Genomic DNA, 112,780 nt, shown 5'->3' with positions numbered 1-112,780 from the left:
GCGGGGCCGCGCTGGAGGCGCGGACGCAGGCCGAGCGGTCGGCGGCGGTGCTGGGGTCGCTGTCGCTGGGCGCGCCCTCGCGGCCGTTCCTGTCGAAGGCGGCGGCGGAGTGGATGGAGGAGAGCGTGCGCGAGCAGTTCGCGGCGGCCACCTCCATGCTCCACGGCCACCGGGCCGAGCTGCCGCTGTCGGTGCTGCACACCCGGACGGTGCGGGGCATCGCGCGCTCGGCGGTGAACCTGGTGGGGCCGGAGGCGTCGTTCGCCGCGCCGTTCATCCATCCGGATTTCTTCGACGCGGCGCTTTCCGTCGGAGTGGCCCGTAAGGACAAGGGCCGCTTCTACCGCGAGGTGCTGCACGCGGCCAATCCGCGGGTGGCGGCGCTTCCTTCCACGAATGTCGTCAAGCAGCCGCTCCAGCGGGTTCCGCTGCGTTCCACGGCGGCCCCCGCCCGAAATTATGCGCACAGCATGCTGGAAACGGTGGTGAGCCGGGTGCCGGGGCTGCTGTCGGAGGAGCTGCACGAGGTGGTGGCGGGCGGTCCGGACGCACTCACCAGGTTCAATGGCTGGAACGACCGCTTCTGGGTGCGTGGATTGGTACTCTTCGGACTCTGGCTGAGCGACTTCGAGAACGACCTCTCCGACCTGGCTCCACCTTTCTCGTGAACTCTCGGTAACAACGTGGTTACATACGGATCTCGCGGGTATTACACCCGGCACAGCAGAAGCGGGTTCCGGAAAGCCGACGGGCTGGTAGTGTTCGGCCCGTAAGCGCCGCACAAACGGGCAACCGGATCACAAATCCGACCTCGTTCTAGGGCATGGAGTTCGCAGGGATGACGACTCCAGGCGGCGCGGTCACCAATCAAGAACGCCGGGGAACCGGTGACTTCGTCCTGCCCACATCTCTTCCTGTGAGCGACATATGATCAACGCATCCCCAACGCCGGAGCCGATCTCCGAGGCATTCGTCTCGGAGGATCCAGCCTGGTACAAGCGGGCGGTGTTCTACGAGGTCCTCGTCCGGGGGTTCAAGGACTCCAACGGCGACGGCACCGGCGACCTTCGCGGGCTCATCGAGAAGCTCGGCTATCTCGAATGGCTCGGCGTCGACTGTCTGTGGCTGCTGCCGCTGTACGAGTCGCCGCTGCGTGACGGCGGCTATGACATCTCCGACTACATGAAGATCCTTCCTGACTTCGGGGATCTCGGGGACTTCGTCCAGCTGATCGAGGCCGCCCACGAGCGCGGCCTGCGGATCATCACCGACCTCGTGATGAACCACACCAGCGACAAACATCCTTGGTTCCAGGCGTCGCGGCACGACCCCGAGGGGCCGTACGGCGACTTCTACGTGTGGTCGGACGACCCCACCGGCTATCCCGACGCGCCGATCATCTTCATCGGCGCCGAGGAGTCCAACTGGACCTACGACCCGGTGCGCAAGCAGTACTACTGGCACCGCTTCTTCCACCACCAGCCGGACCTCAACTACGACAACCCGGCGGTCCAGGAAGCGATGCTGGAGGTCCTGCGCTTCTGGCTCGACCTGGGCATCGACGGCTTCCGCCTGGACGCGGTCCCCTACCTGTTCGAGCGGGAGGGCACCGCCTGCTCCGGCCTGCCGGAGACCCACCAGTACCTCAAGCGCATCCGTTCCGAGGTCGACCGCCTCTACCCCGACCGGGTGCTGCTGGCCGAGGCCAACGGCTGGCCCGAGGACGTCGTCGAGTACTTCGGCGACCCCACCACCGGCGGCGACGAATGCCACATGGCCTTCCACTTCCCGCTGATGCCACGCATCTACATGGCGGTGAAGAAGGAGACCCGCGAGCCGATCTCCGAGATCATGTCGCGCACGCCCAAGCTGCCCGAGCACGCCCAGTGGGGCATCTTCCTCCGCAACCACGACGAGCTCACGCTCGAGACGGTGACCGAGGAAGAGCGCGACTACATGCACAGCGAGTACGCCAAGGACCCGCGCATGCGCGCCTACCTCGGCATCCGCCGCCGCCTGGCGCCGCTGCTCGACAACGACCGCGACCGCATCGAGCTGTTCACCGCCCTGCTGCTGTCGCTGCCCGGCTCGCCGATCATCTACTACGGCGACGAGATCGGCATGGGCGACAACATCTGGCTGGAGGACCGCGACGCGGTCCGCACGCCGATGCAGTGGAGCCCCGACCGCAACGCGGGCTTCTCCACGGCCGACCCCGGGCGGCTCTACCTGCCGGCCGTCATGGACCCGATCTACGGCTTCCAGGCGGTCAACGTGGAGGCCCAGCAGCGCCACGAGGGCTCCCTGCTGCAGTTCACCCGCAAGATGCTGCAGATCCGGCGCAAGCACCCGGTCTTCGGCACCGGCGCCTACACGGAAATGTGGTCGTCGAACCCGTCGGTGCTCACGTTCATCCGCGAGGAGCGCGATGACGTGATGCTGTGCGTCAACAACCTGTCGAAGTACCCGCAGCCGGTGGAGCTGGACCTGCGCAGGTTCGAGGGGATGACGCCGGTCGAGGCGCGCGGCGGCGTGCAGTTCCCGACGGTCGGCGAGCTCCCCTACCTGCTGACGCTGCCCGGCCACGGCTTCTACTGGTTCAGCCTCAAGCGCGGCGCGGCCGCCCGCAGGGAGTCCGCGCAGGTCGTCAGCGAGAGGTGACCGGCACCTGGGCACGGGCCGCGCGGCGCGCGGGGATGAGCGCCACCGCGAGGGCCGCGCCCACCGCCGTCAGCACGGCGATCGTCAACGTCAGGGCCGAGGGGGCGCGGCCGATGCCCGCCCCCACCCCGCTCGTGTCGCCCTGCAGATCGATGAGGCTCGTCACCACCGACATCCCCGCCGCGGCGCCCGCGCCGACCCCCAGCACCACCAGCAGGCCCGTGGCGGTCACGAGCGTCGCCATGACCTGGCGCGGCGTCAGCCCCATGGCCTTCAGCACGGCCAGGTCGAAGGCGTGGTCACGCAGGCCGATCGCGCTCGCGGTGAGCAGGTTGGCCAGCCCGATGAGGGCCAGCACCCCGATCAGCGCCACGATGATCACCCTGATGATCGACAGCCGGTCGGCCGGGTTGACCACCTCCTGCACCTCCAGGCCCTCGCCCGACTGGGCCAGCAGCCTGCCGCGCACCTCGGCGGTGTCCGCGTCCGGCTTGAGGGCCAGCGCGTAGAACTCGGGCGGCACCGAGTCCTTGGCCGACAGGCTGTCCAGCCCGACCGACAGCACCTCGCCGTCCTGGTCGGGCTCGACGTTGCGGCCGACGATCCTGACGATCAGCGGCGTCCCGCCCACGGTGAGGCGCACCCGGTCGCCGATCTCGAGCCCCAGCAGGTCCAGCAGGCCCTGCCCGGCGACGGCCTCGCCTGGACGGCCGTACATCCGCCCCTCGACCACGGGGAACGGGTACGGCCGGGACGACGCGCCGATCGCCCGCACCCGTACGGAACGGGCCTCGCCGGGCGCCAGGGCGTTGACCTCGGTGCCCGGATAGACCGCGGCCACCCCGGGGTCGCTCTCGGCCATGCGCTTGGCCTCGGCCGGCTCGACCTTGCCGGCGCGGACGTACAGGGAGGCGTGCTGGCCGACCTGCTCGGGATGGTCGGCGAAGTCGTCCAGCGTGGCCCACACGCCCAGCCCGATGGTGATCATCATCATCGGGACGGCCAGCCCGAACGCCGTCAGGAACGCCGGCGTCCGCCGGGTGAAGGCGTCACGGGTGCCGAGCACCAGCGCCGGCGGGAGGCGTACGAGGAGGGCCAGGCGCGCCAGCCGCGACAGCCGGCCCCGCGGCGGCCCGGAGGGCACGTCGGGGATCGGCGGCGTCCGGCCGCCGCGCCAGGCGGGCACGCCGACGGCGGCGAGCACGGCCAGCGCCGTGCCTCCCACGATGGCGAGCACCGGCGCGGGGGCGACGGAGGACGGGCCCAGCATCATCGCCATCAGGCCCCAGCCGGCCACCGCGCCGGCCACGACCCCGAGCAGGCCGAGCGCGCCGTGCTCCACGAGCAGCAGCAGCGCCACCTGGCCCCTGGTGAAGCCCAGGGACTTCAGCGTGGCCAGGTCGCGGAGCTGGGTGAGCACCCGGCCGCCGGCCGCGTTGGCCAGCGCCAGCGCGGCGGCCACCAGCCCGACCGCGCCGAACAGCGCGAGCAGCGTGCCCAGCAGCCGGTTGTCCAGCTCCATCGCGGCCCTGACCTCGCGCCAGGTGTAGACCCGCTGGAGCTTGTCCTCCAGCATCACCACGACGCGCTGCGAGACGACCTGCGTGGCGTCGGGGTCGGCCAGGCGGAGCCCGGTCACCCACTCGCTGCGGCCCAGCATGGGCTCGATCCGGTCGAGCATGAGGGGCAGCACGTACGCCAGGCCGGGCGTCCACTGCGGGTAGAAGCCCTGTTCGGCGGAGTCGGCGATGCCGCGCACGTAGAGGGTGTGCCGCCCGCCGCTCAGCGCGATGATCGTGAACGGCGCGCCCACCCGGAGCCGCAGCGACTCGGCGAAGGAGCGCTCGACCACGACCCCGTCCGGCTGGGCCGGGTCCAGCCAGCGGCCCTCGGCCACGACCGGACGCGCCACCCCTGGGGGCGTGGCGGGCATGGCGCGCAGCGCCGCGGGCTCCTTCTTGCCGTCCTGGGCCACGGTGACGGGCGCGGAGCGGTAGGGGCCGGCGATCCGTGTCACGCCGTCGATGCCGGTCAGCGAGACGTCGGGGCTGTCGTCGGTGTAGAGCCAGACGTGGGCGCCGTCGGTCCTGGCGAACAGGCTCCGCCAGGGGTTGGTGCCCTCCTCCAGGAGGGTCGCCGCGGTGATCAGCGCGGCCACGATCCCGGCCACGGCCAGCACGGTGAGCACCGCCTGGCCCTTCCTGGCCCGCAGGTCGGCCCTGATCCACCGGCTCCCCGCGAGTGCGGTGCTCATCTGAGGTCGATCACCTCGCCGGCCGTGCCGGTACGGCGGCGGGCGATGCGGCCGTCGTCGACGATCTCGCCGTCGAACAGGGAGACGACCCGGTCGGCCAGGCTGGCCACCCGGGCGTCGTGGGTGACCATGACGATGGTCTGGCCCTCCTTGTGCACGGTGCCGAGCAGGCGCAGCACGTCGCGGGTGTTGCGGCTGTCGAGGTTGCCGGTGGGCTCGTCGGCGAGCAGCAGGGCGGGCTGGTTGGCCAAGGCCCTGGCCAGGGCGACGCGCTGCTGCTCGCCGCCGGAGAGCTGGGCGGGGGCGGCGTCGGCGCGGTCGGCGAGGTTGAGCGCGGCGAGCAGGCTCTCGCGGCGCTCGCGGGCCACCTTGGGCGAGGCTCCGGCGAGCAGCGCGGGCAGCTCGACGTTGTCGCCGACGGTCATGTTGGCGACCAGGTTGAAGAACTGGAAGACGAAGCCGACGCGCTTGCGCCGCAGCAGCGCCCAGGCGCTCTCGGAGAGCGTGTCGACGCGCTTGCCGTCGAGCCAGATCTCGCCGCTCGTCCTGGTGTCGAGGCCGCCGAGGAGGTGCACGAGGGTGGACTTGCCGGACCCGGAGGGGCCCATGACGGCCACGAACTCGCCCGGCTCGACCTGGAGGTCCACGCCGCGCACGGCAGGGACGGGAAGGGCGCCGTCCTGGTAGATTTTGACCAGATTGACCGTTTTCACGACGGAGGTCATGCCAGATCCTCCTGGCACCGTTCGAGCCAGTCAAGATCCGCCTGCAGATGGAGCATGGCCCCCTCGATGAGCAGCAGGGCCACCCGATCGGTCGGGGGCGTACGGGACAGCAGGTCGTTGAGGTCGCTCATGAGCCCGAGATAGTGCCGCCGCTGGCGGCTGATCAGCGCCATCCGGTCGGCGATGCCGGTGAGCGGCGCGAGCACGAGCTTCATGAAGAACTCGTCACGCACGCGGGGGCCCTCGGTGGGCTCGTCCACCCAGATCTCGAGCAGGTCGCGCCCCTTGGCGGTCAGATAATAGACCTTCTTGTTGGGCCGGTTGGACTGCTCGACGTCGACGGCCCTGACCAGGCCGTCCTTCTCCAGCCTGCCCAGGGTGACGTATATCTGCCCGATGTTCGGGGAGGGGTAGGCACTGCCGAAGGTCTGCTCCAGCGCTTGTTTCAGCTCGTAGCCGTGCGCCGGCTCCTTCGCCAGAAGCGCCAGCAGGTGAAGCCGCACGCCTCACCTCCCCGGGCGTATGGGAACGCGTGTTACGAACGCGTTACGCGGTTATCCATTGACCTTCAGATTACAGGTGTGCATAACATGAATGCATCTACCTAACACGTATGTAACCCCGTTGACCACGGAGGAAACAGAGTGCTTCGTCCGCTTCCGCTCATGCTGGCCGTGCTCCTGGCGACGGCCGGCTGCGCGTCGGCGGGCGACAAGGGCGGCGGCGAGCCGGCGACGGGCGGTACCGGGCCCATCACCTTCGCCACCGGACGCGACACCACGGCGTACCTGCAACCCTTGCTGGACCGCTGGAACCAGGCCCACCCGGCCGAGAAGGTGACGCTGCTGGAGCTGCCCGAGGCCGCCGACGAGCAACGTGCTCAGATGGTGGCCAACCTCCAGGCCCAGAGCAGCCGCTACGACGTGCTCGGGCTCGACGTGGTGTGGACCGCCGAATTCGCGGAGAACGGCTGGATCATCCCCCTGGAGCGCGGGCTCTTCCCGCTCGACAGGTTCCTGCCGCCCGTCGTGGAGACGGCCGTCTACAAGAACAAGCTCTGGGCGGTCCCGTACACGAGCAACGCGGGGCTGCTCTACTACCGGACCGACCTGGTCAAGAAGCCGCCGAGGACATGGGCCGAGCTCCGCGACCAGGCACGCAAGATCACTGACAAGCACGACATCGATGGCTACGCCGGGCAGTTCCTCGCCTACGAGGGGCTGACCGTCAACTTCTCCGAGGCTCTGCAGTCGGCCGGCGGCCAGATACTCAACCGCGACGGGACGGGGGTCACCCTCGACCCCGCCAAGGCGGAGACCGCGCTCGGCTTCCTGCTCCAGGGACTGCGGGAGGGCTGGATCCCCAAGGAGTCGCTGAGCTACAAGGAGGAGGAGACCCGCCTCGCCTTCCAGGAGGGACGGCTGGCCTTCGCCCGCAACTGGCCGCACGCCTACGGCCCGGCCCGGGTCGAGCTGGGCGACAAGATCGCGGTCACCAGGCTGCCAGGTCTGGACGGGCCGGGGTCCAGCACGCTCGGCGGCGCCAACCTCGCCGTCAGCGCCTTCTCCCGGCACCAGCAGACCGCCCAGGAGTTCATCCGCTACTTCACCAGCCTGGAGAACGAGCGCCGCGTCCTGACCGAGGGATCCTTCCCGCCGGTGTGGACCGAGCTCTACGACGACCCCGACCTGATCAAGCGCTTCCCGTACCTGCCGGTGCTCAAGGAGAGCATCCTCGCCGCCAAGACACGTCCGGTGAGCGCCAACTACAACCAGCTGAGCTTGGTGATCGCGAGTTCGGTCGCCAAAGCCCTCGGCACCCCCACCCCTGAGTCCGCGGCCGACGCCGCGGTCTCGATGAAATCCGAACTCGACGAGATCATCAGAACCCAGTGAGGCAAACCATGCGCACAGCCAGAGCCGCAACGATCCTGGCCGGGCTCGCGATAGCCGTAGCCGCGTGCGGCAACGCGCCCTCCACGACGGAGGAGCCCGCCGCGTCGGGCTCCGCTCCCGCGAGCTCCGCCGCCGGCGGCGAGAAGTCCCTCCAGGGCGTCAAGCTCGAGGTCGCCGCCAAGTGGACCGGCGCCGAGCAGAAGAACTTCGAGCAGGTGCTGAAGGCGTTCACCGACAAGACCGGCGCCGAGGTCACCTACGCCTCCACCGGCGAGGACACCGGCGCCTACCTCGGCCCGCGCATCCAGGGCAACAACCCGCCCGACGTCGCCATCCTGCCGCAGCCGGGCCTGGTGCAGCAGTACGCCGACCAGAACGCGCTGAAGCCGCTGAGCGCCGACGTCATCAAGGAGATCGACACCAACTACACGCCGTACTGGAAGGAGCTCGGCTCCGCCGGCGGCCAGGTCTACGGCGTGCTCATCAAGGCCGCGCACAAGTCGCTGGTGTGGTACCGCGCCCCCGCCTTCGACGACGCCGGCGTGCAGCCCGCGACCACCTGGGACGAGCTGGTCAAGAACGCCCAGACGATCGCCGACTCCGGCACGGCCCCGTTCTCGCTCTGCGGCGCCTCCGGCTGGACCCTCACCGACCTCTTCGAGAACGTCTACCTGTCCTCGGCCGGCCCGGAGAACTACGACAAGCTCTCCAAGCACGAGATCCCGTGGACCGACCCGACCGTCAAGGTGGCCCTGGAGAAGATCGCGCAGATCGTCGACAAGCAGGAGTTCCTGGTCGACGGCACCTCGGGCACCATGCAGACGGACTTCCCGACCTGCGTGAGCAAGGTCTACAGCAACAAGAAGGCCGCGATGGTCATCGAGGCCGACTTCGTGGCCGTCGAGGCGGTCAACTCCGGCGCCAAGGTCGGCGAGGACGCCAAGTACTTCCCCTTCCCCAAGGCCGGTGACACCGCCCCGGTCGTGCTCGGCGGCGACGTCGCGGTGGCCATGAAGGACTCCCCCGGCGCCCAGGCGCTGCTGCAGTTCCTGGCCTCCAAGGAGGGTGGCGAGGTCTGGGCCAAGCTCCCCGGCTACCTGTCGCCCAACAAGAACGTCTCCCCCGACAACTACCCCGACGAGCTGACCCGCCAGCTCGGCCAGACCATCGTCTCGGCCGGCGACGCGGTCCGCTACGACATGTCCGACCTGGCCCCCAGCGCCTTCGGCGGCACCGACGGCAAGGGCGAGTGGAAGATCCTGCAGGACTTCGTTCGCAAGCCGAGCGACGTCAAGGGCGCCCAGGAGGCGCTCGAAGCAGAGGCCAAGAAGGCCTGGAAGTAAAGAGGTAAGGCCGTGACCGAACGGTTGGACGGCCCGAAGGTCCCGCCCGCGACGATCGCGGGCGGGGCCGCCACCGGACCGGCTGATACCCCCCGTACGAAACGACGCCTCGGCCCATCGCCGGCGGTCGCGATCGCCTTCCTCCTCCCGGCGGCGCTGCTGCTCGGGATCTGGGTGGTCTACCCGATCGTCTACTCGATCATCCGCAGCCTGTTCGACGCCAAGGGCTCGGGGTTCGTGGGGCTCGGCAACTACGCCACGATCTTCACCGACGGCGGGATGCTGACGACGATCCGCAACAACCTCATCTGGGTCGTCGTCGCGCCGATCATCGTCACCACGGTCGGCCTGATCTTCGCGGTGCTGACCGAGCGCATCAAGTGGGCGACGGCGTTCAAGCTGATCGTGTTCATGCCGATGGCGGTCTCGCTCATGGCCGCCGGCGTGATCTTCCGCCTCGTGTACGAGCAGAGCCCCGACAAGGGCCTCGCCAACGCCGTGCTGACGACGGTGCACGACACGTTCTCCTCCTCGCAGGGCTATCCCGAGGCCCGGCCGCGCGAGGGCGACCAGTCCCCGGTCGCCGACCAGGGCGGCGCCGTCGTCACCAAGCAGCCCGCCCAGGCGGGCCAGCCGGTGCTGATCCCCATCGTGGGCGTCAAGCCCGCGGTGATGCCGGCGAACGCGGCGCCGGCGAAGGCCCCGCAGCCGGGCAACGCGCTGTCCGGCGTCGTGTGGTTCGACTTCACGGCGGGCGGCGGCGGCACGAGCGGCCAGGTGGACGGCACCGAGAAGGGCTTGCCGGGCATGACCGTCGAGGCCGTGCGCGGCGACGAGGTGGCCGGCACCGCCACTACCGCCGAGGACGGCTCGTTCCGCTTCGAGGGCCTGCCGGCCGGCTCCTACACGGTGCGGCTGCCGAAGGCGAACTTCGAGGCGGCCTACGGCGGTCTGTCCTGGCTCGGCCCGACACTCATCACGCCGGCCATCATCGGCGCCTTCGTGTGGGTGTGGGCAGGTTTCGCGATGGTCCTGCTGGCGGCTGGTCTCGCGGCGATCCCGCGTGACGCGCTGGAGGCGGCCCGCATGGACGGCGCGTCGGAGTGGCAGGTGTTCCGCAAGATCACCGTGCCGCTGCTGTCGCCGGTGCTGCTCGTCGTCTTCGTGACGATGATCATCAATACGCTGAAGGTGTTCGACCTTGTGTTCATCATCGCGCCGGCCTCGGTCCAGCCACAGGCGAACGTGGTCGCGCTGGAGATGTGGCGCGTGTCGTTCGGCGGCGGCAACAACCAGGGGCTCGGCAGTGCGCTGGCCATCTTCCTGCTGGTTCTGGTCCTTCCCTTCATGATCATGAACATCCGCAGGTTCAGGAGGGAGAACACATGACCACCGCCACCGCGAGCGCGCCGTCCGGCGCCGGCGCCGCGCCCGGCCTGGGGGCCGGCGCGCCCCGCCGGGGCATCGCAGGCAAGATCGTCGATCGCCTGGGCAGCGGGGCGGTCCAGGTCGTCATGGTGCTCCTCGGCCTGTTCTGGCTGGTGCCGACGCTGGGCCTGATGGTGGTCTCGCTGCGGACCAACCAGGTCAACAGCGCCGAGGGCTGGTGGACGGTCTTCACCAAGCCGGCCGAGCTGACCATCACCAGCTACAAGAACCTGCTGAGCGGCGGCTTCTCCGCCTCCTTCTGGAACACCGTGCTCATCACGGTGCCGACCACGATCCTGGTGATCGGCATCGCGGCGATGGCGGCCTACGCCTTCGCCTGGATGGAGTTCCCCGGCAGGGACACCGCGTTCCTCGTCGTGGTGGGCCTGCTCATCGTGCCGATCCAGATCGCGCTGATCCCCATCGCCGTGCTCTACGGCAACGTCGGGATCTTCGGCTCGATCCCGGGCGTGGTGCTGTTCCACGTGGCGTTCGGCCTGCCGTTCGCGATCTTCCTGCTGCGGAACTTCTTCGTCGGCATCCCGGCCTCGCTCTTGGAGGCCGCGCGCATGGACGGCGCCTCGGAGTGGAAGATCTTCGCCTCCGTGGTGTTCCCGCTGGGCAAGCCGGCGATCGCCTCGCTGGGCATCTTCCAGTTCCTGTGGGTGTGGAACGACATGCTCATCGCGCTGGTCTTCGCCGACACGGGGAACCAGCCGATGACCAAGTATCTGCAGTCGCAGATGCGGCAGTTCGGATCGAACATGGACATTCTCTCGTCCGGTGCGTTCCTGTCGCTGATCATCCCGCTGGTCCTGTTCTTCGCGTTCCAGCGGTACTTCGTCCAGGGCATGATGTCCGGCTCCGTCAAGTGACCTTCACGGGCGCCCGCCACGGGGGCGGGCGCCCGTGATCATTCCGGTACGGGGTCAGCGGGCATTCGGCTCACAAGCCGCACCAGAGCTGGATAAGCTCAACGGCCATGGCCGGTCGTCCACTGAAAGAAGTCGTCGAAGCCGGATGGGCTGAGGCGCTAGAACCCGTCGCCGAGCAGATCGCCCTGATGGGCGAGTTCCTGCGCAAGGAGATCGCCGAAGGCAGGCAATACCTTCCCGCCGGGGGGCACGTGCTGCGCGCGTTCAGCCAGCCCTTCGACGAGGTCAAGGTGCTCATCGTCGGCCAGGACCCCTACCCGACGCCCGGCCACCCGGTCGGGCTGTCGTTCTCGGTGGCCCCCGACGTGCGGCCGCTGCCGGGCAGCCTGGTCAACATCTACAAGGAGATGGAGACCGACCTCGGCCTCCCCCGGCCCTCCAACGGCGATCTCACGCCGTGGGCCGACCAGGGCGTGCTGCTGCTCAACAGGGTCCTCACCGTCATGCCGGGCAAGCCCGCCTCGCACCGCGGCAAGGGCTGGGAGCAGGTCACCGAGCAGGCCATCCGGGCCCTGGTGGCGCGCGACAAGCCGTTGGTCGCCATCCTGTGGGGCCGCGACGCCCGCAACCTCGCCCCCATGCTCGGCGAGGTGCCCCGCGTCGAGTCCGCGCACCCCTCCCCGCTGTCGGCGCGCAGCGGCTTCTTCGGCTCCCGGCCGTTCAGCCGGGCCAATGAGCTGCTGGTCAGGCAAGGCGCGGCGCCCGTGGAGTGGAAGCTGCCCTAGAGTCGTCGCCATGACTGATGAAGAACCGAAGTACCTCCGCCTCACGGTCGAGCTGACCGTCGAGGTGCTCGACATGAACGCCCTGCAGGCGGCGGCGCTCGCCGAGATCCGCCACCCGGACGCCGACCTCACCGAGGAGGAGCGCACGGAGCAGGCCGAGCTGGTCAACGCCGACGACACCGGCGCCTCGGCCCTGCAGTGGCTGATCGAGCCGGACCACGTGCTGGCGCTGGTCGATCACATCGCCGAGATCGAGCCGCGGGAGGCCGTGCTCGGGGTGGAGCCCTCCGAAGGGCTCAGCGAGGAAGAGGACGAAGAGCACGACCACGACCACGGGTGATCGTGCCGGGGTGAGCGGTGGGCCACGACGTTCGACGGCGTCGTGGCTTTTCGCGTTTCCCGGCCTTTCTCCTGCTCAGCTAGGATCGGGCGGGTGATCGTCGCATTCTCCATCACCCCGCTGGGCGTCGGCGAGGGAGTCGCCGAGCCGGTGGCCCGCGCCGTCAAGGTGGTCCGCGACAGCGGCCTGCCCAACCGCACCGACGCCATGTTCACCACGATCGAGGGCGAGTGGGACGACGTCATGGCCGTGATCAAGCGGGCCGTGGACGCCGTCGCCGAGGTCGCGCCCCGGGTGAGCCTGGTGCTCAAGGCCGACCTGCGCGAAGGGGTGACCGACGGCATGACGGCCAAGATCGAGTCCCTGGAACGCCACCTGTCCTGACGCTCACGGACCTGGTGTCGCGCGGCTCGCCCGGTGGCGGCGCACCGCGTCGCGGTTGGCGCACCGCTGGGAGCAGTAGCGCTGCCGGCCCGTGCGCGAGGTGTCGGCGAAGATCGCCGTGCACTCGCCGACCGCGCACCGCCTGAGGCGGTGCACACCCCGGCCCACCAGGTGCAGCGCGGTGCCCACGGAGATGAGCGAGGACAGCACCGCGCCGAGCGACTGCCGGTCGTCGCGGTAGTGCAGGTGCCAGCCGCCCGCGTGGTCGGTCATGCGAGGGTAGGCGGCCGAGTCCGCCAGCATGCGGTTGACCAGCGCGGCGCGCTCGTGCTCGTCCCCGGCGTCGACGACCTTCTCCCAGGCGTCCAGCACCGCGTGCACGCGGACCAGGTCGTCCTGCGTGACCGGGCGCTCCAGCACCAGGCCGGCCTCGCGGCAGCGGTCGGCGAGCTCTTCCGGCGTGGCCGGGCGGCGGTTGACCAGGTCCGCGGCCAGGTTGACGGCATCCTCGCCGTAAGGGTTGAGATGCATAAGACCATTACAGCAGGCTGGCGGCATGCCACGCCACCACCTCCGGTCCTCACGTACGAGCGCCGTCCCCGCCTCCCATGGGGTCGCCGAGGCCGGGCGTGGGGCGTGGCGGGCCGGGCGGTACCGGTGGGCGGTGCTGGCCGCCGCCACCTTCACCCAGGCCGCCTCCGGCTTCTTCGTCCAGGGCATCGGGGCGATGGGCGTGCACCTGCAACGCGACCTCGACCTGAGCGCCGCCCAGCTCGGACTCCTCCTCTCGGCCGCGCAACTGGCCCCGCTGGCGGGCCTGCTGGTCGCCGGGGAACTCCTGGACCGCTACGACGAGCGCTGGGTCGTCGGGGCGGGCGCCTGCGTGGTGGCCGTGAGCCTCGCGGCGGGAAGCCACGCGCCCGGGTACGCGGCCCTGCTGCTCGTCCTCCTGGTCGTCGGCGCCGGGTACAGCACCGTCCAGCCCGGGGGCAGCAAGTCGGTGGCGTCCTGGTTCGACACCTCTAGGCGGGGGCTGGCCATGGGCATCCGCCAGGCGGGGCTGCCACTGGGAGGCGTGCTGGCCGCGGCCGTCCTGCCCGCGCTCGCCGCCTCCGCCGGGTGGCGCGCGACGCTGACGGCGGGCGCGGCGGTCGCGTTCCTGGGGGCGATCACCTTCACCGCCTTCTGCCGACGCCCGCCCCTCCCCCGCACCACCAAGGCCCCCAGTACAGCCGCTACCAGCACTGGCGCGGAGGCTGGCGGGCGGCTGCGGTTGCTGCGGGAACCGGCCATGGTGAGGATCCTGGTGTCCGGGACGAGCCTGGTCGCGGTGCACAGCGGCATCGGCGCCCTGGCCGTGCTGCACCTTCACGAGACGGCGGCCCTCGCGCCGGGCGCGGCGGCCCTCGTCCTCGTGGCGGTGCAGGCGGCGGGCGCGGCCGGCCGCGTCTGCCTGGCCGCCTGGAGCGACCGCAACCGATCCGGCGAATCCGGCCGACCCAGCCGGTCCAGCCGGTCCAGCCGGTCCGGTCGGTCCAGTCGGTCCGGTCGGTCCGGTCGGTCCGGTCGGTCCGGTCGGTCCGGTCGGTCCGGTCGGTCCGGTCGGTCGGGTCGGCCGGGTCGGCCGGGTCGGTCGGGTCGGCCGGGTCGGTCGGGTCAGTCCAGTTGGTCCGGCCGCTACTTCTCCGTGCTGGTCTGTCTGGTCGCGGTGGTCGTGGGTCTGGTCGCGCTTGCCACTCCCGTGGGGCGCTCCCCGACGGCGGCTTCCCTCCTGTTCGTCTGGCTCGGGTTCTTCGGCATCGGCTGGTACGGCCCCTGGGTCGCCCATCTGGCCGAGTCGGCGCCTCCGGGCAGGACCGGGTTCGCGCTCGGCGCGGCGATGGCCGTCAACCAGATCGCCGTCATCCTCACCCCGCCCGCCCTCGGCCTGCTCAAGGACGTCTCCCACGGGTTCGCGCCGGTGTGGGGCCTGCTCGCCGTCCTGGCCGCGACCGCCGTGGCTCTCACGGCGACGCCACTTTCGCGATATGTCTTGACCAGCTCCACAAACGCGACATATCGTGTCGCTCGGCCACGAACGCGATAGTACTCGTTCACGGAGGTGGGCAAGCAATGGAAGAGGAGCGAGTGCCGGTCCTTGTGGTCGGCGGGGGATACGCAGGGCTGAGCGCGGCGATGCTCCTGGCCTGGCGCGAGGTGCCGGTCCTGCTGGTCGAACGGCACCCGGGCACGTCCGTCCAGCCCAAGGCGTTCGGCGTCGGCCCGCGCGCCGTGGAGCTGCTGCGACCCGTGCCGGGCGTGGAGGAGGCCCTCTCCGACATCTGGACCGGCATCGGCGACACCATGCGCATCGCCATCGCCAGGAGCCTGGCCGACCCCGACCCGCACCTCATCATGACCGGCGGGGACGAGGACATGAGCTTCCTCCGCGAGGTCACCCCGGTCGCCCAGATCGGCGCGCCCCAGGCCGAGATCGAGCGCGTGCTCCGGCACGCCGCCGAGGAGCTGGGCGCCGACCTGCGCTTCTCCACCGAGCTCATCTCCCTCGACCAGGACGACGACGGCGTCACCGCCCGCATCCGCACCGGCGGCGGCGAGGAACGGCTCGTCCGCGCCGACTACGTGGTGGCCGCCGACGGCTACCGCAGCCCCCTGCGCCACGCCCTCGGCGTGCCCACCTCGGGCAAGGGCGAGCTGGGGCAGACCTGCTCGATCATGTTCGACGCCGACCTCGGCCACCTCGTACGCGAGCGCGAGGTCACCCTCTGGTACCTCCAGAACGACGTCTTCACCGGCGCCATCGTGACCGGCACCGGCGTCGGCGCCCACGTGCTCGGCGTCAACCTGGCCGAGGACGAGACCCAGGCCGACTTCACCGACGAACGCTGCGTCGAGCTCGTCCGCCTCGCGACCGGCCGTCCGGGGCTCGACGTGCGGATCCTGGACCGTACGACGTTCGGGCTGGCCCACATCCTGGCCGACACCTACCGCGCCGGGCGGGTCTTCTTCGCCGGGGACGCCGCCCACACCATGCCGCCCACCGGCGGCCAGGGCGGCAGCACCGCCCTCCAGGACGGCGCCGACCTCGCCTGGCGGCTGTGGCTCGTCGTCACCGGCCAGGCCGGGCCGGCCTTCCTCGACACGTACGACGCCGAACGCCGCCCCATCGGCGCCCTGACCGCCGACGCGCACCTCGCCAACCTCGGCGTACGCATGCCGCCGGCGGCCCGCGTCGGCTACCCGGAGCCGCTCGCCGACCCGGTCGGCGCCCTGATCGGTCACCGCTACCACTCCACGGCGATCCTGGACGAACCCGGCGACGACGGCTCCGTCCTGGAAGACCCCCGGATCCCGAACGGCCGGCCCGGCAGCCGGGCGCCGCACGTGATCCTCGACTGGGAGGGCCAGCGCGTCTCCACCATCGACCTGTTCGGCTCGGGCTTCGTCCTGATGGCCGACAGGCAGGGCGGCCAGCCCTGGATGGACGCCGGCCGCATGGTCAAGGAACGGCTCGGGGTGCAGCTCACCCGCCTGCTGGTGGGCGAGGAACTGCGGGACGTGGAGGGGCGCTGGCGGGACCGGTACGGCGTCGACGGGGACGGCGCCGTCCTGGTCCGCCCGGACGGCTACGTCGCCTGGCGCACCCCGTCCATGGCGGACGATCCTCTGACCACACTGGAGCAGGTCCTGCGCGCCGTCCTCAGCCGCTGATGCCCGGCCACGAGGTCTCCGGTCGCGGCTATGTGGCCTGACCGGTCCGCCAGCGGGCCTGTTTGACGCGGTTGCCGCACAGTTGCATCGAGCACCAGCGGCCCGTACGGGATCGGGAGTGGTCGTAGAAGGCCCATCGGCAGCGGTCGTTGGCGCAGACCTTCAGGCGGGCCCAGGTCCCGTCGGCCAGCGCCGCCGCCGTGGCGCCGAGAACCCGGCCGATCACGGCGTCCATCCCCTGGTCGCCGGCGCGGCCGGCGAGGACGACGCCCTCGGGGGTGAACGTGACGGCGGCGCGTGACCGTCGGGCGGCGTCGGTGAGGGCCGTGGCGGTGGAGGCGGGGAGCGGCAGCCGATCGTGATTGGCGAGGAGGGCCTGGCGCAGGCTCTCGCGCAGGTCGATCGCCCGCGCGAGGGCCTCGGCGTCCGTCGCGCCCCTGATGCCGTGCTCACCCGCCCACCCGGCCCAGGAGGCGGGGTCGGCGAGACGGTCGGTCCCGGCTTCGACGTCACGGGTGTTCACGAACGCGCGGACGAACTCCAGCGCTCCCGGCGCCGGCGGGACCGGCGACGCGACCGGCGACGCGACCGGCGACGGGGCGGGCGACGCGACCGGCGACGGGGCGGGCGACGCGGCGGGCGACGCGGCGGGCGACGCGGCGGGCTTCGGCTCGACCGGCGGTGCCAGGTCTGAGTCAGGCATGTCGCCATCGTAACCCTTATTGCCGCGAAGGCGGTTATATGGATAACCGTCGAATCCATGACGAAGGTTATGTGCACCGCGACGCACTCCGCCCTCCAGCTCACCGGGGCCGGAGTCGGCGGGGCGCTGGTGGAGGCGCTCACCGCGCCGATCGCCGTCGTCGTGAACGCGCTCCGATCCTGCGCGCGCTCGCCGCCGAGGCGTCCGGCACATCGGGCGCGGCCGCACAAGCCACGGGCCCCGTCTCCACAGTCGTCGGGAAGGTCATTGCCAGCGCTGTCATCGGGGTTCAGGCGACGGCCGGAGTGTCGGCCCCGGCCGCCGTCGCCATCACCGCGGCGGCGGGTACGCCCGTTGTGTTCGCGGCCGAGGAGGCGGCGAAGCCGATCGCAGCAGCGTTCGGGTTCAAGCAGTCCGATCAGGGCCCCGCGCCGGCACCCGACCTGTTGATGGCGCTGCCCGTCCTGCCGACCACTCTGGCGGGGGAGCAGTCGCCTTCTCCGAGCACGCCCGCGCCGTCCGTGTTCACCGCCGAGACGGTCCCGCCCCCCACCAGTTCGCCGAAGCCCGAGCGCACCACCGCCACGGCGGTGGCGCATCCGCCGGCCACCGTGCGGGCTGCCTCGCCGACGACGGCCCCGGCCGCGTCGATCACCACGGCGCCCCCCACGGTGGCCGCCAGGACGCCCGCGCCCACGGCGACAGCCGTGCGGGCCGCCGGCCCTTCGCCCGTGGTGGAGCAGTCGACCCTGATCGCTGACGTGCCCCCCGTCGAGCGGACCAGGACGCCAGTAGTCCAGCCGTCGCCAACCACCACCGCGCCCACGTCCACCCCGACGACGATGCCCACGGTCCCGGTGCCGGACCCGACGCCGTCGCTCACACCGACTGAGCAGCCGACGACGTCGGAGCCGACGCCGACGAGCGACCCGACCGAGCAGCCGACCCCGCCGGCCCCGACGAAGGAGCCGGAGCCCTCGAAGGAGCCGACCCTCGCGCCGGAGCCCACGAAGACGGTGGGCCCGGAGCCTACGGCCGCGCCGTCCAGCCCGGTCCAGACCGAGCCCGGCGATAGCCAGCCCCAGCCTGGGAGCGCTCCCGTCGAGCAGCCCCCGGCAGTCCTCCCTGCGGGGGCGGGAGGATCTGTGTTGGCGATGCCGCTAAGGCCGGCGTCGGGCTGGTGGTACTAGCGGGCATCCCCTGAAGACGGCTTGCTCCTGCCCTGTTCACGGGTGCGCAGACCCCCGAACTGTCCAGGTTCGGGGCGGGAGTAGGCGATCCATGCGGCACGCGCCGCCGCATGCAGCTTGCCCCCGCCCTGAACAGGGGCTCGTGCGGTAGTCCCGTTCTCCCTCGCCGGAGGGCGGGGGCAAGCCTTCTACCGGTCGTCGCGGCCGTCGAGCGTCGGCACTTCGCTGTAGTCGACGCCGGCGAGCTTGGTGTCAGGTGACATCCGATCTGGCCATTGATCATGGGGTGGCCTCGCGTTGGCCAGTTCACCTGTCACGAACGGCGAGGCAGTTGTGCCGTCCAAAGTGGCCATTTCCCGGTCGCGGCGATCATCGTGTCCAACATCAGGAGCACTTCGGCTGCTGCCGACCTGCGCTTTTTGTCCCGTCTATCGATCATGAGGCATACCGATAGGTGGTGCGAACTTGCCTCACAGATATCGAGGGTCTTCAGGCAAGTCAGGTGCGCGCTCGGCGACTGCTCGGGGTGCGCAATCCGTTGAGCAGGATGTCGAGGAGCCGGTCGGCCTCCTCCGGCTTCGGGTCGGCCTCCGTGGCCAGGGCGATGGCATTGACGAGCTTGAGCAGTTGCCGCACAGTGACGTCGATACGGATCTCGCCCGCCTCCTGCGCCCGGGCCAGCAGGGCGGCGGCTGCGTCGGAGACGGCCTTTCGGCACCATGAATCCTCCGGACCTTCCATCGCCGCCATGAGCGAGGCGGCCAGTCCGTGGGCGGCGCTGCCCTGGGCGGCGATGTCCTTGAGCCAGGAGATCAGCGCGGCGGCGGGCTGAGGCGCTGATGTCAGTTCCTCGGCCCGGTGGCACAGGCGTTGGATGTGGCCGTGGAAGACGGCTTCGAGCAGTGCCTGGCGGGTGGGGAAGTGGCGGTAGAGCGTCGCGTTGCCGACCCCGGCGGCACGGGCGATGTCGTCGAGCGGCGCCTGGGGGCCGTGCTCGGCGAAGGCGTCGGTGGCCGCGGCCAGGAGGCGTTCGTAGTTGCGCAGGGCGTCGGCGCGCCGAGGGCGGGCCGGTGGTCGCGTCACGGTTCTCCTTGGTCGCTTTGCCAAAACGGGGATAGTCCCCGTATCGTACCTTGTCGTTAAACGGGGACTATCCCCGCTTTGTCGAGAGGAGCATGAAGATGGACAACACGATCGTGGTCACGGGCGCCAGCGGCACCCAGGGCGGCGCGACGGCGAGGGCTCTGCTGGCCGCCGGGTGGCGGGTGCGTGCCCTGGTACGCGACCCGCAGACCGTCGCCGCCCAAGAACTGGCCCGCGCGGGTGCGCAGCTCGTCCGCGGCGACATGGGGAACCGCGCCCAGCTCGAAACCGCATTCCAGGGCGCGTACGGCGTCTTCAGCGTGCAGCCCACCATGGGCTACCCGGGCACCCCCGCCGATTTCACCATCGAGGACGAGCTGTGTCTGGGCAGAAACGTCGCCGACGCCGCCGCCGAGGCCCGCGTGCGGCACTTCGTGTACGCCTCCGTCGGTTCGGCCGACGCCGGCCACGGAATTCGGCGGTGGGAGAGCAAGGCGGAACTGGAGACGTACGCCAAGCAGCTCGGCTTGCCACTAACGATCTTGCGGCCGGTCCGGTTCATGGAAAACCAGATCGACCCCCGCTTCGGCGCCCGCGATGGTGTCATTGCCGACGTCATCCGCCCCGACGTACCGGTGCAGCTCATCGCCGGCACCGACATCGGCGTCTTCGCGGCCTTGGCCTTCACCCACCGGGAGCAGTACCTGGGCCTGACTCTGGAGCTGGCCGGCGACGAGCGAACCATGCCGGAAATCGCCCACCTGATGAGCCGGACACTTGGCCGCCCGATCACCTACCGCGCCATCCCACGCGAAGCCCTGACCGACAAGGGGCACGACGCCGTGGCCGGTTACGAGTTCGCCAACCACATGGGCGGCTGGCACGCCGACATCCCGTCCCTGCGTGAGCGCCATCCACAGCTGATGGATTTCGCGACATGGCTGGAGCGTGAGGGAGCGACCAAGGACGCGGCCGCCCAGAAATCGGCTTGATCAGGCGAACTGAGTCAGCCAGGTGAAGTGCCCAGGCTCCACGCTTTGGCCAGATCGAGTGTCACCCTCCTGCATCGTTGGCCAAGTTCTGGCCACTTCGGTTGGCACGCGGCCAGATCCGGTGTCACCTGACACTTGGTCAGCATCTTGAAGTGGACCCACCTGTAGTCCACGCTGGGGTCGCCGCCGGTCACGTCGGATCCGAGGGGGATGGCGATCTTCGCCCACCACTCGTGTTGGTTGTTGGCGACGACGGGGGCGCGAGCGAGGAGGAACGCCTTACGGGTGCGGGCGAGGAGCACCATGGGCGGCATGCTGAGCGCGCGGGGCGCCTCGGCGGCGGGTTCCTCCATGGGGGTCGAGCCTACGCGGGGTGGCTGTGGCTCGTCCATCTGTTCGAGTCCGATAAGCGCCTGATGGGGCGTTAGTAGCCTCTGTCCGGTTCGTGTATCGCGATCTTCGCTAAATGATCTCTCCGTGGCGCACGCTGGCGGGCGAACTCGGGTTGCCTGGCGCTGGGAGTTCCAGGAGCGAAGAGGGGGGCTCCTGGACGCTCTCAGCCGTTTTCGCTCCTCAGGTGTTGATGTGGAGGACCCAAATCGACACGTGATCGAGGTCTTCCGGGCCGTGCGTATAGAGCGCGCGGAAGGTCGGCGTGATCAGCTCGTACGCGCCGGGGATCTCGGCGTACGGTACGGCTTCGGGGGGTGTGGGGTCGTCGCCCAGGTCCAGCAGCGCGTCAACGATCGACGCGCGCAGGGTCATCGGCGCCAGCCGCAGAGCGATCTTGACGTCGGGGGCGAAGACGACGGGGATCTTCACTGGGCGGTGTCACCTAGCCCGAGGTCGTCGTAAGCCTGCTCGCGCGATGTGTAGGTGGTCATTTCGAGCTCCCCCCGGGCGGCAGCGTCCATCTTGGCGCGGACCTCGGCGGTCTCGCGCTCTCGCTTAAGTCGTACATACTCCTCGAACTCCTCCTCGGAAATGAGCACTGCGCGCTCGGTGGTGGATCGGCTGATGGTGGTGTGCCGGCGGCCGTGCACGGCGCGCGCTACGAGCGTGCCGAGCTGGCTGCGGGCTTCGGAGATGCCCAGTGAGTCGTGCGTGGTGGTCATGCGGTTGTCACTCCCGTGGGTGACCGGGTCGCTCTGTGCCGGTCGAGGGTTGCGGTGGCTTGGTGGATGCCTCCACCTTACGGGAATCTGGACAGCCCGCACAGGAAGTCCAGGATGTACATGTTGCTCAACAGGCCCTTTTTTATTACCGGGAATGTCGATTCCCGCCGATAAAACAAATATGATCACGGTGAGCACCGCGCGGTGCTAAGGCGAGGACTGAGGACGCGATGATCGACCAACTGCCGGAGAAGATCGCGAGCGAACTGCCCGCTGTGGCGGCCCCGCCCGACCGGGCCAGGAACCCGTACTGGGCCTACCTCGACAGCCTCGACAGCGCCGAATCCCGCCGCGCCATGAAGGGCTGCCTCGACCGGATCGCCCGCCTCATGGCAGGCCGAGACCCTGCCGGCCTCGACGCCGGGAAGCCGGACGCGGCTGCGCTCGCCATCACCGGGGAGACCGTGCACTGGCACCTGCTGAGGCCCGAGCACACCCAGCACATCCGCTCCATGATCGCCGCGGCGACCACCCGCCGCAAGGACGCCGACCCGGAGCCGTGGTCAACTGCGTACCGGAATAAGCACATCGTCGCCCTGCGGCAGGTCCTCGACCGGGCGTGGCTGCTCGGGCTGATGACCGCTGACGAGCGCGACCGCGCCCAGCGTGTCCCCCAGTTCTCGGGGACGCGCCTCCCCGCGGGCAAGCACCTGCCGGTGGAGCGGGTGGGCGCGCTGTTCGCCGCCTGCGACGCCGACCTCAACCCCGACGACGTCGAGGACGAAGCGCACCGCGAGCGGCTACGCCGCACGGCACTGCGGGACGCGGCCCTGCTCGCGGCGCTGTACTCGACCGGCGCCCGCCGCTCCGAGCTGGCCGGGGTGACGCTGGACGACTACGACCCGGCCGACCGGTCCCTGCGCATCCGGCACGGCAAGCGGAACAAGGAACGGCTCGTCTACCTCACGTCCAGCGCCGTCTCCCGGATCGAGGCGTGGCTGACCGTGCGCGGCAACAAGCCGGGCGGCCTGTTCGCGCCGTTCACCCCGCGCGGCGGGCATGTGCGCCGCACCCGGGCGGGCATCGTGGCACATATGAGCGGCCAGACGGTCGGCGACGTGATCGCCACCCGCGCCGCCCAGGCCGGGCTCCCCGAGGCCCCCGACGCGCACGACTTCCGCCGCACCTTCACGGGCGAACTCCTGGACGCCGGCGTGGACCTGGCCACCGCGCAGGCCCTGCTCGGGCACGCTTCACCGGCCACGACGGCGCGGTACGACCGGCGGCCGGAGCGGGCCCGCCGCGCGGCCGTGGACAAAATCAGTACCCCCGACGCCGTGCCGCTCCCTGGTGCTGCGCGCCGCCGCCGGACGGCTATGCCTGGGGCATGATCTCCGGGGCTACTCGGGGTGCCGGTAAGAAACGTGTCATGAGCCCCAAACGAGCGGCTTCTAGGACGACGCTCCTATTTTGATCTTGTGCGAAATCGATCGTTATTCGACACTGAGATGATCAACCTCGCACTCTGTGGCTGATAACACGGACCTGCATGGGAGTCACATCAGGCGCGAGCGCGGCGACCGCGTGCTGCGGCCCGGCCCACGGTGGTCAGGCGGGCAAGGGTCTGGGCGTAGCCGACGTGGGTGGTGGCCACCTGCAGGGACTCCAAGGACGCGCTCGACGGCGGCCGCGATCGACGAGCTGATCGCGAGCCTTAGGTGGGGTGAGGCGGGGTACTCCCGCCTCACCGCTATCGATTGATCGCGACGGGCTCGTCGCTCGAGTTGTTGACGACGGTCCGTTCGCCCAACGGCTCTTTCAGCTTGAGCTGCACGAGATGAGCCCGCCCGATCATGTTGGTGAACTCCTCCTCCCATGGCCAGCTTCGGCGACAGGAGTCATCCACTTCGACCCCGATGACCACCCGAGACGGCGATTCGGTCACCTCCGTATCCGTCACCCGCTCACACGGCTTCCCCGTCTCGTCAGGCGCTCCGAAGATCAGCTTGACGGTCAGAGTCTTGCCATCTGGAGATAACGTCGCGACACGTATGTCCTGCCATGTGGATGCACCGCATCCCGCAGTGACCAGGGCGCTGCACAGGAGGGCGAGCGCCAAGGACCGAGAAGTGAACATGGAAGGAGAGCCTGCCTTACTTCCGCTTCAACACGTCACCACCGTACGCCTCACGGATGGTGGTGATATCGGTGAACACCATGACGCAATCGCCGATCAGCGGGCTGGTTCCGGCGTTCGCAACGCCCTTGGCCACGACGGACCCATCACTCCGGAAGGTGTAGACCGGGCCGCCCGAGTCGCCACCCTCCACGCAGTCGCCGGATCGTTTCCCGGTGACGATGTTGTCCGTCGTCCCGCCGTCTGTCTTCTTCCACGTGTTGGGGTTGTCAACCCGCCAGTTGCAATGCTGGCCGGTACTGCGTCCGCCGACACAGTACAGCTCGTTGTGCGCGGACCGCCGGCTCCAACTGCTCTTCACCGGCCTCCTGGTCCGCGATGTCTCGTCGCCGGTGAAGATCGACGCGGTCGGCACTGCCACAGACGGGTCCGTGGTAACCAAAGCCGTGTCGCCCAACCACTTGTTCTGACCCGGGAGCGGCACAGTGCCCTTGCCGTATTCGTAGGTGGTGAGCATGCCGACGCGCTGGCCGTAGAAACGCGTGCCATCGTTGGAGACGCGGACCGAACTGTAAGCCTTCGGCATGCAGTGCCCTGCGGTCACCAGTCTCTTGCCTGCGGGGATCTTCCAGGCGAAGCCCATGGTGCACTCGTCACCGTATTCCGTCACGTATGCGCCGCCGCCGTTGATATAGCCGTCGTTGTCGTTCGCGCGGCTGTCCGTACCCGCCGTGAGCTTCAGGACGGTGGCGTTCGGGTCCAGATGGAGCACGACCGCGTTAGTGCCGTAGCGCTGGGCCAGCGCCAGCCTCAGCTCCGACGACACCGCGTTCGTCTTGATGAGGACCTGGTTGCGTTCCGCCCAGATCCGGGCCTCGACGAGATGGTCGGCACCTGGCAATTCGGCGCTGGTCAAGTTCATGATCTCGCGGGCGATGGCCGTCTGGCGGGAATAGCTGGTGGCAGCGTCCGGCACTTGCGGAGTAAAGGTATAGCTCTCACCCGGGTCGACCACCCCGTCGGAATCCTCGTCCGTGTCGCCGTCGGTGAAGTCACCTGGAATCGTCCAGTCGACGCCTCCGAGACCAAGGTAGGCGGTGCCCGTCAGGGGCGCGGATCCGATCGTGTGACCGTCAGCGCTGGCGGCTGGGACGATGACCTGACCGCTGACCATGTCCACGTATGGTTTGGCGAGTGCGTCGCCGTTGGCCTCCGCGCGGTCGATGGCCGAGCTCAGCGCGTGCGCTTGGGGCTCGGCGAGCTGCGGGATGTCGTCGCCCCATGTCGCGGGGGCCTGGATGACCTCGACGCCGTCCGCGCCCGCAGGATAGAGGGTGGTGGCCTCGCCGCCGGGCGCGAATGTCGCGGTGAGCTTGGGCGGATCGTTGAAGTCTGTATTTTCGGACGACGGGAAGACCCGATAGTTTGCGCTGGCGCGCTCGGCCGGCGACATCAGCACCACGCCGTAGTTGCCGCCATCCCCGGCCCATTGACGAGCCATGGATGTGATGTCCCAGCTCATAGCAGTCGGGCCGCAGGATCCACCGACGCTGCTCCTATTGGTGACGGCGTTCTCGGTGGTGTTGGTCGGCTGAGCCGCCCAGGTGACTGTGGTCGGATCCCACCGGCTAGTGACGCGCCGTACCTGTATGCCTCCCCCACTGCGGAGCCGCAACTGGGGCCGTCGATATTGAGCAGGGATAGTGTGACGTTGGTGATCTGCTGCCCAATGAGAGGCGAAGTGTTGAACTTGAGGTAGGCGCGGGACTTGCTGCCGTCCGATTCGGTGCCCGCCTTAAGGGTGCCGCCGTCGCCGTTCGGATAGTCGGGCAAGAGGCTCCAAACATCCGCGTCAGCGCTCGGAACGATGCTGAAGGCGGACTGTATGGTAACCGGATAACTCGTGGCCGGATCGACGAGGTACTTCTGATCGGGTTTGAGCACCAGCGTCTGCCCGCCACCTGAGGTGACCACTGCGGCCTCCACCGCGCCGCGACTCTGGGCGGCCTTGCTGCTTTCCAGCCAGGGCTTCGAGGGGACCGCGACGTTCTGGTCGTCGCCGTCGGTCACGCGTACGCGGCCCCCAGAAGTTTCACGCAACTTCAGGCCGTTGCCCTTTACCGGAATCTCGAATTGGGGGGCCTTAGCGGGGCGCTCGCGTAAGACCAGGTCATAGCGGAAGCCTGCGGCCAGCGCGGTAACTACGAGATCGGCACCGGGTCCGGCGGCGTTGGTGTAGGTGGCGCGGCTGCCTTCCAGCGTTGGCTCCGGCAGCTTGGCGGGCCATGACAGAGCAAGGGACTGGTCAGGCGTGAGTGCGAAGGTGGTCGACGGTGATGCGTCTCCGCCCCGCGGAAGTGTCAGCTCACCCTTGACAACTTTCGGTTTGATGGCGGAACCCTGCAGCGACAGCGAGGGGTCAATCCATGCCCACGCGTTGCTCTTCTTGACGCGGACAGGTCTTGACCAGATTTCCGTGGTGATGTGTCCATCGGGATGTAGCCAATAGCGTGTGGTTTCGCTCGCTGCTCCGAGCAGTTCGACCGGCTCGCGCTGCGCGGCGATGGGGGTCAGTGGGCTCGCTTGGGCGCCTGTCGTGACAGGAAGAGCGGTGAGGGGGGTCATCAGGAGGCCGACTAATGCTGCTTGTAACGGAATCGTGGGCATGTAGCTCCGATCTGACGATGATCAGCAAAACAGCCTGAAAATAACAGTAAAGGTCTCGTCTTACAAGATTGTTTTCGCGTCACCGTTGTAGCCGGCGTCGGGTGCGCGGTGCTCGGCCTGTGACAGAGGTCTACGGCGGGCGTGAGATCCGTCCAGGCAGGGCTCCGGAAGAACGGCGCCGCGACATCGGGCGGCGTCATCCTGAGCAGAGCGGCGGTCAGGCGAGCGTGCACGCGTGGAACTTCGGCAACGAGATCTTCATGCTGGCCCTCGCGGTCCACGTCCTCGACGCGATGGCGGCCGGGCCGGTGATCCTTTACCTGGCGTCCGACGAGCCGGAAGACGAGCAGGGCCCGGCAGATGACGGCGATCACCACCTCGCCGTCAGGGTCAGGCAGATGGCGGCGATCACCACCTCGCCGTGGGTCGGTCAGGCGAGGAGGAGTTGCTCGCGGCGGACGCGGAGGCGGGCGCGGAGGTTCTCCAGTTCGCGGCAGCGGCTCTCCAGCTCGTCCACCAGCGTCCGCCCCTCGCGGAGCCCTCGTTCGCCGTGCAGCGCGCCGGCCTCGATCGTCATCCCCAGGGCCTGCAGGTGGCGGACGAACCCGGCCGCCGCCTCCCGGTCGTCCGGCCGCCGCAGGGCGGCGCGGCCCGCCTCCCTGGCACGTTCCCGGGCAGGGATCTCCACGTCCAGCTCGGCCAGCAGCCGGCCGAGCTCCAGGAGCTCGGCGCCGCGCGGGTCGGCTGAGTCCGTGAGGCGCCGCTCCTTGCGCAGCAGCAGCTCCTCGTACAGGTCCCGGGCCGGGCCGACCTCGGCCAGCTCCCGCTGCAGCGACGCCAGCGCGCGGCCGAACGCCTTCAGCTTGGCTTCCTGCACCGCCATGCTCTCCGGGTCCCAGGCGACGGTCGCGTCCAGCGCCGCCCGCGTCTCCCGCATTCGGCCGGCGATCGCCTGCCGCTGCTCGTCGAGCTCGTTCCAGCGGCGTGCCCGCCGCCGTGCCGTTCGCAGATCCTCGTCGATCATCTCGAACTGAATCACGTCACTTTGACGCCTCCCCGCACCAGATGGTTCGGGCAGGGTCAGGCGGCGGCCAGGGAGGGGGTGGAGGTGAGGGTGGCGTGGTGGGCGCCTCGCGTGGCGCAGAGCCAGTCGTTGACCGAGCCGGTGAAGCCCGGGGGCGGACCGACCCTGAGGCAGGTGACCTGGCCTGCGCCAGGAGGCGGGCCGACCTTGAGGCGGCGGATGCCGCCGGCGCGGCCGAGCCCGCCCTGACCGGCGTCGTACGGGGTCAGCCGGACGCCGAACGGCGCCTCCGCTCCCTCCGGCCTGATGCGGAGGAAGTCGTCGAGGCGGCGGTGCGTGGCGCCGGGGTGGGCCGCGAGGTAGGCGAGCTGGCCGGAGACCAGGTGGTGAGCGACCGTGCGCAGGAGGTGGGTGGCGCACAGGGTGTGGGCGCAGGCCGCGCCGTCGAGGGTGATCTCGGGCAGCGCGAACCTGCGCAGGCCGCGGGAGGTCATGCGGAGGCAGTCGCAGCCGGCCGTGTCGGCGGGGTCCCACGGCGGGCAGGTGGCGGCGTCGTGCACCTGGACGTCCCAGCCGAGCCAGTCGTCGCCGAGGTCGAACCCCGTCGGCTCGTCCGGGCGCCGCCCTCGGGCGGGCACGGAGGAGCCGGTCAGCGGGTCGATCAGGACGCCGTCGCAGGCGTCGGCCAGGGCGCGGGCGACCGCGCGGGCCGTCTGGGCGATGGCGGGCAGGCGGTGCGGGGGCGCGGTGGCGGCGACCACGAGGTGGGCCGTGGCGCGCCGCAGGCGTCGCAGGTGGTCGGCGGGGAGCGTCGCCCCCGCCGGTCTCCATGGGGTGGGGTGCCGGGTGACGGCCAGGAGGCCGGTGGCGATCGCGGTGAGCGCCGCCCTCCGGTGAGCCGGCGCGATCCGCCAGGGCACGAGTGACCTGGGCTCGGCGGGGAGCTTCGCCACGGCGATGACGAACAGGGATGTCAGGGTCCGGGGCAGCGGAAGGAAGATCTTCATGAGTGGCCTCCGTGATCGCGGTGCGGTCGTCGGATCGGGATCCTGTCGGACGAGTGCGGCACTCAGGATCAGGCACGGAGGCCGGGCGGCAGAGCGGCGAACGCGATTCTGTGGATGACGACGACATCGCAGCCCGCCCTGTGGACAAGCGACAAGCCCGGGTCAGGCGGCCCGGGTCAGGCGGCCCGGGTCAGGCGGCCCGGGTCAGGCGGCGCCGGACGTCCGGGCGGCGTCAGGGCGGCTGATCGCCATCGACTGGCCGGGCAGGCGCAGCCGGCCGTCCTCCCCCGCCCCCACCGGCTCGTCGGACGCCAGCAGCACCGCCCCCGCCCTCACCGGCACGCTCACCGCCTCCTCGGCGAAGTTCACGCTGACCGCCAGCGATCCCCGCCACATGACCAGCCACTTCCCGCCCGGGTCCACCTCCACCCTGACTCGCTCCATCCGCGGGTCGGACAGCTCGGGCAGGGCCTTGCGCAGCGCGACGAGGTCCCGGTACCAGCACAGCAGCGACCAGTGCGCCTCCTCCTTGAGCTCGGTCCAGTCCAGCTTGGACCGCAGGAACGTCTCCTCGTCCGAGGGGTCGGGCGCGTCCCACACGTACCCGAACCCGTCGAACTCGCGCTCCCGCCGCTCCGCCTCGCTCTCCCGGAGCCGCGGCTCGACGTGGTCGGAGAAGAACAGGAAGGGGGAGCGCGCCCCCCACTCCTCCCCCATGAACAGCATCGGCGTGAACGGCGAGGTCAGCAGCAGCCCCGCCCCCAGCTTCAGCGCCGGGAGGGGCAGCCGGTCGCCGCGGGGCCGGTTGCCGATCTGGTCGTGGTTCTGCAGGCAGGCCACGAGGCGGTGGCCCGGCACGCCCGCGTACGGCCGCCCGTGGGAGCGCCCGCGGAAGCTGGAGTACGTCCCGTCGTGCAGCACCCCGCCGGTCAGCACCTTGGCCAGCGCCGGCAGCCCCGCGAAGTCCTCGTAGTAGCCGTGGCTCTCGCCGCTGACCGCGCAGTGCAGCGCGTGGTGAACGTCGTCGTCCCATTGCGCGGTCATGCCCAGCCCGCCCGCCTCCAGCGGCAGCACCATGCGCGGGTCGTTGAGGTCGGACTCGGCGATCAGCGCCAGCGGCCGGCCGACGGCGCAGGCCAGCGCGTCCACCTCGGCGGACAGCTCGGCCAGCAGGTGCGTGGCGCGGGAGTCGTGCAGCGCGTGCACGGCGTCGAGCCGCAGCCCGTCCACGTGGTAGTCGCGCAACCACTGGAGCGCGTTGCCGACGAAATAGCGCCGCACCTCGTCGGAGCCGGGCCCGTCGAGGTTGACCGCGTCGCCCCAGTAGCTGCCGCGGTAGCCGGCGAAGTACGGCCCGAACGGGCGCAGGAAGTTCCCCGACGGCCCCAGGTGGTTGTGGACGACGTCGAGGATCACGCCGAGGCCGGCCCGGTGGCAGGCGTCCACGAACGACTTGAGCCCGTCGGGCCCCCCGTACGTCTCGTTCACCGCGTAGAGGTCGACCCCGTCGTACCCCCAGTTGCGACCGCCGGGCACCGGGGCGACCGGCATGATCTCCACGAGGTCGACGCCCAGCTCGACGAGGTGGTCCAGCTTCTCGATCGCCGCGTGGAACGTGCCCTCCTGTGTGAACGTCCCGACGTGCAGCTCGTAGATGACGGAACCGCGCAGGTCCCGCCCCTTCCAGTCGTGGTCGGACCAGGTGAACCTGGCGTGGTCGTAGACCGCGCTCGGCCCGAAGACGCCCTCCGGCTGCCGGCGCGAGCGCGGGTCGGGGTAGGGCCCGTCGCCGTCCACCACGAACGCGTACCGGGTGCCGTGCCCCGCCCCCTCGACCTCGGCCGACCACCAGCCACCGGCCCCGGGGGACATCGGCCGGCGTGAGCCCCGCACCTGCACCTCGACCGCCGTGGCGGCCGGCGCCCAGACCTCAAAGATCATGTCTCTCCAGCAGTGCGACCGGATACTGACCGAGCAGGTGCGCGAGGGGGACACGGCCGGTGTGCCGCGCGCCGGTGAGCAGGTCGCGCCACGTTCCCGGGGGCAGGGAGAGCGACGTGCCGCCCCATCCCGTACGGGCCAGCCGCACCGGCAGCCGGGTGGCGACGGCGACCGCGCGGGGCAGCCCGTGCCCGTCCTCGCCGCGGGCGAAGGCGACCGCGTGCCCGGCCGCGGGCCCGTCGGCCTCCAGCGGCAGGTACGCCGCCCCGCCCCCGAGCCGCCGCCGCAGCCGCAGCGCCTGCCGGGTGACCAGCAGCTTGGCCGCGTCCCAGGGGGTCGCGGGCTCGGCGGGGAAGCCGACGGGCCGCCGGTTGTCGGGGTCCACCAGCGAGAAGTCGCTCTTCTCGTTGCCCTGGTAGACGTCGGGCACGCCGGGCATCATGAGCTGCACGAGCTTGGCGCCCAGCGAGTTCGCCATCGCGTACGGCTCGATCCGCTCGGTGAACTTGCCGATCGGCAGCCGCACCGCCGCCTCGGCGAACGTCCGCAGCCCCTCCTCGTACACCGGGTCGGGAGCGACCCACGAGATCCTGGTCTTGGCCTCCCGCGCCGCCTTGAGCAGGTAGTCCGCGAACCTCTCGGCCGAGATCGGCCAGGCGGCCATGAGGTTCTGCCAGGCCAGGTAGTCGAGGTGGGGGTCGAAGCTCACGGCGGCCGACCACTGCGCGACCGCGTCGGCCCACTCCTCCGGCAGCTCCGACAGCACCGACAGCCGCGCCCGCACGTCCTCGGAGCGTTTGGTGTCGTGCGTGGAGAGGGTCGTCATCGTGTACGGGAGCATCCCGGCGCAGAACTCGTGGAACTCCGCCACCGAGGTGCCGAACACGTCCGGCTCCCCGCCCACCTCGTTGAGGCAGGCCAGCGGGAACCACCGGTAGAGCGCGGTGTCCTCCACGCCCTTGGCCATGACGGGGCCGCACGCCTGCTGGAAGCGGGTGATCGTCTCCGCGGAGCCGTACAGCACCTCGTGGACCAGCGGCGCGACGGCCGCCGAGCAGGACGCGGCGGCCAGCTCGACGATCTCGACGGACTCGGGGGGCGGCGGCTCGCCGGGCACCACGTACGCGCGGTAGACCGGCATCGCGGCCAGCAGCTCGCGCACCGCGTCCGGCGGGCAGCCGGCCGACGCGGCCAGCCGCTCGACCTCGGGGCGGAAGAACAGCTCCAGCACCTCGCGCTTGGACTCCAGCATCACCCGCCGGTAGTCGGCGGGCTGCCCGGTCAGCTCGGTGAACAGCCGGACCAGCGCCTCCCCGCCCGCCGGGTCCACGAACAGGCCGTTGACCCGGTTGAGCACCTCGTAGCCGGTGGTGCCGTCGCAGGGCCAGTCGGCGGGCAGCCGCTCCGGGCCGATGAGGATCTTCTCGACGACCGTCCAGGTCTTCTCGCCGGTACGGGCGCGCAGCCGCTCCAGGTAGCCGCGCGGGTCGGCCAGGCCGTCGGGGTGGTCGACGCGCAGCCCGTCCACCAGCCCCTCGTCGAGCAGCCAGAAGATCACCTCGTGCGTGGCGAACAGCACCGCGGGATCCTCGACGCGCAGCCCGATGAGCGTCGAGACGTCGAAGAAGCGCCGGTAGCCGGGGCCCTGCCGCCAGTCGACCAGCCGGTAGTGTCCGGGATGCGGGTAGGCGTGCTCGTGGTAGCGCAGCACGTCGCCGTCCACGACCGGCTCGGTGTCGTCGCCCAGCACCGGCAGCGCGACCTTGCCGTCCTCGTCCCACGCGATGTCGAACCAGGCCGCGTACGGGGAGTCCGGGCCGTCCTTGAGCACCGACCAGAACGCGGGGTTCTCCGTGTTCATGTGGTTGGGGACGATGTCGACGACCACCCCCAGATCGTGCGCGGCGAGCGTCTGCGCCATCTCCCTGAACCCGCTCGCCCCGCCGAACGCCTCCCTGATCCTGGAGTGGTCGGTGACGTCGTAGCCGTGCCGCGACCCCGGCGCGGCCTCCAGCACCGGCGACAGGTAGACGTGGCTGACGCCGAGGTCGCGCAGGTAGCCGGCGATCCCCGCCACCTCCGCGAAGCCGAAGCCGGGGGTCAGCTGCAGCCGGTACGTCGAGGTCGGCCGCCTAGACACGGCGCAGCACCCGCACGCTCCTGCCGGGGACCTCGATCGCCTCGCCGCCGCGGCACATCCGCGCGTCGAGCATGATCGGCATCGCGGTGTCGATCTCCGTGTGCCACATCTCGCCGTAGTCCTTGGGGATCGTGAACGTGATGGTGTCGTGGTGCGCGTTGAACAGCAGGAGGAAGGAGTCGTCGCGGATCGGCCGGCCGCGCCGGTCGGGCTCGGTGATGGCCTCGCCGTTGAGGAAGACCGCGAGGGACTTCGCGTAGCCGACGTTCCAGTCGCTGTCCGTCATCTCCTCCCCGGACGGGGTGAGCCAGGCGATGTCGCTGAGGCCGCGTACCGGCTTGCCGTAGAAGAACCTCCTGCGCCGGAAGACCGGGTGCTTCTTGCGCAGCTCGGCCAGCCGCTGCGTGAACTCCAGCAGCAGCCAGTTCTCGCGCACGTCCGACCAGTCGACCCAGGTCAGCTCGTTGTCCTGGCAGTAGCCGTTGTTGTTGCCCTTCTGGGTGCGGCCCAGCTCGTCGCCGTGGGAGAGCATCGGGACGCCCTGCGACAGGAACAGCGTGGTGAGGAAGTTGCGCTTCTGCTGCTCGCGCAGCGCCTCGATGGCGATGCCGGCCGTGCCCTCCTCGCCGCAGTTCCACGACCTGTTGTCGTCGGTGCCGTCGCGGTTGCCCTCCTTGTTCGCCTCGTTGTGCTTGTGGTTGTACGACACGAGGTCCTGCAGCGTGAAGCCGTCGTGGCAGGTGACGAAGTTGATCGAGGCGGCCGGGCGGCGGCTGTCGTCCTGGTAGAGGTCGCTGGAGCCGGTGAAGCGGGAGCCGAACTCCGGCAGCGTCGCCGGCTGCCCCCGCCACAGGTCGCGGATGGTGTCGCGGTAGCGGCCGTTCCACTCCGTCCAGCGGGAGGGGAAGTTGCCGACCTGGTAGCCGCCGGGGCCGACGTCCCACGGCTCGGCGATCAGCTTGACCTGGGACAGCACCGGGTCCTGCTGGACCAGGTCGAAGAAGGCGCTCAGCCGGTCGACCTCGTGCAGCTCCCGCGCGAGGGTGGAGGCGAGGTCGAACCGGAAGCCGTCCACGTGCATCTCGATGACCCAGTAGCGCAGCGAGTCCATGATCATCTGGAGGACGTGCGGCGACCGCATGAGCAGGCTGTTGCCGGTGCCCGTGGTGTCGAGGTAATAGCGCTTGTCGTCGTCCACGACGCGGTAGTAGTTGACGTTGTCGATCCCGCGGAAGCCCAGGGTGGGGCCCAGGTGGTTGCCCTCTGCGGTGTGGTTGTAGACCACGTCGAGGATCACCTCGATGCCCGCCTCGTGCAGCGCCCGCACCATCGCCTTGAACTCCAGCACCTGGCCGCCGCGCTGCCCCTGGCTGGAGTAGCGGTTGTGCGGGGCGAAGAAGCCGATCGAGTTGTAGCCCCAGTAGTTGGACAGCCCGCGCTCCTCCAGGATGTGGTCCGTCACGAACTGGTGCACCGGCATCAGCTCCAGCGCGGTCACGCCGAGCTTGGTGAGGTGGTCGAGGATCTCCGGGTGCCCGAGGGCCGCGTACGTGCCGCGCAGGTGCTCCGGGATCTTCGGATGGCTGATCGTCAGCCCGCGCACGTGCGCCTCGTAGATCACCGTGTCGTGGTACGGCGTCGCGGGCGGCCGGTCGTGGCCCCAGCCGAAGAACGGGTTGATGACGATCGAGCGCTGGACGTAGGGGGCCGAGTCCATGTCGTTGCGGGTGTCGGGGCTGCCGAAGCGGTAGCCGTACACCGCCTCGTCCCACTTCACGTCGCCTTCGATGGCCATCGCGTACGGGTCGAGCAGCAGCTTGTTCGGATTGCAGCGCAGGCCGTGCTGCGGCTCGTACGGCCCGTGGACGCGGTAGCCGTAGCGCTGGCCCGGCCCGATCCCCGGCAGGTAGCCGTGCCAGATGAACCCGTCCACCTCGGTGAGCGGCACCCGCGACTCGACGTTGTTGTCGTCGAACAGGCACAGCTCGACCTTGTCGGCGACCTCGGTGTAGACCGAGAAGTTGGTCCCCGCGCCGTCGTAGGTCGCCCCGAGCGGATACGGGTCTCCCGGCCACACTTCGATCATCGAGGCTCCCTTGCGCTTTCTCCCCATGTTCTGTTCCCCCCGCGTCACCCGACAAGCCCGGCAGCCGGGCCAGCACTGCCCGATCGCGGACGTTCCAGTCATCCGCTTATCCTCTCCGCGCCGACCTGCCGCGGACGGGTAGCGGCCCCGGCGTGTTCCGCGGGCGACGCCCCGGGCCCTGAGCACACGGGCCGGACATGACTGAGCCGCCCCCGGCGGCGCGGCGCCGGAGGCGGCTCCCTCTCACAGCCCGCCCCGGGCGGGCCCCCTACCCCGACGGCCCCTCGAACGGCCGCCGGTGATAGCACCCGAGGCAGACTGCGAACTCGGCCGGAGACGGACCCCGTCGTCCGCCTCCGCCGCTCATCGGGCCCTCGTACGCCCCCCGCGGGCGTACGGGCCCGGCATCATCAGGCGGCGCAGGGCAGCGGCGAATCGCCGATTGAATTGCTAAAATCCATAGAAGATCGTCCTCATGCTCTGGCAGGAGCGGATGATCACGTGACTGGGAAACGCGGCAATCACGTCCCAGCCCGGCGTCCCGGGCGGTCTAGCAGGGCCGCCCGCGGACATCAACGTCGCGGCATTTCTCGGGGTGAATGACGATCATCGATTTCGAGGCGGCTCCTCTCCGGTGGCTGATGATTGGTTTACCCCGATTCGCAGCGAAGCCACCTGCCGTTGGCACTTGCCATACGAACGTGCCGGTGACGATTACCTAACGTTGAATCACGGCGCACGTGGGTACGATCCGCGACGAACGCCGCGACGAACGCCGCGTCGAACTCCGGAAGAGATGCGATGACCGCCCCCAATCCCACTCTCCGACAGCGCCAGCTCGCCATGCGGTTGCGCGAGCTACGCCATGAGCAGGGGCTCAGCATCGCCGACGTCGCCGAACACCTGCTCTGCTCCGCCACGAAGATCAGCCGCATAGAGACCAGCCAGAGGCGGGCGAGCCTGCGTGACGTCCGTGATCTTTGCCGGCTCTACAGGCTGCCCGAGTCGCAGGCGGCGGAGCTGATGAACCTCGCCAAGGACGCGCGCAGGAAAGAGTGGTGGCAGGACTACGACGACGCCAATTTCCAGCCGATGCTGGGCCTGGAAGCCGGCGCGTCCGCGATCACCGAGTACCCGATCACCATGATCCCCGGCGTGATCCAGACAGAGGACTACGCCCGCGCGGTCATCCGCGGCTGGCTGCCCCGCATCCGTCCCGACATCCTGGAGGAGAGGGTCAAGTCTCGCGAGAAGCGCAAGAACGAGCTGATCTACCGGAACGACCCCCCACGCTACTGGGTGCTGCTCGACGAATCAGCACTTCATCGGCATGTCGGCAGCCGGCAGACCATGCACGAGCAGTTGCACCATCTCCTTGAACTCTCGCACCTTCCGCACGTCACCATCCAGGTGATCCCCTTCACCGCCGGCGCGCACATGGGCTTCGACAGCCCGTTCCGGCTGGTGGAGTTCGATCGCAAATCTGGCATCGCGGACATTGTGTTTGTTGAGCACCAGATAGGTCTTTTTTATACGGAAGACGACGAAAAGGTGCTACTCTTCAGGGAAATCATCGACCACGTCCGCGCGGAGGCACTGGGCTCCCAGGAGTCGAGGAATCGCATCGCCACAATAGCGACAAACTTCACATAACTCACAATATGCCTTAGCGTCTCGACCGAGCACGAGTCCGGCGACACCCAAGCGCACCGCTACACTGGCAATCGCCGCTGGAAAGTGCAATTGTTGGAGTCCACCACCAGGCGTCCCGCACGGCGGCAGGCATCGCGGGCGTCCCCACAGATCAACGATATTGCGCGTCCGGTGACGACATGACGTCGCCGGGCGCTTATTCGTCAAGCACAATGAGGAGAGACGATGTCCGACAACATGGACCTCGACACGCATCCACAGTGGCGCACCTCGTCCTACTGCAACGGCGGCAACTGCGTCGAGGTCGCCCTGCTCTCCTCCGACACCATAGGCGTGCGCGACAACAAGAATCCCGAGAGCCCCGTTCTCACGTTCACGCTCACGGAATGGAGCCGCTTCGTGGGAGGCGTGCGCGAGTCCCGCTGAGCGAAGGAAACTGGATGTGAGGGCGGCCACGTGGCGTGACCGCCCTTCAGTATCACGAGCCCCACACTGCCCTCCCGATTCACCGGCGTAATGAATCTCTTTGCGACATCTGGGTAAAATGCCCGACGGCGCAATATCTTCGTCGCCTACCTTTGGGAGGTAGTGCATGGATCGCCCGCCTGCCCGTGATCATGCCATCTGGCATCGGTATTGCAATGGCGGCAGCTGTGTCGAAGTTGCAATGCTGGACGGCAAGGTCTGGGTGCGGGGTAGCCAGGACGCCAGCGGTGCCGTCCTGCCGTTCTCGGTCGACGAATGGTCCGACTTCATCCGAGGGGTGAAGGACGGGCACTTCGATCTCGAACGGCTCGCACCCGGGGCCTGATCGCCCCAGACGTTCTCACGGGCCCGAAACCGGGCGAGCGGGTTTCAGATCGTTCACCCGGGCAATATGCCGACCTCATGGGCGGTTTCAAGCAGTTCTTACTCCGTGGCAACATCGTCGAGCTGGCGGTGGCGGTGATCGTCGGCGCCACCTTCAGCGGGCTCGTCCAGGCGCTGGTCACCGACCTAATCACCCCACTGATCGGCGCCGTCACCGGCGGCAGGCAACCGAACTTCGCCAACTACTCCTTCACCGTCAACGGCAGCGAGTTCAAGTACGGCGACTTCCTCAACCACCTCATCACGTTCCTGATCATCGCGGCGGTCGTGTACTGGCTGGTGGTGACGCCGATGACACGGCTGATCAAGTGGGTGGAGCGGGACAAGAAGGCGACGACGAAGGAGTGCCCCGAGTGTCTCAGCGACATCCCGGTGGAGGCGCGGCGGTGCGCCAACTGCACCGTGGAGTTGGTGCCGAACTCGGAAAAACCGGTGTAGTCGCGCGCGACCCGCGGAGCGGGTCCGACAAGATGGACCGATGAGCGTTGAGTTGATGGTCTGGGACGAGCCGGAGCCGATCGGCAGGGATCAGGCCCGCGCCACCTACCTGGCGGTCAAGCGCGCCGAGCCGGCCGACGGGGCGGGCCTCGCGCCCGAGGTCGTCAAGGAGCTGCCCGGCGAGGTCCGGCTCTACCCGGACGGTCACGTGCTCGTGTCCATGGACCTCGACAGCATGGACGAGCTGTCCGCGCAGGTCTTCACGATCGCGCGGGCGCACGGCCTGGTGTGTTACGACCCGCAGCGCGACCTCGTGCACAACGTCGCGCCGCTCGGCGTGTACGAGGGCATGCAGCTGCACACCGGCGACGGCATGATCGTGCACGATCCGGACCTGGGGCTGGTCGACGACGTGCTGGGCACGTTGTCGGCCCAGAACCCGTTCGCGGCGCTGGTGAACTTCGGGCGGCACTTCATCCAGGTGTCGCCCGGCTACGAGCTGGAGTACAAGGAAGGGACGCTGGTCCGGACGACGGTGACGGAGCTGGAGGAGGTGCGCCGCGCCTTCCGCGAGTACGCCACCGGCGACCGGTCCTTCCTCACCCGCCACGAGTGGGCCGCGTAGCGGATGCGGCAGGATCGGTGTCCATGAGAACTCTGTACCCGCCCATCGAACCCGACGCCTCCGGACTGCTCGACGTCGGCGACGGCAACCACGTCTACTGGGAGACCTGCGGCAACCCGGACGGCAAGCCGGCCGTGATGCTGCACGGCGGGCCGGGCGGCGGGTGCAGCGCCAAGCACCGGCGCCAGTGGGACCCCGAGCGCTACCGGATCGTGCTGTTCGACCAGCGCAACTGCGGCCGGAGCACGCCGCACGCGAGCGACCCGGCCACCGACCTGTCGGCCAACACCACCTGGCACCTGGTGGCGGACATGGAGCGGCTGCGCGAGCACCTCGGCATCGAGCGGTGGCAGGTGTTCGGCGGCTCGTGGGGCAGCGCGCTGGCGCTCGCCTACGCGCAGACGCATCCGGAGCGGGTGACCGAGCTGGTGCTGCGCGGCATCTTCACGCTGCGCCCGCAGGAGCTGCGCTGGTTCTACCAGGAGGGGGCGAGCTTCCTGTTCCCCGACCTCTGGCAGGGCTACCTGGCCCCGATCCCCGAGGAGGAGCGCGGCGACCTCGTCGCGGCCTTCCGCAGGCGGCTGGAGGGCGACGACGACGCGGCCCGGCTGGCGGCGGCCAGGGCGTGGGCCCAGTGGGAGGCCGGGACGATCACGCTGCGGCCCGACCCCGCGCTGGTCACCGAGTTCGGCGAGGACCGGATGGCGGTCGCCTTCGCCCGGATCGAGAACCACTACTTCACGCACGGCGGCTGGCTCGGCCCCGACCAGCTCATCCGGGACGTCGGCAAGATCCGCCACATCCCGGCGGTGATCGTGCAGGGCCGCTACGACGCCTGCACGCCCATGGCCACCGCCTGGGACCTGCACCAGGCGTGGCCCGAGGCCGAGTTCCACGTGGTGGACGACGCGGGGCACGCCTGGACGGAGCCCGGCATCCTCGACCGGCTCATCGCGGCGACAGACGGGTTCGCACCAGCCGTACGGCAGGGGTGAACGCCCCCACCGCCAGCAGGGCGAACAGCGGCGCGAGCACGGCCCCGAGCAGGAAGCCCACGATCACGTCGTGCGGGTAGTGCACCCCCACGAACACCCGCGAGAACGCCATGACGACGGCCAGCGGGACGACCAGCCACGCGAGGGCGCGCCAGACGAGCACGAGCGTGGCCGCCGCGCCCGCCGCGATCACCGCATGGTTGCTGGGGAAGGACCAGTCGGTGACCGGCGGGCAGGCCGCGATGGTCGTGGGCACGCCCCGGCAGGGCCGGTCCTCCCGTACGAAGATCTTGATGACCTCGCTGAGGACGTACGCCAGCACGATCCCGACCGGCCCCGCCATCACCAGGGCCAGGTCGCGCGCCGGCGCCCGCCACGCGCGCAGGAACGCCATCACGAACAGCGCCGCGAACAGGAATAACCCGGCGTCGGTCCCTACCTCGGCGAGCGTGTGCAGCCACGCGGGCGTGCTGGAGGCGAAGTCGACGATGTCGCGGTACACCGGTGTCCAATCCGTGAACGGGCAGTGGACACGACCTTAAGGACTTCGGTGCTCGTACGCCTCGACCTTATGGCGGAATGTTGGGAAAAAGTCTTCAAGATCCATTGATGAGCAGGCGGACGAGCTGCGCCTGGCGGCTCTCCAGCTCGCTCTGCGTGATCAGCCCGCGGTCGAACGCCTCGATGGCGGCGTCGCGCTCGGCCACGTAGTAGGCCGCCATGATCTCGCTGCGGAGCGGCGTGAACCCGCGCTTCACGCAGTCGGTGAAGACGGTGACCTTGCGGTCCACGGCGTCGGCCGGGACGGTGCAGGCGAGGTCGCGCTCCCGGAGCCGCTGAACGGCCTGGCTGAGGGTGACCTGTCCGAGAGAGCCATTGAACGTGGTGTCAAGAGTGATCTTCACTGTCTTTGCGCCTCCGCACGTTTGCAACGTTCGGCGAGATGCCGCGTATTCCCTGCTCGAAGCGGGTAAGAGGGCATTCGTGATCGGAGAGCACGTGATCGTCGGCTACACCGGCGAGCCGGGCGGGCGGGAGGCTCTGGCGCTGGGCGCGGCCATCACGAGCGTGACCGGCGGCGAGCTCACGGTGGCGACGATCTACCCGCCCGGGAGCCCCGGGCTGGCGGTGGAGGCGCAGGCCAACCTGGCGCACGCGGCCGAGGAGCTGGGGGACGCCCCCGCCGAATACCTCGCCTACGAGAGCCGGGGCAGCGGGCGCGGCCTCGCCGTGCTGGCCAGCCGGATACGGGCCGACCTCGTCGTGGTCGGCTCGGCGGCCGGCGGGCAGCACGGGCGCATCGCCATCGGCACCACCGCCGACCACCTCCTCCACCTGTCGCCGGAGGCGGTCATGGTGGCGCCCGCCCAGTACGTCCCGGCCGGCAAACTGGCCAGGCTCACCCTGGCGTACGTGCACCGGCCGCAGTGCGACGCGGCCGTCGGGCGGGTGGCGCAGGCGGCGCTGCGGCTGGGGGTGCCGCTGCGGCTGATCACGTTCGACCTGCGCACCGAGGACCAGAGCAGGCTCAGGGACGACCTCGCGCTCGCCGTCCGGCTGGCCTGGGAGGGCACCGGCATCGAGGCGGAGGCGGAGGTGGCCGAGGGCCACGACGTGGCGGCGGCGATGGCCGGCGTCGAGTGGCTGCCCGGCGAGCTGCTGGTCTGCGCGGCCAGCGAGGACGCCCAGCCGCACCGGGTGTTCCTCGGCGAGCTGGCGATGAAGATGCTGCGGGCCTCCCCCTGCCCCGTCACCGTGCTGCCACGGGGCTTCTCCTAGGCCGCCTCCCTCGCGGAAGGCGGCCCTCCGGCGTCAGGCACCGCGCAGGACCTGCTCGTACAGCTCCAGGTAGCGTTCGCCCATCACCGACGGCGAGAAGCGGCGGCGGGCCTCCGCGCGGCACTCCTCCGGATCGATCTCGTCGATCCGCAGCAGCCACTCGGCCAGCTCCTCCTCGGTGTCGGCCAGGAAGCCGGTGCGCCCGTGATCGATGATCTCCGGCAGGCAGCCGCGGCGCAGCCCGACGGGAGGCACGCCGAGCGCCAGCGCCTCGACGACGGCGGTGCCGCCCGGCTCGTCCCACTGGATGGGGAAGAGCGCGGCCCGCGCCGAGGCGTAGAGCCGGTCGCGCTCCTCGCCGCCCACCGCGCCGACCCACTTCACGAGGTCCCCGTCCAGGTACGGGGTCACCTGGTCGAGGTGGTAGCGCACGTCGGGGTGGCCGTGCAGCGGATGGTCGGGGTCCTGGGCGACGGCGTCCAGCTCGGCCTGGCTGTCGCGGCCGCTGACCGGCCCGGCCAGCACCAGCGGCAGCCCGAGCTTCTGGCAGACGCGGGCCGCCACGTGCTGTCCCTTGAGCCCGCAGACGCGGCCCATGACGATCAGGTGCTCGCCGCGCCCGGCCTCCACCCGCCGGCCGGCGAGCGGCGTCGCCAGGTGGATCGCGCCGAGGGAGGCGGCGCGCAGGGCCTCGGGGGCGCGGGCGAGCTGCGACTCCGAGACGCCGTTCACCTTGATCGACGACGGGAACGCCCCGTAGAACTGGGGGTGTTTGCGCAGGTCCCAGTGGAGGGTGTGGAGGACGGGCGGCCCGCCGTACGCGGCCAGCACCGCCGGGCCCACGACCTCCAGGTGGTCGTGGACGAGGTCGATGTCGTCGCGCCCCCGCAGCTCGGCGACGATCCGCGCCTGGTGGGCATGGGCGAGGCCCATCACCTGGTTGTACGGCTTCTGCAGCTCCCCGAACCGGCCGTCGTCGAAGACGCTGATCAGCTCGTCCACTTCCAGGTCGCTGCTCCCGACGGAGGCGAGGACCACCTCCACCCCGTGCTCGCGCAGCGCGGGCACGAGCGTGGCGACGACGTTCTCGATCCCGCCGTAGCCAGGGGGCGGCACGGTGAGCCACGGCCCCGCGTTCATGAGCACCTTCACGCCGGGTCCTCCTCCAGAACGGAAGCGAGCGGGGGACGCTCGGCCACGGCCACGTCCACCAGGTCGGCGTCGCCGTCGAGTCCCCACTGGAGCAGGGTGTGGGCGGGAGGTTCCGACGCCATGACCCGGCCCTGCCCTTCCAGGCGGGACCAGGCGGTGAGCATGATCTGCCCGGCCATCCGGCCGAGCGCGGCCATGTCCTGGTGGGTGTGGGTACGGTGGCCGAGATCGACCTGGGCCATGGCGTCCAGCCCGACGAGGTCGAGCAGGTCCACCAGCAGCCCGAACTCGACGCCGTACTCGGTCACGAAGGGCACCTGTTCGAGGACGGAGCGGCGGGCCGCGTACTCGCCGCCGAGCGGCTGCGCGAACCCGGCCAGCTCGGGCCAGAACAGGTTGATGAGCGGCCGGGCGACCAGCTCGGTGACCCGGCCGCCGCCGCCCCGCTGCGGGACGCCGTCCGCGCCGATGTAGGGCCGCTCGTAGGTCGCCTTGACGAAGTGGAGGTCGGCGTCGGCCAGCAGCGGCCCGACCAGTCCCGAGACGTAGTGCGCGCCGAAGCTGCGCAGGTCGGCGTCCACGAACACGACGACGTCGCCGCTGCTGGCGGCGAGCCCCTTCCACAGGGCCTCCCCCTTGCCCGTCAGCGGCGGCAGGTGGGAGAGCACGTCGTTCTGCGCCACGACGCGGGCGCCCGCCGCGCGGGCCCGCTCGGCGGTGGCGTCGGTGGAGTTGGAGTCGACGACGAGGATCTCGTCGACGAGGGGCGCCCGCTCGACGAGCTCCCTGCGGATGACGGTGACGATGTCGCCGACCGTGCTCTCCTCGTCGCGCGCCGGCAGCACGACGCTCACCGTGGTGGTTCCCTTGGCCAGCAGTAAGGCGTCGACGGGCCATTCGGCGGCGGTGCTCGAATGGGGGCCGTACCACTCCTGGACTCTGGACAAGGCTCGCACATCTGTCTTCATGCAGTCAGCCCCGTTCTGATGAGGACCCGCAACCTGCCCGTTCTATGCGCTCTCGAACATCTTTGTTTGATAGCAACTGAATGTGGCATATGCGGGGTTGTGTCCCCACTGACCCGAGTCGGCATCGTAGGTGCCGGAAATGTCGCCGCCCGCCACGCAGACGTCCTGTCCGGATTCTCCGATGTCACGATCGCCGGGATCGCCGACACGGATCTCGCCAAGGCCGAGGCTCTCGCCTCACGGCATGGCTCCCCCGCCTATGGCAGCCACGCGGACCTGCTCAGTGCCGGCCGTCTCGATGCGGTGTATGTTTGCGTGCCTCCTTTCGCGCACGGTAACCCCGAACTGGATGTTTTGTCGTCCGACCTGCCGCTTTTCGTGGAAAAGCCACTGTCTTTGGACCTCCGAACCGCGGAAACCATCGCGGCCGAAACCGACCGCAGATCCCTTCCGTCCGCCGTCGGCCACCACTGGCGTTATCTCGACCTCGTCGACCGGGCGACGGAGCTGCTGGCCGGCCGCCCCGTACGGCTCGCGATCGGCCACTGGCTGGACAAGGTCCCCCCGGTCGGCTGGTGGCTGCGGCGGGACCTGTCCGGCGGCCAGGTCGTCGAGCAGGCCGTGCACGTCCTGGACCTGGCGCGGGTGCTGGTCGGCGAGGTCACGATGGTGCACGCGGTGGCCGCCGGCGACGCGCCCGACGGCGAGGTGGACCGGGCGAGCACAGCCGTCCTCCGCTTCGCCGGCGGCGCGGCCGGCATGCTGGCCACCTCCTGCCTGCTCACCCGCAAGCACCGGGCAGGGCTGGAGGTCTGCGCCGACGGCATCGCGCTGGAGCTGACCGAGACCCACCTGCTCGTGGACGGAGAGCGGATGATCGAGGACGACGGCCGCGCGAAGACCCGCGTGGACCGCGAGTTCATCGACGCCGTGCAGGGCAAGGACGCGGACGTGCGCGCCACGTACCGCGAAGCCCTGAGGACCCACCGCCTGGCCCTGGCCCTCGCCGAGTCCGCCGCCGAGGGAAGGCCGGTGACGCTCGATGGGTGACGTGCTCACGATCGAGGCTCCCGGCAAGGTCGCGCTCGTCGAGGAGAAGCTGCCGGAGATCCCCGAGGGCGGGTTCAGGGTGGCGACGACGCACAGCGGCGTCTCCGCCGGGACCGAGCTGACCTACGTCAAGGGCGACAACCCCTACCTGAACGCCACCTTCGACCGCGAGCTCGGCCTGTTCGTCCCGGGCACGCCGTCGATCGAGTACCCGGTCCGCGGCATCGGCTACATGCAGGTCGGCCGGGTGGTGGAGACCAGGACCGCGGCCGTGCGCGAGGGCGCCCTGGTCGCCATGGCGTACGGGCACCGCACCGCGTACGTCGCCGACCCGCTCGCCGACCGCTTCGTCGAACTGCCCGCCGACCTCGACCCGCTGCTCGGCATCTACGTCGCCCACATGGGCCCCATCTGCGCCAACGGTCTGCTGCACGCCGCCCACGACCTGTACGGCCCGGCCGCGCGGCACCTCGGCGACGGCGTGCACGGCCGCCGGGTCGTGGTCGTGGGCGCGGGCGTGGTCGGCCTGCTGGTGGCCTGTTTCGCCATGCACGGCGGCGCGGCCGAGGTCGTCGTCGTGGACGAGACCCCGGCCAGGCTGGAGGTCGCCGCGGCGCTGGGCGCGAACGTCCTGGCCGTGGCCGACGACCCGGCGGTGACGCTGAAGCGGCGCTGGCGGCACGCCCCGCAGGACCGCGGCGCGGACGTGGTGTTCCAGTGCCGCGGCCGGGCCCGCGCGCTCGCGCTCGGGCTGCGCCTGCTCCGCCCTCAGGGCACGCTCGTGGACCTGGCCTTCTACACCGAGGGCGCGGACGAGGTGCGGCTCGGCGAGGAGTTCCACCACAACGGCCTGTCGGTGCGCTGCGCGCAGATCGGCCGGGTGCCGCGCGGGCTGGCGCACGCCTGGGACAGGGAGCGGCTGTCGCACGAGACGATCGGCCTGCTCAGGGAGTGGGGTCCGCTGCTACGCCGGCACCTGGTCACCGATCTCGTCGGCTTCGGGGAGGCTCCCCTGTTCCTCGGCGACCTCGCCGCCCGCCGGCGCCAGAGTCTCCAGGCCGTGCTCTGCGACGAGGTCCAGGAGGAGGGCGGCTGACCAGCTGAAGTCCGAGCAGCCGTGGCCGCGCAGCGTCAGCGGGTCGAAGTACTCGCGGAAGCCCGACCGGGTGACCACCCGGACGATCCCCTCGGCGACCGGCCTGGCCAGCTCGGGGCGGTGCTCGCTGAGCCCCTGCCAGATCAGCCAGCTCAGGTTGACCCAGCTCGGCCCGCGCCAGTAGCGCACCGGGTCGAACTCGGGCGAGGCCGGCGAGAAGCTGGGCAGCACGCCGTCCTTGAGCGCGAACCGGTCGAGGGCGGTCGAGATCAGCCTCTCCACCACGTCGCCCGGCAGGCCGGGCAGCAGGAGCGGGGTGAGGCCGGCGGCGCTGCCGGAGCGGATCATCCGGCCGGAGACCAGGTCGCGGGGCTGGAAGAGGACGCCGTCCCACAGGTGCGTGACCATGGCGGCGGTGACGGCGGCGGCCTCGCGCCGGTGCGGCTCGGGGTCGAGGCCGAGCTCGGCGGCGATGAGCGCGAGCACGTGCTCGGCCTGGCCGTAGGCGGCGTTGAACAGCGGGTCCTCGACCTGGAACGCTCCGGGCGCGCGGTAGCCGGAGTCGCGGTAGGCGGCGGCGAGGGCGACGTAACGGTCGTAGTCGCGGTCGGTCGGTCGCTCGTCGGCGTCGACCGTGTTGAGGTCGCGCCGGACGTATCCGCTGGGGCGGTCGTGCACGGCCTGCAGCGGCTGGTCCCAGGCCGGGCTGTTGTCCATGCCCGACTCCCACGGGTGCACGATCGAGATCAGGCCCTCGGGGGAGCGCCGGGCCGCGCGCAGGAACTCCTGCTGGGCCACGAGCCTGGGATAGACGCGGCGCAGGAACGCCGGGTCGGGCTCGGCCAGGTGGGTCTTCCACGCGGCCAGGGCGTGCACCGGCGGCTGGACGATGCCGGACGTCGCGGTGCCGGACGGCGCGCGCACCTGCCAGAAGGCGGGGCCGGGGAAGTAGGCGCCCTCGGGCACCCGGGGGTTGAACACGATGTGCGGCACCCGGCCGTCACGCCACTGCGCGCCGAGGAGGCTGAGCAGCTCGGCGCGTCCGCGCCGCGGCGACCAGCGGGAATGGCCGATGGCGATGAAGGCGGAGTCCCAGCTCCACTGGTGGGGGTAGAGGCGGCGGGAGGGGACCGTGTGGTTGCCGTCCCAGTTCGACACCAGGACGCGCACGGCCTCGCGCGGGATCACAGGAACTTCCGGACGAACGCCGCGGTCTGCGGGAGCACGACCTCGGGCTCGCCGCGCAGGCGGCATTCGAGCGCGAGGTAGCCGTCGTAGCCGTAGGCGTCGAGGGTGGCGAGCTGGGCGCCCCAGTCGAGGTGGCCGGTGCCGGGCTGGTTCCGGTTGGACTCGCTGATCTGCATGTGGGCGAGATAGGGGGCGGCCTCGGCCAGCGCGCGGCAGGGGTCGTCCTCCTCGATGTTCATGTGGTAGGTGTCGCCGACGACCCTGATGGAGTCCATCGCGCAGTACGAGACCGCGTCGGCGAGGGTGTTGACCATGTGGTTCTCGTACCGGTTGAGCGGTTCGAGCATGATCAGGACGCCGTTGCGCTGCGCGTGCTCGCCGAGGACGCCGAGCGCCTCGGCCAGCACCTCGCGGTCCTCCTCGGCGCTGCGCGGCGGCTCGAACGGCGGCAGCCGGAGCGAGAACTGGCCCCAGGAGGCGGGGGTCATGACGCCGATGCCGCCCAGCTCGCCGATGACGGTCAGCTGCGAGCGGAGCTGCTGGATCGCGTCCTTGCGCTTGGCGGGGTCGAAGTCGCCGATGAAGTGCGGCATGTCCACGCAGACGGTCGGCATGACGACGCCGTCGGCCAGCGCCCGCTTGAGCTCGGTGAGGCGGCCGGCGAAGTGGAAGTCGCCCTTGCCGCGCAGCTCGATCGCGTCGAAGCCGGCCTCGACGGCGAAGGCGAACTTCTCCTGCAGCGAGCGGCCGGGCACGAGCTGCTCCTGGACGGCGAGCTTCACGGTCACTCCTCGAATCGGAAGACGAGCTGGAGCACCTCGGACTGGTGCTTGTCGAGCAGGTCGAACGCCTCGGCCGCCCGCTCGACGGGGACGACGTGGGTGATCAGCTCGGCGACCTCGACCTCGCCGCGGTGCACGAGCTCCATGAAGGTGCGCTGGAGACGTTCGACGTCCCAGCGGTGGCTGAGCCAGGAGGCGACGCCGCCGATCTGGGAGGAGACGAGCTGGACCTGGTTGTGGTGGAACTCCTCGCCGAGCCGCAGCCCGACGCCGTCGCCCTGGTAGAACCCGGCGGCCACGACCCGGCCGCCCTTGCGTACGGTCCTGATGGCCTCGTGCAGGCCGAGGTGGGTGCCGCTGAGCTCGATGACGGTGTCGGCGCCCTCGACGCGCTTGCGGGTGAACTCGGCGACGGAGCCGGCGCGCACGTCGAAGGTCTCGGCCGCGCCGTACCGCCTGGCCAGCTCCAGCCGGTCGGGGATGGCGTCGGCGGCGACCACGCGGGCGCCGCTGAGCACGGCGAGGCGGGTGGCGAGCAGGCCGATGACGCCCTGGCCGAAGATCGCGACCTGGTCGCCGAGGTGGATGTCGGCGGCGTGGACGGCGTTGAGCGCGATGGCGCCGACGCGGGCGAAGACGCCGCCGAGCGGGTCGGCGCCGGGCGGCAGCACGTGCCCGAGCAGCGTGCCGGCCGGCAGGACGGCCTCGGCCCGGTGGCCCCAGATGCCCCAGACGAGGCTGCCGACGGGCGGGTCCGCGACGTCGGGAGCGGCCTCCACCACCTCGCCGACCTCCTGGTAGCCCCAGCCGCTCAGCGGGTAGGCGTGCGTGCGGCCCTCGACGAAGAGGCGGCGCTCGGTGTCCCACTTGCGGTTGAGATAGGGGTTGGTTCCGCGGTAGGCGGTGAGCTCGGTGCCGGCCGAGACGCCTGAGTAGATCGTCCTGACCCGGACGGAGCCGGGGACGATGTCGGCGGGAGTTTCCTGGCCGACGCGGACGCGGCCGGGCTCCTCGAACGTGATGACGCGCATTGCCCACACTTACGCTTGATGATCAAACAGAAGTCGAAGATTTATTGGTCTTTTGCACACGATAGTTGCGCCTCTAACCGGCGTAAGTCTACGGCTTCCGCGCGACGCGGCCGATGCAATTGGGGTTTCTCACCGCGTGTCTTGTGGAAAGCGACCTTACCGGTCCCCGCCTGGCCTGGCGGACGTTGCGGCAAGTGATCCCGGGGTAAGGGCGGCATATCCCCAACCGGAGGAGCGTGCAATGCCGAAGAAGGTTACCGCCGTCCTCTCCGTCGCCCTGCTGGCGACCGCCACGCTGACGGCCTGCGGCGGCGGCGAGGAGCAGGGCGCGGCCCCCAAGATCACGGTGTGGACCGAGGAGAACCTTGAGGACCGCATGGCGGTCCAGAGACAGATCATCGCCGAGTTCACCAAGAAGACCGGCATCCAGGTGGAGCTGGTGGGCGTCGCCGAGGACCAGTTCAGCCAGACCGTCACCGCGGCGGCCGCCGCGGACGACCTGCCCGACGTCATCGGGGCGCTGCCCCTCGCCTCGGTACGCGAGCTGGAGGCCAACGACCTGCTCGACACCGAGACCCCCGGCAGGATCGTGGACCGGCTCGGCCGGGACACCTTCTCCCCTCGGGCGCTGGAGCTCGACACGGCGGACGGCAAGCTGCTGGCCGTGCCGAGCGACGGATGGGCGCAGTTGATCCTTTACCGCAAGGACCTGTTCGAGAAGGCCGGGCTGCGGCCACCGGACACCTACGAGGCACTGGAGGCCGCCGCGCGGAAGCTGAACACCGGCGGGACGGCGGGCATCACGCTGGCGATCGCGCCGAAGGACTCGTTCACGGCGCAGAGTTTCGAGCACGTGGCGCTGGCCAACGGCTGCCAACTGGTCGACAATTCCGGAAATGTAGTTCTTAATTCGCCGCAATGCGTCAAGGCATTCGAGTTCTATGCGAACCTGGCCAAGAACTACTCGGTCAAGGGCAAGCAGGACGTCGACACCACAAGAGCCACTTACTTCTCAGGAAAGGCGGCCATGATGATCTGGTCGTCGTTCATCCTGGACGAGCTGGCCGGGCTCAGGAAGGACGCGCTGCCGAGCTGCCCCGAGTGCCGGAAGGACCCGGAGTGGCTCGCGAAGAACACCGGGATCGTCACCGCCCTCAAGGGCCCCGGCGGCGGCTCCCCCGCCCAGTACGGCGAGATCGTCTCGTGGGCCGTCACCCGCGACGCCGCCAAGGAGCCGGCGAGCGCGTTCGTGACGTACCTGATGGACGAGGGCTACGCGCGCTGGCTCGGCATGGCCCCCGAGGGCAAGTTCCCCACCAGGACGACCTTCGCCGAGCAGTGGGACAAGCTGCCCGCCGGCGTCGACACCAAGAAGCCGCTGTCGGAGATCTACCCGGCCGACGTGCTCACCACCCTGCGCGAGAGCCCCGACACCTTCGCCCGCTGGGGCATCCCGCAGGGCCAGGGCAAGCTGGTCGGCGCCACGATGGGCGAGCTGCCGGTGCCGAAGGCGCTGAGCGCGCTCGTCGACGGCTCGCTCACCCCGCAGGCCGCCGCCGACCAGGCCAAGGCCGACGTCGAGTCCATCAAGCGCGGGATCAGGGAGTGAGCCGGACTCCTGCCCGCACCCTGCGGCAGCAGGAGGGCCGGGCCGGACTGTCGCTGATCTCGCCGACGCTCGTCATCACGCTGGCCGTGGTGGTGGTGCCGCTGCTGTGGGCGATCATGCTGGCGTTCCAGGACGCCCGCCTGATCAACATCAGGCGGACCGGCGTCTTCGGCCACTACACGCTGGAGAACTTCGGCTACGTCGTCTCCGAGCCCGGCTTCTGGTCGTCGCTGGTCAACACGCTCGTCTACACGGTGGCGGGCACGGGGCTGTCCATCGTGATCGGGCTGGTGGCGGCGCTGGCGCTGCGCGACAGGTTCCGGGGCCGGACGCTGGTGCGGGCCTCGGTCCTCATCCCGTACGTCGCGCCGGTCGTGGCCGTCGCGTTCCTGTGGGAGACGATGCTCAACCCGCAGTACGGCATCGTCAACACCTGGCTGCGGGAGCCGATCGCCTTCCTCACCCAGGCCAAGGGCGAGTTCCTGGGCGTGCAGGTGCCGGTGGCGCTGCTCACGGTGATCGCGTTCGAGGCGTGGCGGTACTTCCCGTTCGCGTTCCTGTTCATCCTGGCCCGCCTCCAGGCCCTGCCGGGGGAGCTGGACGAGGCCGCGGTGGTGGACGGCGCCACGCCCACCCAGCGCTTCCGGTACGTGATCATGCCGCAGCTCTGGCGTACGGTCGCGCTGCTGTCGGTGCTGCGCTTCGTGTTCACCTTCACCAAGTTCGACGACGTCTACCTGCTGACCGGCGGCGGGGCCGGCACCGAGGTGGTCAGCGTCCGGGTCTACAACTTCCTGACCTCGCGCGACGACATCGGGGCCGCGGCCGCGCAGGCCCTCGTCCTCGCCGTGTTCCTGGTCGTCTTCCTGGCCATCTACCTGCGGTTCTTCGCGGGAGGCGAACGTGAGCAGAGATAGGTTCGAGCGCGGGCTGCTGCGCGTGCTGAGGCCGGTGGTGATCCTGGCGCTCTTCCTGGCCACCGCCTTCCCGTTCCTCTACATGGTGACGCTGTCGGTCCGTGACATCCAGGAGCTCATCCTGGACCCCGGCTCGCTCTGGCCGGAGCGGTTCACCCTCGACACGTACGTGGACGTCCTGACCCGGCAGGGCTTCCTGACGTTCATGCGCAACAGCGCGATCGTCGCCGTCGCGTCCGTGGCGGTCACGCTGCTGATCTCGATCCCGGGCGCGTACGCGGTGGCGCGGCTGCGCTTCTTCGGCCGGCGGCAGGTGCACTTCCTGTTCCTCGCGGTGTACCTGTTCCCGGCGATCGTGCTGGCCATCCCGCTGTTCGTGCTCTTCACCATGCTCGGGCTGCGCGGGTCCCTGGCCGGCTTGATCCTCGTCTATATCGCGCAAACGGTGCCCGTCACGGTATACATGCTCCGCAACTATTTCGAGACCGTGCCGCGGAGCGTGGAGGAGGCGGCCGCGATCGACGGATGCACGAGACTGTCGACCATCTGGCGCGTGGTGCTGCCGCTGTCGAAGCCCGCGCTGATGGCCACCGGGCTCTACGTCTTCATGATCGCCTGGAACGAGTTCCTGTTCGCCCTGCTCTTCCTGGTGGACAAGCGCGAGAGCTGGACGGTCTCCCTCGGGCTGTCCCAGCTCGCGGGCAGCATCGAGATCCCGACGACGGTGCTGATGGCGGGGTCGGTGGTCCTCACGCTGCCGATCGTGATCGTGTTCTTCGCCAGTGAACGCCTGCTGACCGAAGGGCTGACGGCTGGAGCAGAGAAGGGATAGCGCGCATGCTGACGGCAGGGCAGATCCTCCAGGTCATCAGGAACGGCACCTGCCGGACGCGCAAGGAACTCATCGAGCACACCGGCCTGTCCCGCTCGACGATCACCGACCGGGTCGACCGGCTCATCGACGCCGGCTACATCCACGAGTCCGGCGTCGGGGCGTCCGGGGGCGGGCGCCCGCCCTCGGTCCTCGACGTGGACGCCGGGCGGCGCCTGATGCTCGTCGCCGACCTCGGCGCGGAGCACGCGCGGGTGGCGCTCACCGACCTCGCGGCCCGCCCGCTCTCCGAGGAGAGCGCCGGGCTGCGCATCGACCTCGGCCCCGAGGCGGTGCTGTCGTGGGTGCGCGAGTGCTTCCAGCGGTTACTGGACCGGGCCGGACGGCCGAGGAGCGACGTGTGCGGCATCGGGCTCGACCTGCCCGGCTCCGTCGACCACGTCAACGGGCGGGTGATCCGCTCCTTCCTCATGCCCGGCTGGGACGACTTCCCGGTGGGCGAGGCCGTCGGCGCGGGCTACGACGTGCCCATCCTGGTCGAGAACGACGCCAACGCGATGGCGCTGGGCGAGTGGTGGACGTCCTGGCGGGAGAGCGACGCGCTGATCCTCGTCAAGGTCTCGACCGGCATCGGCACCGGCATCGTGCTCGACGGCCAGATCTACCGGGGCGTCGAGGAGGCCGCGGGCAACATCGGGCACGTACGCATCCGGGAGGGCGACGACCGCGTGTGCACGTGCGGCTCGCGCGGCTGCGTGGCCTCGCTGGCGAGCGGGCGGGCCCTCGCCGGCGACCTCGGCCAGGAGTCCAGCCTGGACGTGGTCCGGCTGGTGCAGGCGGGCGACCCCACGGCGATCGCCCGCACCCAGGAGGCCGGGCGCACGCTCGGCGTGGTGCTGGCCACGGCGGTCAGCCTGCTCAACCCGGCCGTGCTGGTGCTGGCAGGGGACATGGCCGAGACGCGGGAGCACTATCTGACCGGGATCCGCGAGGTCGTCTACCGGCGGAGCCTGCCGTACACGACCAGGAACCTGGAGATCGTCACCTCGTCGCTGGGCGGCCGGGCGGGGATCGCAGGGATGGCGGTGATCGTGATGGAGCACGTGCTCTCCCCCGCCGCCGTGGACGCCGCCCTGCGGCCCAAGCCGGCCGGTTAGCGGGCGCCCAGGGCGCGCGGGAGCGTGCGGGCCGCCTCGGTCAGCGACGGGCCGTACCACGTGAGCAGCCGCCCGCTGACCAGGGCGCAGTCGAGGCCGGGAAAGCACTCGGGGCCGTCGCCGGCCGCGAAGGCGTAGGGCTCGTCGGGCAGGACCACGAGACCGGGCCGCCGCGCCACCAGCTCGGCGAGCGGGACCTTGGGATAGCGCTCGGCGTGACCGGCGTAGAGGTTGTCCACGCCGAGGCGGCGGAGCACGTCGCCGGCGAAGGTGTCGCGGCCCACGACCATCCAGGGCCGCCGCCAGATCGGGACGACCGCCGTGCGCCTGCGGGCCGGGGCGGGCCGCCGCCAGGCCGCCTGCGCCGCGTCCAGCCAGGCCGGGCGGGCGGTGCGGCAGGCGTGCAGGAACATCCGCTCCAGCGAGGCGAACGCCTGCTCCAGCGTCTCGATCCTGGTGACCCACACCGCGAGCCCGGCCGCGCGCAGGGCCTCCAGGTCGGCCGGGCGGTTCTCCTCGGCGTTGGCCAGCACCACGTCCGGCCTGAGCCGGACGATCGCCTCCAGGTCGGGGTTCTTCGTGCCGCGCACCCTCGCCACGTCGAGATCGGCGGGGTGGGAGCACCAGTCGGTCGCGCCCACCAGGGCCCCCGGCACGGTCGCCGCCACGGCCTCGGTCAGCGACGGCACCAGGGACACGATCCGCCGCACGGTCTCCGGCACCGCCACCGGGACGCCGATGTCATCCATAAGGCTCCCTTTCTGTCAGCGGATCTCCGTAGAATCGGGACAGATGATGATCAACTCTTGATCGGGGGTACGGCGGTTGGACCAGAAGTCCCTCGGCTTCGATCCGCACACGCCCAACGTAGCCCGGCTCTACGACTACTACCTCGGGGGCAAGGACCACTTCCCGGCCGACCGCGAGGCGGCCGAGCTCGTGCTGCGGGCGGCTCCCGGGATGCGGGCCGCGGCGCGGGCCAACCGCGCCTTCCTGGGCCGGGCGGTGCGCCACCTCGCCGAGGCCGGGATCCGGCAGTTCCTCGATCTCGGCACGGGGCTGCCGGCGCAGGAGAGCGTGGACCAGGTGGCCGCCAAGGTGGCCCCCGACTCGCGGGTCGTCTACGTCGACCTCGATCCGGTCGTGCTCGTGCACGCGCGGGCCCTGCTGTGCGGCCGGCCAGGCACGGTCGTGGCGCAGGGCGACCTGCGCAAGCCCCGTGACGTCATCGGCCATCCCGAGGTGCTCGGGGCGATCGACTTCAGCAGGCCGGTGGGCGTGCTGCTGGTGGCGGTCATGCACTTCGTGGCCGACGCCGACCGGCCGCGGGAGATCCTCGCGACCCTGCGCGAGGCGATGGCCCCCGGCAGCTACCTCGTGCTGTCCCACGCGGCCCTCGACGCCTTCCGGGCGCGGGCCGACGCCGCCGAGCGCGTCACCGAGGTCTACGAACGCTCCAACGCGCCGCTCACGCTGCGCGGACGGGAGCGGATCCTGGAGTTGTTCGACGGGTTCGCTCTGGAGGACCCCGGCCTGGTGTGGCTGCCGGAGTGGCATCCCGAGCCGGCCGACACCGTCGACTTCGTCGCGGCTCCCGACGCCTCGCTCACCCTGTGCGGCGTCGCCAGGAAGATCTAGGACGCCGCACCGGGTGAGCATGCCCGCCTACTTCAGCGCGGCGAGCGCGCCGTCGTAGTCGGGCTCCTGCGTGATCTCCGGCACGAGCTCGGAGTAGACCACCTTGTTGTCGCCGTCGAGCACGACGACCGCGCGGGCGGCCAGGCCGGCGAGCGGCCCCGACTCCTGCGCGACGCCGTAGTCCAGCAGGAACTCGCGGCCCCGCATGAGCGACAGCATGGTCACGCCGTCCACCCCCTCGGCGCCGCAGAACCGCTTCTGCGCGAACGGCAGGTCGGCCGAGACGCACAGCACCTTCACGTCCGGGTGCTCGGCGGCCACCTCGTTGAAGCGGCGCACCGAGGCCGCGCAGACGCCGGTGTCGACGCTCGGGAAGATGTTGAGCACCTTGGTCGACGAGCCGAGGTCCGCCAGCGACACCTCGGCGAGGTCGCCGCCGACCAGCCGGAAGTCGGGCGCGCTGTCGCCCGGCTTCGGGAAGGTGCCGCCCACGGTGATCGGATTGCCCTTGAAGGTGACGTCGGTCATGAAAGCCTCCTGGATGCCGGTGTTTCCCCGATCGCCGATCCTACGACGGGTCACACGTTGCGCCTGTACTGGCCACCCGCCTCGAACAGGGCCTCGGTGATCTGCCCCAGCGAGCAGTGCCTGGCCGCCTCCATGAGCACCGCGAAGGCGTTCTCGTCCGACATCGCGGCCTCGCGCAGCCGGGCGAGCTGCCGGGGGGCCTCCTCCCGGTGGCGTTCGTGGAAGGCGCGCAGCCGGTCGAGCTGCGACTGCTTCTCCTCCTCGGTGCCGCGGGCCAGCTCCAGCGTGTGCGGCGCCGGCTCGTCGCCGTCGTCCTTCGTGAACGTGTTGACGCCGACGATCGGCAGCGAGCCGTCGTGCTTGCGCATCTCGTACAGCATGGACTCGTCCTGGATGCGGCCGCGCTGGTAGCCGGTCTCCATCGCGCCGAGCACGCCGCCGCGGTCCGACAGGCGCTCGAACTCGGCCAGCACCGCCTCCTCCACCAGGTCCGTCAGCTCCTCGACGATGAACGAGCCCTGCAGCGGGTTCTCGTTGCGCGCGAGGCCCCATTCGCGGTTGATGATGAGCTGGATCGCCATCGCGCGGCGGACCGAGTCGGCCGACGGGGTGGTGACGGCCTCGTCGAAGGCGTTGGTGTGCAGGCTGTTGCAGTTGTCGTAGACCGCGATGAGCGCCTGGAGGGTGGTGCGGATGTCGTTGAAGTTCATCTCCTGGGCGTGCAGCGACCGGCCCGAGGTCTGGATGTGGTACTTGAGCTTCTGCGAGCGCTCGCCGGCGCCGTAGCGCTCGCGCATGGCGATCGCCCAGACGCGGCGGGCCACCCGGCCGAGCACGCTGTACTCGGGGTCCATGCCGTTGGAGAAGAAGAACGACAGGTTCGGCGCGAAGTCGTCCACCTTCATGCCCCTGGCCAGGTACGCCTCCACGTAGGTGAAGCCGTTGGCGAGGGTGAAGGCGAGCTGGCTGATCGGGTTCGCCCCGGCCTCGGCGATGTGGTAGCCGGAGATCGAGACCGAGTAGAAGTTGCGCACGCCGTTGCGGATGAACCACTCCTGGATGTCGGCCATCATCCGCAGGCTGAACTCGGTGGAGAAGATGCAGGTGTTCTGGCCCTGGTCCTCCTTGAGGATGTCGGCCTGCACCGTGCCGCGCACGGTGGCGAACGTGCGCGCCGCGAGCTCGCGGTCCTCGCGCTCGTCGGGGTCGCGGCCGTGCTCCGCCCGGAAGCGCGCCCTGACCTGGTCGAGGGCGGTGTTGAGGTAGAAGGCGAGGATCGTCGGGGCTGGCCCGTTGATGGTCATCGAGACGGACGTGCTGGGGGACGTCAGGTCGAAGCCGTCGTAGAGCGCCTTCATGTCGTCGAGCGTGGCGATCGACACGCCCGAGGTGCCGACCTTGCCGTAGATGTCCGGGCGCGGGTCGGGGTCGTGGCCGTAGAGGGTGACCGAGTCGAACGCGGTGGACAGGCGGGTCGCGGGCTGGCCGGCCGACAGCAGCTTGAAGCGCCGGTTCGTGCGGAACGGGTCGCCCTCGCCGGCGAACATCCGGGTCGGGTCCTCGTCGTCGCGCTTGAACGGGAACACCCCGGCGGTGAACGGGAACGCCCCCGGCAGGTTCTCCGCGCGCAGGAAGCGCAGCAGGTCGCCGTGGTCGCTGTAGCGGGGCAGGGCCACGCGCGGGACGCGGTTGCCCGACAGGGTCTCGCGCCACAGCGGGGTGTGGATCTCCCGGTCGCGGACCTTGACCACCAGCTCGTCGGCCCGGTAGCGCTCGACCGTCGCGGGCCAGGCGGCGAGCAGGGCGCGGCTCTCCTCGGTCAGGTCGCGCTCGGCGCGGTCCTGGAGGTCTCGCAGCCGTTCGCCGTCGCCCTCCCCTGCCAGCAGGTCGCGGACGGCGGCGAGCTGCTGACGGCGGCGGGCCGCCTCGGCCTGGGCCAGCGTCTCGGCGTGGTAGGCGCGCACGGTCTCGGCGATCTCGGCCAGGTAGCGGGCGCGGGCCGGCGGCACGATCGCGGCCGACGCCTGCGAGGTGCGGCCGGCGACCTTCGGCAGCAGCCCGGGGCCGGGCTCCGGCAGCAGCAGGCCCCTGAGGTGGTGGTAGAGGGCCGTGACGCCGGCGTCGTTGTAGCGGGAGGCGATGGTGCCGAAGACCGGCATGTCGTCGGGGCGGGCGGAGAACGCCTCGCGGTTGCGTACGAGCTGGCGGCGGACGTCGCGCAGGGCGTCCTCGGCGCCGCGGCGCTCGTACTTGTTGATCACCACGGCCTCGGCGAAGTCGAGCATGTCGATCTTCTCGAGCTGGGAGGCCGCGCCGAACTCGGGCGTCATCACGTAGATGGGCACGTCCACGTGCGGGACGATGCCGGCGTCGCCCTGGCCGATGCCCGGCGTCTCGACGATCACCAGGTCGTACCCGGCGGCGCGGCAGGCGGCGATCACGTCGTCGAGGCAGGCGGGGACCTCGTTGGGCGCGCCACGGGTGGCGAGGGAGCGGAAGTAGACCTGGGGGCCCAGGCTGTTCATCCTGATGCGGTCGCCGAGCAGCGCGCCGCCGCCGCGCCGGCGGGTGGGGTCGATGGCGACGATCGCGATGCGCAGCTTGTCGTCGTTGTCCACGCGGAAGCGGCGGACCAGCTCGTCGGTCAGCGAGGACTTGCCGGAGCCGCCCGTACCGGTGATGCCGAGCACGGGCGCGCGCCGCTCGCCGGCGGCGCGCCTGAGCGCGTCCGTCAGCGGCTCGGGGGCGCGGCCCGACTCGACCAGGGTGATCGCGCGGGCCAGCGCCGCCTGGTCGCCGGAGAGCACGGCCTCGGGCGCGGGCGGGTCGCCCAGCTCGTGGTCGCAGTCCTCGACCAGCTTGTTGATCATGCCGGGCAGGCCGTAGCGCTGGCCGTCCTCCGGCGAGAAGATGCGGGTGACGCCGCGGGAGTGCAGCAGCTCGATCTCCTCGGGGACGATCACGCCCCCGCCGCCGCCGAACACCTTGACGTGCCCGGCGCCGCGCTCGCGCAGCAGCTCCACCAGGTAGGTGAAGAACTCGACGTGCCCGCCCTGGTACGAGCTGATCGCCACGCCCTGGGCGTCCTCCTGGATGGCGGCGGTGACGATCTCGTCGACCGAACGGTTGTGCCCGAGGTGGATCACCTCGGCGCCTTGCGACTGCAGGATGCGCCGCATGATGTTGATCGCCGCGTCATGGCCGTCGAACAGGGCCGCGGCGGTCACGAAACGCACGGGGTTCACCGGGACGTGCACGCCTGATCACTCCTTTGTGAGGGGCTCTCCTCCCCAAGATACTAGGACGTCCTACTATTTCCCAGGAAACCTCTGGGTAGGGGACCCGGCGAGGGGGTGAGGCCGATGCGCGCACTCACGTTCGCGCCAGGGAAGAAGGGCACGCTGGAGGTCGGGGAGTGGCCCGACCCCGAACCCGGCCCCGGCGAGCTGCTGGTCGAAGGGCTCGCGCTCGGCATCTGCGGCACCGACAGGGAGCTGGCGGCGGCCGAGTACGGCTGGCCGCCGCCCGGCCGGGAACGCATGGTCATCGGGCACGAGTCGTTCGGGCGGGTCCTGGAGGCGCCGGACGGCTCGCCGTTCTCGGCGGGCGACCTCGTCGTCGGCGTGGTACGCCGCCCCGACCCGGTGCCGTGCGGCGCCTGCGCGCACGGCGAGTTCGACATGTGCCGCAACGGCCAGTACACCGAGCGCGGCATCAAGGAGCTCGACGGCTACGCCAGCGAGCGCTGGACCGTCGAGGCCGAGTACGCGGTGCGCCTGGACCCGTCGCTGGAGCGCGTCGGCGTGCTGACCGAGCCCGCGTCCGTGGTGGCCAAGGCGTGGGACCAGATCTGGCGGATCGGCTCGCGGGCCTACTTCGAGCCGGCCACGCTGCTGGTGACCGGCGCAGGGCCGATCGGGCTGCTGGCCGCCATGCTGGGGCGGCAGCACGGCCTGGAGCTGCACGTCGTGGACCGCTCGCCCAAGGGGTTCAAGTCCGAGCTGGTGGAGGAGCTCGGCGGGACCTACCACTCCGAGTCCTCGCTCGCGCCGCTGGCCGGGCTCCAGCCCGACATCATCATCGAGTGCACCGGGGCGGGCCAGCTCGTCATCGACGTGATGACGGCCACGGCGGCCACCGGGATCGTCTGCCTGTGCGGGCTCTCGGCCGGCGGGCGTACGCACCGGGTGGACGCCGGGGTGATCAACCGGGACATCGTGCTGGAGAACGACGTGGTCTTCGGCACCGTCAACGCCAACCAGCACCACTTCGCGGGCGCGGCCGACGCGCTGGCCAAGGCGGACCCTGAATGGCTGGAGCGGCTGATCACCCGGCGGCTGCCGCTGGAACAGGCCGCGCAGGCGTTGGAGCCGGCCCAGGGGGACGTGAAGGTGGTGGTCGAGCTCAACGCCTCCTGAACGGGGGGGAGCGGGCCTCAGCGAGGACCGTACGGTTTGCGGCGGGACGGGACCGAGTGGCGGGTCGCGGCCGGGCCGGAGCCCGTCCGGGCCTTCTCCCGCGGCCCCGGCCCCCCGCCGACGCGGACCGTCTCGCGCTCTCCGGGGCGGGCCGTCTCCCGCTCCCCGCCGCCTACGGTCTCGCGCTCTCCGGGGCGGGACGGCTCGCGCTGCCGCCTGGGGACGGGTGGGGCGCCGACCCGGGTGAGCCTGTCGCGGAAGGTGTCGGGGATGGGCGCGGGCCGCCGGGCCTCGGCCTCCTCGCTCCCCTCGGGCCCGTCCGGCTCGTTCCAGGGCCACGCCACCGGCCACGGCCAGGCGAGGCGGCGGTGGATGCCGCGCCGGCGGGTGAAACGTAAGGACAGCACGACGGTCACCAGCACCATCGCGGCCAGCAGCGCGGGCGGCGTGCCGAGGAAGTCCAGCGGTGAGCTCCCGCCGGTGGCGGACTGCGGGGGCCGGACGAACGGCTGCTCGGTGCTGCGGATCTCGCCGAGGCGGTCGGCGTTGTCCTTGACCAGGCGCGGGACGCCGTAGCCGACGACCTTGTCGGTCTCGCGGACCTTGCGTTTCAGCCAGACGCCGTCCACGTTGGCCTCGATGGTGTGGATCTTCTTGCCCTTGACGCGCTCGACGACCCCGACGTGGTCGACGCCCTTGTAGGACTTGCCGCCGCGCCAGTCGAAGAAGACCAGGGCTCCCGGCTCGGGTCGCTGGGTCCAGGCGCCCTGCTTCATGAACCAGGCGGCGTGGGAGGGGGTCCAGGCGAACTCACCGACGTAGGGGGTGAGGCCCGATCTGTCCGCCGCCCAGGCGAGGAACATGTCACACCAGGGCGCGTTGCGGAACTGGGTGTCCTGGACGCGATCCGCGTACCACTGGCCGAACTTGGTGAACTGGCCGCTCTTCTCCTTGTAGCCGAGTTCCTGCCGTACCGTTTCCAGCAGCCTCTGGGCGATCGGGTCCAGGGTGACTCCTCCGGGGGCAAACCGACAAGACCACGATGGACTGTAATCGCGTCATCGGGAAATTGCGCGGGTCACCCGGAAAGTGTCTTGCTATGAGATGAAATATCGGCTAAGTGACTGGTGTGACTGCTGAGCCTCGACCGGCCTCACGCGCCCGCGCCGACGCGGTAGACCGCGACGTCGCCCGCTCCCGGCGCGACCACGTCGGCCACGATCACGGTCACGTTGTCCGGCGAGCCGCCCTCGTTGGCCAGGTCGATGAGCCGCTGCACGGCCACGACGGGATCGGCGACGGTGGTCAGCACCTCGTGCAGCATCTCCGGGCCGAGCACGGCGGTCAGCCCGTCGGAGCACAGGAGGTAGCGGTCGTCCGGCTCGGCCTCGCGCAGCGCCATGTCGGGCTCGGCCCGCCCTTCGCTGCCGAGCACCCGCAGCACCATGGAACGGCGGGGGTGCACCGCCGCCTGGTCCTCCGTTATCCGTCCTTCGTCCACCATCGACTGCACAAGTGTGTGATCCTTGGTCATCTGGTAAAGAGCACCATCGCGCAGCAGGTACCCGCGGGAGTCACCGAGATGAGCCAGGGCGAAACGGTAGCCGTCGAACAGCATGGCGGTCACCGTGGTGCCCATCCCCCGGCGCGCGGGGTCGATGTCGGCCAGCTCGACCAGCCGGCGGCCCGCCTCGGCTATCGCCGCCTCCAGCGCGGCCTCCAGGTCGGCGCCCGTCTCGGGAAGCGTGGCATCCATCTCGCGCATGACCGCGATCGCGGCCGAGCTGGCCAGCTCGCCCGCCGCGTGACCGCCCATCCCGTCGGCCACCACGAGCAACCGGCCGCTCGCGTAGCCGGAATCCTCGTTCTGCTCCCTGCGACGGCCCACGTCTGATCCGGCGGCATAGCGGATGTTGTGCTTCATACACCGCAGTAAATCATTGGTTGAAAGACTTCACAAGCAGATGCGCTGAAGACTCTTGTGAACTACTGTGGGCTTCATGAGCCACGACCCGACCGTCAACGCCGGGGACATCGCCCGGCTCGCCGGTGTCGGGCGTGCCGCGGTCAGCAACTGGCGCCGCCGCCACGACGATTTTCCCCAACCGGTGGGCGGCACGGCCAATCAGCCGCTGTTCTCGCTGCCCCAGATCGAGTCCTGGCTGCGCCGCTATGGGAAGTCCTACCAGGTCTCGCTGGGAGATCGGGTGTGGCAACGCCTGAAAGCCGCGGGCGATTTGCGGCTGGGCGAGCTGGTGGCCCAGGCGGGCATCCTGCTCACCGACCGGCACGACGGGCGGCAGGACGGGCGGCAGGACGGGCTGCTGGACAGTGAGCTCGCCGGGCTCGTCGCCGAGCTGGCCGAGCGGCACGAGCCGCTCACCGCGTACGAGTTCCTGTGTGAGCGCTACCTGGAGGCCCACTCCAGGCAGCTCTCCATCACCCGCGACGACGTGGCCGAACTCATGGTCCGCCTGGTCCGCGCCGAGGGCGGCACGCTGCTCGACCCGGCCTGCGGCGTGGGAACGCTCCTGCTGGCGCTCGACCGCAGCCCCCGGCCCGGGGGCGAGGCCCCGCGCCGCCCGGCCAAGGTCCTCGGCCAGGAGCTGAGCGAGACCTCGGCGGCCATCGCGGCGGCCCGGCTGCGGCTGCGCGGCCTCGACGCCGAGATCGTCGCCGGTGACGCCATGCGCGCCGACGCCTTCTCCGGCCTGCGGGCCGACGCCGTCGTGTGCGACCCGCCGTTCAACGAGCGGGCCTGGGGCTACGAGGAGCTGACCGGCGACCCGCGCTGGGAGTACGGCCTGCCGCCGCGCGGCGAGCCCGAGCTCGCCTGGGTCCAGCACTGCCTCACGCACGTCAAGCCCGGCGGCTCGGTCGCCATCCTCATGCCGCCGGCCGCCGCCAGCCGCAAGGCGGGCCGCCGCATCCGGGCCAACCTGCTGCGCGCGGGCGCCCTGCGGGCCGTCGTGGCGCTGCCCGGCGCCGACCTGTGGCTGCTGCGCCGGCCCAAGCCGGGCGAGCGGCCCCCGTCCGAGGTGCTGATCCTCGACGCCGTCGGCGACCTGGAGCTCGTCGAGCCGGCCTGGCGGGCCTACCTGGAGGACCGTTCCGACAAGACCGTACGCATCATCGACCTGCTGGCCGACGAGGTCGACATGACGCCGGCCCGCCACCAGCGCCGCGACGACGTGGGCCGGGCCTTCGCCGAGGTCCGCGACCGGTTCCTGGCGGCCAGCGCCGCGCCGCCCGACCTGAAGGTGCTGGAGCAGCCGCTCGACCAGCCCGCCATCACGCTCGGCGACCTGATCAAGGAGGGCCTGGTCACCATGGTCCAGGCGCCGGCGAAGATGGTCGCCGACGGCGGCGACGTTCCCGTTCTCACCGCCGACGACGTGCTCACCGGCGGCCCGCCCACCGGCTCGGCGGTCATGCAGCAGGGCCTGGTCGCGCTGCGGCCCGGCGACGTGGTCGCGTCCTACTCCAGCGTGCGCGTGATCGCCGACGGCGGCGCGGTGCTGGGCCCGCACCTGACCCTCTACCGGGTGGACGGCCGGCGGCTCGACCCCGACTTCCTGGCCGGCTACCTGCGGGCCGCGGGCGGGCGGGCGAGCACCGGCTCCAGCCGGTTCGACGTGCGCCGCACCCGGCTGCCCCGGCTGCCGCTGAAGGAGCAGAAGGCGTACGGCGACGCGTTCCGTCAGCTCGCCGTGCTGGAGGACGCCATCCGCGAGACCTCCACCCTCGGGCACACCCTCATCAGGCTGGGCCTCGACGGCCTCGCCGACGGCCGCCTGCACCCCACTGACGGCCTCACTCCGTGAGACGCCTTCGTAGGGGCTCCCTCGCCCTGATGACGGTGTAGTTTTTCTCGCAAAGGTGGGAGGGAGGGGCTATGGTCATCGGCGACCGTTATGTGCTCGACGACCTCCCTCTCGGCACGGGCGGCATGGGGGCGGTCTACGCGGGGCACGACCGGCACCTCGACCGCCGGGTCGCGGTCAAGCTGCTGCGCCTGCCGAGCGGCCCCGATCACGAGCTGGAGCGGCGCTTCATCCGCGAGGCCCGCATCCTGGCCAGGCTGGAGCATCCCGGCGCGCCCGTCCTGTACGACTTCGGCACCCACGAGCAGCGGCTCTTCCAGGTGATGCAGTTCATCGAGGGCGTCACCGTGGCCGACGTGGTGAGCGAGCACGGCCCGCTGCCGGTGCCGTGGGCGGCGGCCATCGCGGCGCAGGCGTGCGCGGTGCTGTCGGCGGCCCACGCCCTCGCGATCTGCCACCGCGACCTCAAGCCGACCAACCTCATGCTCTGCCCCGACGGCAGTGTGAAGGTGCTCGACTTCGGCCTCGCGCTGCTGCGGGACGCCGACGTCACCACGTTCACCAGGATCGGGCAGATCCTGGGCACCCCGGCGTACATGGCGCCCGAGCAGATCCAGCACGGGGTGGCCGAGCCGCGCAGCGACCTCTACTCGCTCGGGTGCGTGCTGCACGAGATGCTGACCGGCCGCCAGCTCTTCACCGGGCCGACCGACTACGTGGTCTTCGAGAAGCAGGTCAAGGAGCAGCCGCCGGCCGTGCCCGGCCTCCCGCCCGGCCTGGCGGCGCTGCTGGCGCAACTGCTGGAGAAGCAGCCGGAGAACCGGCCCGCGGACGCGCACGAGCTGTACGAGCGGCTCGACCCGTTCGCGGTGGGCCTCCCCCAGTTGCCGGGTTTCCTGGCGCCCGCGCCGAGCCCCGGCGGCATGTACGCCCGCATGGCGGGCCGCGTCCTCGGCGGCTGACCCCCAGCCTACCGCGCGGGCCGCAGTCGAGGGAACGCTCTCTCGGATAATCCGATCGTTACCCAACACCCGTTGACAGAGCCCTGTGAGCCGCACGACTCTGGCGAGAGAGCGCTCTCTCACCTGTCCCCCACGCTCAACCCAGGAGGGTTCCATGACCCCTCGGATCCGTCTTGCCGTCCCCCTGCTCGCCGCGGCCCTGCTCAGCGCCGCGTGCGGCGGCGGAGGCGGAGGGAACGCCGCGCCGGCGAGCGCCCAGCCGGGCGAGAAGATCAAGCTCACCATCGGCCTCTTCGGCGACTTCGGCTTCAAGCCCCTCTACGAGGAGTACAAGAAGACCCACCCGAACATCGAGATCGTCGAGAACGTCACCCAGTTCAACGACCACCACAACAACCTGGTCAAGCGGCTGGCCACAAACGCCGGCGCGGGGGACGTCGAGGCGGTCGAGGTCGGCTACATCAGCACCTTCACGGCCCAGCCGAACAAGTTCACCGACCTCAAGCAGTTCGGCCTCGACAAGCGCCAGTCCGACTACCTGGACTGGAAGTGGCAGCAGGGGCTCAGCAAGGACGGCGGCCAGCTCCTCGGGCTCGGCACCGACGTCGGCGGCCTGGCCATGTGCTACCGCAAGGACCTGTTCAAGAAGGCCGGCCTGCCCACCGACCGCGCCGAGGTCGCGGCCCTGTGGCCCACGTGGGAGCAGTACATCGAGACCGGCAAGAAGTTCGCCGCCGCGGACGTGGCGGGCGCGAAGTTCACCGACTCCCCCGGCGAGATCTTCCGCGCGATGGTCAACCAGGCCCCGATCGGCCTGTACGACGCCCAGGACACCATCATCGTCGGGTCCAACCCCGACGTGAAGAAGGCCTGGGACCTGTCCAACCAGCTCACCCAGGAGGGCCTGACCGCCAAGCTCGCGGCCTTCTCCCCGCCGTGGAACACCGGCTTCGCCAAGGGCTCGTTCGCCACGATCATCTGCCCGGCCTGGATGACCGGCTTCATCCAGGAGCAGGCCAAGGACGCGACCGGCAAGTGGGACATCGCCACCGTCCCCGGCGGCTCGGGCAACAGCGGCGGCTCGCACCTCATGGTGCCCAAGCAGAGCAAGCACCCGAAGGAGGCCGCCGAGCTGATCGACTTCCTGACGTCCAAGGACAACCAGGCCAAGGTGTTCAAGGAGGAGGGCACCTTCCCGTCGATCCCGGCCCTCTACGACGACCCGTCGATCCAGAACTTCACCAAGCCGTTCTTCGGCGACGCCCCCATCGGCAAGATCTACTCCGAAGCCGCCAAGGCCCTCAAGCCGCAGCACCTCGGCCCGAAGGAGGCCGACGTCAGAGTCGCGATCGGCAACGGCCTCGGCCGCGTCGAGCAGGGCAAGCAGACGCCGGACGAGGCGTGGGCCCAGGTCCTCGAGGACGTCAAGAAGATCCGATGAGCACCTACCCCCTCGCGGCGACGCGGCGGCGTAGGCGCAGCGTGCGGCACACCCTCGACCTGAGGGTGTCGCCGTACGCCTACGTCGCGCCCTTCTTCCTGCTGTTCTGCGCCTTCGGCCTGTTCCCGCTGGTCTACACGGCCTGGGTCAGCCTGCACGAGTGGACGCTGCTGTCGGACACCCAGGAGTTCGTCGGCCTCGGCAACTACTCGACGCTGCTGGCCGACGGCTACTTCTGGAACGCCACCCTCAACACGCTGTCCATCGGCGTGCTGTCCACCGTCCCCCAGCTCCTGCTCGCCATCTGGCTGGCGCACCTGCTGAACCGGCGGCTGCGCTTCCAGACGCTGTTCCGGATCTCGCTGCTGCTGCCGAACGTCACCAGCGTGGTCGCGGTCGTGGTGATCTTCAGCCAGCTCTTCGGCCGCGACTTCGGCATGATCAACTGGGTCCTGTCGTGGTTCGGGGCCGGCGCCGTCGACTGGGCGGCCGGCACCGCCACCTCGCACATCGCGCTGTCCGTCATGATCATGTGGCGCTGGACCGGCTACAACGCGCTGATCTTCCTGGCCGCCATGCAGGCCGTGCCGCGCGAGCTGTACGAGGCCGCCACGCTCGACGGGGCGAGCAACTTCCGGCAGCTCCGCAGCGTCACGCTGCCGATGATCCGGCCGACGATCATCTTCGTCGTCATCGTCTCCACGATCGGCGCCATGCAGATCATCGCCGAGCCGCTCCTGTTCGGGCAGAGCACCGGCAGCGGAGGCGGCACCTTCGCCACCGGCGGCCCCGACCGCCAGTTCCAGACCCTGGCGCTGTACGTCTACGAGCAGGCGTTCGCCGGCTCGACGTTCGACTTCGGCTACGCCTCGGCCGCGTCCTGGCTGATGTTCCTGGCCGTGGTGATCGTCTCCGGCGTCAACTTCCTCATCACCCGCAGGGCGAAGGGAGGGATCGTATGAGGCTGCGCTACCTGACCCTGACGGCCGTGGCGTTCTTCTCGGCGTTCCCGCTGTACTACAGCGTCGTCGTGGCCTCGCGGCACAACTCGGCGCTCGCGCAGGTGCCGCCGCCGCTGATCCCCGGCGGGAACTTCCTCGCCAACGTCTCCCGGGTCTTCGACACCGTGCCGTTCGGGCTGGCGCTGGTCAACTCCCTGATCGTGGCGGGGTCGATCTCGATCGCGGTGATGTTCTTCTCCACGCTCGCCGGGTTCGCCTTCGCCAAGCTGAAGTTCCGCGGCCGCAACGCGATGCTGGTCATCACGGTGGCCACCATGATGGTCCCGGCGCAGCTCGGCATCATCCCGCTCTACATGCTCATGGTGAAGCTGGAGTGGACCGGCACCAACTACGCGCTGATCGTGCCCGCGCTGGTCAACGCCTTCGGCGTGTTCTTCATGACCCAGTACCTGTCGCGGGCGCTGCCCACCGAGCTGCTGGAGGCCGGGCGGGTGGACGGCTGCACCACGTGGGGGCTGTTCTGGCACGTCGTGCTGCCCGCGGCCCGGCCGGCGGCGGCCGTGCTCGGCATGCTCACCTTCATGTCGGCCTGGAACGACTACTTCTGGCCGCTGGTCGTGCTCAACCCGGACAACCCGACGGTCCAGGTGGCGCTGTCCTCCCTGGCCAGCGGCTACGTCAACGACTACGTGCTCGGCCTGGCCGGGACGGCGGTCGGCACGCTGCCGCTGGTGGCCGTCTTCGTGCTGTTCGGCAAGCAAATCATCGGCGGAATCATGCAAGGAGCTGTTAAGGGATGATCTTTCCCGAGGACTTCGTCTGGGGCGCCGCCACGGCCTCGTACCAGATCGAGGGGGCGGTCAAGGAGGACGGGCGGGGCCAGTCGATCTGGGACACCTTCTCCCACACCCCCGGGAAGGTGGCCGGCGGCGACACCGGCGACGTGGCCTGCGACCACTACCACCGCTACCGGGACGACGTCGCCCTGATGCGGGAGCTGCGGCTCGCGGCGTACCGGTTCTCGATCGCCTGGCCGCGCGTCCAGCCGGACGGCTCGGGCCCGGTCAACCCGCGCGGGATCGCCTTCTACGACCGGCTCGTGGACGAGCTGCTGGCCGCCGGCATCACGCCCTACGTCACCCTCTACCACTGGGACCTCCCGCAGAGCCTGGAGGAGCGCGGCGGCTGGACCGACCGCGACACCGCGCACCGCTTCGCCGACTACGCCGAGGCCGTCCACGCCCGGCTCGGCGACCGCGTCGTCAACTGGGCGACGCTGAACGAGCCCTGGGTGTCGGCCTACCTCGGCTACGGCAACGGCGTGCACGCGCCGGGCCGCCGCGACGCCGCGAGCGCCCTGCGCTCAGCCCACCACCTGCTGCTCGGCCACGGGCTGGCCGCCCGGCGGCTGCGGCCGGGCAGCGTGATGCTGGTCGTCAACTCCGCGCCCGTGCTCACCCCGGCTCAGGTGAACGATCCGGCGGCGGTGCCGGGCGAGGCCGACGCGGCGGCCGTCCACCGCATCCACGCGCTGCTCACCCGGCAGTTCCTGGACCCGGCCGTGCACGGGACGTACCCGCCGGAGGTGCTGGCGGCGGCCGAGCGCAACGGCGGCACCGGCCACATCCACGACGGCGACCTCGACACCATCAGGGCGCCGATCGACCTGATCGGCGTCAACTACTACAACCCGTGCGTCGTCGAGGCCGGCCCCGGCGTGCCCGCCGACGCCGCCTGGCCGGGGTCGGAGGACGTGCGGTTCGCCGCCGCCGACGCCCCCACCACCGCGATGGGGTGGCCGATCGTGCCGGACGGCCTGTCCCGCCTGCTGGTCCGGCTCTCGCAGGACTATCCGCAGGTCGGCCTCATGGTCACGGAGAACGGCGCGGCCTTCGACGACGTCGTGGAGGACGGCCGGGTGCACGACGACGACCGGGTCGCGTACCTGGACGGGCACCTGCGCGAGGTGTGGCGGGCCATCGAGGCGGGCGCGGACCTGCGCGGCTACCTGGTGTGGTCGCTGCTGGACAACTTCGAGTGGGCCGAGGGCTACCGGCGGCGGTTCGGGATCGTGCACGTGGACTACGCGACGCAGAACCGCACCCCCAAGGACAGCGCTCTGTGGTACAGCGACGTCATCGCCAGAAACGGCCTGTAGATTTTTTACGTGCTCTCCCTTCTGGTGCAGTCATGAGACGCCCGACCCTGGAGGCGGTCGCCGCCCGGGCGGGCGTCTCGCGGGCCACCGCCTCCCGCGTCGTCAACGGACAGACGACAGTGGCGCCCCACATCCGCGACGCCGTGCTGCTGGCGATCGACGAGCTGGGCTACGTCCCCAACTCGGCCGCGCGCAGCCTGGTCACCCAGCGCACCGACTCGATCGCGCTGGTCATCAGCGAGCCCGGCACCAGGGTCTTCTCCGAGGACCCGCTGTTCTCGACGGTGATCAGATCGGCGTCGATGGAGCTGGAGTCGGCCAACAAACAGGTCGTGCTCATGCTGGCGTCCAACGCCAAGAGCCACGCCAGGGTGGAGCGTTACATCTCCGGCGGGCACGTGGACGGCGTCATGCTCATCTCCATGCACGGCGCCGACCCGCTGCCGTCCGCGCTGTCGCGGCTGCGCGTGCCCGTGGTGTCGTACGGGCGGCCGGCCGTGCCGGTGGACATCCCGTTCGTCGACAACGACAACGTGGGCGGCGCGGAGGCGGGCGTGCGGCACCTGGTCGAGATCGGCCGCCGCCGCATCGCGACCATCGCCGGGCCGCAGGACATGATCGCCGGCCAGGACCGCCTGACCGGCTACCGCAACGTCCTGCGCGACTCCGACCGCCGCTCGATCGTCGCGGTCGGCGACTTCACCCGCGAGTCCGGGGCGATCGCGATGCGCCAGCTCCTCGGCGACGACCCGGCCCTGGACGCCGTCTTCGTCGCCAACGACCTGATGGCGGTGGGCGCGCTCCAGTCGCTCCGCCAGGCCGGCCGCCGGGTGCCCGACGACGTCGCCGTGGTCGGCTTCGACGACATCGAGGCGGCCAAGTACACCGAGCCCCCGCTGACCACGCTGCGCCACCCGGTGACGGACCAGGCGACGGCGATGGTCCATCTGCTGCTCGGCCTCTTCGAGGGCGGCCCGGCCGACCCGGTCATCCTGCCCACCGAGCTGGTGATCCGCGAGTCCGCGTGACCTGTCAGGCGAGCCAGGCGGTGGTGTCGGCGGGGAGGGTGTCGTCGTCCAGGGGGCCGCTGGCCAGCAGGAGGCGGCCTTCGGGGAGCGGCGCCGGGCCGGGGCCGAGGTTGGTGACGCAGGTCAGGCCCGAGTCGCGGCGGAAGGCCAGCACCTCTCCTTCCGAGGGCAGCCAGGTCAGGGTGCCGTCGCCGAGTGACTCGCGCCGGATGCGCAGCCCGTCGCGGTAGAGGTTGAGCATCGAGCCGAGGTCCGTGAGCTGGGCCTCGGCGGTCAGCTTGCGCCAGTTGTCCGGTTGCGGCAGCCAGGGCGTGCCCGTGCCGAAGCCGAACGGCGGCTCCTCCCCCGACCACGGCAGCGGGACGCGGCAGCCGTCGCGGCCGGGGTTGGTGCCGCCCGACCTGGCGTACATCGGGTCCTGCCGCCGCTCGTCCGGCAGGTCCTCGACCTCGGGCAGGCCCAGCTCCTCGCCCTGGTAGACGTAGAGCGAGCCGGGCAGCGCCATGGCCAGCAGCGCCGCCGCCCGCGCCCGCCGGTGGCCGAGCTCCAGGTCGGACGGCGTGCCGTGGAGCCGCCCGCCGTGCTCGAACGCGGTGTCGGCGCGGCCGTAGCGGGTGACCGGGCGGGTCACGTCGTGGTTGGACAGCACCCAGGTCGGCGGCGCGCCGATCGGGGTGTGCGTGGCGAGGGTCAGGTCGATGACCCGGCGCAGCTCGGCGGCCTCCCAGGGGCAGGACAGGAAGTCGAAGTTGAACGCCGTGTGCAGCTCGTCGGGGCGCAGGTAGCGGGCGAAGCGCTCCTGGTCGGGCAGCCAGACCTCGCCGATGAGGACGCGCTCGCCGTACTCGTCGGCGATCTCGCGCCAGCGCCGGTAGACGTCGTGGACGCCGTCGAGGTCCTCGTACGCGGTGTCCGACTTGAGCAGCAGCGCCGCCGAGTCGATGCGGAAGCCGTCCACGCCGCGCTCGAACCAGAAGCGCAGCACGTCCTCGAACTCCTGGTGGACCTCCGGGTTGTCCCAGTTGAGGTCCGGCTGCCCCGGGTCGAACAGGTGCAGGTACCACTGCCCGTCCGGCACCCGCGTCCAGGCGGAGCCGCCGAAGATGGACTGCCAGTCGTTGAGCGGCCGGTCGGCGAACCAGAACCGGTCGCGGGCCGCCGGGTTCGCCAGGGCCTCCTTGAACCAGGCGCTCTCGGTGGAGCTGTGGTTGGGCACGACGTCGATGATGACCTTGATGTCGAGCCGGTGCGCCTCCTCGACGAACGTCTCGGCCTCGGCGAGCGTGCCGAAGACCGGCTCGATGTCCCGGTAGTCGGCGACGTCGTAGCCGCCGTCGGCCATCGGGGACGGATACCACGGGTTGAGCCAGATGGCGTCGATCCCCAGGTCCTTGAGGTAGGGCAGGCGGGATCGCAGGCCGGCGAGGTCGCCCACGCCGTCGCCGTTCCCGTCGGCGAAACTCCGCAGGTAGACCTGGTAGATCGCGGCCCCCCGCCACCACGTTTGCGACATGCGATTATCCCTTGATGCTTCCGGCGGTGAGGCCCGCCATGATGTGTCGTTGGAAGACGAAGAAGACGATGATCATGGGGATGCCGGCGATCACCAGGCCGCCCATGACCTGGTTCTGGGTGACCGCCCCTGCGGTCTGCGACAGTCCGACGCTGACCGGCATCTTCTCGCTGTCGGTCATCACCAGCAGCGGCAGGACGAAGTCCTTGAACGCGGTGACGATCGTGAAGATGGACACCACGCCGAGGATGGGCCGGGAGACGGGCAGCACCACGGACCAGAGCGTGCGCACCGGCCCGGCGCCGTCGATCTGCGCCGCCTCGATGAGCTCGCGCGGGATGGAGTCGAAGAACCGTTTGAGCAGGAAGATGTTGAATCCGTTGGCCGCCGCGGGGAACCACAGCCCCCACGGGTTGTTCAGCAGCCCGAGGTCCACGATCGTCACGTAGAGCGGGATGAGGATCACCATCGGCGGGATCATCAGCGTGGCCAGCATCGCGCCGAGGATCACGCCGCCGAACATCGGGCGCAGCTTCGACAGCGCGTACGCCGCCGACACGTCCACCACCATGGAGAACAGCCAGGCGCCGAAGGCGTAGTACGCGGTGTTCGCCAGCAGCGTGCCGAGGTCGAACAGGTCCCACGCCTCGAAGAAGTTGTCCAGCGTCGGGTCTCTCGGCACCAGCGTGGGCGGCATCTCGGCGATCTCGTCCGGCGTCTTCATGGCGCCGGTGACCATCCAGTAGAGCGGGAAGACGAAGGCCAGGGTGAACAGCAGGACGACGGAGACCAGCACCAGCCAGTAGATCCGCCGCCCCCATCGGCTGTTGAGCTGGTGGGGCGAGACGATCGTCCTGATCTGCGCCTCCGTCCTCATGCCTGGTCCTCCCGGGTGGTGCGGAGCTGGACGGCGGCGAAGACGAGCAGCGCGAGCATGAGCATCATGCCGAGCGCCCCTGCCTGGCCGTAGTTCATCTGGGAGAAGGCGAACTGGTACATCAGGTACGCCACGCTGACGGTCGCGTTCTCCGGGCCGCCGCCGGTCAGCATGTACGGCTCGATGAACACCTGCATCGTGGCCACGATCTGCAGCATGAGCATGAGCAGCAGGATCAGCCGCGTCTGCGGGATCGTGACGTGCCTGATCCGCTTGAGGATGCCGGCCCCGTCGAGCTCGGCGGCCTCGTACAGCTCGGGCGGGATGTTCTGCAGCGCGGCCAGGTAGATCAGGGTCGCGCTGCCCATGTTCATCCAGGTGGAGACGATGACGAGCGAGACCAGCGCGGTGGAGGAGCTGTCCAGCCAGGCGAGCGTCGGCAGGTGGAGGAAGTCGAGTATCTGGTTGAACAGCCCGGGCCCGGGATCGTAGAACCACCGGAACAGCAGCACCGCGACGATCGGCGGCAGCATGACCGGCAGGTAGACCACGAACCTGAGGTAGGCCCGGGCGTGGCGCAGCTCGTTGAGCACGAGCGCGACGGCGAACGGGGCGGCGTAGCCGCACAGCAGCGCGAGGACGGTGAACTCCACGGTGTTCAGCCACGCCTCGCCGAAGGCCGGGTCGGCGACGGCCGCCTTGAAGTTGTCCAGCCCCACCCATTCGGGCGGGTTGATCAGGTCGGTCCGCTGGAAGCTCAGGACGAACTCCCTGACCATCGGATACCAGGCGAACACCGTGAAGCAGAACAACGCCGCACACAGGAACCCGTAGGCCGTCAGATTGCGCCTCAAGATCCGCATCAGGGTCAGCCCTTGGCCGCCAGCATCGCGTTGGCCTTGGTCTCAGCGTTCGCCAGCAGCTCGTCGACGCTCGCGTCCTTGCGGCTCAGCACGCCGGACATCGGCACGTCGAGGATGGCGTACAGCTCCTGCGCGTGCGGGGGCTCGGCCTTCGGCGGGATGGTCGCGGCGGCGTCCACGTACGTCTGGTAGTTCTCGACGGGCAGCGAGGCGTTCTTCACCCGCTCCTCCTGGAGGGCCTTGCCGGTGGGCGAGTCGCCGTAGACGGCGTTGTCGGGGACGCCGACCGGGTTGCCGATGGCCTTGCCGCGGGCGAAGTCGAAGCGGCCCTTGCCGACGGTGTTGAAGCGGAAGTCGATCCACTCCATGCCGGCCTTGGCCTGCTCGGGCGTGGCCTTCGGGTTGATCATGTACGCCTCGCCGCCGCTCAGCGACGCCTTGGCCTCGGGGAAGCCGGTGATGCCGTAGTCGTCGACGTTGCCCTTGAACTTGGTGACCACGTCGGTGACCACGTCGGGCGCGCCGAGCATCATGCCGACCTTGCCGCTGCCCATGGCCATCATGAGCGACTCCCAGCCGACGAGGAGCTTGCCGCCCATGCTGTTGTCGACCCAGCGCATGTCGTGCAGGGTCTGCAGCACGGCCTTGCCCTCGGGCGAGTTGAAGGCGGCCTTCTTGCCGTCGGCGGTCAGGATGTCGCCGCCCCGGCCGTAGAGGGCCTGGGTGAAGTGCCAGCCGCCGGTGTTGCCGCCGGAGTACTCGCCGTAGCCGATGTGGCCGGCGCCGAGGCCGGCGATCTTCTTGGCGGCCTCGCGCACCTCGGCCCAGGTCCTCGGCGGGGTGTTGGGGTCGAGGCCGGCCTTGGCGAACAGCGCCCGGTTGTAGACCAGGCCGACGCTGTAGTGCACGTTGGGGACGCCGTAGACCTTGCCGTCCTTGGTGAGCAGCTCGCGGTGGTCGGGGCGCAGGTCGTTCCAGTTCTTGACCGAGCTTGTGTACCGGGTGATGTCGAGGGCCTGCCCCTGGGCGATGACGTCGTCGTAGTTCGTCATCGGCACCACGAAGACGGTCTCCATCTGGCCGCCCGCCAGCTTGGGCCCGAAGGTCTTGGGGTCGAAGCACGGCTGCTGGTCCGTGCTCTTCACCGTCACGCCGGGGTGGGCCTTCATGAACGCGGCGACGTCCTCGTCCCATGCCTTGCGGTCCTGGGGCGCGGTCCTGGCGGGCTGGCAGGCGACCGTGATGGTCACGTCCGCCGCCCCGCCGGAGGCCGCGGGCTGCGGCGACTCGCCGGAGCCACAGGCGGTCGCCGAGAGGCCGAGCGCGGTTACGAGCACGAGTCCGGTGGATCTCCGCATGGTCTGACCCTTCTGATGCGAGGTGCCCACACCATAGGATCAGCGACACATGGACGCAATATTCCGACGCTCTATTGCAAGATAACGACTACGTCACGCAGGACAGCGCGCGGTCGAGGCCCGTACCACCAGCTCGGGCTCGAACAGCAGCTCGTCGGCCGGCACCACCGCCTTGTCGATCTGCGCGACCAGCAGGTCCACGGCGGCCCTGCCCATCGCGTCGATCGGCTGGCGGACCGTGGTGAGCGGCGGCTCGGTGCAGTTCATGAGCGCGGAGTCGTCGAAGCCGATCACCGAGATGTCGCCGGGCACCGAGAGCCCGGCGCGGCGCGCGGCCCGTACGGTGCCGAGCGCGAGCAGGTCGCTCGCGCACACCACGCCGCTCACCCCGCGCCTGACCAGCCGGGCGGCGGCCGCGTGCCCGCCCTCCAGGGAGAACATCGTGTGCTCGACCAGCTCGGCGTCGCCGCCTGCCGCGAGGAACGTCTCCAGCTTGCGCCGCGAGGGCATGTGGTCCTTCGGCCCGAGCACCATGCCGACCCGCTCGTGGCCGAGCGCGCGCAGGTGGGCGACCGCCATCTCGGCCGCCACGACGTCGTCGCAGGAGACCTGGGGGAAGTCGAGGTGCCCGACGGCCGCGTTGACGAGGACGGTCGGGAGCTTGCGCTCGTGCAGCAGCCGGTAGTGCCCGTGCGCGGCGTCGGCCTGGGCGTACAGGCCGCCGGCGAAGACCACGCCGCTGACCTGCTGCTGGAGCAGGAGGTCGACGTAGTCGGCCTCCGAGACGCCGCCGAGCGTGCGGGTGCACAGCACCGAGGTGAAGCCCTGCTGGGCGAGGGCGCCGCCGACCACCTCCGCGAAGGCGGGGAAGATCGGGTTCTGCAGCTCGGGCAGCACCAGGCCGACCAGCCGGGCCCGGTCGCCGCGGAGCTGGGTGGGGCGTTCGTAGCCGAGCACGTCGAGGGCGGTCAGCACGGCCTCGCGGGTCGCGTCGGAGACCCCCGGCTTGCCGTTGAGCACGCGGCTGACGGTCGCCTCGCTCACCCCGACCTTCTTGGCCACCTCTGCGAGTCGTCGTGTCATGCGCAAACTATACGGCCTGTAGCGCAAGCGCTTGCAAGGACTTACGTGGATCGGACGACACCGCTTGCACCGTACGCGGACGGATTTTCCGCCCGCCACCTGGTGTTGACCAGCTCCGACAGCGGATCCGGGCCGACGTCAGTCAGTCCATGGTTTGCGCAATACAGTCGAAATATTGCGGCCATCTGCTCGACATCCTATGGTTCGGCCAACTAGCCTCCGCCGAAGGGCCACCCCCATGAGAGCCGTCCTCGCCGCCCTTTCGTTAGCCATCGGACTCCTCGCCGCGCCCGCCACCGCCGCCCAGGCCGCGGCCGACACCAACCTCGCCGCCGGCAAGGCCGCCACCGCGAGCAGCTTCACCGACGTCTACCCCGCCGCCAACGTGACCGACGGCGACCAGGCCACCTACTGGGAGTCGGCGAACAACGCCTTCCCGCAGTGGATCCAGGTGGACCTCGGCACGAGCGCGAGCGTCAACCGGCTGGTGCTCAAGCTGCCCGCGGGCTGGCCGAGCCGTACGCAGACGCTGACCGTCCAGGGCAGCGCGAACGGCTCCACGTTCACCACGATCGCCGCCTCGGCCACCCACACCTTCAACCCGGCGGCCACCGTCACCTTCGCCGCCACCACCACCCGGTACGTGCGCCTCCAGATCACCGCCAACACCAGCTGGCCCGCGGGCCAGCTCTCGGAGTTCGAGGTCTGGGGCGCCGCCGACGACGGGCCGCCGCCCACCGGGACGAACCTGGCGCTCGGCAGGCCGATCACCGAGTCGTCGCACACGCACACGTACGTCGCCGCCAACGCCAACGACGGCGACCTGCGGACCTACTGGGAGAGCGCCGCCTACCCGGGACAGCTCACCGTGCAGCTCGGCGCCAACGCCGACCTCACCTCGGTCACCGTGAAGCTCGACCCGGGCCAGGCGTGGGGCCGGCGCACGCAGACGTTCCAGGTCCTCGGCCGCGAGCAGAGCGCCACCTCCTTCACCGGCCTGGCCGCCTCGGCGACCTACACCTTCGACCCGGCGACGGGCAACTCGGTGACCGTCCCGGTGACGGGCCGGGCGGCCGACGTCCGGCTGCAGTTCACCGCCAACTCGGGCGCGCCCGGCGGGCAGGTCGCCGAGTTCCAGGTGTTCGGCACGCCGTCGGCCAACCCCGACCTCACCGTGGCGAACCTGACCTCCACTCCCGCCTCGCCGGTCGAGACCGACGCCGTCACCCTCTCGGCCACGGTCAGGAACGCGGGCACCGCCGGCTCCGCCGCGACCTCCGTCACCTTCTACGCGGGCACCGCCAAGGTCGGCGCCGCCGCCGTGGGCGCGCTGGCCGCGGGGGCGTCGGCGACCGTGTCGGCGGACATCGGGGCGCGGGACGCGGGGACGTACCAGCTGTCCGCCAAGGTGGACGAGGACGGCGAGGTCACCGAGCTCAACGAGGCCAACAACACCACCACGGGCACGCTCACCGTCCGGCCGGTCGACACCGCCGACCTGGTCGCCGCGCCCGTCGCCTGGACGCCGGGCAACCCGGCCGCGGGCGGCACGGTCACGTTCAGCGTGGCGATCAGGAACCAGGGCACGGTGGCCTCCAGCTCGGCCGCGCACGGCGTCACGCTCACCGTCGTCGACGCCGGCGGAACGGTCGTCCGCACCCTGACCGGCTCGGCGAGCGGCGCGATCGCGCCCGGCGCGACCACCGCCCCGGTCACCCTCGGCACCTGGACCGCGGCCGACGGCAGGTACACGGTCAGGACCGTGCTCGCCGGCGACGCCGCCGAGCTGCCGGTCAAGCGCGCCAACAACACCAGCGAGCTGCCGCTGTTCGTGGGCCGCGGCGCGCACATGCCCTACGACACCTACGAGGCCGAGGACGCCGTGCTCGGCGGCGGCGCGGCCAGGGTCGGCCCGAGCAGGGACGTCGGCACGCTCGCCGGCGAGGCGTCCGGCCGCCGCGCGGTCACGCTCGACCGGACCGGCGCCTACGTCGAGGACCACCGTCCCGAAGGGCAGCAGGATCCGCCTGCAGAAGGACGCCGCCAACACCAGCACGTACGCCATCGACTTCATCGACCTCGAACAGGCGACCGCGGTCGCCAACCCCGACCCGGCCACGTACGCCGTCCCCGCCGGCTTCACCCACCAGGACGTCCAGAACGCCCTGGACAAGGCCCGCATGGACAGCAGCCTGACCGGCGTCTACCTGCCCGCCGGCGACTACCGGACCGGCTCGAAGTTCCAGGTCTACGGCAAGGCGATCAAAATCGTCGGCGCGGGCCCGTGGTTCACCCGCTTCCGCCCGCCCTCCGGCCAGGAGAACACCGACATCGGCTTCCGCGCCGACGCCACGGCGAACGGCTCGACGTTCCAGGGCTTCGCCTACTTCGGCGACTACACGGCGCGCATCGACGGCCCCGGCAAGGTCTTCGACTTCTCGAACGTGGCGGACATCACGATCGACGACATCTGGGTCGAGCACCAGGTCTGCATGTACTGGGGCACGAACACCGACGACATGACGCTGAAGAACTCCCGGATCAGGAACACCTTCGCCGACGGCCTCAACCTCACCAACGGCAGCACCGGCAACCACGTCACCGACATCGAGACCCGAGCCACGGGCGACGACAGCTTCGCGCTGTTCTCGGCCACCGACAACAACCCCGGCGAGCAGCACGGCAACGTCTTCGAGAACCTCAGCTCGCTGCTCACCTGGCGGGCCGCGGGCGTGGCCGTCTACGGCGGCTACGACAACACCTTCAGGAACATCTACGTGGCCGACACGCTCGTCTACTCGGGCGTGACGATCAGCTCGCTCGACTTCGGCTACCCGATGCACGGCTTCGGCGCGAGCCCGCCCACCGTGTTCGACGACATCTCGCTGGTCAGGGCGGGCGGGCACTTCTGGGGGCAGCAGACGTTCCCGGCGCTGTGGGTGTTCTCCTCCTCCAAGGTGTTCCAGGGCATCAGGGTCAGCAACCTGGACATCGTGGACCCGACCTACAGCGGGATCATGTTCCAGACCGGCTACTCCAGCCCGACGACGCCGCTCAACCCGGTGCAGGACACGACCTTCACCAACGTCTCGATCAGCGGCGCCCAGAAGAGTGGCGACGCCTTCGACGCCAAGTCCGGCTTCGGGATCTGGGTGAACGAGCTGCCCGAGCCCGGTCAGGGCCCGGCGGTCGGGTCGGCCACGTTCACCGGCCTCCGCTTCAGCGGCAACGCGCAGAACATCAGGAACACGACCTCGACGTTCACCCTGACGATCACCTGACCGTCACAGCTCGGCCCTGGTGGGCAACCCCTGCCAGTCGCTGACGCCCGTCACCGCGGCGGCGCCCAACAGCGCCCCGCGGTGCAGGCGTTCCTGCGGGGTGAGGCCGTCCAGGGCGGCGCTGATGTAGCCGGCCGCGAACGCCTCCCCCGCGCCCGACGGGTCCACCACCGGCACCTGCCGGCCCTGGACGTCGTAGCGCATCCGGTCGGCGCGCACGGTGGCGCCCTTCACCCCGCGGTCCACGACCACCTCGCGCTCCGGCGTGAGGGCGGGCTTGACCAGGTCGAGCTCGTCCTGGCGGAGGAAGAGCAGGTGGGAGGCGCAGGCCAGCTCGCTCAGCACCTCCTCGGCCTCGCGGACCGACGGCCACAGCTCAGGGACGTACTCGACGGCGAAGGAGATCATCACGCCCGCGGTGCGGGCGGCGCCGACGGCGGCGCGCACGGCGTCCTGGGCGTCGATGCCGAGGGCCGCCGTCACGCCGGTGACGTGCAGCATCTTGGCCGCGCCCACGCGGTCGATGGGGACGTTGCCCGGCGACAGGCGCGAGCCGGCCGACCCCGCGCGGTAGTGCGCGGTGCGCGGCTCGCGGCCCACGCGGCTCTCCCTGAGCAGCAGGCCCGTCGGCAGCCCTTCGGACACCCGCATGTCCGCCACGTCCACGCCCTCGCCGCGCAGCACGGTCAGCACCCGCGCGCCGAGCTCGTCGCCGCCCACCTTGCCGAGGTAGGCGCAGTCGTGCCCGAGCCTGGCCAGCGCCACGGCCAGCGTGAGCTCCGGCCCGCAGACGTCGAGCCTGGCCTCCCCCTCATGGCGGACCCGGCCGCTGGTGACCACGCCGAGAGGCTCGCCGAGCGTGTAGACGTCCGTCATGGGACAGACTGTAGTAGGTCGCCCGATCCGAAAAAGAATTTGGATCACGTAAGCGCAGGTTAAAGCCGTGATCAAAATTTTCTCGTAACTTTAGCGAACCTTTCCCCCATTCAGTGCCTCACAGTAGTAGAGGGAGTCCGGCCACCCCGGGCCGGCTCTGAAGCGATACGGGGAGAGGAATCAGCACCCTCATGAGAAAAATCGCATTGGGTTTCGTCTCCGCCCTCGTGGGCGGGGCCATGCTCGTAACGGGGGCGGGGGCCGCCTCCGCCAGCACCACCGCGACCAAGGCGGACACCCGCCTCTACATCCGCAGCATCACGCCGAATCCGGTCGTGGTCAAGAAGGGCGCGGAGACCACCGCGTTCATCCACGTCCGGGCCGGCTCGGACGTCAAGAAGGTCGAAGTGACCGTCGCTCCGGTGGACGGCGTCAACACGCTGCGCGCCAAGGACGTCAAGCCGCTGGAGAGCTGGCGCTTCTCCGTCGGCTTCACCGACGGTGACGCGTTCGGCAAGTGGAAGGCCACGGCCACGGCGTATGACGCTGCCAACAAGGAGGTCGCGAAGGACGACGCGTACTTCGCGGTCGAGCTCGCCGAGACCAAGGCCGACACGCGCGTCTCGCGCTTCAGCGCCGAGCCGTGGCGGGTCCGCAAGGGCAAGTCGATCTACTTCTCCGGCCGGCTCCAGGTCGATGACCACCGGTGGAAGGGCGTCCGTGGCGAGAAGGTGAACATCTTCTACCGCGCCAACGGTCACAGCGCCTGGAAGTGGGTCACCTCCACGAAGACGAAGTGGGACGGCAAGTTCTACGCCAAGACCAAGGCGTACAAGAGCGGCTGGTTCCGCGCTTCGTTCGCCGGGAACGACGAGCTCAACAGCTCGACGAGCCGCGCCGACTACGTGCGCGTCTACGGTTCCTGGTGGCGTCACTGAGCAGCACCATTCCTGAGGCCCGGTCCCCTCGCGGGGGCCGGGCCTCCGGCTTTTCACGAGGTTTTACCCGGGCAGGGGTTTAGCGATCACGTGATCGCCGCATGGTAGGTCGCACCCCCCCGCGACCTCCCGACGGAAGGAGCCCCCGTATGCCGCATCCCCTCGCCGCCCTGGCCCTGAGCATGGCGAGCGCACTGGGAGCGGCCCCCACGCCGTCCCCTCCGGCCGCCTCGCCTCCCGCCGTGCGGTTCGAGCCCGCCGGCTCGGAGCGGGCGGAGCAGGCCCGCCGGCTGCTCAAGGAGAGCGACGCGCTGCGTACGAAGATCAGGCTGCCGCGCGCGGTCGAGGTCGTGGCCCGCGACTGCGACGGGCGGTCCGCCGCCTGGGACGCCCAGGAGAGCCGCATCACGATCTGCTACTCCATGGTCGACCGGATGGACCGCACGCTGACCGGCATCTCCGAGACCGAGGAGGCCGACGCCCGCGCCGCGGACCGCCGTCTCGACGCCGCGCTGACCGCGTTCTTCCATCACGAGCTGGGCCACGCCCTCGGCACGCTGGGCGGCCTGGAGGACCCCGAGGGCCAGGCCGACACGCTCGCCGCGCTCACGCTGGCCGCCGACCGGCCGGGGCAGGCGGTCCCCGCCGCCGAGGCCCGCCACCTGCTCGCCGCCGGGCACGCCGGGCTCGGCCACCTGGCCGGGGAGGAGGAGTCCGCCACGTTCGCCTGCCTCCTCTACGGCGCCGATCCGGCGGCGAACGCCGCCATCGCCAAGGGCGGCTGGGTGCCCGCCGAACGGGCGCCCTCGTGCGCCGGCGAATACCAGGAGGCCAGGGCGGCCGCCGGGCCCTTGATCAGCAGGAGTCCGTGAAAGGCGGGACATCAGGGGTAGCGTCCGGAGTATGGCTGAGGACGACCCGCTGCGCGACTTCGACCCGTTCGACATCTTCGACGCCGAGGCGGCCAGGCTGGACCGGTTCTTCACCGGCCTGGACGGCGACGGCTGGCTGCGGCCGTCCCACTGCTCGGGCTGGACCGTCCGCGACGTGCTGGCCCATCTGGCGGGCGAGGAGATGTACAACCACGCGGTGCTCGACGGCACCGTGCCGGAGCTGATGAGCCTGATGTCCGCCGAAGGCATCAGCGGCTACGAGGACTTCAACGAGTGGTGCGTACGGCAGCGCCGCGACCTGCCGGTCGAGGACGTGCTGCGGGAGTGGCGCGAGAAGAACGGCGACACCCGGCGGCGCATGCGCGAGCTGGGACCGGACGCCGTACTGGAGACGATGGCCGGGCCCTACCCCAACGGGCGGCAGGCGTTCCACTACGACTCCGAGTACGCCACCCACGCCGACGACGTCGAAGCCCCGGTCGGGGCGGACGAGGCCGACGACCGGACGTTGTGGCGGGTCGCGGTCGGCCGGTTCGCGCTGGCGGAGAGCGAGTCGAAGGTGCAGGTCGAGCAGACGGCCGAGCAGATCTGGGTGGCGCTCGACGGGGTGACGGCGACGCTGCCGTACCCGGAGTTCGTGGCGGCGACGGTGGGCCGGCTGCCCGCCTCCTACGAGCTCGACCCGCGCCTGGCCAGCGCGCTGCGCTGCCTGGCCTGACGACCTCCCATGGAAAGGGGACGATCATGTGGCTACGTGACCGTACGGGCACGGAGCCGACGACCGCGCGCAGCCCGCTGGGGGCGCGGCGGGTCCTGTCGATGGTGGCGCTGGTGCTCGGCGTCGCCGCGGCGGTGTTCTTCGTGATCCGCGCCATGAGCACGGGCGAGGAGGTCTGGCGCTGGGAGGCGGCCATCGCGGCGGTCGTGGCGGTCGTCGCCGCCGTGGACCTGCTGGTGATCCGGCACCGCCGGTCGAGCGGCCAGGGCCGCCCGGGGAGCCGACCCCGTCCCGGGAGCCGGCCCCGTTCAGGTGGTGAGGACCGCTACCAGCAGTAACACCATCACCAGCGCGCCCGCCGCGAGGATCACCCATCCGTGGGCCAGCGCCCACAGGCGCGCCCGGTCGCCGTAGGGCCGTCCCGGCAGGCCGCCGACCGCCTCGATCCTGTTGATGGCCGCGACCCGCCGGGCCAGCTCTGGATCCTCTCGCTCCAGGGCCTGCTCAATCTGGGCGAGTATGCGGCGTTCCCTTCCAGAGAGACCCATTCGCTCCACCACTGATGCTGTCACGCCGGTGGAGAACTTTTACCCGCCGCGGGTTCCGGCAAGCCCGCCTCTTGGGCGGGCCTTGATCACTTCTTGCCGTAACGCTGGTTGAAGCGCTCGACGCGGCCGGCGGAGTCGAGGACGCGGCCCCGGCCGGTTCTTGCGCATGCCCCGCTCAACCAGGTGGCAACGGTTTTCATTCCCGCGCTTCCGGGTCGAGCCCGAGCACCGTACGCCCGCCGTCCACGGGCACCGTCGCGCCGTTGACGAACGCCGCGTCGTCCGACAGCAGGTACGCCACGACCGCCGCCACCTCGGCGGGCTCCGCCACCCGCCCCAGAGGGTGCAGCACCGCGAGCTGCTGCTCCACGGCCGCCGCCTCCCCCTCCCCCAGCCCGTCCAGGAACGCCAGGTACCGCTCGGTCGCCACCGTGCCCGGGGCGACGGCGTTGACCCGGATGCCGCGCCGGCCGTACTCGACGGCCAGCGACCTGGTCAGCCCCTCGACGGCGGCCTTGGCCGTCGCGTACGGCAGCCCGCCGGGCACCGCGCGGGTCGCCTGATGGGAGGTGACGTTGACGATCGCGCCCGGCCCGCCGGCGGCGAGGAAGGCCCGGACGGCGGTGGCGCAGCCGACCACGGCCAGATCCAGGTTGGCCGCGATCAGCGCCCTGACCTCGGAGATCGGCGAGGCGTGCACGGAGGCGTCGCGGAAGACGGCCGCGTTGTTGACCCAGCCGCGCAGCGGGCCGCGTTCCTGGGCGAGGGCGGCGGCCCGCGCGGCCACCTGCTCGTCCGCCGCGTCGCCGGCCACCGCCACGACACCGGCCCCGTCGAGGGCGTCCAGGACGGCGGCGTCACGCTCGACCACGACGACCGTCCCGCCGCCGGCCAGCAGCCGATCGGTCACCGCCCGCCCGATGCCACGCCCGCCACCGGTCACCACGTAAGAGGGAGTCATGATCCAACGCTACCCACGGGGATAGGCTCGACCGAGTGATCGACGACCTTCGCCCGGGAGCGCGGGCCCGCATGGTGGCCGCGCTCGCGATCACCCAGACCGCCGGCTACGGCGTGCTCTACTACGCCTTCTCGGTGTTCATCCCGCCGATGGCGCGGGACCTGGACGCCGGGGTCACCGCCCTGACCGGGGCGATCACGCTGTCGGTCCTGGTCTCGGGGGTGGCGGCGCCCGCCGTCGGACGCCTGCTGGACCGGCGCGGCGGGCGCGGCCTGATGACGGGCGGGTCGCTGCTGGGCGCGGCGGCGGTGCTGGCCTGGTCGCAGGTGCGCTCCGTCGCCGAACTGTACGCCGTGTGCGCGGTGCTGGGCCTCGCGTCGGCGGCGGTGCTGTACGAGGCCGCGTTCGCGGTGATCGTCGCGTGCTTCGACCCGGTGCGGCGGGCACGGGCGCTGCTCACGGTCACCGTGGTCGCCGGGTTCGCCTCCAGCGTCTTCCTGCCGCTGACCGGGCTCCTCACGGACCGGTACGGCTGGCGGCAGGCCCTGGTGGTGCTCGCCGCCGGCTACGCCCTGACCGCCGTGCCGCTGCACGCCCTCACGGTGCGCGACCGGCCGGGGCCGGCGCGGGCGGACCGGGGCGCGATCGTCGCCGGGGCGCTGCGGGAGCGGCCCTTCTGGCTGCTCGCGGCCGGGTTCCTCGCCCAGACCGGGGCGGTGTCGGTCATGGGGGTGCTGCTGGTGACGTACCTGATCGCGCTCGGGCACCCTCCTGTGTTCGCGGCGAGCGTCGCCGGGCTGCTCGGCGTGCTGTCGGTCACCGGCCGGCTGGTCACCACGGGGCTGCAGGCCCGCTGGCGGGTGGCGCTGATCACGGCGGCGATGTTCGGGCTGCAGGGGCTCGCGGCGGTGCTGCTGCCGCTGGCCGGGCGCAGCACGGGCGGGGCCGTGGCGGCGGTGGTCCTGTTCGGGCTGGGGTTCGGGGTGGCCACGATCGCGCGGCCCGCGCTCGTCGCCGACCGGTACGGCACGGCCGCGTACGCCTCGCTGAGCGGCGCGCTGGCGCTGCCCATCACCGTGGCCAAGGCGGTCGCGCCGCTGGCGGCGGCCGGGATCGCGGAGGTCGCCGGATTCCCTGCGGTCATGGGGGCGGTGGCGGCGGCCTGCGCGGCCGGAGCCCTGGCGCTCGTGGCCTACGATCGGCAAGGGAACGTCGGCGGCGCCCCGGCCTCCTGACGACCGCCCGCGAGTGGTGCCGTCGGCGCCGCGCCGGGCTGGTGGTTCCTCACCGGGGGCTCCCGCTCGCCCTCCGCGAACTTGACCGACCGTCCACCGCCGAACACGTAAGGTAGCCGCATGGATACCCCCTCCGAGGTTCTGCACCGCGTGTTCGGCTACGACTCGTTCCGGCCGGGGCAGCAGGAGATCATCGACCAGGTCGTGGGCGGCGGCGACGCGCTCGTCCTCATGCCCACCGGGGGCGGCAAGTCGCTCTGCTACCAGATCCCGGCCCTGGTGCGTCCCGGCGTCGGGGTGGTGATCTCGCCGCTCATCGCGCTCATGCAGGACCAGGTCGACGCGCTGCGCGCGCTCGGCGTGCGGGCCGGTTTCCTCAACTCCACGCAGGACTTCGACGAGCGCCAGCTCGTCGAGGCCGAGTTCCTGGCCGGCGAGCTCGACCTGCTCTACCTCGCCCCCGAGCGGCTGCGGGTGGACTCCACGATGCGGCTGCTGGCCAAGGGCGACATCTCGGTGTTCGCGATCGACGAGGCCCACTGCGTGGCGCAGTGGGGCCACGACTTCCGGCCCGACTACCTCGCCCTGTCGGAGCTGCGCGAGCGCTGGCCCGAGGTGCCGCGCATCGCGCTCACGGCCACCGCGACCCCCGCCACGCACGCCGAGATCTCCACGCGGCTCGGCCTCGACCAGGCCCGCCACTTCGTGGCCGGCTTCGACCGGCCCAACATCCACTACCGGATCACGCCGAAGGCCGAGCCGAAGAAGCAGCTGCTGGAGTTCCTGCGCACCGAGCATCCCGGCGACTCCGGCATCATCTACTGCCTGTCGCGCTCCTCCGTGGAGAAGATCGCCGAGTTCCTGGTGGAGCACGGCATCGCGGCGGTGCCCTACCACGCGGGCCTCGACGCCCGCACCCGCGCCGCCCACCAGGCCCGCTTCCTGCGCGAGGACGGCCTCATCGTGGTCGCCACCATCGCCTTCGGCATGGGCATCGACAAGCCCGACGTGCGCTTCGTGGCCCACCTCGACCTGCCGAAGTCGGTGGAGGGCTACTACCAGGAGACCGGGCGGGCCGGCCGCGACGGGCTGCCGGCGACGGCCTGGATGGCCTACGGCCTGCAGGACGTCATCCAGCACCGCCGCCTCGCCATGGAGGGCGACGACGCCCACCGCCGCCGCCAGGTGATGCACCTCGACGCCATGCTGGCGCTGTGCGAGACCGCCGGCTGCCGGCGGGTGATGCTGCTCGACTACTTCGGCCAGCAGGGGGCCGAGCCGTGCGGCAACTGCGACACCTGCCAGTCGCCGCCCGAGACCTGGGACGGCACGGTCGCCGCCCAGAAGGTGCTCTCCGCCGTGTTCCGGCTGGCCAAGGAGCGGCGGCAGAAGTTCGGCGTGGGGCAGATCGTCGACATCCTGCTCGGCAAGACCACCGCCAAGGTGCTGCAGCACGGCCACGACTCGCTCAGCGTCTTCGGGGTCGGCACCGAGCTGGGCAACCAGGAGTGGCACAGCGTGGTGCGGCAACTGCTGGCGCAGGGGCTGCTGGCGGTCGAGTCCGACTACGGGGCGCTGGTGCTCACCGACGCCAGCGCCGAGGTGCTGCGCGGCCGGCACGAGGTCCTGCTGCGCCGCGACACCCTCCGCCCGGCCCGCACGCGCGGCACCTCCGGCGGCTCGGGCTCGGGGTCCGGCTCGGGGTCCGGGTCCGGGTCGGGGAAGTCGCGGCCGGTGGCCGAGCTGCCCGCCGAGGCGGCCCCGCTCTTCGAACGCCTCCGCGCCTGGCGCGCCACGGTGGCCAAGGAGCAGGGCGTCCCGGCATACGTCATCTTCCACGACGCCACCCTCCGCGAGATCGCCACCCTCCGCCCCGCCACGACGGCCGAGCTGAGCACGGTCAACGGCGTCGGCGAGAACAAACTGGCGAAATACGGCGACCAGGTCCTGGAGGTCCTGACGGCCCCGGGCGAGTGAGCCGAGCGGCGCGGCGCGGCGTCCCCAAAGGTTGAGACCAGCAGAAGACGGGAGTGGTGGCGACGGCCGCACGAAGAACGGTCGTCGCCACCACGCTGGTCGGCCTGGATCCGGCGCTCGCGTGCCCCTCGCCGCCGCCGGACCGGCCGGACGTGTCTCGGCCCCGAACGATGGGTGTGTGCCCGCTTACGATCTTCTCATCCGATTGACCGGCCAGGAGCCGGTTTCGCGGGATCGCTCACGGGGTCGCCTGTCTTGTCGTACACGGCGATCGTACGGCGTCGGCGCGCGGCGCGTGGGACCGGGTCAGGTGGAGTGGCCGTTCGGGCAGGGTCGCCGCCCGGCGGCAGCCGGGTCGCGGCCCAGGTAGGCCAGGAGGCGGTCGTCGGCGGGCGCGGCCACGGGAACGGGGCGCGGCGCGGCGAACCGGTGCGGCCGGTCGGCGGGCGTCACGAACAGGTGGGCCAGGTCCAGCAGCTCGTCCGCCAGCAGGGGCGGGATGGGGCGGGGCTCGCCGCAGGCGGTGGCGATGTCCCAGCCGTGCACGGCGATCTCGATCGCGCCGACGGCGGCCACCATGGGGCTGGTCAGGTGGCGGTCGCCGATCGTGACCAGCTCGCCGGTGAGCGTGGCGGCCCAGGTGCCGAGGAGTTCGGTGGCGTCGTCCCGTACGAGCAGGGCCGGGTTGCCCCGGCGGGTGAGCCGCCGGGCGGTGCGCAGGTGGTCGAGGGCCTTCGTGCCGAGGGTGACGGTGCCGGTGGCGGCGTCGTTCAGGGTGCGGAGAGAGTCGGTGACGTGGGCCAGGAGCCGTTCCAGGGTCCAGCCGGCGCACGGGGTCGCGCGGCAGAGCATGGGCGGGGTCACGACGCGCAGACTGCCGAGTGTGTAGTCGATCGCCCGTTCCAGCAGGGCCACGCCCGCTGTCAGGACCCGTTCCCGTTCGCCGTTCATATGTGTCCTCCTCGGATGTGCTGACCTGAAGGGCGGCGGGAAGTCATCGGCGTGGATCTCGGAACCTTGCGCCGGCGGGCGGTGTAGAGGGGGTGAGGAGGATGATCGATGAGGTGGATGGTGGTGCCGTTCGTGGCGGTGCTGGCGGTGGCGGTCGGTTGCGGCGCCGGTGATGGTGGGGAGCGTGGAGTGGCGGGCACGCCGGGGGCGACGGGCACTCCGGCGGCGGGCACTCCGGGGGCGAGCAGTCCGGGGGCGAGCAGTCCGGGGGCGAGCAGTCCGGCGAGCGGTGACACGCGGACTGGCGTCGCGAGCACGGCCGGCGCGACCGGTGCCGACGGGACCGAGAGTCCCGTGCCGGTGGTGACCATTGACGGGAGCGAGTGCCGTGGGACGGCGGCGGTGTCGCGGGAGGGCGGGTTTCCCGAGGTGCGGGGCACGGGCGAGGGGGTGGAGTTGTGGGGGCTGCTGTTCGGTGAGGTGCCGGTGCGGCGCGGCGTGGAAGTCAAGATCGTGTGGCGGATGACCGGGGACGGGCCGCTGCGCAAGGTCGAGGCGACGCTGCCGGACGGCGCCCGCGCCCGGCTCGCCTGGGGGCCCGAGGAGCACGGCGGGTCGAACTGGCGGCGTCCCGGGCAGGAGTGGGGCACGGGTTTCGTCTTTCCCGAGCGCGGCTGCTGGAAGGTCGAGCTGACCCGCGACCGGGGCAAGGGGCATGTCTGGCTGCGGGTCCGCTGACGGTCTGAAGGGTGTGGGAAGGGGATCGTAAGGTCGGTCCGGCAGGGTGGTGTCCATCGATGACGGCACAGAAGGAGACACATACCCCATGCGCAAACTGCTGCTCCAGGTCCAGGTCAGCGCCGACGGCTACATGGCCGGCCCGAACGGCGAGCTGGACTGGCTGGCCTACCCCTGGACCGACGACCTCAACGAGTACGTCAACGCGCTCACCGCGAACGTCGACGGCATCGTGCTCGGCCGCAGGCTCGCCGAGGGCTTCATCCCGGCGTGGGCCGCCGGGCCGCCCGGCGAGGACAAGGAGTCGATCGACTGGATGAACCGCACCCCCAAGACCGTGATCTCCCGCACGCTCAAGGAGTCGCCGTGGGAGAACGCGACCGTCGCCGGCGGTGACCTGGCCGAGACGATCAGCGAGCTCAAGGCCCGGCCGGGCGGCGACCTCGTCGTGTACGGGGGCGGCACGCTCGTCGCGAGCCTGGCCGGGGCCGATCTCATCGACGAGTACCATCTGCTCGTCAACCCGACCGCGATCGGTGGCGGGATGCCGGTCTTCCCCGGCCGCCGGGAGCTGCGCCTGGTCTCGGCCCGGCCGTTCGGCTGCGGCATCACCGGGATGCACTACGAGCCCGCGAAGTAGACCCGGCTCACCCGCGCGGAGGCAGGGCACGGTCGAGGAAGGCTGGGTGATGATGATCCCGCTGCCGATGAGGGAGATCGCGCCGGGCGCGGTCCACGTTCCTGGCTGGTTGTCGATGGACGAGCAGCGCCACCTCGTCCAAGCCTGCCGCGCGTGGGCCACGGGGCCGGTGCCGATGCGGCGCACCCGGCTGCCCGGGGGCGGCGTGATGTCGGTGCGGACGGTGTGCGTGGGCTGGCACTGGCAGCCCTACCGCTACACGCGGCTCGCTCACGACGTCAACGGCCGCAAGGTCGCCGACTTCCCCGGCTGGCTCGCCGACCTGGGCCGCCGCGCGGTCGCCGAGGCGTACGGCGGCCCGGCCGACGACTACGCCCCCGACACCGCGCTGGTCAACTTCTACGACGCCGAGGCCCGGATGGGCATGCACCAGGACAAGGACGAGAGGTCGCCCGCCCCGGTGGTCTCGCTGAGCATCGGCGACACGTGCCTGTTCCGGTTCGGCAACACCGAGACGCGCGGCAAGCCGTACACGGACGTGGAGCTGGCCTCGGGCGACCTGTTCGTGTTCGGCGGGCCGTCGCGGCTCGCCTACCACGGCGTGCCGAAGGTCCACCCCGGCACCGGCGACCCGGCCACCGGTCTCGCCTCCGGCCGGCTCAACGTGACGCTGCGCGTCACCGGCCTCCGGTGACGTAGTCGAAGTCGTCGTCGGAGAGGGTGCGCCGCAGCGTCCGCAGCACCTTGTTCGCGTCGTCGCCCGGCTGCTCCAGGTAGAACGGCCTGCCGTCGCGGCCGAACGTGATCGCCGAGCCGCCCTCCCACTTGCCGAGCGCGTCGGCGACCGGCGCGAAGTCCTCGTGCGGCTCGAACCCGAGCGCGCGGGCGTGGTCGACGGAGCCGAGCACCAGGTGCCTGGCCAGCTCGTACGGCGCCTCCTGCCAGCCCGCGTACTCGCCGAAGAAGTACTCGCGGAAGCGCGCCAGCTCCCGGTCGTCCATGATCTGCGGGCCGATGGCGTTGCGCACGCCGAGGCAGAACACGTCGGCGAGGTAGCCGGAGACCTCCATGCGGTCCCAGGAGTGGCGGCGGGCGACGAGCACGCACACCATGCCGTCGGCGCCCGACTCGGGCGCCTCGTCGCTCCAGCCGAGCGCGGGGTCCACGCCGAGGCCGGCGCTCCAGCCGACGTTGATCCAGCAGCCGACCACGTCGGGGGCCACGCCGCCGGTGGTGGTCTCCGCGGCGATCTCCCTCACCAGCGGCGCCACGACGGACGGCGGCACCTTGAGCGCGCGGGCGATCTCCTTGGGAGAGCGGCCCTGAGCACGGAGTTCGCGTACCTGGTCCTTCAATTCCGCATTGTCCACGCGGGCAGCCTAGCCGTTCGGCTCCGACAGCCGCCGGGCGAGCCACGCCAGGGCGAGCGGGTAGCGGTACTCGATGCCGCCGTGCCCGGCGTCGAACAGCTCGAAGTGGACCCGCTCGTCCGGCACGCCCGCCGCCCGCACCGCCCGGTGGAACGCGACCGCGGCGAAGTCCAGGAAGTACTCGTCCCGGTGGCCGGCGTCCACCCAGACGGCCCGCATCGAGCGCAGCGCCTCGGCGTGCCGGGGCTCGCCCGCCATGACCACCGGGTCGCGCGCCAGCCAGCGCCGCCACACCTCCGGCACGGGGGCGCCGGTGTCGTCGAACGGCATGCGCACGGTGCCGTCCTCGTCGGCCGAGTACGCCGCCGCGTAGGCGTACATCTCCAGCAGCTCCAGGTCGCCCTCCCGCGTGCCCGCCAGCCGGGAGCGGAAGTCGGCGAGGAAGGCGTCGTAGGAGCCGCCGTACATGTCGCGCAGCCGCCGCGCCAGCCCCGGGAACGCGTGCCGCATGCTGACCTCGAACAGCGCGTCCCCGGCGTGGGTGGCGAGGGCGCCGAAGACGTGCGGGGCGAGCATGGCGGTCACCATGGCGCCGTAGCCGCCGCTGGACTTGCCGGTGACCGCCCGGTGGTCGCGGCCGGGGAGCGTGCGGTAGTGGGCGTCCACCCAGGGGACGACCTCCTCGCACAGGTACGAGTGGTAGCGGCCGGTGGCGGGCGAGTCGAGGTACTGGCTGCCGCCGAGCGCGGTCCAGGCGTCGACGTACACGACGATCGCGGGCGGCGCCTCCCCGGCGGCGAACATGGCGTCGGCCAGCTCGGGGAACGGCCGCCGGAACGGCGCCCTGTTGAGCCACATGGCGACGTGGCCGGTGTAGCCGAGCAGCACGTACAGGGAGGGGTAGCGGCGCTCGGGCTCGTCGTCGTAGCCGGGCGGGACGTACACCAGCAGCGGCCGCTCGTGCGGGTCGCCCAGGGGGTTGCCGCGCAGCAGGACGCTGTCGATCACGCGGTGGTCGAGACGGCCGGCCAGCTCGGCGGACCAGGGCAGCATGCGGGCTCCTTCAGCGTTCGGGACGAGGGCTCAGACGGAGGAGGTGACCGTGTCGACGCCGGTCTGCGTGACCGCCCGTCCGGCCACCAGGACGAGCACGAGCTCGCGCAGGTCGGCGATGCGGCGGAGCGGGTCGCCGCGCACCGCGATCAGGTCGGCCCGCTTGCCGGTCTCGACGGTGCCGGTCACCGCGCCGGCCCCGCAGGCGTCGGCGGCCCGCGCGGTGGCCAGCTCGATGACCTCGGCGTTGCCGAACCCGGCGCCGGCGAACACCTCCAGCCCCGCCACGTAGCCGTCGGTGCGGTTGTCGACGCCCGCGGCGGCGAAGCCGGAGTCGGTGCCGGCGATGAGGCGCACGCCGGCGTCGCGCATGGCGACGATCCCGTTCAGCCAGTCGTCGAGCATCTCGGGGCCGAGCGTGGCACGCAGCCGCCAGTAGACGCCGTGCAGGGTGGGGCACACGTACGTGCCGCTCTCGGCGACCAGGTCGGCCAGCTCCGGGTCGTAGCGGTGGCCGGAGGGGGTGAAGAACGAGCAGTGCTCGATCGTGGCCACCCCTGCCTCGACGGCGCTGCGGATGGCCGCGTGCGCGTGGGCGTGCGCGGCGACGCCCTTGCCGCGGGCGCCGGCCTCCTCCACGACGGCGCGGATCTGCTCGGTGGAGTACTGCTGGACCCAGCTCGGCGCCGCGCCCGGCGTCATCTGGCCGCCGGAGGCCATGATCTTGAGGCAGTCGGCGCCGGCCCGCAGGTTCTCCCTGGCCACGCGGCGGATGGCGGTCAGGTCGTCGGCCTCGCCGCCCATGTACCAGCAGTGGCCGCCGGTGGGCGTGATGGGCCGGGTCGCGGCGATCAGGTGGGGGCCGACGGCCAGTCCCTCCTCGATCGCGTCGCGCAGGGCCAGGTCGAGGAAGCCGCGCGCGCCGAGGTCGCGGGCGGTGGTGACGCCGGCGGAGACGAGCTTGCGGGCGTTCTCCGCCATGCGCAGCAGCAGGTGGCGGTCGCTCTCGGGGCTCTGCCTGGTCACCGGGTCGACCTTGTCGTCGAAGCCCAGGTGCACGTGCGCGTCGATGAGCCCCGGCAGCAGGGTGCAGCCGGGCAGGTCGACGACCTCGTCGGCGTCGCCCGGCTCTCCGGCGCCGCCGCGCGGCCCCACGAAGGCGATCGCGGCGCCGTCCACGGCCACCTCGCCGTGCGGGATCACCTCTCCTGGGCGGCCGGTGAGCACCTGCGCGGCGCGAAGGATGCGCATGCACCAAGGGTGCCACAACGGGTCTTAAGGGCACAGGAAGGCGATCGTAAGGCCGGCGCGCGACGGTGAAGGCGTTCCACCCGCTGACATCCGCGAACCAGCGCCAGGAGAACCCGATGCCGCAGACCGCCGAATACACCATCACCCGCCACTTCGCCGCCCCGCGCCACCGCGTCTGGGCCGCCTGGACCGACCCGGAACGCTTCTCGCGCTGGTTCGGGCCGCGCGGGATGACGACGCCGCTCGGCCGGATCACCCTTGACGCCGTGCCCGGCGGGGTGTGGCGGGCCACGCTGGTCGGCGAGGAGGGGTTCGAGGTGACGCTGGACGGCCGCTACCGCGAGGTGCGCGCCCCCGGACGGCTGGTGTTCACGACCGGCGACCCGGACGCCCCCGGCGACGGCCCTGCGTCGGTGGTGACCGTGGACCTCGCCGCGACCGGCGACCGCACCGAGATGCGCTTCCACCAGTACGGCGTCAACACCGGCCCCGAGCACGCCGAGCAGGCGAAGGAGGGCTGGATCGAGTTCTTCGACCGCCTCGCCGAGCACGTCGAGCGAGCCGCCAACGGGTGAGGCGTCACAGCAGGTCGTGGACCTCGTCGAGCTTACGGGCCGCGCCCTCGGCGTAGGCGGCCGCGTACGCCTCCGCGCCGAGGGCGTCGCGCGCCCGTGCCGCGACGCGGTCGAACTCCTCCCGCTCCGCCGGCCCCGCGGGCAGGCCGAGCCGTTCCCTGGAGACCGCCGCCAGCCCGAGCAGCCGCGCCGCCCGCCCGCTCGCCCCGCTCGCCCCGCAGGCCGAGGCCGCGCCCACCACGGCCGACACCAGCGTCCGCGGGTCGCCGATCCTGCGGGCCGCGACGATCGCCTCCTCGTGCAGGGCGAGGGCGGCGGCCGGGTCGCCGCGCGACTCCCGTACGTGGCCCAGCTCGGTGAGCACGTCGGCCACGTGCAGGGACGGCTCGACGTCCGGGTCGCGCGGCACTCCCTCCAGGAGCCGGAGCAGGTGCCGCTCGGCCAGGTCGAGGTGACCGGCGCGGCGGGCGGCGAAGGCGAGGCCCATCTCGCCCATGCTCTCGCCCTCCTGGTAGCCCTGGTCGGCGGCCATTCTCCTGGCGCGCTCGCACAGCTCCATGGCGCGCTCGTACGCGCCGCTCTCCAGGGCGACCCAGCCGAGCCAGGCGGTGTGCGTGGCGACCTCCGGCCACAGGCCCAGGTCCTCGGCCATCCGCAGGCCCTCGCCGAAGAGCCGGTTCGCGAGCCCGGCGTCGCGGCTCATCTCGGCGGCCGAGGCCAGCCACTCCGTGGCCCGCAGCAGGCCCCAGCGGTCGCCCAGGGCCGTGAAGATCCGCACGCTCTCGCCGGCGCAGCGTTGCAGCGCCTCGTGGTCGCGCCGGGTGAAGGCGTCCCTGGCCTGGCAGGCGAGGGCCGCCGCCTCGCCCCACCGGTCGCCGACGGCGCGGAAGGCCGCCAGCGCCCGCTCGTTGAGCTCCTGGCCGGTCGGCATGTCCCTGGCGTGCATGCCCAGGAACAGCTCGGCCCGCGCCCGCTGCCCTGGATCGGCGACGGCGGCGAGCATCGGCCGCCAGGCGACCTCCTCGCCCAGCATCATGGCGAACCCGGCGTACCAGGCGGCCGCCCGAGCCCGCTCCGGGGAGTCCGCGCTGGGCACCGACAGGGCGGCGGCCAGCGAGCGCCTGCCCTCGGCCAGCCGGCCGCGCAGGAACCAGTACCAGGCCAGGGCGTTCACCAGGCGCGCCGCGCTCCCGGCGTCCCCGGACTCGACGGCGGTGTCCAGGGCGACGCGCAGGTTGGCGGCCTCGGCGTCGAGGCGCAGCAGCCGGTCGCGCTGGTCGTGGCCGTACAGGCCGGGCTCGCACTCCTCGGCGAGCGCCAGGTAGTGGCGCAGGTGGGCGCGGCGGACCGCGTCGAGCTCGCCCGCCTCCTCCAGCTTCACCAGGCAGTACGCCGCCACCGACTCCAGCAGCCGGTAGCGCACCCCGCCCGGGGAGCCGGCGACGACCACGAGCGAGCGGTCCACCAGCCGGGGCAGCAGGTCGAGCACGTCCAGCCCGGGATCGCCGTCGGCGGACACGGCCTCCGCGGCCTCCAGCGAGCAGCCCTCGGCGTGCGCCGCCAGGCGGCGCAGCACCCGCCGCTCCTCCTCGGAGAGCAGGTCCCAGCTCCAGTCGATGACCGCGGTCAGCGTCTGCTGGCGGGCCGGCGCGCCGCGCGAACCGGAGGCGAGCAGCCGGAACCGGTCGTCCAGCCGGGACGCCACCCCGTGCACGCCGAGCGCGCGCACCCGGGTCGCGGCCAGCTCCAGCGCCAGCGGGATGCCGTCGAGGCGGCGGCAGAGCTGCGCGACCGCCTGGGCGTTGCCGGCGTCCAGGGCGAACCCGCGCGCGGAGGCGGCGGCGCGCGCCACGAACAGCCGGACCGCGTCCGAGCGGGCCATCGCGGCGAGGTCCGTGCTCGCCGGCACCTCCAGCGGGGGGACGCTCCACAGCACCTCGCCGGCCACGGACAGCGGCTCCCTGCTGGTGGCCAGCACCCGCAGGTCGGGGCAGGAGCGCAGGAGCAGCTCGGCCAGCTCGGCGACCTCCGCCACGACGTGCTCGCAGTTGTCGAGGACGAGCAGGGCGCGGCGGTGCCTGAGCGCCTCGGCGAGCTGCCCGGCCACGTCGGCGGAGTCCGCGTCCTCCCGGATGTCCAGGGCGGCCATGACCGCCTCGGCGGGCGTCCGCGGCGCCGCCGCACCGCCCGCGGGAGGCGGGTCCCCGGCCGTACGGTGCAGCCCGGTCTGCACGGCCTGGTCCAGCTCCACCAGCCAGGCGCCGTCGGCGAAGCCGTCGAGGAGCCGGTCGGCGGCGGCCAGCGCCAGCCGGGTCTTGCCGACCCCGCCGCTGCCGGTGAGCGTGACCAGCCGCTCCTCCCCGACCAGGCCGCACACCTCGGACAGGGCCTCTTCGCGGCCGATCAGCCTGCTGACGGCGGCGGGCAGGTTCGTCAGCGGGCGCCCGGCCGGCAGGCTGAGCGCCGGGTCCTGGCCGAGGATCGCCTGGTGCAGCGCCACGAGCTCGGGCCCGGGGTCGAGGCCGAGCTCGTCGGCCAGCCGCTCGCGCAGCTCGGCGTAGCTCGCCAGGGCCTCGCTCTGGCGGCCCACCCGGTACAGCGCCCGCATGTGCACCGCCCGCAGCCGCTCCCTCAGCGGATGCCGGCTCACGAGGTCGCCCAGCTCGCCCACCAACAGCGCGTGCTCGCCCAGCTCCAGCCGGGCCTCGGCGTGCTGCTCCAGCGCCGACAGCCGCTGCTCCTCCAGACGCAGGATCGCGGCGCGGGTGTGCTCCTCGTCGGCGAAGTCCGCGTACGCGGGACCGCGCCACAGCGCCAGCGCCTCCCCCAGCAGCCCGGCCCTGGTCCGCGGGCTGCCCGCGGCCTCGGCCCGCGCCAGCAGCTCGGTGAACCGCCCGGCGTCCACCGCGCCCGCGTCGGGCCGCAGCAGGTAGCCGGGGGCGCGCGAGACCACCAGGTTCTTGCCGCCCGCCTCGGCGTCCTCCAGCGCCTTGCGGAGCTGGGACACCCGCACCTGGAGCGCGGCGGCCGGGTTGCCCGGCGGTTCCTCGCCCCACAGGTCGTCGACCAGCCGGTCCACGGAGACCGGGTGGCCCTCGTGGACGAGCAGGTCCACGAGCAGCGCCCGTACCTTGAGGCCGGGGATCGTCACGGCCTCGCCGGCGTCGGTCCACACGGCCAGCGGCCCCAGCACTCCGAAACGCATGTTCGATAGCCTATGCGGGGGTCCGTACCGGCGAGAAGGTCGCGGGCGCCCGTCACGGCGGGGCCTTGCGGGCGGAGCCGCGGTAGCGGCCGGCGTCGTAGCGCCGCTCGTTGTCGGCCAGTTTGTCCGTGGCCGCCGCCAGCAGGTCGACGCCGAGGACGTCGGCGAGCCGCACCAGGTAGAGGGTCACGTCCCCCAGCTCGGTGCGCATCCGGGCGAGCGCGTCGGGGTCCGGGTCGGCGGACTCCTCGGCGGTGAGCCACTGGAACTCGGCGACCAGCTCCCCCACCTCGCCGGCCAGCGCCATCGCCAGGTTCTTCGGCGTGTGGAACTGCTCCCAGTCGCGGGCGCGGGCGAACGCGCGCAGCCGGACGGCAAGGTCCTCCAGGTCCGTCGTCACGCCGCACGACCTTATCCACTTCCGGCCGGCAGGTTGCTGACGTGAATGGCGTCGAGTTGTTCCTGCTGGGCCGCGCCCTGATGAAGATCGGCGAGGAGGCGATGCCGAACCGGGCGTCACCGCGTTCCCCATGACGGCCGGGCGCGCGGCCGGCTTCGACTTCTTCATCCGGCACGACTTCCAGGCCGTCATCGACGACCCCGGCTCCGGCGGCTACGGGTGGCGGGCGGTGCTCTCGCGGACGATGAGCTCGGTCGCCAGCTCCACGCGCTTGGTCTCCGGGACCTCGCCGCGGCCCATGGCCAGCACCGTGCGCGTGGCCAGCGCGGCCATCTCCTGCAGCGGCTGGCGGACGGTGGTGAGCGGCGGCCAGGCGGACTTGGAGAGGGGCAGGTCGTCGAAGCCGACCACGCTCAGGTCCTCCGGCACCCGCAGCCCTCGCTGCCGGGCGGCCTCGAAGACGCCGAACGCCATCAGGTCGCTGCCCGCGAAGATCGCCGTCGGCGGGTCGGCCAGGTCGAGCAGGGCGTGGCCCTCGTCGTGGCCGGAGTCGACGAGGAAGGTGCCCCTGCGGACCAGTTCGGGCACGAGCGGGACGCCCGCGGTCTCCAGCGCGGCGCGGTAGCCGTCGATGCGGGCCTGGCTGCAGAGCATGTCGGCGGGGCCGCTGATCATGCCGATCCGGCGGTGGCCCAGCTCCAGCAGGTGGCGGGTGGCGGCCAGGCCGCCGTTCCAGTTGGTGGCGCCGACCGAGATCACGCCGGGCGCCGGCTCGCCCTCGGGGTCCACCACCGCGAACGGCAGCGAGCGGGCGCTGAGCTGCGCCTGGATGCCGGTGGACAGCCGGGAGGCGACGATCACCACCCCGTCGGTGCGCCGGGCGGCGAGGCGTTCGAGCCAGTCGCGGCCCGGCCCGGCGTGGGTGTGCAGGACCGAGATGACGACGCTGGCGCCCGCCTCGTGGGCCGCGCTCTCGGCGCCCCGGACGATCTCCATGGCCCACGGCGACTCGATCTCGGCGAACACCAGGTCGACCAGCCCCGCCGGGGTGTCGTCCTGGCTGACGCGGCGCTGGTAGCCGTGCTCCTGAAGTAGTCGCTCCACCTTGTGGCGGGTGGCCGGGGCTACTTCCGGGCGCCCGTTGATGACCTTCGAGACCGTGGGGATGGAGACCCCCGCCTCTTCCGCGATCAGTGCGATCGTGACCCGCCTCTTCGCTGACACGATCGGGAGTGTATCCGAAAGTTTCGGTTTGGCGTCGCTCTGAACGGGGGTGTTGACGGGTTACTTCCAGGTTACCTAAGCTCCGGGCAAAGAAAATATCGGGGGCTTCACGAAAGTTTCGTTCGTTCCGCCAGGCTCGGCGTGCTCCGCCCAGCAGAGAAGGGACCCCTCGGATGAAACGCAGTGTGGTGTTGATCGCGACCGCGGTGCTGGTGGCCGGCTGCGGTGGCGGCGGCGGTGGCGGCACCGCGACCTCAGGGTCCAGCGAGGGCGCGGCGCCGGGGAAGGTCACCCTGGAGTGGTGGCACCTGTCGACCGCCGAACCGCTGAAGACGCTGTGGGCGAAGCGGGCCAAGGAGTACATGGCCCAGAACCCCAACGTGACGATCAAGGCGACGGTTCTGGAGAACGACGCCTACAAGGCCAAGCTCACCACGATCACGCAGTCGGGCAAGGCGCCCGACGTCTTCGCCACCTGGGGCGGCGGCGTGCTCAAGCAGCAGATCGACGCCGACCTGGTGAAGGACCTGTCCGGCGAGGTCGCCGACGTCCTGCCCGGCTTCACCACGGCGGCGCTCAGCGCGTACCAGTTCGACGGCAAGACCTACGGCCTGCCGACCGACATCGGCATGGTCGGTTTCTGGTACAACAAGAAACTTTTCAGCAAGGCCGGCATCGAGCAGCCGCCCGCCACCTGGTCGGAGTTCCTCGACGACATCAAGAAGCTCAAGGCCGCCGGCGTCACCCCCATCGCCCTCGCCGGCAAGGAGAAGTGGCCAGGCCACTACTACTGGGCCTACCTCGCCATGCGCATCGCCGGCCTCGACGCGCTCAAGCAGGCGGCCGTGGACAAGAACTTCAGCACGCCCGACTTCGTCGCCGCCGGGCAGCAGGTGAAGGCCCTGGCCGACCTGCAGCCGTTCCAGAAGGGCTTCCTCGGGGCGGCGTACTCGACGCCCGACGGGCAGGCCGCCACGGTGAGCAACGGCAAGGCCGCCATGGAGCTGATGGGCCAGTGGGCCCCGTCGGTGCAGAAGGACTCCGGCAAGGGCCTCGGCGAGGACCTCGGCTTCTTCCCCTTCCCCGCCGTCGAGGGCGGCAAGGGCTCGGCCACGGACGCGTTCGGCGGAGGCGGCGGCCTCGCCGTCGGCAAGGACGCCCCGAAGGAGGCCGTGGACTTCGTCAAGTTCATGACCCGGATGGACAACCACACCGAGGCCGTCCAGTCCGGCGCCGTGCTGCCGGTGCTCAAGGGCGAGGAGAACGCGGTCACCGACCCCAACCTCAAGCAGGTGGCCACGATGCTCGCGGGCGCGACCGGCTACCAGCTCTACCTCGACCAGGCGTACCCGCCGGCCGTCGGCCAGCAGGTCAACGACAGTGTGGCCGAGCTGATCGGCGGCACCAAGACGCCTGAGCAGGTCGCCCAGGCCATCACCGAAGTGGCCAAGACAGAAGAATGACGACACTGACCCGAGGGCCGGAGGCGAAGAGCCTTCCGGCCCCCGCCCCTGCCTCCGGGCGCCGCGGCCGCGCGCTGACGATCACGCTGTTCGTCCTGCCCGCGCTGGTGCTGTTCCTGCTGCTGGTCGTGGCGCCGATCCTCGTCGCCTTCTACGCCAGCGCGTTCCGCTGGAACGGGTTCGGCGGCCTGCCCACCACCTTCATCGGCTTCGACAACTTCACCCGGCTGTTCAGCACGGAGATCTTCCGGCGGGACCTGTGGCACCTGCTCGTGCTGGTGCTCCTGTCGCTCTGCGTGCAACTGCCGCTCTCGCTGGGCATCGCGCTGCTGCTGCACCAGCGCATCCGCGGCCGGGCGGTGTACCGGCTGGTGTTCTTCGCGCCGTACGTGCTGTCCGAAGTGATCACCGGCGTGCTGTTCTCGCTGATCCTCGCGCCGGACGCCGGGATGGCCAACCAGGTGCTGGCGCTGTTCGGCGCCGACTCCGACTGGCTGGCCGACCCGGACACGGTGATGCCGTCGCTGTTCCTCGTCATGACGTGGAAATACTTCGGCTTCCACATGATGATCCTGCTGGCCGGCCGGCAGAACATCCCCGACGAACTCGTCGAGGCCGCCCAGATCGACGGGGCGAGCGGCTGGAAGACCTTCAGGTACGTCACGCTGCCGCTGCTCGGGCCGACGATCCGGATCAGCGTCTTCCTGTCCGTCATCTACACGATCCAGCTCTTCGACCTGGTCTGGATCCTCACCCAGGGCGGCCCGTCGCACTCGTCGGAGACGATGGCCGTGACCATGTTCGAGTGGGGGTTCAAGCGCTCCCAGGTCGGCTACGCCAGCGCGATCAGCGTCGTGATGTTCGTGCTCAGTCTCATCTTCGCCCTGTTCTACCAGCGGTTCGTGATGCGCCGCGACCTGGAGGGCGCCACCACCAGCATCGGAGGCCGCCGATGACGCGCGGCAAGAAGCAGACGCCCCGGCGCAACACGCTGCCGCTGCACCTCGTCGCGTGGCTCGTCGGAGCGTTCGTCCTGATCCCGGTGATCTACGCGACGCTCGGCGGGTTCAAGCGCAACAGCGAGCTGTCCACCAACCCGTTCGGGCTGCCCTCGTCCTGGGAGACCGGCAACTACACCGAGGTGCTGGCCTCGCAGTCGTTCTGGCTGCAGCTCTGGAACAGCACGTTCATCGCGGTCGTCACCACCGTGCTCACGGTCGGGGTCGCGGCGCTGGCCGGGTTCGTCTTCGCCCGGTTCGCCTTCCGGGGCAGGGAGGCGCTGTTCACGCTGTTCACGGCGGGGCTGATGTTCCCGTTCGCGGTGGCCATCCTGCCGATCTTCGTGCTGCTGCGCGCGCTCGGCCTGCTCGGCGACCCGCTCGGCGTCATCCTCGTGCAGGCGGCGTTCGGCCTGCCGCTGACGATCATCATCCTGCGCGGCTTCTTCCGGAGCATCCCCGGGGAGATCGAGGAGGCCGCGATCATCGACGGGTGCAGCCCGTTCGGGTTCTTCTGGCGGATCCTGCTGCCCATGGCGAAGCCCGCCATCGCCACCGTCTCGGTGCTCGCCGTCGTCGGGAGCTGGAACAACTTCATGCTGCCGCTGGTGGTCTTCACCGAGGAGGCCAACTGGACCCTCCCGCTCGGCATCCAGCAGTTCCAGGGCCAGTACGCCTCCGACACCGCCCGCATCCTCGCCTACCTCGTCCTGGCCATGATCCCGGCGCTCGGGTTCTACGCCGTCGCGGAACGCCACCTGGTCGGCGGGCTCACCGCCGGCGCCACGAAGGGATGACCTCTGACATGCTGCATGTGTCCGGAAACCGCCTCGTCACGGAAGACGACACGCCGGTACGGCTCCGCGGGGTGGGTCTCGGGGGCTGGATGAACATGGAGAACTTCGTCACCGGCTATCCCGCCAACGAGAGCTCGATGCGCGCCGCGGTGCGCGGGGTGCTCGGCGAGGAGCGGGCGGAGCTGTTCTTCGACCGCCTGCTGACGTCGTTCTTCACCGAGCGGGACGCCGAGCTGCTGGCCGGTCTCGGCATGAACTGCGTGCGCATCCCGGTGAACTACCGCCACTGGGAGTCCGACGAGCGGCCCTTCGAGATCGACCCGCGCGGGTTCCGCCACCTCGACCGGGTGATCGGCCTGCTCGGCGCGCACGGCATCTACAGCGTCATCGACCTGCACGCCCTGCCCGGTTCGCAGAACCAGCACTGGCACTCCGACAACCCCACCCACGTGGCGGCGTTCTGGCAGCACCGCCACTTCCAGGACCGGGTGGTGCACCTGTGGGAGGTCCTGGCCGACCACTACCGCGACAACCCCTGGGTGGCCGGCTACAACCCGGCGAACGAGCCCGCCGACGTCACCGGCCGGGTGGTCGGCCCCTTCTACGACCGGCTGGTGAAGGCGGTGCGGGCGGCCGACCCGCACCACGTCCTGTTCCTGGACGGCAACACCTACGCCACCGACTTCTCGATCTTCCGCGAGGTGTACGAGAACACGGTGTTCGTCATGCACGACTACGCCCTCGCCGGCTTCGCGCACGGCGGGCCGTACCCCGGGCACACGCGGGGGGAGTGGTGCGACCGGGACGAGCTGGAGCGGACGTTCGCCAAGCGCTCCCGCTTCCAGCGCGAGACCGGGACGCCGTTGTGGGTGGGCGAGTTCGGGCCGGTCTACACCGGGGACCCGGAGAAGGACGCGCAGCGGTACCAGATCCTGCGCGACCAGCTCGCGATCTACGACGAGCAGGAGGTGGGCTGGTCGCTGTGGACGTACAAGGACGTGGGGCTGCAGGGGCTGGTGCACGCGGCGGGGCCTTACATGGAGAGGTTCGGGGGTTTCCTCGCCAAGAAGCGGCGGCTCGGGGCGGACCGCTGGGGGTCGACGATGGAGGAGGCCGCGGACGTGCTCGGGCCGCTGCACGAGCTGGTCGAGACCGAGTTCCCCGGCTGGGACCCCTACCCGTGGGGCGCCCGCTACCAGAGCGACGACCTCGTCAGGCACATCCTGTTCGCGCAGGCGCTGCTCCCCGAGTACGCCGAGCTGTTCAGGGGGCTCGGCGACGACGAGCTGACCGCGCTCGCGGACTCGTTCCTGCTGGAGCGGTGCGTGCGCCGCGAACCGCTGCTCGAACTCCTCGCGAGTAACCTCGCGGGGTGACGACGAACACACCGGGCATGCATGGACAGGACGCCGCGGGAGCTCTAATTTAGGGGAGCCTTACCTAAGAGCCTGCGGGGAGTGTCCGTGTTCGCCAGCTATCTCATCGGACTGCGCGAGGGCCTGGAGGCGACGCTCGTCGTCTCGGTCCTCGTCGCATTCCTCGTCAAGAGCGACCGCAAGGACCGGCTCCCCCAGGTCTGGGCCGGCGTGGGCACGGCCGTCGCCCTGTCGGCGGCCTTCGGCGCGCTGCTGACCTTCACGGCGGCCCACCTGGCGTACACCGGGCAGGAGCTGTTCGAGGCGATCGCCTCGCTGCTGGCCGTCGGCTTCGTCACCTGGATGATCTTCTGGATGCGGCGGGCGGCCCGCACGCTCTCCGGCGAGCTGCGCGGCAAGCTGAGCGACGCGCTGGAGCTGGGCCGGCTCGCCGTGGCCGTCATGGCCTTCCTCGCCGTCGCCAGGGAAGGGCTGGAGACCGCCCTGCTGTTCTTCGCCTCCGCGCAGGGCGCCGAGACGACCGCCACGCCGCTGATCGGCATCACGCTGGGCGTGCTCACCTCCGTCGCCATCGGCTGGGGGCTCTACCTGAGCGCCGTCAGGATCAACCTCACCAGGTTCTTCACCTGGACCGGGCTGCTGCTCATCCTGGTCGCCGCGGGGATACTCAAGTACGGCGTGCACGACCTCCAGGAGGCGGGCGTGCTGCCCGGCCTCACCACGCCGGCCTTCGACCTCGGCGCCGCGCTCCCCGCCGACTCCTGGTACGGCACGCTGCTGTCCGGGATGTTCAACATCACCCCGCAGCCCAGCGTCGCCGAGGTCGTCGCCTGGGCCGCGTACCTGCTGCCCGCCCTCGTCCTCTTCCTCCGCCCGAGCCGGACGTCCGTGCCCGCCGCGCCCACCGCGGCCTGAACAGGAGCACCATGCCTACCGTCCTCCGCCTGTCCACGGGCCTGCTCGCCCTGGCCGCCCTCACCGCCTGCGGCTCCGCCACCGGCGGCACCGCCGCGCCGGCCGCCTCCGGCGGGCCGGGGAAGATCGCGGTGGCCGCGTCGGACACCGCGTGCGAGGTGCAGGTCACGGAGGTGCCCGCGGGCACCACGACGTTCACGATCACCAACGGCGGCAGCAAGGTGACCGAGTTCTACGTGCTCGCCGCCGGCGACCGCATCATGGCCGAGGTCGAGAACATCGTGCCCGGCCTCACCAGGGAGCTCATCGCCGAGCTGCCGGCCGGCACGTACGAGACCGCCTGCAAGCCCGGCATGGTCGGCAAGGGCATCCGCAACCCGCTCAAGGTCACCGGCGAGCACCGGCCGCTCACCGCCGACGCCCAGCTCGCCGCCGCGGTGACCGGCTACAAGCGCTACGTCAAGACGCAGAGCGACACGCTGCTGGTCAAGACGCAGGAGTTCGTGGACGCCGTCAAGGCGGAGAAGATCGACGAGGCGAAGGCGCTGTTCCCGGTGGCGCGGACGTACTGGGAGCGCATCGAGCCGGTGGCCGAGATCTTCGGCGACCTCGACCCGGCCATCGACGCCCGCGAGGCCGACCTCGCCGAGGGCGAGAAGTGGACCGGTTTCCACCGGATCGAGAAGGACCTGTGGATCCACAAGGACGTCAGCGAGGACGGCCCCATCGCCGACAAGCTCATCGCCGACATCAAGACCATCGTCGCCAAGGCCAACGCCGCCGAGCTCACCCCGCTCAACCTGGCGAACGGCGCCAAGGAGCTGCTCGACGAGGTCGCCACCGGCAAGATCACCGGCGAGGAGGACATCTGGTCGCACACCGACCTCTGGGACTTCGCGGCCAACCTCGAAGGCTCGAAGGCCGCCGTGCAGTCGCTGCGGCCGGTGCTGGAGGAACGGGCCCCCGACCTGGTCAAGACGCTGGACGAGAAGTTCGCGGCGGCCGAGGCGGCGCTGGAGGAGCACCGGAAGGGCGACGGCTGGCAGCTTCACAACGAGCTGTCCAAGGCGCAGCTCAAGACCCTGTCCGACGCGATCAACGCGCTCGGCGAACCGATCAGCAAGATCGCCCCTGTGGTGGCCAAGTAGCGGGAGGACCCCATGTCCGAGCCCACCGGGAACGGACGGCGGATGAGCCGGAGGAGCCTGTTCGGGCTCGGCGCGGCCGGCGCCGCGGTGGCCGGGGCCGGCGCCGTGGGCGCGCGGGCCTTGCTCGACGAGCCGCCCGTCGCGCACGCCGCCGCCACCTCCGACCCGTACCCCTTCTACGGCGAGCACCAGGCGGGCATCGTCACCCCCGCCCAGGACCGCCTGCACTTCGTCGCCTTCGACGTCACCACCGGCGACCGCGCCGAGCTGATCGACCTTCTCCAGGAGTGGACCGCCGCCGCGGCCCGGCTCACGCAGGGCAAGGAGGCCGGATCGTTCGGCGCGGTGGGCGGCGACCCGGCCGCCGCGCCCGACGACACCGGCGAGGCGCTGGGACTGCCCGCCTCCGGGCTGACGCTGACCGTCGGGTTCGGGCCGTCGCTGTTCGACGAGCGGTTCGGGCTGGCGGCCCGGCGGCCCGCCGCCCTCGCCGACCTGCCCAAGTTCCCCGGCGAGCGGCTCGTGCCGGAGATCTCCGGCGGCGACCTCTGCGTGCAGGCGTGCGCGCACGACCCCCAGGTCGCCGTGCACGCCATCCGCAACCTGGCCAGGATCGGCTTCGGCCGGGTGTCGGTGCGCTGGTCGCAGCTCGGCTTCGGGCGTACGTCGTCCACGTCCCGCGCCCAGGCGACCCCGCGCAACCTCATGGGCTTCAAGGACGGCACCAACAACCTCAAGCTGGAGGACGCCGGCCTGCTGCGCGAACAGCTCTGGGCGTCCGCCGGGGACGGCGCCGCCTGGATGGCGGGCGGCACCTACCTCGTCACCAGGAAGATCCGCATGACGATCGAGACCTGGGACCGCACGTCGCTCACCGAGCAGGAGCAGATCTTCGGGCGGGACAAGGGCGAGGGCGCGCCGCTCGGCGCGAAACGCGAGTTCGACCCGCTGGACTTCGCCGCCCGGGGGCCGGACGGGCAGCCGTACATCGCGCCGGACGCCCACGTCCGGCTGGCCCACCCCAGCTCGCACGGCAACGCGCACCTGCTGCGGCGCGGCTACAACTACGTGGACGGCTCCGACGGGCTCGGCCGGCTCGACGCCGGGCTGTTCTTCATCGCCTACCAGCGGGACCCGCGCAAGCAGTTCGTGCCGGTGCAGATGCGGCTGGCCCGCGAGGACCCGCTGAACGAGTACATCCAGCACGTCTCCAGCGGCCTGTTCGCCTGCCCACCCGGCGTCCGCGACGCCTCCGACTACTGGGGCCGCACCCTCTTCACCCCCTGACCCACCTGGGCCGGCGGGCGGGGGACGTCGGGGCCGTCGCCCGGGAAGGGGCCGTGGAGGTCGCGGGCGAGTTGCGGGTCGCTCCAGATGACGGCGGTGGAGCGCCACGAGGTCAGGGCTCTGGCGAACGGCAGCAGTTCGCCGGTGTCGGCGCCCGCCATCAGGTGGGCGAGGAGTTCGCGTACGCACTCGTGGCGTTCGGCGTCGGGGAGCCAGGTGAGCCAGGGAAGCTCCTCGGCGAGCCACCTCCCGACCGTCGTCATCATGTTGCGCAGCGTAGCGGAAGCAGGTCAGGCGCGGTGGCGGGCGCGGGAGGCGGCGGCGTGGGCGCGGTTGGCGCAGCGGGTGGAGCAGAACTGGCGGCGGCCCGGGCGGCTGCGGTCCACGAAGGCGTCCTGGCAGGGGCGGGCGGCACAGAGGCGGAGGCGGTCCCAGTCGCCGGAGGCGGCCAGGTCGAGGAGGTCGGCGACGGCCCGTACGGCGAGGCGGGCCGCCAGCGGCGCCCGGCCGCGCTCAGGATCGGCGATCAGGTGTAGGCGCGGGGTGCCGTCGTGGTCCTCGACGGTCGCAGTGATCGGGAGCTCGGCCGACCAGCGGGCGAGGGCGCGGGTGCGGAGTTCCGGGGTGTCGTGGGCCAGCACGTCGCGCAGCCGCGTCCGCACCCGCCGTACGGCGTCGAGGTCGGCGGCTGTCAGCATCGCCGGTTCGCCCAGCTCATGGCAGAAGCGGGCCAGCGCCGCCACGTCCGGGAGGCGTTCGGGGTCGTCGAGCCAGGCGTCCCAGGTGTTGGCCAGGTCGAGGGCCACGACCCCGGTCTCCGCGAACTGGCGCATCCGCCCTCCCCCTTGCTAACGTCACGAGTATGAGCATTATAACCCCTGACGTCGCCCGCCGGCTGACCGTGCTCGACGCGCCGTCCAACCTCGGCCTGCGCCCGCCCGCGCCCGGCGTCGTCCCCGGCTGCTACAAGGCCCCCTGGGCGCTGCGCGACGCGGGCCTCGTGGCGCGGCTCGGGGCCGCCGACGCGGGCGCGCTCGTCCCGCCCCGGTACGTCGCCACCTGGCAGCCCGGCGACGGCGTCCGCAACGGCCCCGCCATCGCCGCCTACACCCGGAGACTGGCCGACCGGGTCGCCGCGATCCGGGCGGACGGCGGGTTCCCGGTGCTGCTCGGCGGCGACTGCTCGATCCTGCTCGGCCCCGCCCTGGCGCTGCGGCGGGCCGGCCGGTACGGGCTCGCGTACCTGGACGCGCACTCCGACTTCCGCCACCTGGGCAACTCCCCCCACGTCGGCTCGGCGGCGGGCGAGGACGTGGCCCTGGTGACCGGCCGCGGCGACGACTACCTGACCGACCTCGACGGCCTGCGCCCCTACGTCAGGGACGAGGACGTGATCCTGCTCGGCGTCCGCGACGACGAGGACCTGCCGGAGCTGGACGGCAGCGGCATCGCCTACGCCCCCGGCAGCGACATCGACCTCGGCCAGGCCGAGAAGGTCCTGGTCCGGGACGAGCTGGACGGCTTCTGGATCCACGTGGACGCCGACGTCCTCGACCCGTCGGTCCTGCCCGCCGTCGACTCCCCCACCCCGGGCGGCCTCGACGCGGCCCAGCTCACCGGTCTCCTGCGCGGCCTGCTGGCGCTGCCCGGCGCGGCCGGGCTGGAGGTCACCATCCTGGACCCCGACCTGGACGAGGACGGCAGCCAGGCCGCGGTGCTCGCGGACATCCTGGTCGGCGCCCTCAAGGCATGACGTAGGGAGTGGTGCTGCTCTCGCCCGCCCCGTTCGTCACCGTGATCGCGGTCCATGGGGCCGAGGGCGTGTACGGCACCCAGGCCGACTCCAGCCGCCCCCGCCCGTACCAGCCCTGCCCGACCGTCACGCCCTCCGGCTCGAAGCGGAGGGTGCCGCCCCGCAGGTTGTGGCCCTCGACGAGGATGCCGGCCTGCCCGTTCATGTCCTTGCGCACGGCGCTGACCACGATGGGCTCCTGCCAGCCGCTCGCGATGTCGTCGGCCAGCGAGGGCGTGTCGTAGCGGGCCTGGCAGGTGAAGAAGGGGTCCCACCCGTACGAGATGATCTTCTGGGCGTGCGTTCCCGCGGCCATGACCTGCCGGTCGAGACGGCTCTTCGTGGTCCGCCCGCGCAGCGGCAGCGGATCGACGCGCCCGCACTCGCCGTCCACGGGCGAGGGCTCGAAGCCTTCGATGTTCACCCACAGCTCCACGCCGGGCGGCACCCGCCGGGCCGCCGCCGCGATGTAGTCGCGGGTGGCCCCGTAGTACGCCTGCGCGTTGCTGACGTCGCCGACCACGGGCACCAGGCGCGGCTCGACCTTGGCGTCCCGCTCGTGCGGGCCGTGCACGGGGACCTTGCCGGTGCCCCGCCCGTCCTGCACCGCGACGGCCATCGGCGCGCCGGCGCGGGTGCGGGCCAGGTCGGCGAGCCCGTCCCCGGCCTGCTCGGGCGGGAAGCCGCGGCCCCGCCGCGCGTCGATGTACGGGCTGACCAGGATCGTCCGGCCGGGCAGCGTGGCGGCGACGGTCGCGTGCTGGGCGGCGTACAGCTCGATGATCGGGTCGCCCGGCGCGCGGTCGCGCATGGCCAGCTCGAACGACTGGTAGACCCCCGCGAACGCCGCCGACCCCCCGAACCGCGCCCGGTAGTCGGCCAGCACCCGCCCCGTGAACGCGGTCAGCGCCGCCGTGTGGTCGTGGTCGGGCTCCCAGGTCTTGCCGGGCTCCTGCGACGCCGCGGGCAGCCCGGGGAAGACCTTCATCCCGTACGCCGCCGCCTCGCTCATCAGGTTGCCGAGCCCGTCGCCGTCCGTGGAAATCAGCACCAGGTCGTGGACGGGGTCGTCGCACGACGCGGCCAGCGACACCCGGTAGAAGACCCGCTCGCCGGCCTCGACCCGCCGGTCCAGCCCCTGGCAGCGCAGCAGCCCCGGCCCGAACTCCTCACTCGTCGTGTACGTGTACACGTGCCGCACCCGCCTGCCCGGCGCCTCGGCGCAGTGCCGGCCGTCCACGACGCAGCCCGCGAAGCCGGGCCCGGGCTCCCCGGCGTCGAACCGGGGCCCGAACGTGATCAGCGTGTCGCCGCCGATCTGGTGGACGGCCTCGACCATGCGCCGGGTGACGCACGGGTCGGCCCGGGGGATGACCCAGTAGCCGGTGACCGCGTACGGGGCCGTCACCCGCGTGTCGCGCGGCTGGCACTCCCCCGGCTCCCGCGCCGGCCCCTCCGACACGGCGGGCACGACCACGCCGACGACCACCCAGACGAGCCCCGCGACGGCCGTCATCGCCGCCACGACCCACAGGATCCGGTGCACCCACGCCCCTTCCACGCCGGGCTCCAGCCTACGTAGTCGATCTGCCCCGTGGCCGGGCGAAAAACGACCCTGGGCGGATCCCCTGAAGGAGAGGGTCGTCCCCCACTCGCGGGGGATGCCCGCGGGGGCGTCCGCGCCCAGCCTTGAGGCATGATTCTCCGGACCTTACTGGCAAGCGCCCTGGCGCTGGGGGCGCTCGCCGCCCCCGTCCCCGCCTCCCCCCAGGCGTCCCGGCAGCCGTCGGTGACCTGGCACGAGTGCCCCGCGTACTCCGACGACGTGCTGCGCTCGATCGGCGTGCCCGACAAGGAGTTCGCGAAGTTCCGCGCCCTCTACGGCCGCACCGAGTGCGGCACGCTGGCGGTCCCGCAGGACTACGCCGACCCCGGCGGCAAGCAGATCACCGTCGCCTTCACCCGGCTGCGGGCGAGCGACCGGGCCCGCCGCCTCGGCAGCCTCGCGGTCAACCCGGGCGGTCCCGGCGGCAGCGGCTACCTGATGCCGATCGACCTGGTCATGGGCGGCATGAAGCTGAACGAGCGCTACGACCTCATCGGCCTCGACCCGCGCGGCACCGGCTACAGCACCAAGGCCGCCTGCCGGCCGCCCGACCAGGGGCCCCCGCCGCCCGGCCCGGTCACCGAGGAGCAGGCCCGCGCGGTGTACGCGGCGACGGTCGCGGCCAACCAGGCGTGCGGGGCCGGTGACCCGGGCTTCGTCGGCCAGCTCACGACCGCGAACGCGGCCCGCGACCTCGACCGGGTCCGCGCCGCGCTCGGCGAGCGCACGATCGCCTTCCTCGGGGTGTCGTGGGGCACCTGGTTCGGCGCCGTCTACCGCAGCCTGTTCCCCGGCCGGGTGCGGGCCATGTGGCTGGACAGCGTGGCCGTCACGGTGCCGAGGATGGACGTCTTCACCGAGGTGCGGGCCGACGCCGCCGACCGCGACTTCCGGCGCATGGCCGCCTGGATCGCCGCCAGGGACGGCTCGTACGGCTTCGGCGACACCAAGGCCGAGGTGGTCGAGGCGCTGACCGGGCTGCGCGAGCGCTTCGCCGCCGACCCCGTCACCTTCACCGACATCGACCTGACCGTGGACGGCCGGATGATCGCCGACGCGGCGAGCCAGCCGAGCCCCGCCTGGCCGGAGGTGGCGCAGGTGTTCAAGGAGCTGGTGACCGCCACCGGCCCCGACGCCCCGCCCACGCTCAAGCGGCTGGCGGGCGGCGAGCGGCCCGCTCCGCCGGCCGGCGCGCCCGAGCGCGGCAACAAGACGGCGAACGTGGCCTACTTCTGCAACGAGGACTCCGGCTCGCGCACGTTCGAGCAGGCGTGGCGGGCCTACCAGGAGCGGATCGCGCGGCACCCGGTGACGGGCGAGGCCACGGCGTTCGTCCCCGGCTGCGCGGGCTGGCCGCTGCCGGTGCGGGAGGTACGGCTGCGGAACGGCGGCGGGCCGCTGATGTTGTCGGGTCACCTGCACGAGAGCCCGTCGCCGTACCAGTGGACGCTGGACATGCGGGCGGCGATCGGCGGGACGGTGGTGACCGTGGACGACGACGTGCACGGCTCGGGGCTGCGGACGCCGGACTGCGTGGCGGCGGTGGTCGCCTTCTTCGAGACGGGCAGGCGGGTGCGTACGTGTGAGGGGGTCCCGCTGCCCTGAAGCGGGTGCCGCAGGTTCGAGTCCTGCTGGGGGCACTCATCTCGACCAGGCAATTGGGCCTCTGACCTGCGGCCTCCCAGCCGCAGGTCTTTTGCTTTCAGACCCTCGGTATGCCGCTGAGAGCGGCCAATGCAGCCGTAGGACAGAGTTCTGGGGACATACAGGGGATGATCTTGGACGCGCGTCGATCAAGTCCTCTAGACGGCCTCTAGCCCGCTGACCAGGGACGCCACACGTCACCTCGGACTAGCAAGTCTCACAGGGAGGACGTCGAGCCCGAAAGAGACTTGTCAGCGATATCAGACCAATCCCGACGATTCGGTTGCTCTGAGCCGTGCACCGCAGGTCCAATGACCTCACACCGCGATTCCGTGCTCCATTACCGTGCCCGAGGAAGTCGCATGACCCGGGAGCAAGTGGAACAGGCGTTACGCCGAGCAGAGCAACTTACCCCTCTCTGTCAGACTGCTGTGAGACATGGGATGAACGAGTCCTTTTGATACGAAGCAGGGCGAGACAGGACGATCGAGACAGTGACGATGACCCTCGCCGACCAGGCCGCCATGAGCGGGCAGAACGGTCAGGCGACCGACAAGCAGGTGAGCCGGCCGACGCGCCGGACGTTCACCGCGGCCTACAAGGCACGGATCCTGGCGGCCTTCGACGCTCTGCCCGAGGGCAGCTCCGAGCGTGGCGCCCTGATGCGCCGGGAAAGGCTGTATCACTCGCACATCGAACACTGGCGAAAGCAGCAGGAGAACGGGACGCTGGCCTCCTCGACAGGTAAACCGAAGAAGGACACGGAATCTGAGGAACTGGCCCGGCTGCGGGCCGAGAACAAGAAGCTCAAAGCCGACGCGGCCAAGCTTGAGGCCAAGAACGAAAAGCTCACCAGCGAACTGGGGAAGACGAAGACCGCGCTGAATATCGCGGGAAAAGCATTCGCGCTGCTGGACGACATCTCACGCAGCGCGGACTCCGACGAGACCTGAACCGCATCATCGACGAGCATTTCCCGGGCATGGAGACGGCCGTCGGCACGACCAAGGCGTGCGAGGTACTCGGCAAGGCCCGCGCCAGCCTGTACCGGCAGCGAAATCCGAAGCCGCGCAGGCAAGGTCCGCGCCGGCCGTTTCATCACCCGGCGGAGTTGTCCGAGGAGGAACGGGCGCAGGTGCTGGCGGTGCTGGACTCGTCCCGGTTCGCCGACAAGTCGGCGGGCCAGGTATGGGCGATCCTGCTGGATGAGGGCACCTACCTGTGCTCGCAGGCCACCATGTACCGGTTGCTGCGCGAGCGCGGCCAGTCCGGCGAGCGGCGCGCGCAGGCCACCCATCCGGCGAAGAAGAAGCCCGAACTGGAGGCCGACGGACCGAATCAAGTATGGAGCTGGGATATCACGAAACTGAAAGGCCCGGCGCGCGGCGTCCACTACCTTCTCTACGTCATCCTCGACATTTTCTCCCGCAAGGTCATCTGGTGGGAGATCTGGCCGACCGAGAACGGCACTCTGGCCAAGGAGTTCATCGAGCGCGCCATCGAGCGCAACGGCGGGATCGCACCTGACGCGATCCACGCCGATCGCGGCACGTCGATGACGTCGAACACCGTCACTGGCCTGCTCGCGCAGCTCGGGATCGATCAGTCGCATTCACGGCCGCGCGTGTCCAACGACAAC

General features: G+C 71.1%; 103 protein-coding genes and 2 pseudogenes (2 of these 105 running past the window's edge). 58 read left to right on the top strand and 47 right to left on the bottom strand.

What is annotated here, in order from left to right:
• A protein-coding gene (locus Nocox_RS07925) for an asparagine synthetase B family protein (RefSeq protein ID WP_020546710.1) crosses the window boundary here: on the top strand, positions 1-668 show its final stretch. The gene continues 970 nt to the left of window position 1, outside the view; 668 of the gene's 1,638 nt are visible here — the last part of the coding sequence; its start codon lies beyond the left edge, outside the window; it ends in the stop codon at positions 666-668.
• Positions 669-927: 259 nt separating this feature from the next.
• Entirely contained in the window at positions 928-2,661 is a 1,734-nt protein-coding gene (gene treS, locus Nocox_RS07920; RefSeq protein ID WP_051112744.1) for a maltose alpha-D-glucosyltransferase, read from the top strand.
• On the opposite strand, the gene Nocox_RS07915 is transcribed toward treS, so the two are convergent.
• From Nocox_RS07915 to Nocox_RS07905, 3 genes are read right to left on the bottom strand one after another with little or no spacing between them, the layout of a single operon-like run.
• Positions 2,648-4,915, bottom strand: a complete 2,268-nt coding sequence (locus tag Nocox_RS07915; RefSeq protein WP_020546712.1) for an ABC transporter permease — start codon at positions 4,913-4,915, stop codon at positions 2,648-2,650. The genes treS and Nocox_RS07915 overlap by 14 nt on opposite strands.
• Positions 4,912-5,640 carry an ABC transporter ATP-binding protein gene (locus Nocox_RS07910; protein WP_020546713.1) on the bottom strand — a complete coding sequence of 243 codons (729 nt, stop codon included), beginning with the start codon at positions 5,638-5,640 and terminating at the stop codon, positions 4,912-4,914. The genes Nocox_RS07915 and Nocox_RS07910 overlap by 4 nt, the downstream gene beginning before the upstream one ends.
• Positions 5,637-6,143, bottom strand: coding sequence for a PadR family transcriptional regulator (locus tag Nocox_RS07905; RefSeq protein WP_020546714.1), 507 nt, complete (start codon positions 6,141-6,143; stop codon positions 5,637-5,639). Before Nocox_RS07905 ends, Nocox_RS07910 begins: the two co-directional genes overlap by 4 nt.
• Before the next feature lie 141 nt (positions 6,144-6,284).
• Here Nocox_RS07905 and Nocox_RS07900 point away from each other — a divergent pair, with 141 nt between their 5' ends.
• The 7 genes from Nocox_RS07900 to Nocox_RS07870 all read left to right on the top strand — a co-directional run bounded on the left by Nocox_RS07900 (position 6,285) and on the right by Nocox_RS07870 (position 12,690).
• Complete coding sequence (locus Nocox_RS07900) at positions 6,285-7,535, top strand: ABC transporter substrate-binding protein (protein ID WP_026215071.1); 1,251 nt, start codon at positions 6,285-6,287, stop codon at positions 7,533-7,535.
• Positions 7,536-7,543: 8 nt separating this feature from the next.
• Entirely contained in the window at positions 7,544-8,878 is a 1,335-nt protein-coding gene (locus Nocox_RS07895; RefSeq protein ID WP_020546716.1) for an ABC transporter substrate-binding protein, read from the top strand.
• Between the two features lie 12 nt (positions 8,879-8,890).
• Positions 8,891-10,267 (top strand): ABC transporter permease subunit, encoded by a 1,377-nt coding sequence (locus tag Nocox_RS07890; protein WP_020546717.1) that lies wholly within the window; start codon positions 8,891-8,893, stop codon positions 10,265-10,267.
• Positions 10,264-11,181 carry a carbohydrate ABC transporter permease gene (locus Nocox_RS07885; protein WP_020546718.1) on the top strand — a complete coding sequence of 306 codons (918 nt, stop codon included), beginning with the start codon at positions 10,264-10,266 and terminating at the stop codon, positions 11,179-11,181. The genes Nocox_RS07890 and Nocox_RS07885 overlap by 4 nt, the downstream gene beginning before the upstream one ends.
• Before the next feature lie 107 nt (positions 11,182-11,288).
• A complete protein-coding gene (locus tag Nocox_RS07880) occupies positions 11,289-11,966 on the top strand; it encodes a uracil-DNA glycosylase (protein WP_026215072.1) in 678 nt (225 codons plus the stop codon).
• A gap of 10 nt (positions 11,967-11,976) precedes the next feature.
• The gene (locus Nocox_RS07875; protein ID WP_020546720.1) at positions 11,977-12,306 is read left to right on the top strand and encodes a hypothetical protein; all 330 of its coding nucleotides are present in this window, start codon (positions 11,977-11,979) and stop codon (positions 12,304-12,306) included.
• A gap of 93 nt (positions 12,307-12,399) precedes the next feature.
• Positions 12,400-12,690, top strand: coding sequence for an MTH1187 family thiamine-binding protein (locus tag Nocox_RS07870; protein ID WP_020546721.1), 291 nt, complete (start codon positions 12,400-12,402; stop codon positions 12,688-12,690).
• Positions 12,691-12,693: 3 nt separating this feature from the next.
• Here the strand turns inward: Nocox_RS07870 and Nocox_RS07865 are convergent, their stop codons facing one another.
• Positions 12,694-13,221: a CGNR zinc finger domain-containing protein gene (locus Nocox_RS07865; RefSeq protein ID WP_020546722.1), complete on the bottom strand. Its 528-nt coding sequence runs from the start codon at positions 13,219-13,221 to the stop codon at positions 12,694-12,696.
• Positions 13,222-13,246: 25 nt separating this feature from the next.
• Between Nocox_RS07865 and Nocox_RS07860 the strand changes: the two genes are divergently transcribed.
• Both Nocox_RS07860 and Nocox_RS07855 read left to right on the top strand, forming a co-directional pair.
• Entirely contained in the window at positions 13,247-14,776 is a 1,530-nt protein-coding gene (locus Nocox_RS07860; protein ID WP_020546723.1) for an MFS transporter, read from the top strand.
• A 26-nt stretch (positions 14,777-14,802) separates the two neighbouring features.
• Positions 14,803-16,401 (top strand): FAD-dependent monooxygenase, encoded by a 1,599-nt coding sequence (locus Nocox_RS07855; RefSeq protein ID WP_026215073.1) that lies wholly within the window; start codon positions 14,803-14,805, stop codon positions 16,399-16,401.
• 28 nt (positions 16,402-16,429) lie between these two features.
• On the opposite strand, the gene Nocox_RS07850 is transcribed toward Nocox_RS07855, so the two are convergent.
• The 3 genes from Nocox_RS07850 to Nocox_RS07840 form a co-directional block, all read right to left on the bottom strand.
• Positions 16,430-17,104, bottom strand: a complete 675-nt coding sequence (locus Nocox_RS07850; RefSeq protein WP_020546725.1) for a CGNR zinc finger domain-containing protein — start codon at positions 17,102-17,104, stop codon at positions 16,430-16,432.
• A gap of 418 nt (positions 17,105-17,522) precedes the next feature.
• Positions 17,523-18,113 carry a hypothetical protein gene (locus Nocox_RS07845; protein ID WP_020546726.1) on the bottom strand — a complete coding sequence of 197 codons (591 nt, stop codon included), beginning with the start codon at positions 18,111-18,113 and terminating at the stop codon, positions 17,523-17,525.
• 679 nt (positions 18,114-18,792) lie between these two features.
• Positions 18,793-19,377, bottom strand: a complete 585-nt coding sequence (locus tag Nocox_RS07840; protein ID WP_020546727.1) for a TetR/AcrR family transcriptional regulator — start codon at positions 19,375-19,377, stop codon at positions 18,793-18,795.
• 98 nt (positions 19,378-19,475) lie between these two features.
• Between Nocox_RS07840 and Nocox_RS07835 the strand changes: the two genes are divergently transcribed.
• On the top strand, positions 19,476-20,369 hold the full coding sequence (locus Nocox_RS07835) for an NmrA/HSCARG family protein (RefSeq protein WP_026215074.1): 894 nt from the start codon (positions 19,476-19,478) through the stop codon (positions 20,367-20,369).
• A 14-nt stretch (positions 20,370-20,383) separates the two neighbouring features.
• On the opposite strand, the gene Nocox_RS07830 is transcribed toward Nocox_RS07835, so the two are convergent.
• The 3 genes from Nocox_RS07830 to Nocox_RS07820 all read right to left on the bottom strand — a co-directional run bounded on the left by Nocox_RS07830 (position 20,384) and on the right by Nocox_RS07820 (position 21,484).
• Entirely contained in the window at positions 20,384-20,722 is a 339-nt protein-coding gene (locus Nocox_RS07830) for a hypothetical protein (RefSeq protein ID WP_020546729.1), read from the bottom strand.
• 220 nt (positions 20,723-20,942) lie between these two features.
• Positions 20,943-21,191, bottom strand: coding sequence for a hypothetical protein (locus tag Nocox_RS07825; RefSeq protein WP_020546730.1), 249 nt, complete (start codon positions 21,189-21,191; stop codon positions 20,943-20,945).
• Positions 21,188-21,484 (bottom strand): type II toxin-antitoxin system Phd/YefM family antitoxin, encoded by a 297-nt coding sequence (locus tag Nocox_RS07820; RefSeq protein ID WP_020546731.1) that lies wholly within the window; start codon positions 21,482-21,484, stop codon positions 21,188-21,190. Before Nocox_RS07820 ends, Nocox_RS07825 begins: the two co-directional genes overlap by 4 nt.
• Positions 21,485-21,714: 230 nt before the next feature.
• On the opposite strand from Nocox_RS07820, the gene Nocox_RS07815 reads away from it, so the two are divergent.
• Positions 21,715-22,875: a tyrosine-type recombinase/integrase gene (locus Nocox_RS07815; RefSeq protein ID WP_020546732.1), complete on the top strand. Its 1,161-nt coding sequence runs from the start codon at positions 21,715-21,717 to the stop codon at positions 22,873-22,875.
• Positions 22,876-23,234: 359 nt separating this feature from the next.
• On the opposite strand, the gene Nocox_RS07810 is transcribed toward Nocox_RS07815, so the two are convergent.
• The 7 genes from Nocox_RS07810 to glgX all read right to left on the bottom strand — a co-directional run bounded on the left by Nocox_RS07810 (position 23,235) and on the right by glgX (position 34,486).
• Positions 23,235-23,603, bottom strand: a complete 369-nt coding sequence (locus Nocox_RS07810; RefSeq protein ID WP_157383410.1) for a hypothetical protein — start codon at positions 23,601-23,603, stop codon at positions 23,235-23,237.
• Between the two features lie 34 nt (positions 23,604-23,637).
• A complete protein-coding gene (locus Nocox_RS07805) occupies positions 23,638-25,296 on the bottom strand; it encodes a DNRLRE domain-containing protein (RefSeq protein WP_157383411.1) in 1,659 nt (552 codons plus the stop codon).
• 1,422 nt (positions 25,297-26,718) lie between these two features.
• Entirely contained in the window at positions 26,719-27,327 is a 609-nt protein-coding gene (locus tag Nocox_RS07800) for a hypothetical protein (RefSeq protein WP_020546735.1), read from the bottom strand.
• Positions 27,328-27,368: 41 nt separating this feature from the next.
• Positions 27,369-28,319 (bottom strand): hypothetical protein, encoded by a 951-nt coding sequence (locus tag Nocox_RS07795; protein WP_219495585.1) that lies wholly within the window; start codon positions 28,317-28,319, stop codon positions 27,369-27,371.
• Between the two features lie 204 nt (positions 28,320-28,523).
• A complete protein-coding gene (treZ, locus tag Nocox_RS07790; RefSeq protein WP_020546737.1) occupies positions 28,524-30,260 on the bottom strand; it encodes a malto-oligosyltrehalose trehalohydrolase in 1,737 nt (578 codons plus the stop codon).
• A complete protein-coding gene (treY, locus tag Nocox_RS07785) occupies positions 30,250-32,400 on the bottom strand; it encodes a malto-oligosyltrehalose synthase (RefSeq protein WP_020546738.1) in 2,151 nt (716 codons plus the stop codon). The genes treZ and treY overlap by 11 nt, the downstream gene beginning before the upstream one ends.
• Entirely contained in the window at positions 32,393-34,486 is a 2,094-nt protein-coding gene (gene glgX / locus Nocox_RS07780) for a glycogen debranching protein GlgX (protein WP_020546739.1), read from the bottom strand. Before glgX ends, treY begins: the two co-directional genes overlap by 8 nt.
• Before the next feature lie 801 nt (positions 34,487-35,287).
• Here glgX and Nocox_RS07775 point away from each other — a divergent pair.
• From Nocox_RS07775 to pip, 6 genes are all read left to right on the top strand, one after another.
• The gene (locus Nocox_RS07775) at positions 35,288-36,139 is read left to right on the top strand and encodes a helix-turn-helix domain-containing protein (protein ID WP_020546740.1); all 852 of its coding nucleotides are present in this window, start codon (positions 35,288-35,290) and stop codon (positions 36,137-36,139) included.
• 225 nt (positions 36,140-36,364) lie between these two features.
• Positions 36,365-36,565, top strand: coding sequence for a DUF397 domain-containing protein (locus Nocox_RS07770; RefSeq protein WP_020546741.1), 201 nt, complete (start codon positions 36,365-36,367; stop codon positions 36,563-36,565).
• Between the two features lie 166 nt (positions 36,566-36,731).
• Entirely contained in the window at positions 36,732-36,950 is a 219-nt protein-coding gene (locus Nocox_RS07765) for a DUF397 domain-containing protein (protein ID WP_063711709.1), read from the top strand.
• 77 nt (positions 36,951-37,027) lie between these two features.
• Positions 37,028-37,447: a large conductance mechanosensitive channel protein MscL gene (gene mscL, locus Nocox_RS07760; RefSeq protein WP_020546743.1), complete on the top strand. Its 420-nt coding sequence runs from the start codon at positions 37,028-37,030 to the stop codon at positions 37,445-37,447.
• 40 nt (positions 37,448-37,487) lie between these two features.
• A complete protein-coding gene (locus Nocox_RS07755) occupies positions 37,488-38,072 on the top strand; it encodes a hypothetical protein (protein ID WP_026215077.1) in 585 nt (194 codons plus the stop codon).
• A gap of 23 nt (positions 38,073-38,095) precedes the next feature.
• On the top strand, positions 38,096-39,067 hold the full coding sequence (pip, locus tag Nocox_RS07750) for a prolyl aminopeptidase (protein ID WP_020546745.1): 972 nt from the start codon (positions 38,096-38,098) through the stop codon (positions 39,065-39,067).
• Here the strand turns inward: pip and Nocox_RS07745 are convergent.
• Both Nocox_RS07745 and Nocox_RS07740 read right to left on the bottom strand, forming a co-directional pair.
• On the bottom strand, positions 39,021-39,569 hold the full coding sequence (locus tag Nocox_RS07745; RefSeq protein ID WP_020546746.1) for a phosphatase PAP2 family protein: 549 nt from the start codon (positions 39,567-39,569) through the stop codon (positions 39,021-39,023). The two genes, pip and Nocox_RS07745, sit on opposite strands and share 47 nt — an antisense overlap.
• 94 nt (positions 39,570-39,663) lie before the next feature.
• Positions 39,664-39,972 (bottom strand): hypothetical protein, encoded by a 309-nt coding sequence (locus Nocox_RS07740; RefSeq protein ID WP_020546747.1) that lies wholly within the window; start codon positions 39,970-39,972, stop codon positions 39,664-39,666.
• A gap of 79 nt (positions 39,973-40,051) precedes the next feature.
• Here Nocox_RS07740 and Nocox_RS07735 point away from each other — a divergent pair, with 79 nt between their 5' ends.
• The gene (locus Nocox_RS07735) at positions 40,052-40,846 is read left to right on the top strand and encodes a universal stress protein (RefSeq protein ID WP_026215078.1); all 795 of its coding nucleotides are present in this window, start codon (positions 40,052-40,054) and stop codon (positions 40,844-40,846) included.
• Between the two features lie 33 nt (positions 40,847-40,879).
• Here the strand turns inward: Nocox_RS07735 and Nocox_RS07730 are convergent, their stop codons facing one another.
• Both Nocox_RS07730 and Nocox_RS07725 read right to left on the bottom strand, forming a co-directional pair.
• The gene (locus Nocox_RS07730; RefSeq protein ID WP_020546749.1) at positions 40,880-41,998 is read right to left on the bottom strand and encodes a glycosyltransferase; all 1,119 of its coding nucleotides are present in this window, start codon (positions 41,996-41,998) and stop codon (positions 40,880-40,882) included.
• On the bottom strand, positions 41,995-42,945 hold the full coding sequence (locus Nocox_RS07725) for a glucosyl-3-phosphoglycerate synthase (protein WP_020546750.1): 951 nt from the start codon (positions 42,943-42,945) through the stop codon (positions 41,995-41,997). Before Nocox_RS07725 ends, Nocox_RS07730 begins: the two co-directional genes overlap by 4 nt.
• Between Nocox_RS07725 and Nocox_RS07720 the strand changes: the two genes are divergently transcribed.
• Together Nocox_RS07720 and Nocox_RS43920 are read left to right on the top strand one after the other, a co-directional pair.
• A complete protein-coding gene (locus Nocox_RS07720; RefSeq protein WP_343224367.1) occupies positions 42,913-44,016 on the top strand; it encodes a Gfo/Idh/MocA family protein in 1,104 nt (367 codons plus the stop codon). The two genes, Nocox_RS07725 and Nocox_RS07720, sit on opposite strands and share 33 nt — an antisense overlap.
• Complete coding sequence (locus Nocox_RS43920) at positions 44,009-45,112, top strand: zinc-binding dehydrogenase (RefSeq protein ID WP_020546752.1); 1,104 nt, start codon at positions 44,009-44,011, stop codon at positions 45,110-45,112. The genes Nocox_RS07720 and Nocox_RS43920 overlap by 8 nt, the downstream gene beginning before the upstream one ends.
• Before the next feature lie 57 nt (positions 45,113-45,169).
• On the opposite strand, the pseudogene Nocox_RS42860 reads toward Nocox_RS43920, so the two are convergent.
• From Nocox_RS42860 to Nocox_RS07705, 3 genes and pseudogenes are all read right to left on the bottom strand, one after another.
• A pseudogene (locus Nocox_RS42860) lies at positions 45,170-46,366 on the bottom strand (MGH1-like glycoside hydrolase domain-containing protein); the annotation flags it as partial.
• Positions 46,297-47,082 (bottom strand): sugar phosphate isomerase/epimerase family protein, encoded by a 786-nt coding sequence (locus Nocox_RS07710; protein ID WP_020546754.1) that lies wholly within the window; start codon positions 47,080-47,082, stop codon positions 46,297-46,299. The pseudogene Nocox_RS42860 and the gene Nocox_RS07710, both read right to left, overlap by 70 nt.
• Positions 47,083-47,084: 2 nt before the next feature.
• Complete coding sequence (locus Nocox_RS07705) at positions 47,085-48,113, bottom strand: zinc-dependent alcohol dehydrogenase (RefSeq protein ID WP_020546755.1); 1,029 nt, start codon at positions 48,111-48,113, stop codon at positions 47,085-47,087.
• Between the two features lie 241 nt (positions 48,114-48,354).
• Here Nocox_RS07705 and Nocox_RS07700 point away from each other — a divergent pair, with 241 nt between their 5' ends.
• Genes Nocox_RS07700 through Nocox_RS07685 form a run of 4 tightly spaced genes read left to right on the top strand, consistent with a single transcriptional unit; the run spans position 48,355 to position 52,628 of the window.
• The gene (locus Nocox_RS07700) at positions 48,355-49,722 is read left to right on the top strand and encodes an ABC transporter substrate-binding protein (protein WP_020546756.1); all 1,368 of its coding nucleotides are present in this window, start codon (positions 48,355-48,357) and stop codon (positions 49,720-49,722) included.
• Entirely contained in the window at positions 49,719-50,639 is a 921-nt protein-coding gene (locus Nocox_RS07695; protein WP_020546757.1) for a carbohydrate ABC transporter permease, read from the top strand. The genes Nocox_RS07700 and Nocox_RS07695 overlap by 4 nt, the downstream gene beginning before the upstream one ends.
• Positions 50,626-51,471 carry a carbohydrate ABC transporter permease gene (locus tag Nocox_RS07690; protein ID WP_026215080.1) on the top strand — a complete coding sequence of 282 codons (846 nt, stop codon included), beginning with the start codon at positions 50,626-50,628 and terminating at the stop codon, positions 51,469-51,471. The genes Nocox_RS07695 and Nocox_RS07690 overlap by 14 nt, the downstream gene beginning before the upstream one ends.
• Before the next feature lie 5 nt (positions 51,472-51,476).
• Positions 51,477-52,628 (top strand): ROK family transcriptional regulator, encoded by a 1,152-nt coding sequence (locus Nocox_RS07685; protein ID WP_020546759.1) that lies wholly within the window; start codon positions 51,477-51,479, stop codon positions 52,626-52,628.
• Here the strand turns inward: Nocox_RS07685 and Nocox_RS07680 are convergent.
• Positions 52,625-53,377 carry a helical backbone metal receptor gene (locus Nocox_RS07680; protein WP_020546760.1) on the bottom strand — a complete coding sequence of 251 codons (753 nt, stop codon included), beginning with the start codon at positions 53,375-53,377 and terminating at the stop codon, positions 52,625-52,627. The two genes, Nocox_RS07685 and Nocox_RS07680, sit on opposite strands and share 4 nt — an antisense overlap.
• A gap of 76 nt (positions 53,378-53,453) precedes the next feature.
• Here Nocox_RS07680 and Nocox_RS07675 point away from each other — a divergent pair, with 76 nt between their 5' ends.
• Positions 53,454-54,266, top strand: a complete 813-nt coding sequence (locus Nocox_RS07675) for an SAM-dependent methyltransferase (RefSeq protein ID WP_020546761.1) — start codon at positions 53,454-53,456, stop codon at positions 54,264-54,266.
• A gap of 27 nt (positions 54,267-54,293) precedes the next feature.
• Here Nocox_RS07675 and tpx read toward each other — a convergent pair whose 3' ends face one another.
• Together tpx and icmF are read right to left on the bottom strand one after the other, a co-directional pair.
• Positions 54,294-54,794, bottom strand: a complete 501-nt coding sequence (gene tpx / locus Nocox_RS07670; RefSeq protein WP_020546762.1) for a thiol peroxidase — start codon at positions 54,792-54,794, stop codon at positions 54,294-54,296.
• Positions 54,795-54,844: 50 nt separating this feature from the next.
• On the bottom strand, positions 54,845-58,051 hold the full coding sequence (gene icmF, locus Nocox_RS07665) for a fused isobutyryl-CoA mutase/GTPase IcmF (protein ID WP_020546763.1): 3,207 nt from the start codon (positions 58,049-58,051) through the stop codon (positions 54,845-54,847).
• Between the two features lie 105 nt (positions 58,052-58,156).
• On the opposite strand from icmF, the gene Nocox_RS07660 reads away from it, so the two are divergent.
• Positions 58,157-59,212 (top strand): glucose 1-dehydrogenase, encoded by a 1,056-nt coding sequence (locus Nocox_RS07660; protein WP_020546764.1) that lies wholly within the window; start codon positions 58,157-58,159, stop codon positions 59,210-59,212.
• A 17-nt stretch (positions 59,213-59,229) separates the two neighbouring features.
• On the opposite strand, the gene Nocox_RS07655 is transcribed toward Nocox_RS07660, so the two are convergent.
• Together Nocox_RS07655 and Nocox_RS07650 are read right to left on the bottom strand one after the other, a co-directional pair.
• Positions 59,230-60,075: a CHAP domain-containing protein gene (locus tag Nocox_RS07655; RefSeq protein ID WP_020546765.1), complete on the bottom strand. Its 846-nt coding sequence runs from the start codon at positions 60,073-60,075 to the stop codon at positions 59,230-59,232.
• Positions 60,076-60,365: 290 nt separating this feature from the next.
• Complete coding sequence (locus Nocox_RS07650; protein ID WP_020546766.1) at positions 60,366-61,136, bottom strand: PP2C family protein-serine/threonine phosphatase; 771 nt, start codon at positions 61,134-61,136, stop codon at positions 60,366-60,368.
• Between the two features lie 76 nt (positions 61,137-61,212).
• Between Nocox_RS07650 and Nocox_RS07645 the strand changes: the two genes are divergently transcribed.
• The 7 genes from Nocox_RS07645 to Nocox_RS07615 all read left to right on the top strand — a co-directional run bounded on the left by Nocox_RS07645 (position 61,213) and on the right by Nocox_RS07615 (position 69,587).
• Positions 61,213-63,036 carry an N-6 DNA methylase gene (locus Nocox_RS07645; protein ID WP_026215082.1) on the top strand — a complete coding sequence of 608 codons (1,824 nt, stop codon included), beginning with the start codon at positions 61,213-61,215 and terminating at the stop codon, positions 63,034-63,036.
• 71 nt (positions 63,037-63,107) lie between these two features.
• Positions 63,108-63,998, top strand: a complete 891-nt coding sequence (locus Nocox_RS07640; RefSeq protein ID WP_020546768.1) for a serine/threonine-protein kinase — start codon at positions 63,108-63,110, stop codon at positions 63,996-63,998.
• Positions 63,999-64,152: 154 nt separating this feature from the next.
• Positions 64,153-65,439, top strand: a complete 1,287-nt coding sequence (locus Nocox_RS07635; protein WP_020546769.1) for an ABC transporter substrate-binding protein — start codon at positions 64,153-64,155, stop codon at positions 65,437-65,439.
• Positions 65,436-66,401, top strand: coding sequence for a carbohydrate ABC transporter permease (locus Nocox_RS07630; RefSeq protein WP_020546770.1), 966 nt, complete (start codon positions 65,436-65,438; stop codon positions 66,399-66,401). The genes Nocox_RS07635 and Nocox_RS07630 overlap by 4 nt, the downstream gene beginning before the upstream one ends.
• The gene (locus tag Nocox_RS07625) at positions 66,398-67,201 is read left to right on the top strand and encodes a carbohydrate ABC transporter permease (protein ID WP_020546771.1); all 804 of its coding nucleotides are present in this window, start codon (positions 66,398-66,400) and stop codon (positions 67,199-67,201) included. Before Nocox_RS07630 ends, Nocox_RS07625 begins: the two co-directional genes overlap by 4 nt.
• Positions 67,198-68,559 (top strand): GH1 family beta-glucosidase, encoded by a 1,362-nt coding sequence (locus Nocox_RS07620; RefSeq protein ID WP_020546772.1) that lies wholly within the window; start codon positions 67,198-67,200, stop codon positions 68,557-68,559. The genes Nocox_RS07625 and Nocox_RS07620 overlap by 4 nt, the downstream gene beginning before the upstream one ends.
• 32 nt (positions 68,560-68,591) lie before the next feature.
• Positions 68,592-69,587 (top strand): LacI family DNA-binding transcriptional regulator, encoded by a 996-nt coding sequence (locus Nocox_RS07615; protein WP_020546773.1) that lies wholly within the window; start codon positions 68,592-68,594, stop codon positions 69,585-69,587.
• Between the two features lie 4 nt (positions 69,588-69,591).
• Here the strand turns inward: Nocox_RS07615 and Nocox_RS07610 are convergent, their stop codons facing one another.
• The 5 genes from Nocox_RS07610 to Nocox_RS07590 all read right to left on the bottom strand — a co-directional run bounded on the left by Nocox_RS07610 (position 69,592) and on the right by Nocox_RS07590 (position 75,281).
• Positions 69,592-71,100, bottom strand: a complete 1,509-nt coding sequence (locus Nocox_RS07610; RefSeq protein ID WP_020546774.1) for a glycoside hydrolase family 13 protein — start codon at positions 71,098-71,100, stop codon at positions 69,592-69,594.
• A 4-nt stretch (positions 71,101-71,104) separates the two neighbouring features.
• The gene (locus tag Nocox_RS07605; protein ID WP_020546775.1) at positions 71,105-71,977 is read right to left on the bottom strand and encodes a carbohydrate ABC transporter permease; all 873 of its coding nucleotides are present in this window, start codon (positions 71,975-71,977) and stop codon (positions 71,105-71,107) included.
• Entirely contained in the window at positions 71,974-72,840 is an 867-nt protein-coding gene (locus Nocox_RS07600) for a carbohydrate ABC transporter permease (RefSeq protein WP_020546776.1), read from the bottom strand. The genes Nocox_RS07605 and Nocox_RS07600 overlap by 4 nt, the downstream gene beginning before the upstream one ends.
• Positions 72,841-72,845: 5 nt before the next feature.
• Entirely contained in the window at positions 72,846-74,198 is a 1,353-nt protein-coding gene (locus Nocox_RS07595; RefSeq protein WP_026215083.1) for an ABC transporter substrate-binding protein, read from the bottom strand.
• Positions 74,199-74,291: 93 nt separating this feature from the next.
• A complete protein-coding gene (locus Nocox_RS07590) occupies positions 74,292-75,281 on the bottom strand; it encodes a LacI family DNA-binding transcriptional regulator (RefSeq protein ID WP_084685905.1) in 990 nt (329 codons plus the stop codon).
• Between the two features lie 199 nt (positions 75,282-75,480).
• Here Nocox_RS07590 and Nocox_RS42855 point away from each other — a divergent pair.
• Both Nocox_RS42855 and Nocox_RS42845 read left to right on the top strand, forming a co-directional pair.
• Positions 75,481-77,217, top strand: a pseudogene (locus tag Nocox_RS42855) (discoidin domain-containing protein); the annotation flags it as partial.
• A gap of 244 nt (positions 77,218-77,461) precedes the next feature.
• Entirely contained in the window at positions 77,462-78,562 is a 1,101-nt protein-coding gene (locus Nocox_RS42845; RefSeq protein ID WP_020546782.1) for a hypothetical protein, read from the top strand.
• A 3-nt stretch (positions 78,563-78,565) separates the two neighbouring features.
• Here Nocox_RS42845 and Nocox_RS07580 read toward each other — a convergent pair whose 3' ends face one another.
• The gene (locus Nocox_RS07580) at positions 78,566-79,438 is read right to left on the bottom strand and encodes a sugar kinase (RefSeq protein ID WP_020546783.1); all 873 of its coding nucleotides are present in this window, start codon (positions 79,436-79,438) and stop codon (positions 78,566-78,568) included.
• 191 nt (positions 79,439-79,629) lie between these two features.
• Here Nocox_RS07580 and Nocox_RS07575 point away from each other — a divergent pair, with 191 nt between their 5' ends.
• From Nocox_RS07575 to Nocox_RS07560, 4 genes are all read left to right on the top strand, one after another.
• Entirely contained in the window at positions 79,630-80,376 is a 747-nt protein-coding gene (locus Nocox_RS07575) for a hypothetical protein (RefSeq protein ID WP_157383413.1), read from the top strand.
• A gap of 149 nt (positions 80,377-80,525) precedes the next feature.
• The gene (locus Nocox_RS07570) at positions 80,526-81,248 is read left to right on the top strand and encodes a DUF4344 domain-containing metallopeptidase (protein WP_020546785.1); all 723 of its coding nucleotides are present in this window, start codon (positions 80,526-80,528) and stop codon (positions 81,246-81,248) included.
• A 31-nt stretch (positions 81,249-81,279) separates the two neighbouring features.
• Positions 81,280-81,987 carry a maleylpyruvate isomerase family mycothiol-dependent enzyme gene (locus Nocox_RS07565; RefSeq protein WP_020546786.1) on the top strand — a complete coding sequence of 236 codons (708 nt, stop codon included), beginning with the start codon at positions 81,280-81,282 and terminating at the stop codon, positions 81,985-81,987.
• Positions 81,988-82,013: 26 nt separating this feature from the next.
• Positions 82,014-82,325 carry a DUF6343 family protein gene (locus Nocox_RS07560; protein ID WP_020546787.1) on the top strand — a complete coding sequence of 104 codons (312 nt, stop codon included), beginning with the start codon at positions 82,014-82,016 and terminating at the stop codon, positions 82,323-82,325.
• Here Nocox_RS07560 and Nocox_RS07555 read toward each other — a convergent pair.
• Entirely contained in the window at positions 82,296-82,535 is a 240-nt protein-coding gene (locus Nocox_RS07555; RefSeq protein ID WP_020546788.1) for a DUF3040 domain-containing protein, read from the bottom strand. The two genes, Nocox_RS07560 and Nocox_RS07555, sit on opposite strands and share 30 nt — an antisense overlap.
• Before the next feature lie 196 nt (positions 82,536-82,731).
• Entirely contained in the window at positions 82,732-83,496 is a 765-nt protein-coding gene (locus Nocox_RS07550; protein ID WP_026215085.1) for an SDR family NAD(P)-dependent oxidoreductase, read from the bottom strand.
• Positions 83,497-83,531: 35 nt separating this feature from the next.
• Here Nocox_RS07550 and Nocox_RS07545 point away from each other — a divergent pair, with 35 nt between their 5' ends.
• Together Nocox_RS07545 and recQ are read left to right on the top strand one after the other, a co-directional pair.
• A complete protein-coding gene (locus Nocox_RS07545) occupies positions 83,532-84,731 on the top strand; it encodes an MFS transporter (protein WP_246649746.1) in 1,200 nt (399 codons plus the stop codon).
• A 120-nt stretch (positions 84,732-84,851) separates the two neighbouring features.
• On the top strand, positions 84,852-86,708 hold the full coding sequence (gene recQ / locus Nocox_RS07540; protein ID WP_026215086.1) for a DNA helicase RecQ: 1,857 nt from the start codon (positions 84,852-84,854) through the stop codon (positions 86,706-86,708).
• A 306-nt stretch (positions 86,709-87,014) separates the two neighbouring features.
• On the opposite strand, the gene Nocox_RS07535 is transcribed toward recQ, so the two are convergent.
• Positions 87,015-87,659, bottom strand: coding sequence for a TIGR03086 family metal-binding protein (locus Nocox_RS07535; RefSeq protein ID WP_020546792.1), 645 nt, complete (start codon positions 87,657-87,659; stop codon positions 87,015-87,017).
• 108 nt (positions 87,660-87,767) lie between these two features.
• Here Nocox_RS07535 and Nocox_RS07530 point away from each other — a divergent pair, with 108 nt between their 5' ends.
• The 3 genes from Nocox_RS07530 to Nocox_RS07520 all read left to right on the top strand — a co-directional run bounded on the left by Nocox_RS07530 (position 87,768) and on the right by Nocox_RS07520 (position 89,731).
• Positions 87,768-88,397 (top strand): hypothetical protein, encoded by a 630-nt coding sequence (locus Nocox_RS07530; protein ID WP_026215088.1) that lies wholly within the window; start codon positions 87,768-87,770, stop codon positions 88,395-88,397.
• 88 nt (positions 88,398-88,485) lie between these two features.
• Complete coding sequence (locus tag Nocox_RS07525) at positions 88,486-89,037, top strand: dihydrofolate reductase family protein (protein WP_020546793.1); 552 nt, start codon at positions 88,486-88,488, stop codon at positions 89,035-89,037.
• Between the two features lie 49 nt (positions 89,038-89,086).
• Positions 89,087-89,731 (top strand): alpha-ketoglutarate-dependent dioxygenase AlkB family protein, encoded by a 645-nt coding sequence (locus Nocox_RS07520; RefSeq protein WP_020546794.1) that lies wholly within the window; start codon positions 89,087-89,089, stop codon positions 89,729-89,731.
• On the opposite strand, the gene Nocox_RS07515 is transcribed toward Nocox_RS07520, so the two are convergent.
• From Nocox_RS07515 to Nocox_RS07505, 3 genes are read right to left on the bottom strand one after another with little or no spacing between them, the layout of a single operon-like run.
• On the bottom strand, positions 89,715-90,407 hold the full coding sequence (locus Nocox_RS07515; RefSeq protein ID WP_026215089.1) for a helix-turn-helix domain-containing protein: 693 nt from the start codon (positions 90,405-90,407) through the stop codon (positions 89,715-89,717). The two genes, Nocox_RS07520 and Nocox_RS07515, sit on opposite strands and share 17 nt — an antisense overlap.
• 9 nt (positions 90,408-90,416) lie before the next feature.
• Positions 90,417-91,460, bottom strand: coding sequence for an alpha/beta hydrolase (locus Nocox_RS07510; protein WP_020546796.1), 1,044 nt, complete (start codon positions 91,458-91,460; stop codon positions 90,417-90,419).
• 30 nt (positions 91,461-91,490) lie between these two features.
• Entirely contained in the window at positions 91,491-92,711 is a 1,221-nt protein-coding gene (locus Nocox_RS07505) for an amidohydrolase family protein (protein WP_063711710.1), read from the bottom strand.
• Positions 92,712-92,827: 116 nt separating this feature from the next.
• On the opposite strand from Nocox_RS07505, the gene Nocox_RS07500 reads away from it, so the two are divergent.
• Positions 92,828-93,286, top strand: a complete 459-nt coding sequence (locus Nocox_RS07500) for an SRPBCC family protein (protein WP_033411016.1) — start codon at positions 92,828-92,830, stop codon at positions 93,284-93,286.
• A gap of 4 nt (positions 93,287-93,290) precedes the next feature.
• Here Nocox_RS07500 and Nocox_RS07495 read toward each other — a convergent pair whose 3' ends face one another.
• From Nocox_RS07495 to Nocox_RS07485, 3 genes are all read right to left on the bottom strand, one after another.
• Complete coding sequence (locus tag Nocox_RS07495; protein WP_020546799.1) at positions 93,291-96,491, bottom strand: AfsR/SARP family transcriptional regulator; 3,201 nt, start codon at positions 96,489-96,491, stop codon at positions 93,291-93,293.
• Positions 96,492-96,543: 52 nt separating this feature from the next.
• The gene (locus tag Nocox_RS07490; protein WP_020546800.1) at positions 96,544-96,891 is read right to left on the bottom strand and encodes a nucleotide pyrophosphohydrolase; all 348 of its coding nucleotides are present in this window, start codon (positions 96,889-96,891) and stop codon (positions 96,544-96,546) included.
• Positions 96,892-97,104: 213 nt separating this feature from the next.
• Complete coding sequence (locus tag Nocox_RS07485) at positions 97,105-98,115, bottom strand: LacI family DNA-binding transcriptional regulator (protein WP_063711711.1); 1,011 nt, start codon at positions 98,113-98,115, stop codon at positions 97,105-97,107.
• Between the two features lie 173 nt (positions 98,116-98,288).
• Here Nocox_RS07485 and Nocox_RS07480 point away from each other — a divergent pair, with 173 nt between their 5' ends.
• The 7 genes from Nocox_RS07480 (at position 98,289) to efeB (ending at position 106,099) form a co-directional block, all read left to right on the top strand.
• A complete protein-coding gene (locus Nocox_RS07480; RefSeq protein WP_033410932.1) occupies positions 98,289-99,578 on the top strand; it encodes an extracellular solute-binding protein in 1,290 nt (429 codons plus the stop codon).
• Positions 99,575-100,534, top strand: a complete 960-nt coding sequence (locus Nocox_RS07475; protein ID WP_020546804.1) for a carbohydrate ABC transporter permease — start codon at positions 99,575-99,577, stop codon at positions 100,532-100,534. The genes Nocox_RS07480 and Nocox_RS07475 overlap by 4 nt, the downstream gene beginning before the upstream one ends.
• On the top strand, positions 100,531-101,373 hold the full coding sequence (locus tag Nocox_RS07470) for a carbohydrate ABC transporter permease (protein WP_020546805.1): 843 nt from the start codon (positions 100,531-100,533) through the stop codon (positions 101,371-101,373). The genes Nocox_RS07475 and Nocox_RS07470 overlap by 4 nt, the downstream gene beginning before the upstream one ends.
• A gap of 8 nt (positions 101,374-101,381) precedes the next feature.
• Complete coding sequence (locus tag Nocox_RS07465) at positions 101,382-102,749, top strand: glycoside hydrolase family 5 protein (RefSeq protein WP_020546806.1); 1,368 nt, start codon at positions 101,382-101,384, stop codon at positions 102,747-102,749.
• Positions 102,750-102,836: 87 nt separating this feature from the next.
• Complete coding sequence (gene efeU / locus Nocox_RS07460) at positions 102,837-103,664, top strand: iron uptake transporter permease EfeU (RefSeq protein WP_033411018.1); 828 nt, start codon at positions 102,837-102,839, stop codon at positions 103,662-103,664.
• 11 nt (positions 103,665-103,675) lie between these two features.
• On the top strand, positions 103,676-104,812 hold the full coding sequence (gene efeO / locus Nocox_RS07455; protein WP_020546808.1) for an iron uptake system protein EfeO: 1,137 nt from the start codon (positions 103,676-103,678) through the stop codon (positions 104,810-104,812).
• Between the two features lie 12 nt (positions 104,813-104,824).
• Entirely contained in the window at positions 104,825-106,099 is a 1,275-nt protein-coding gene (gene efeB, locus Nocox_RS07450) for an iron uptake transporter deferrochelatase/peroxidase subunit (protein ID WP_020546809.1), read from the top strand.
• Here the strand turns inward: efeB and Nocox_RS07445 are convergent.
• Entirely contained in the window at positions 106,069-106,365 is a 297-nt protein-coding gene (locus Nocox_RS07445; protein ID WP_020546810.1) for a hypothetical protein, read from the bottom strand. The two genes, efeB and Nocox_RS07445, sit on opposite strands and share 31 nt — an antisense overlap.
• Before the next feature lie 24 nt (positions 106,366-106,389).
• A complete protein-coding gene (locus Nocox_RS07440) occupies positions 106,390-106,932 on the bottom strand; it encodes a CGNR zinc finger domain-containing protein (RefSeq protein ID WP_020546811.1) in 543 nt (180 codons plus the stop codon).
• Positions 106,933-106,961: 29 nt separating this feature from the next.
• On the opposite strand from Nocox_RS07440, the gene Nocox_RS07435 reads away from it, so the two are divergent.
• Entirely contained in the window at positions 106,962-107,852 is an 891-nt protein-coding gene (locus Nocox_RS07435; RefSeq protein ID WP_033410935.1) for an arginase family protein, read from the top strand.
• Here the strand turns inward: Nocox_RS07435 and Nocox_RS07430 are convergent.
• Positions 107,842-109,452, bottom strand: a complete 1,611-nt coding sequence (locus Nocox_RS07430) for a DUF4434 domain-containing protein (RefSeq protein WP_051112746.1) — start codon at positions 109,450-109,452, stop codon at positions 107,842-107,844. The genes Nocox_RS07435 and Nocox_RS07430 overlap by 11 nt on opposite strands.
• 135 nt (positions 109,453-109,587) lie before the next feature.
• Here Nocox_RS07430 and Nocox_RS07425 point away from each other — a divergent pair, with 135 nt between their 5' ends.
• The 3 genes from Nocox_RS07425 to Nocox_RS07415 all read left to right on the top strand — a co-directional run.
• Positions 109,588-111,102: an alpha/beta fold hydrolase gene (locus tag Nocox_RS07425; protein WP_020546814.1), complete on the top strand. Its 1,515-nt coding sequence runs from the start codon at positions 109,588-109,590 to the stop codon at positions 111,100-111,102.
• A gap of 533 nt (positions 111,103-111,635) precedes the next feature.
• A complete protein-coding gene (locus Nocox_RS07420) occupies positions 111,636-112,094 on the top strand; it encodes a hypothetical protein (RefSeq protein WP_219495483.1) in 459 nt (152 codons plus the stop codon).
• A gap of 29 nt (positions 112,095-112,123) precedes the next feature.
• A protein-coding gene (locus Nocox_RS07415) for an IS3 family transposase (protein WP_219495485.1) crosses the window boundary here: on the top strand, positions 112,124-112,780 show its 5' portion. Its footprint extends 351 nt past the window's final position; the window shows 657 of its 1,008 coding nt (coding positions 1-657); the start codon lies at positions 112,124-112,126; its stop codon lies off the right edge, out of view.

Source organism: Nonomuraea coxensis DSM 45129 (assembly GCF_019397265.1).
In the GTDB taxonomy this organism is placed as follows: domain Bacteria; phylum Actinomycetota; class Actinomycetes; order Streptosporangiales; family Streptosporangiaceae; genus Nonomuraea; species Nonomuraea coxensis.
The sequence above is the reverse complement of the archived record's forward strand: the minus strand, read 5'-3'. Positions and strand labels throughout refer to the sequence as shown.

Bases quoted from the DNA above. Each gene is read 5' to 3' on its own strand.
- treS (WP_051112744.1), top strand. From the start codon at position 928: ATGATCAACGCATCCCCAACGCCGGAGCCGATCTCCGAGGCATTCGTC.
- Nocox_RS07915 (WP_020546712.1), bottom strand. From the start codon at position 4,915: ATGAGCACCGCACTCGCGGGGAGCCGGTGGATCAGGGCCGACCTGCGG.
- Nocox_RS07910 (WP_020546713.1), bottom strand. From the start codon at position 5,640: ATGACCTCCGTCGTGAAAACGGTCAATCTGGTCAAAATCTACCAGGAC.
- Nocox_RS07895 (WP_020546716.1), top strand. From the start codon at position 7,544: ATGCGCACAGCCAGAGCCGCAACGATCCTGGCCGGGCTCGCGATAGCC.
- Nocox_RS07885 (WP_020546718.1), top strand. From the start codon at position 10,264: ATGACCACCGCCACCGCGAGCGCGCCGTCCGGCGCCGGCGCCGCGCCC.
- Nocox_RS07880 (WP_026215072.1), top strand. From the start codon at position 11,289: ATGGCCGGTCGTCCACTGAAAGAAGTCGTCGAAGCCGGATGGGCTGAG.
- Nocox_RS07875 (WP_020546720.1), top strand. From the start codon at position 11,977: ATGACTGATGAAGAACCGAAGTACCTCCGCCTCACGGTCGAGCTGACC.
- Nocox_RS07865 (WP_020546722.1), bottom strand. From the start codon at position 13,221: ATGCATCTCAACCCTTACGGCGAGGATGCCGTCAACCTGGCCGCGGAC.
- Nocox_RS07860 (WP_020546723.1), top strand. From the start codon at position 13,247: ATGCCACGCCACCACCTCCGGTCCTCACGTACGAGCGCCGTCCCCGCC.
- Nocox_RS07855 (WP_026215073.1), top strand. From the start codon at position 14,803: ATGGAAGAGGAGCGAGTGCCGGTCCTTGTGGTCGGCGGGGGATACGCA.
- Nocox_RS07850 (WP_020546725.1), bottom strand. From the start codon at position 17,104: ATGCCTGACTCAGACCTGGCACCGCCGGTCGAGCCGAAGCCCGCCGCG.
- Nocox_RS07835 (WP_026215074.1), top strand. From the start codon at position 19,476: ATGGACAACACGATCGTGGTCACGGGCGCCAGCGGCACCCAGGGCGGC.
- Nocox_RS07830 (WP_020546729.1), bottom strand. From the start codon at position 20,722: ATGGAGGAACCCGCCGCCGAGGCGCCCCGCGCGCTCAGCATGCCGCCC.
- Nocox_RS07820 (WP_020546731.1), bottom strand. From the start codon at position 21,484: ATGACCACCACGCACGACTCACTGGGCATCTCCGAAGCCCGCAGCCAG.
- Nocox_RS07815 (WP_020546732.1), top strand. From the start codon at position 21,715: ATGATCGACCAACTGCCGGAGAAGATCGCGAGCGAACTGCCCGCTGTG.
- Nocox_RS07795 (WP_219495585.1), bottom strand. From the start codon at position 28,319: ATGAAGATCTTCCTTCCGCTGCCCCGGACCCTGACATCCCTGTTCGTC.
- treZ (WP_020546737.1), bottom strand. From the start codon at position 30,260: ATGATCTTTGAGGTCTGGGCGCCGGCCGCCACGGCGGTCGAGGTGCAG.
- glgX (WP_020546739.1), bottom strand. From the start codon at position 34,486: ATGATCGAAGTGTGGCCGGGAGACCCGTATCCGCTCGGGGCGACCTAC.
- Nocox_RS07775 (WP_020546740.1), top strand. From the start codon at position 35,288: ATGACCGCCCCCAATCCCACTCTCCGACAGCGCCAGCTCGCCATGCGG.
- Nocox_RS07770 (WP_020546741.1), top strand. From the start codon at position 36,365: ATGTCCGACAACATGGACCTCGACACGCATCCACAGTGGCGCACCTCG.
- Nocox_RS07765 (WP_063711709.1), top strand. From the start codon at position 36,732: ATGGATCGCCCGCCTGCCCGTGATCATGCCATCTGGCATCGGTATTGC.
- mscL (WP_020546743.1), top strand. From the start codon at position 37,028: ATGGGCGGTTTCAAGCAGTTCTTACTCCGTGGCAACATCGTCGAGCTG.
- Nocox_RS07755 (WP_026215077.1), top strand. From the start codon at position 37,488: ATGAGCGTTGAGTTGATGGTCTGGGACGAGCCGGAGCCGATCGGCAGG.
- pip (WP_020546745.1), top strand. From the start codon at position 38,096: ATGAGAACTCTGTACCCGCCCATCGAACCCGACGCCTCCGGACTGCTC.
- Nocox_RS07720 (WP_343224367.1), top strand. From the start codon at position 42,913: ATGGGGGCCGTACCACTCCTGGACTCTGGACAAGGCTCGCACATCTGT.
- Nocox_RS43920 (WP_020546752.1), top strand. From the start codon at position 44,009: ATGGGTGACGTGCTCACGATCGAGGCTCCCGGCAAGGTCGCGCTCGTC.
- Nocox_RS07705 (WP_020546755.1), bottom strand. From the start codon at position 48,113: ATGCGCGTCATCACGTTCGAGGAGCCCGGCCGCGTCCGCGTCGGCCAG.
- Nocox_RS07700 (WP_020546756.1), top strand. From the start codon at position 48,355: ATGCCGAAGAAGGTTACCGCCGTCCTCTCCGTCGCCCTGCTGGCGACC.
- Nocox_RS07685 (WP_020546759.1), top strand. From the start codon at position 51,477: ATGCTGACGGCAGGGCAGATCCTCCAGGTCATCAGGAACGGCACCTGC.
- Nocox_RS07680 (WP_020546760.1), bottom strand. From the start codon at position 53,377: ATGGATGACATCGGCGTCCCGGTGGCGGTGCCGGAGACCGTGCGGCGG.
- tpx (WP_020546762.1), bottom strand. From the start codon at position 54,794: ATGACCGACGTCACCTTCAAGGGCAATCCGATCACCGTGGGCGGCACC.
- Nocox_RS07660 (WP_020546764.1), top strand. From the start codon at position 58,157: ATGCGCGCACTCACGTTCGCGCCAGGGAAGAAGGGCACGCTGGAGGTC.
- Nocox_RS07655 (WP_020546765.1), bottom strand. From the start codon at position 60,075: ATGTTCCTCGCCTGGGCGGCGGACAGATCGGGCCTCACCCCCTACGTC.
- Nocox_RS07650 (WP_020546766.1), bottom strand. From the start codon at position 61,136: ATGAAGCACAACATCCGCTATGCCGCCGGATCAGACGTGGGCCGTCGC.
- Nocox_RS07645 (WP_026215082.1), top strand. From the start codon at position 61,213: ATGAGCCACGACCCGACCGTCAACGCCGGGGACATCGCCCGGCTCGCC.
- Nocox_RS07640 (WP_020546768.1), top strand. From the start codon at position 63,108: ATGGTCATCGGCGACCGTTATGTGCTCGACGACCTCCCTCTCGGCACG.
- Nocox_RS07635 (WP_020546769.1), top strand. From the start codon at position 64,153: ATGACCCCTCGGATCCGTCTTGCCGTCCCCCTGCTCGCCGCGGCCCTG.
- Nocox_RS07630 (WP_020546770.1), top strand. From the start codon at position 65,436: ATGAGCACCTACCCCCTCGCGGCGACGCGGCGGCGTAGGCGCAGCGTG.
- Nocox_RS07625 (WP_020546771.1), top strand. From the start codon at position 66,398: ATGAGGCTGCGCTACCTGACCCTGACGGCCGTGGCGTTCTTCTCGGCG.
- Nocox_RS07620 (WP_020546772.1), top strand. From the start codon at position 67,198: ATGATCTTTCCCGAGGACTTCGTCTGGGGCGCCGCCACGGCCTCGTAC.
- Nocox_RS07615 (WP_020546773.1), top strand. From the start codon at position 68,592: ATGAGACGCCCGACCCTGGAGGCGGTCGCCGCCCGGGCGGGCGTCTCG.
- Nocox_RS07610 (WP_020546774.1), bottom strand. From the start codon at position 71,100: ATGTCGCAAACGTGGTGGCGGGGGGCCGCGATCTACCAGGTCTACCTG.
- Nocox_RS07605 (WP_020546775.1), bottom strand. From the start codon at position 71,977: ATGAGGACGGAGGCGCAGATCAGGACGATCGTCTCGCCCCACCAGCTC.
- Nocox_RS07600 (WP_020546776.1), bottom strand. From the start codon at position 72,840: ATGCGGATCTTGAGGCGCAATCTGACGGCCTACGGGTTCCTGTGTGCG.
- Nocox_RS07595 (WP_026215083.1), bottom strand. From the start codon at position 74,198: ATGCGGAGATCCACCGGACTCGTGCTCGTAACCGCGCTCGGCCTCTCG.
- Nocox_RS07590 (WP_084685905.1), bottom strand. From the start codon at position 75,281: ATGACACGACGACTCGCAGAGGTGGCCAAGAAGGTCGGGGTGAGCGAG.
- Nocox_RS42845 (WP_020546782.1), top strand. From the start codon at position 77,462: ATGGACAGCAGCCTGACCGGCGTCTACCTGCCCGCCGGCGACTACCGG.
- Nocox_RS07580 (WP_020546783.1), bottom strand. From the start codon at position 79,438: ATGACGGACGTCTACACGCTCGGCGAGCCTCTCGGCGTGGTCACCAGC.
- Nocox_RS07575 (WP_157383413.1), top strand. From the start codon at position 79,630: ATGAGAAAAATCGCATTGGGTTTCGTCTCCGCCCTCGTGGGCGGGGCC.
- Nocox_RS07570 (WP_020546785.1), top strand. From the start codon at position 80,526: ATGCCGCATCCCCTCGCCGCCCTGGCCCTGAGCATGGCGAGCGCACTG.
- Nocox_RS07565 (WP_020546786.1), top strand. From the start codon at position 81,280: ATGGCTGAGGACGACCCGCTGCGCGACTTCGACCCGTTCGACATCTTC.
- Nocox_RS07560 (WP_020546787.1), top strand. From the start codon at position 82,014: ATGTGGCTACGTGACCGTACGGGCACGGAGCCGACGACCGCGCGCAGC.
- Nocox_RS07555 (WP_020546788.1), bottom strand. From the start codon at position 82,535: ATGGGTCTCTCTGGAAGGGAACGCCGCATACTCGCCCAGATTGAGCAG.
- Nocox_RS07550 (WP_026215085.1), bottom strand. From the start codon at position 83,496: ATGACTCCCTCTTACGTGGTGACCGGTGGCGGGCGTGGCATCGGGCGG.
- recQ (WP_026215086.1), top strand. From the start codon at position 84,852: ATGGATACCCCCTCCGAGGTTCTGCACCGCGTGTTCGGCTACGACTCG.
- Nocox_RS07535 (WP_020546792.1), bottom strand. From the start codon at position 87,659: ATGAACGGCGAACGGGAACGGGTCCTGACAGCGGGCGTGGCCCTGCTG.
- Nocox_RS07530 (WP_026215088.1), top strand. From the start codon at position 87,768: ATGAGGTGGATGGTGGTGCCGTTCGTGGCGGTGCTGGCGGTGGCGGTC.
- Nocox_RS07525 (WP_020546793.1), top strand. From the start codon at position 88,486: ATGCGCAAACTGCTGCTCCAGGTCCAGGTCAGCGCCGACGGCTACATG.
- Nocox_RS07520 (WP_020546794.1), top strand. From the start codon at position 89,087: ATGATGATCCCGCTGCCGATGAGGGAGATCGCGCCGGGCGCGGTCCAC.
- Nocox_RS07510 (WP_020546796.1), bottom strand. From the start codon at position 91,460: ATGCTGCCCTGGTCCGCCGAGCTGGCCGGCCGTCTCGACCACCGCGTG.
- Nocox_RS07505 (WP_063711710.1), bottom strand. From the start codon at position 92,711: ATGCGCATCCTTCGCGCCGCGCAGGTGCTCACCGGCCGCCCAGGAGAG.
- Nocox_RS07500 (WP_033411016.1), top strand. From the start codon at position 92,828: ATGCCGCAGACCGCCGAATACACCATCACCCGCCACTTCGCCGCCCCG.
- Nocox_RS07495 (WP_020546799.1), bottom strand. From the start codon at position 96,491: ATGCGTTTCGGAGTGCTGGGGCCGCTGGCCGTGTGGACCGACGCCGGC.
- Nocox_RS07480 (WP_033410932.1), top strand. From the start codon at position 98,289: ATGAAACGCAGTGTGGTGTTGATCGCGACCGCGGTGCTGGTGGCCGGC.
- Nocox_RS07475 (WP_020546804.1), top strand. From the start codon at position 99,575: ATGACGACACTGACCCGAGGGCCGGAGGCGAAGAGCCTTCCGGCCCCC.
- Nocox_RS07470 (WP_020546805.1), top strand. From the start codon at position 100,531: ATGACGCGCGGCAAGAAGCAGACGCCCCGGCGCAACACGCTGCCGCTG.
- Nocox_RS07465 (WP_020546806.1), top strand. From the start codon at position 101,382: ATGCTGCATGTGTCCGGAAACCGCCTCGTCACGGAAGACGACACGCCG.
- efeO (WP_020546808.1), top strand. From the start codon at position 103,676: ATGCCTACCGTCCTCCGCCTGTCCACGGGCCTGCTCGCCCTGGCCGCC.
- efeB (WP_020546809.1), top strand. From the start codon at position 104,825: ATGTCCGAGCCCACCGGGAACGGACGGCGGATGAGCCGGAGGAGCCTG.
- Nocox_RS07445 (WP_020546810.1), bottom strand. From the start codon at position 106,365: ATGATGACGACGGTCGGGAGGTGGCTCGCCGAGGAGCTTCCCTGGCTC.
- Nocox_RS07440 (WP_020546811.1), bottom strand. From the start codon at position 106,932: ATGCGCCAGTTCGCGGAGACCGGGGTCGTGGCCCTCGACCTGGCCAAC.
- Nocox_RS07435 (WP_033410935.1), top strand. From the start codon at position 106,962: ATGAGCATTATAACCCCTGACGTCGCCCGCCGGCTGACCGTGCTCGAC.
- Nocox_RS07425 (WP_020546814.1), top strand. From the start codon at position 109,588: ATGATTCTCCGGACCTTACTGGCAAGCGCCCTGGCGCTGGGGGCGCTC.